At 46.7% G+C, this 115,343-nt stretch carries 91 protein-coding genes and 1 other annotated feature (1 of these 92 running past the window's edge); of the genes, 11 read left to right on the top strand and 80 right to left on the bottom strand.

The features are described from left to right. Nucleotides 1–838 carry the 3' portion of a zinc dependent phospholipase C family protein gene (locus tag ACYVD3_RS26570; protein WP_460645514.1) on the top strand. It extends 143 nt beyond the left edge of the window, so only the last 838 of its 981 coding nucleotides appear in the window; its start codon lies beyond the left edge, outside the window; the stop codon is at nt 836–838. A gap of 99 nt (nt 839–937) precedes the next feature. On the opposite strand, the gene ACYVD3_RS26565 is transcribed toward ACYVD3_RS26570, so the two are convergent. Then, nucleotides 938–1,525: a hypothetical protein gene (locus ACYVD3_RS26565; RefSeq protein WP_460645513.1), complete on the bottom strand. Its 588-nt coding sequence runs from the start codon at nt 1,523–1,525 to the stop codon at nt 938–940. A gap of 317 nt (nt 1,526–1,842) precedes the next feature. Here ACYVD3_RS26565 and ACYVD3_RS26560 point away from each other — a divergent pair, with 317 nt between their 5' ends. Further along, nucleotides 1,843–3,366, top strand: coding sequence for a BCCT family transporter (locus ACYVD3_RS26560; protein WP_460645512.1), 1,524 nt, complete (start codon nt 1,843–1,845; stop codon nt 3,364–3,366). Nucleotides 3,367–3,488: 122 nt separating this feature from the next. Here the strand turns inward: ACYVD3_RS26560 and ACYVD3_RS26555 are convergent, their stop codons facing one another. From ACYVD3_RS26555 to ACYVD3_RS26535, 5 genes are all read right to left on the bottom strand, one after another. Beyond that, nucleotides 3,489–4,328, bottom strand: coding sequence for a LicD family protein (locus tag ACYVD3_RS26555; RefSeq protein WP_460645511.1), 840 nt, complete (start codon nt 4,326–4,328; stop codon nt 3,489–3,491). Nucleotides 4,329–4,498: 170 nt separating this feature from the next. Then, on the bottom strand, nt 4,499–5,839 hold the full coding sequence (gene rfbH / locus ACYVD3_RS26550) for a lipopolysaccharide biosynthesis protein RfbH (RefSeq protein ID WP_460645510.1): 1,341 nt from the start codon (nt 5,837–5,839) through the stop codon (nt 4,499–4,501). 125 nt (nt 5,840–5,964) lie between these two features. Further along, complete coding sequence (rfbG, locus tag ACYVD3_RS26545; RefSeq protein ID WP_460645509.1) at nt 5,965–7,041, bottom strand: CDP-glucose 4,6-dehydratase; 1,077 nt, start codon at nt 7,039–7,041, stop codon at nt 5,965–5,967. Nucleotide 7,042: 1 nt separating this feature from the next. Then, nucleotides 7,043–7,819, bottom strand: coding sequence for a glucose-1-phosphate cytidylyltransferase (gene rfbF, locus ACYVD3_RS26540; protein WP_460645508.1), 777 nt, complete (start codon nt 7,817–7,819; stop codon nt 7,043–7,045). A gap of 24 nt (nt 7,820–7,843) precedes the next feature. Continuing rightward, nucleotides 7,844–8,626, bottom strand: coding sequence for a glycosyltransferase family 2 protein (locus ACYVD3_RS26535; RefSeq protein ID WP_460645507.1), 783 nt, complete (start codon nt 8,624–8,626; stop codon nt 7,844–7,846). A gap of 530 nt (nt 8,627–9,156) precedes the next feature. Between ACYVD3_RS26535 and ACYVD3_RS26530 the strand changes: the two genes are divergently transcribed. Together ACYVD3_RS26530 and ACYVD3_RS26525 are read left to right on the top strand one after the other, a co-directional pair. Next, complete coding sequence (locus ACYVD3_RS26530) at nt 9,157–10,497, top strand: APC family permease (protein WP_460645506.1); 1,341 nt, start codon at nt 9,157–9,159, stop codon at nt 10,495–10,497. Between the two features lie 63 nt (nt 10,498–10,560). Next, nucleotides 10,561–11,772, top strand: coding sequence for a MalY/PatB family protein (locus tag ACYVD3_RS26525; RefSeq protein WP_460645505.1), 1,212 nt, complete (start codon nt 10,561–10,563; stop codon nt 11,770–11,772). Between the two features lie 25 nt (nt 11,773–11,797). Here ACYVD3_RS26525 and ACYVD3_RS26520 read toward each other — a convergent pair whose 3' ends face one another. From ACYVD3_RS26520 to ACYVD3_RS26470, 11 genes are all read right to left on the bottom strand, one after another. Continuing rightward, nucleotides 11,798–12,346 carry a MarR family winged helix-turn-helix transcriptional regulator gene (locus tag ACYVD3_RS26520; protein ID WP_460645504.1) on the bottom strand — a complete coding sequence of 183 codons (549 nt, stop codon included), beginning with the start codon at nt 12,344–12,346 and terminating at the stop codon, nt 11,798–11,800. Nucleotides 12,347–12,538: 192 nt separating this feature from the next. Then, nucleotides 12,539–13,483, bottom strand: a complete 945-nt coding sequence (locus tag ACYVD3_RS26515; RefSeq protein WP_460645503.1) for a nucleoside hydrolase — start codon at nt 13,481–13,483, stop codon at nt 12,539–12,541. Nucleotides 13,484–13,549: 66 nt separating this feature from the next. Continuing rightward, nucleotides 13,550–14,917 (bottom strand): 8-oxoguanine deaminase, encoded by a 1,368-nt coding sequence (locus ACYVD3_RS26510; RefSeq protein ID WP_460645502.1) that lies wholly within the window; start codon nt 14,915–14,917, stop codon nt 13,550–13,552. Nucleotides 14,918–14,953: 36 nt separating this feature from the next. Beyond that, nucleotides 14,954–15,733, bottom strand: coding sequence for a nucleoside phosphorylase (locus tag ACYVD3_RS26505; RefSeq protein WP_460645501.1), 780 nt, complete (start codon nt 15,731–15,733; stop codon nt 14,954–14,956). 27 nt (nt 15,734–15,760) lie between these two features. Then, complete coding sequence (locus ACYVD3_RS26500; protein WP_460645500.1) at nt 15,761–16,546, bottom strand: nucleoside phosphorylase; 786 nt, start codon at nt 16,544–16,546, stop codon at nt 15,761–15,763. Next, nucleotides 16,533–17,471: an ABC transporter permease gene (locus tag ACYVD3_RS26495; RefSeq protein WP_460645499.1), complete on the bottom strand. Its 939-nt coding sequence runs from the start codon at nt 17,469–17,471 to the stop codon at nt 16,533–16,535. Before ACYVD3_RS26495 ends, ACYVD3_RS26500 begins: the two co-directional genes overlap by 14 nt. After that, nucleotides 17,468–18,604, bottom strand: a complete 1,137-nt coding sequence (locus ACYVD3_RS26490; RefSeq protein WP_460645498.1) for an ABC transporter permease — start codon at nt 18,602–18,604, stop codon at nt 17,468–17,470. Before ACYVD3_RS26490 ends, ACYVD3_RS26495 begins: the two co-directional genes overlap by 4 nt. After that, nucleotides 18,594–20,156, bottom strand: a complete 1,563-nt coding sequence (locus ACYVD3_RS26485; protein ID WP_460645497.1) for an ABC transporter ATP-binding protein — start codon at nt 20,154–20,156, stop codon at nt 18,594–18,596. Before ACYVD3_RS26485 ends, ACYVD3_RS26490 begins: the two co-directional genes overlap by 11 nt. Nucleotides 20,157–20,249: 93 nt before the next feature. Beyond that, entirely contained in the window at nt 20,250–21,413 is a 1,164-nt protein-coding gene (locus ACYVD3_RS26480; protein WP_460645496.1) for a BMP family ABC transporter substrate-binding protein, read from the bottom strand. A gap of 107 nt (nt 21,414–21,520) precedes the next feature. Beyond that, a complete protein-coding gene (locus ACYVD3_RS26475) occupies nt 21,521–22,288 on the bottom strand; it encodes a GntR family transcriptional regulator (protein ID WP_460645495.1) in 768 nt (255 codons plus the stop codon). Next, nucleotides 22,285–23,058, bottom strand: a complete 774-nt coding sequence (locus ACYVD3_RS26470; protein WP_460645494.1) for a nucleoside phosphorylase — start codon at nt 23,056–23,058, stop codon at nt 22,285–22,287. The genes ACYVD3_RS26475 and ACYVD3_RS26470 overlap by 4 nt, the downstream gene beginning before the upstream one ends. Before the next feature lie 598 nt (nt 23,059–23,656). Between ACYVD3_RS26470 and ACYVD3_RS26465 the strand changes: the two genes are divergently transcribed. Continuing rightward, the gene (locus tag ACYVD3_RS26465; RefSeq protein ID WP_460645493.1) at nt 23,657–24,529 is read left to right on the top strand and encodes a Cof-type HAD-IIB family hydrolase; all 873 of its coding nucleotides are present in this window, start codon (nt 23,657–23,659) and stop codon (nt 24,527–24,529) included. 69 nt (nt 24,530–24,598) lie between these two features. Here ACYVD3_RS26465 and ACYVD3_RS26460 read toward each other — a convergent pair whose 3' ends face one another. From ACYVD3_RS26460 to ACYVD3_RS26410, 11 genes are all read right to left on the bottom strand, one after another. After that, nucleotides 24,599–25,693, bottom strand: a complete 1,095-nt coding sequence (locus ACYVD3_RS26460) for a DUF871 domain-containing protein (protein WP_460645589.1) — start codon at nt 25,691–25,693, stop codon at nt 24,599–24,601. Between the two features lie 75 nt (nt 25,694–25,768). Then, entirely contained in the window at nt 25,769–26,443 is a 675-nt protein-coding gene (locus tag ACYVD3_RS26455) for a GntR family transcriptional regulator (RefSeq protein WP_460645492.1), read from the bottom strand. Nucleotides 26,444–26,463: 20 nt separating this feature from the next. Further along, entirely contained in the window at nt 26,464–26,967 is a 504-nt protein-coding gene (locus ACYVD3_RS26450; protein ID WP_460645491.1) for a DUF3284 domain-containing protein, read from the bottom strand. 19 nt (nt 26,968–26,986) lie between these two features. Then, nucleotides 26,987–28,366 (bottom strand): glycoside hydrolase family 1 protein, encoded by a 1,380-nt coding sequence (locus ACYVD3_RS26445; protein ID WP_460645490.1) that lies wholly within the window; start codon nt 28,364–28,366, stop codon nt 26,987–26,989. 14 nt (nt 28,367–28,380) lie between these two features. Next, nucleotides 28,381–28,527 carry an LPXTG cell wall anchor domain-containing protein gene (locus ACYVD3_RS26440; protein ID WP_460645489.1) on the bottom strand — a complete coding sequence of 49 codons (147 nt, stop codon included), beginning with the start codon at nt 28,525–28,527 and terminating at the stop codon, nt 28,381–28,383. Nucleotides 28,528–28,631: 104 nt separating this feature from the next. After that, entirely contained in the window at nt 28,632–30,023 is a 1,392-nt protein-coding gene (locus ACYVD3_RS26435; protein WP_460645488.1) for a PTS sugar transporter subunit IIC, read from the bottom strand. Nucleotides 30,024–30,084: 61 nt separating this feature from the next. After that, nucleotides 30,085–30,390 carry a PTS sugar transporter subunit IIB gene (locus ACYVD3_RS26430; protein ID WP_460645487.1) on the bottom strand — a complete coding sequence of 102 codons (306 nt, stop codon included), beginning with the start codon at nt 30,388–30,390 and terminating at the stop codon, nt 30,085–30,087. A 206-nt stretch (nt 30,391–30,596) separates the two neighbouring features. Then, the gene (locus tag ACYVD3_RS26425) at nt 30,597–31,931 is read right to left on the bottom strand and encodes a 6-phospho-beta-glucosidase (RefSeq protein WP_460645486.1); all 1,335 of its coding nucleotides are present in this window, start codon (nt 31,929–31,931) and stop codon (nt 30,597–30,599) included. An 89-nt stretch (nt 31,932–32,020) separates the two neighbouring features. Further along, nucleotides 32,021–32,353 carry a PTS lactose/cellobiose transporter subunit IIA gene (locus ACYVD3_RS26420; protein ID WP_460645485.1) on the bottom strand — a complete coding sequence of 111 codons (333 nt, stop codon included), beginning with the start codon at nt 32,351–32,353 and terminating at the stop codon, nt 32,021–32,023. Nucleotides 32,354–32,443: 90 nt separating this feature from the next. Further along, the gene (locus tag ACYVD3_RS26415) at nt 32,444–33,487 is read right to left on the bottom strand and encodes a M42 family metallopeptidase (protein WP_460645484.1); all 1,044 of its coding nucleotides are present in this window, start codon (nt 33,485–33,487) and stop codon (nt 32,444–32,446) included. 125 nt (nt 33,488–33,612) lie between these two features. After that, nucleotides 33,613–34,503 (bottom strand): AraC family transcriptional regulator, encoded by an 891-nt coding sequence (locus tag ACYVD3_RS26410; RefSeq protein WP_460645483.1) that lies wholly within the window; start codon nt 34,501–34,503, stop codon nt 33,613–33,615. 221 nt (nt 34,504–34,724) lie between these two features. On the opposite strand from ACYVD3_RS26410, the gene ACYVD3_RS26405 reads away from it, so the two are divergent. Continuing rightward, complete coding sequence (locus tag ACYVD3_RS26405; protein ID WP_460645482.1) at nt 34,725–35,510, top strand: histidinol-phosphatase HisJ family protein; 786 nt, start codon at nt 34,725–34,727, stop codon at nt 35,508–35,510. Nucleotides 35,511–35,561: 51 nt separating this feature from the next. Here the strand turns inward: ACYVD3_RS26405 and ACYVD3_RS26400 are convergent, their stop codons facing one another. Both ACYVD3_RS26400 and fba read right to left on the bottom strand, forming a co-directional pair. Then, a complete protein-coding gene (locus ACYVD3_RS26400; RefSeq protein WP_460645481.1) occupies nt 35,562–37,679 on the bottom strand; it encodes a glutamine synthetase III family protein in 2,118 nt (705 codons plus the stop codon). Nucleotides 37,680–37,856: 177 nt separating this feature from the next. Continuing rightward, entirely contained in the window at nt 37,857–38,720 is an 864-nt protein-coding gene (gene fba, locus ACYVD3_RS26395) for a class II fructose-1,6-bisphosphate aldolase (RefSeq protein WP_460645480.1), read from the bottom strand. A 178-nt stretch (nt 38,721–38,898) separates the two neighbouring features. Here fba and ACYVD3_RS26390 point away from each other — a divergent pair, with 178 nt between their 5' ends. Beyond that, nucleotides 38,899–40,308 carry an MATE family efflux transporter gene (locus tag ACYVD3_RS26390; RefSeq protein ID WP_460645479.1) on the top strand — a complete coding sequence of 470 codons (1,410 nt, stop codon included), beginning with the start codon at nt 38,899–38,901 and terminating at the stop codon, nt 40,306–40,308. Here ACYVD3_RS26390 and thrC read toward each other — a convergent pair. Beyond that, on the bottom strand, nt 40,305–41,789 hold the full coding sequence (gene thrC, locus ACYVD3_RS26385) for a threonine synthase (protein ID WP_460645478.1): 1,485 nt from the start codon (nt 41,787–41,789) through the stop codon (nt 40,305–40,307). The two genes, ACYVD3_RS26390 and thrC, sit on opposite strands and share 4 nt — an antisense overlap. A 372-nt stretch (nt 41,790–42,161) precedes the next feature. Between thrC and sfsA the strand changes: the two genes are divergently transcribed. Then, nucleotides 42,162–42,962, top strand: a complete 801-nt coding sequence (sfsA, locus tag ACYVD3_RS26380; RefSeq protein ID WP_460645477.1) for a DNA/RNA nuclease SfsA — start codon at nt 42,162–42,164, stop codon at nt 42,960–42,962. A 106-nt stretch (nt 42,963–43,068) separates the two neighbouring features. Here sfsA and ACYVD3_RS26375 read toward each other — a convergent pair whose 3' ends face one another. The 17 genes from ACYVD3_RS26375 to ACYVD3_RS26295 form a co-directional block, all read right to left on the bottom strand. Next, nucleotides 43,069–43,980 carry a TPM domain-containing protein gene (locus ACYVD3_RS26375; protein ID WP_460645476.1) on the bottom strand — a complete coding sequence of 304 codons (912 nt, stop codon included), beginning with the start codon at nt 43,978–43,980 and terminating at the stop codon, nt 43,069–43,071. Continuing rightward, on the bottom strand, nt 43,977–45,047 hold the full coding sequence (locus ACYVD3_RS26370; RefSeq protein ID WP_460645588.1) for a TFIIB-type zinc ribbon-containing protein: 1,071 nt from the start codon (nt 45,045–45,047) through the stop codon (nt 43,977–43,979). The genes ACYVD3_RS26375 and ACYVD3_RS26370 overlap by 4 nt, the downstream gene beginning before the upstream one ends. Beyond that, nucleotides 45,044–46,258 carry an SPFH domain-containing protein gene (locus tag ACYVD3_RS26365; RefSeq protein ID WP_460645475.1) on the bottom strand — a complete coding sequence of 405 codons (1,215 nt, stop codon included), beginning with the start codon at nt 46,256–46,258 and terminating at the stop codon, nt 45,044–45,046. The genes ACYVD3_RS26370 and ACYVD3_RS26365 overlap by 4 nt, the downstream gene beginning before the upstream one ends. A 127-nt stretch (nt 46,259–46,385) precedes the next feature. Further along, nucleotides 46,386–47,213 (bottom strand): deoxyribonuclease IV, encoded by an 828-nt coding sequence (locus ACYVD3_RS26360; protein ID WP_460645474.1) that lies wholly within the window; start codon nt 47,211–47,213, stop codon nt 46,386–46,388. A gap of 12 nt (nt 47,214–47,225) precedes the next feature. Beyond that, entirely contained in the window at nt 47,226–48,140 is a 915-nt protein-coding gene (locus ACYVD3_RS26355) for an ABC transporter permease (protein WP_460645473.1), read from the bottom strand. Further along, nucleotides 48,118–49,080, bottom strand: a complete 963-nt coding sequence (locus tag ACYVD3_RS26350; protein ID WP_460645587.1) for an ABC transporter ATP-binding protein — start codon at nt 49,078–49,080, stop codon at nt 48,118–48,120. Before ACYVD3_RS26350 ends, ACYVD3_RS26355 begins: the two co-directional genes overlap by 23 nt. Beyond that, nucleotides 49,080–51,569: a hypothetical protein gene (locus ACYVD3_RS26345; RefSeq protein WP_460645472.1), complete on the bottom strand. Its 2,490-nt coding sequence runs from the start codon at nt 51,567–51,569 to the stop codon at nt 49,080–49,082. The genes ACYVD3_RS26350 and ACYVD3_RS26345 overlap by 1 nt, the downstream gene beginning before the upstream one ends. Before the next feature lie 6 nt (nt 51,570–51,575). Continuing rightward, nucleotides 51,576–52,712, bottom strand: coding sequence for a sensor histidine kinase (locus tag ACYVD3_RS26340; protein ID WP_460645471.1), 1,137 nt, complete (start codon nt 52,710–52,712; stop codon nt 51,576–51,578). Further along, entirely contained in the window at nt 52,702–53,409 is a 708-nt protein-coding gene (locus ACYVD3_RS26335; RefSeq protein ID WP_460645470.1) for a response regulator transcription factor, read from the bottom strand. The genes ACYVD3_RS26340 and ACYVD3_RS26335 overlap by 11 nt, the downstream gene beginning before the upstream one ends. A 260-nt stretch (nt 53,410–53,669) precedes the next feature. Beyond that, nucleotides 53,670–55,814, bottom strand: coding sequence for an RNA degradosome polyphosphate kinase (locus ACYVD3_RS26330; protein WP_460645469.1), 2,145 nt, complete (start codon nt 55,812–55,814; stop codon nt 53,670–53,672). Continuing rightward, nucleotides 55,814–57,382 (bottom strand): Ppx/GppA phosphatase family protein, encoded by a 1,569-nt coding sequence (locus ACYVD3_RS26325; protein ID WP_460645468.1) that lies wholly within the window; start codon nt 57,380–57,382, stop codon nt 55,814–55,816. The genes ACYVD3_RS26330 and ACYVD3_RS26325 overlap by 1 nt, the downstream gene beginning before the upstream one ends. A 53-nt stretch (nt 57,383–57,435) precedes the next feature. Next, nucleotides 57,436–58,800, bottom strand: coding sequence for an ATP-binding protein (locus ACYVD3_RS26320; RefSeq protein WP_460645467.1), 1,365 nt, complete (start codon nt 58,798–58,800; stop codon nt 57,436–57,438). Nucleotides 58,801–58,945: 145 nt separating this feature from the next. Then, entirely contained in the window at nt 58,946–60,082 is a 1,137-nt protein-coding gene (pheA, locus tag ACYVD3_RS26315; RefSeq protein ID WP_460645466.1) for a prephenate dehydratase, read from the bottom strand. A 37-nt stretch (nt 60,083–60,119) separates the two neighbouring features. Next, complete coding sequence (locus ACYVD3_RS26310; protein WP_460645465.1) at nt 60,120–60,881, bottom strand: lysophospholipid acyltransferase family protein; 762 nt, start codon at nt 60,879–60,881, stop codon at nt 60,120–60,122. Between the two features lie 54 nt (nt 60,882–60,935). Beyond that, complete coding sequence (locus ACYVD3_RS26305; RefSeq protein ID WP_460645464.1) at nt 60,936–61,406, bottom strand: putative ABC transporter permease; 471 nt, start codon at nt 61,404–61,406, stop codon at nt 60,936–60,938. Nucleotides 61,407–61,496: 90 nt separating this feature from the next. Continuing rightward, nucleotides 61,497–63,008 carry a cardiolipin synthase gene (gene cls / locus ACYVD3_RS26300; RefSeq protein WP_460645463.1) on the bottom strand — a complete coding sequence of 504 codons (1,512 nt, stop codon included), beginning with the start codon at nt 63,006–63,008 and terminating at the stop codon, nt 61,497–61,499. A 97-nt stretch (nt 63,009–63,105) separates the two neighbouring features. Further along, a complete protein-coding gene (locus ACYVD3_RS26295) occupies nt 63,106–63,285 on the bottom strand; it encodes a DUF4250 domain-containing protein (RefSeq protein WP_460645462.1) in 180 nt (59 codons plus the stop codon). Between the two features lie 204 nt (nt 63,286–63,489). Between ACYVD3_RS26295 and ACYVD3_RS26290 the strand changes: the two genes are divergently transcribed. After that, nucleotides 63,490–64,494, top strand: coding sequence for an asparaginase (locus ACYVD3_RS26290; protein WP_460645461.1), 1,005 nt, complete (start codon nt 63,490–63,492; stop codon nt 64,492–64,494). Between the two features lie 123 nt (nt 64,495–64,617). On the opposite strand, the gene clpB is transcribed toward ACYVD3_RS26290, so the two are convergent. Continuing rightward, nucleotides 64,618–67,206: an ATP-dependent chaperone ClpB gene (gene clpB / locus ACYVD3_RS26285; protein WP_460645460.1), complete on the bottom strand. Its 2,589-nt coding sequence runs from the start codon at nt 67,204–67,206 to the stop codon at nt 64,618–64,620. 220 nt (nt 67,207–67,426) lie between these two features. Here clpB and ACYVD3_RS26280 point away from each other — a divergent pair, with 220 nt between their 5' ends. Beyond that, entirely contained in the window at nt 67,427–67,963 is a 537-nt protein-coding gene (locus ACYVD3_RS26280; RefSeq protein WP_460645586.1) for a glucan-binding protein, read from the top strand. 21 nt (nt 67,964–67,984) lie between these two features. On the opposite strand, the gene ACYVD3_RS26275 is transcribed toward ACYVD3_RS26280, so the two are convergent. The 3 genes from ACYVD3_RS26275 to ACYVD3_RS26265 form a co-directional block, all read right to left on the bottom strand. Next, complete coding sequence (locus tag ACYVD3_RS26275) at nt 67,985–69,307, bottom strand: MATE family efflux transporter (protein WP_460645459.1); 1,323 nt, start codon at nt 69,305–69,307, stop codon at nt 67,985–67,987. 15 nt (nt 69,308–69,322) lie between these two features. Beyond that, nucleotides 69,323–70,303: a Gfo/Idh/MocA family protein gene (locus ACYVD3_RS26270; protein ID WP_460645458.1), complete on the bottom strand. Its 981-nt coding sequence runs from the start codon at nt 70,301–70,303 to the stop codon at nt 69,323–69,325. Between the two features lie 85 nt (nt 70,304–70,388). After that, the gene (locus ACYVD3_RS26265) at nt 70,389–71,294 is read right to left on the bottom strand and encodes a LysR family transcriptional regulator (RefSeq protein ID WP_460645457.1); all 906 of its coding nucleotides are present in this window, start codon (nt 71,292–71,294) and stop codon (nt 70,389–70,391) included. Between the two features lie 176 nt (nt 71,295–71,470). On the opposite strand from ACYVD3_RS26265, the gene ACYVD3_RS26260 reads away from it, so the two are divergent. Then, nucleotides 71,471–72,745: an L-cysteine desulfidase family protein gene (locus tag ACYVD3_RS26260; RefSeq protein ID WP_460645456.1), complete on the top strand. Its 1,275-nt coding sequence runs from the start codon at nt 71,471–71,473 to the stop codon at nt 72,743–72,745. A gap of 150 nt (nt 72,746–72,895) precedes the next feature. Here the strand turns inward: ACYVD3_RS26260 and prfA are convergent, their stop codons facing one another. The 28 genes from prfA to rpmG form a co-directional block, all read right to left on the bottom strand. Continuing rightward, the gene (gene prfA, locus ACYVD3_RS26255) at nt 72,896–73,972 is read right to left on the bottom strand and encodes a peptide chain release factor 1 (RefSeq protein ID WP_460645455.1); all 1,077 of its coding nucleotides are present in this window, start codon (nt 73,970–73,972) and stop codon (nt 72,896–72,898) included. A 130-nt stretch (nt 73,973–74,102) separates the two neighbouring features. Continuing rightward, nucleotides 74,103–74,969 (bottom strand): peptide chain release factor N(5)-glutamine methyltransferase, encoded by an 867-nt coding sequence (gene prmC / locus ACYVD3_RS26250; RefSeq protein WP_460645454.1) that lies wholly within the window; start codon nt 74,967–74,969, stop codon nt 74,103–74,105. Beyond that, nucleotides 74,966–75,910 (bottom strand): DUF1385 domain-containing protein, encoded by a 945-nt coding sequence (locus ACYVD3_RS26245; RefSeq protein WP_460645453.1) that lies wholly within the window; start codon nt 75,908–75,910, stop codon nt 74,966–74,968. The genes prmC and ACYVD3_RS26245 overlap by 4 nt, the downstream gene beginning before the upstream one ends. Nucleotides 75,911–75,954: 44 nt before the next feature. Continuing rightward, the gene (locus ACYVD3_RS26240; RefSeq protein WP_460645452.1) at nt 75,955–76,080 is read right to left on the bottom strand and encodes a hypothetical protein; all 126 of its coding nucleotides are present in this window, start codon (nt 76,078–76,080) and stop codon (nt 75,955–75,957) included. 30 nt (nt 76,081–76,110) lie between these two features. Further along, the gene (rpmE, locus tag ACYVD3_RS26235) at nt 76,111–76,320 is read right to left on the bottom strand and encodes a 50S ribosomal protein L31 (protein WP_460645451.1); all 210 of its coding nucleotides are present in this window, start codon (nt 76,318–76,320) and stop codon (nt 76,111–76,113) included. Nucleotides 76,321–76,454: 134 nt separating this feature from the next. Next, entirely contained in the window at nt 76,455–78,074 is a 1,620-nt protein-coding gene (gene rho, locus ACYVD3_RS26230) for a transcription termination factor Rho (RefSeq protein WP_460645450.1), read from the bottom strand. Nucleotides 78,075–78,237: 163 nt separating this feature from the next. Next, entirely contained in the window at nt 78,238–79,557 is a 1,320-nt protein-coding gene (locus ACYVD3_RS26225) for a replication-associated recombination protein A (RefSeq protein WP_460645449.1), read from the bottom strand. Nucleotides 79,558–79,705: 148 nt separating this feature from the next. Further along, on the bottom strand, nt 79,706–80,680 hold the full coding sequence (locus ACYVD3_RS26220; protein ID WP_460645448.1) for a Gfo/Idh/MocA family protein: 975 nt from the start codon (nt 80,678–80,680) through the stop codon (nt 79,706–79,708). Between the two features lie 240 nt (nt 80,681–80,920). Next, nucleotides 80,921–81,394, bottom strand: coding sequence for a NanQ anomerase/TabA/YiaL family protein (locus tag ACYVD3_RS26215; protein WP_460645447.1), 474 nt, complete (start codon nt 81,392–81,394; stop codon nt 80,921–80,923). 336 nt (nt 81,395–81,730) lie between these two features. Then, nucleotides 81,731–82,741, bottom strand: coding sequence for a LacI family DNA-binding transcriptional regulator (locus ACYVD3_RS26210; protein ID WP_460645446.1), 1,011 nt, complete (start codon nt 82,739–82,741; stop codon nt 81,731–81,733). 161 nt (nt 82,742–82,902) lie between these two features. Then, the gene (locus ACYVD3_RS26205; protein WP_460645445.1) at nt 82,903–83,925 is read right to left on the bottom strand and encodes a hypothetical protein; all 1,023 of its coding nucleotides are present in this window, start codon (nt 83,923–83,925) and stop codon (nt 82,903–82,905) included. Nucleotides 83,926–83,980: 55 nt separating this feature from the next. Then, nucleotides 83,981–97,999, bottom strand: coding sequence for a SpaA isopeptide-forming pilin-related protein (locus tag ACYVD3_RS26200; protein ID WP_460645444.1), 14,019 nt, complete (start codon nt 97,997–97,999; stop codon nt 83,981–83,983). A 310-nt stretch (nt 98,000–98,309) separates the two neighbouring features. Next, a complete protein-coding gene (locus ACYVD3_RS26195; protein WP_460645443.1) occupies nt 98,310–99,155 on the bottom strand; it encodes a hypothetical protein in 846 nt (281 codons plus the stop codon). Nucleotides 99,156–99,752: 597 nt separating this feature from the next. Next, nucleotides 99,753–100,082, bottom strand: a complete 330-nt coding sequence (locus ACYVD3_RS26190) for a Fic family protein (RefSeq protein WP_460645442.1) — start codon at nt 100,080–100,082, stop codon at nt 99,753–99,755. Beyond that, complete coding sequence (locus ACYVD3_RS26185; RefSeq protein WP_460645441.1) at nt 100,075–100,338, bottom strand: type II toxin-antitoxin system RelB/DinJ family antitoxin; 264 nt, start codon at nt 100,336–100,338, stop codon at nt 100,075–100,077. The genes ACYVD3_RS26190 and ACYVD3_RS26185 overlap by 8 nt, the downstream gene beginning before the upstream one ends. 201 nt (nt 100,339–100,539) lie before the next feature. Then, nucleotides 100,540–100,971, bottom strand: a complete 432-nt coding sequence (locus tag ACYVD3_RS26180; protein ID WP_460645440.1) for a single-stranded DNA-binding protein — start codon at nt 100,969–100,971, stop codon at nt 100,540–100,542. Nucleotides 100,972–101,028: 57 nt separating this feature from the next. Then, a complete protein-coding gene (locus ACYVD3_RS26175) occupies nt 101,029–105,213 on the bottom strand; it encodes an Ig-like domain-containing protein (protein WP_460645439.1) in 4,185 nt (1,394 codons plus the stop codon). Nucleotides 105,214–105,326: 113 nt separating this feature from the next. After that, nucleotides 105,327–105,686, bottom strand: a complete 360-nt coding sequence (locus ACYVD3_RS26170) for a hypothetical protein (RefSeq protein ID WP_460645438.1) — start codon at nt 105,684–105,686, stop codon at nt 105,327–105,329. 9 nt (nt 105,687–105,695) lie between these two features. Then, entirely contained in the window at nt 105,696–108,071 is a 2,376-nt protein-coding gene (locus tag ACYVD3_RS26165) for a DUF6273 domain-containing protein (RefSeq protein WP_460645437.1), read from the bottom strand. Nucleotides 108,072–109,830: 1,759 nt separating this feature from the next. Continuing rightward, a complete protein-coding gene (locus ACYVD3_RS26160; protein WP_460645436.1) occupies nt 109,831–110,550 on the bottom strand; it encodes a polysaccharide deacetylase family protein in 720 nt (239 codons plus the stop codon). A gap of 511 nt (nt 110,551–111,061) precedes the next feature. Then, nucleotides 111,062–111,265: a cold-shock protein gene (locus tag ACYVD3_RS26155; protein ID WP_158377501.1), complete on the bottom strand. Its 204-nt coding sequence runs from the start codon at nt 111,263–111,265 to the stop codon at nt 111,062–111,064. A 255-nt stretch (nt 111,266–111,520) separates the two neighbouring features. Further along, a complete protein-coding gene (gene rplL, locus ACYVD3_RS26150; RefSeq protein WP_460645435.1) occupies nt 111,521–111,889 on the bottom strand; it encodes a 50S ribosomal protein L7/L12 in 369 nt (122 codons plus the stop codon). Nucleotides 111,890–112,007: 118 nt separating this feature from the next. After that, nucleotides 112,008–112,511 (bottom strand): 50S ribosomal protein L10, encoded by a 504-nt coding sequence (rplJ, locus tag ACYVD3_RS26145; RefSeq protein ID WP_460645434.1) that lies wholly within the window; start codon nt 112,509–112,511, stop codon nt 112,008–112,010. A 59-nt stretch (nt 112,512–112,570) separates the two neighbouring features. Continuing rightward, nucleotides 112,571–112,714: a sequence feature (ribosomal protein L10 leader region), on the bottom strand. 40 nt (nt 112,715–112,754) lie between these two features. Continuing rightward, entirely contained in the window at nt 112,755–113,450 is a 696-nt protein-coding gene (gene rplA / locus ACYVD3_RS26140; protein WP_460645433.1) for a 50S ribosomal protein L1, read from the bottom strand. Between the two features lie 158 nt (nt 113,451–113,608). Continuing rightward, nucleotides 113,609–114,037, bottom strand: coding sequence for a 50S ribosomal protein L11 (gene rplK, locus ACYVD3_RS26135; RefSeq protein ID WP_013271145.1), 429 nt, complete (start codon nt 114,035–114,037; stop codon nt 113,609–113,611). Nucleotides 114,038–114,122: 85 nt separating this feature from the next. Then, entirely contained in the window at nt 114,123–114,638 is a 516-nt protein-coding gene (gene nusG / locus ACYVD3_RS26130; RefSeq protein ID WP_460645432.1) for a transcription termination/antitermination protein NusG, read from the bottom strand. 23 nt (nt 114,639–114,661) lie between these two features. Beyond that, the gene (gene secE, locus ACYVD3_RS26125) at nt 114,662–114,865 is read right to left on the bottom strand and encodes a preprotein translocase subunit SecE (protein ID WP_460645431.1); all 204 of its coding nucleotides are present in this window, start codon (nt 114,863–114,865) and stop codon (nt 114,662–114,664) included. A 105-nt stretch (nt 114,866–114,970) separates the two neighbouring features. Next, entirely contained in the window at nt 114,971–115,120 is a 150-nt protein-coding gene (gene rpmG / locus ACYVD3_RS26120; protein WP_013271142.1) for a 50S ribosomal protein L33, read from the bottom strand. Between the last annotated feature and the right edge of the window lie 223 nt (nt 115,121–115,343).

Below are 115,343 nucleotides of genomic sequence, written 5' to 3'. Positions count from 1 at the left end.
ACCCATTCTCCGCCACCGGGATTACCGCAACGTAGGCTCCTACATGCACGAGAATCATGTACATGATTTTTTTGTTTCCTGCTTAAACCACTTGTCCCAGATCGAATCCAGACAGCAGAGGGAGCAGGCCATTTCTTATATGAGCGGATACTTCTGCCATTACATCGGGGACTCCATCTGCCATCCTTACGTATACGGCAGGATCGAATATGACGTAAAAAATTCCGGCAACTACCACCACGGACTTCATGCCATGCTGGAAAATGATATTGATGCACTGCTTTTGATGAAATACAAAAAGAAAAAGCCATCTCAGTTCAACCAGGCTGCCACCATTTGCTTAAACGGCCAGGAGATGCAGTTCATCTCCGGGTTTTTGTCTGTATGCATCAATGAAGCCTATTACCCATTGAATTACCGGAACAATTTCTGGGTCACCTCCCAGATGGTATCCCGCTCCATTCTGGCTATGCGCTTAGGCTGCCGGACTCTTGCCGATCCTTCCAGCCGCAAGAAAAACAGCATTGAATTTGTAGAATCTCTGTTTTTACGGACGCCTCTTGCCTCCCGGAAGCTGGTAACGGACATTCCTCCGGATCCTGTGGTCACCATGAATTTAAACCATGAAACATGGTGCAATCCCTGGAACCGGCGCCTTGCATCCCAGGCCTCCTTTCCGGAGCTCTTCCATCAGTCCATGGCAAAATGCAGTGACGTATTCTATCTGCTGAACGAGGAGCTGTCCTCAGCGATTCCCTTAAACAGCCTGGACCACAATAAGCTTTTAAAGGAGCTTGGCAATTATTCCTACCACAGCGGACTGTCGGTAGACCCATAACCGGATAGAAGAAACACCCTGACAAAAAACATGGCTGAGAAGTGGTTTACCAACCAGTTCCTCAGCCATGTTTCTTTTTCCTGAACCTGCAATAAAAAGCTATTGGTCTGACTCTGAGCTTTCAGCATCCGCTTCCTGATCCTCAGCCTCAGTCTCAGCGGTGGTTTCCATAACAACTGCGCCTTCCTTTGGAACGATTTTTTCATCAGATCCCTTAGGGATGTCCATATCCACCAGCCAGTACTCTTCTTCCTTCATTGTATAATCCGGCATTACAATAAGATGCAGATCATAATTCTTGAAAAATCCGCCGTAAGAGGTATTGCTTGACTTTTCATAAGAAAAATCCTGCATAGACGCCTCATCATTTAAGAACCGAACCGCCGCATCGGCAAATGTGACTGCCTCCTGGGGGGTGGTTCCTTCTTTTACAATTAACGTCAAATCAATGCTTTTATTCTCATTATCCACACTGTAATTGACACTTAACGCCATAGGATATTCCTCGTTGTCCACAAACTCATCGTCCATATCATTTCCAATCTGAGTCCAATCCAGAACAATCCCCTGCTGAGTCTCAAAAACAGGCTCCGCTGGACCTCCGGAAGCAAGAATATGGCTTTCCGTACATCCGGTCAGCAACATTGCCGACATGGCACATATTATTAGAGCTTTGTTCTTCATCATAATTTCCTCCTTATTGAACATCTAACATTATATCGGATGTAATCCTTTTTTTGTAGTGGTTTATGCAAAATGTCAGAAAATCTTCACAAATACGTCAGTGTTTTTACTGGAATCAATGCCTTGTTTTACCTTTTCCCTGTCTGGGTTCCTTGCGCAGAAGGATATTCTCCTTAAACGGCCCCCCCTGGTCTATTGGCCCCGTCTGTTTTACTCAGAAATTATTCCTATTTAATTCTTGCATTTTCTGGTTATCCATGGTATTATGTTCAATATCTAAATTAATTTTAATTTTTTGAACACTTTAGGAGGCTACGTACATGGACCACAATGAGAAAAAAGCTTTGTTTAAAAAGCTGGATTGGATAACAACCCTGATCCCTTTTATATGCATCATCCTTTTATGCCTTGTTTTTACCTTAAATCCTACGGGGTCTGCGAATACTCTGGCTGCTATCCGGTCATTTTTAGGGGATGAACTGGGAAGCTACTATCTTATCATCGGGCTGTTTACCTTCCTGTGCTCCCTGTACATAGCTTTTTCCAAATACGGCACCATCAAGCTTGGAAACCTGGAAAAGCCACAATATTCTAATTTTAAATGGGGTACCATGATGTTTACCGCCGGTCTGGCTGCGGATATCCTCTTCTATTCCCTTTGTGAATGGATTCTCTATGCAGGGGAGCCTCATATCACGGATCTGGGCGCCATGCAGGACTGGGCCTCTACCTACCCATTGTTCCACTGGGGTCCTATCCCATGGAGCTTTTATATGATATTGGCCGCCGCATTCGGCTTCATGCTTCATGTTAAAAAACGGACGAAACAGAAATACTCAGAGGCCTGCCGTCCTCTTCTTGGAAAGCATGTAGACGGCTTTTGGGGAAAGCTCATTGACTTAATTGCCGTATTTGCCTTACTGGCCGGCACAGCAACCACGTTTTCTCTGGCAACTCCCCTTCTTTCCATGGCTGTCAGCAGAGTGACCGGTCTTCCGGATTCCAGGATACTGACCATTGGGATCCTGGTCATTATATGCATCATTTATACTGTTACGGTTTATTTCGGCATGAAGGGCATTTCAAAGCTGGCTGCTTCCTGTACTTACCTGTTCTTTGGCCTGCTTCTCTATGTGCTCATCGGCGGAAAAGAAGCCAGATATACCATTGAAACCGGAATTACAGCCGTGGGGAACTTAACCCAGAACTTTATCAGCCTGTCCACCTGGACCGATGCCCTGCGGACCTCCTCCTTCCCCCAGAACTGGACCATCTTTTACTGGGCATACTGGATGGTCTGGTGTGTGGCCACTCCCTTCTTTATCGGATCCATCAGCAAAGGGCGGACCATTAAGCAGACCATTCTTGGGGGATATATCTTTGGAATTTCAGGGACCTTTACTTCTTTTATCATATTGGGAAATTACAGCCTTGCCCTTCAGACGAAAGGAGTGCTGGATGTCATGGGTATTTATGCGTCAACAGGTGATTTGTACCAGACGATCATGGCAATCCTTGAAACCTTGCCCTTTGCAAAGCTGGGAATGATCCTTTTAGCAGTTACCATGATAGCCTTTTATGCCACCAGCTTTGATGCCCTGGCCTTGGTCGCTTCCACTTACTCCTATAAGGAGCTTCCTGAGGACGCGGAACCTGATAAACATGTAAAACTGTTCTGGTCCGTGCTTTTAATGCTGTTTCCCATTGCACTTATTTTTTCCGAGAATTCCATGACCAATCTGCAGACTGTTTCCATCATTGCAGCATTTCCCATAGGAATTATCATACTCCTGATTGTTTTCAGCTTCTTTAAAGACGCGAAGGAATATTTAAACCAGAAATAAACCCACGGAGAAAGCTTCTGAAACGGAAAGCAACGCTCCAAAGACATGAAAATCCGCATTGATTGGCTTTTTGTAAGCCTGATCAATGCGGATTTTTTGTTAATTCTATTTATCGCTGTATGTTAATGAAATATTTTAACTTCCATGCTGGAGTGGGAAGGCACCCGCTTTTCCTCCGGCGGAAGCTTCTTATAATCGCCGTAGATCCAGGTAAGGACCTCATGCCAGCCCTTTGGAGCCATCAGCCTGGTATCTTCAAATTCTAAGTCCACGGTTTCATCACACCATTCTTTTTTAAGCGTCACATAAAGATAATCCGGCTGATAATTGCTGTAATACCGAAGATTGCTCTTCCCCTTCTGGTCCTTGACTGCAGCCATATGCTGAAGCTTTCTTAAGAGCTTCATTGGGATCAATTTCCCCAAAGAAGCCAGAACAGCGATAACGATTTTATTGACCAGGCTGTGCTTCTTAAAATCCAGACGGTAGCGATGGCCCATGGCCATACCGTAGATCACCGTATGAAGCAGGCGGGTAAAGGTAGAAGCCACCTTGCCTTCGGGAAGCTCATCAATGGCGAATAAGTCCACCCACAAGTGGTTTAACTTTCCTTCATAAAACCTCATCTCTTCCGAGTCTTCATGAGTCTGGCTGTTCTTATAGATGATCCTGGCTGCAAAATCATAAAAAGCTGTTCCGCCTTTCAAATCCTTTGGTTCAAGAACCTCCATTTCTTCCGGAAGCTCCCGGCGCGCTACCTTTAAAAAGGCATCGTAATTGGAACGGGTAAATGCCACATCAGCATCATCATCCCAGGGAATGAAGCCTTTGTGCCTTACTGCGCCTAAAAGCGTTCCTGCATCCAGAAGATATTTAATCCTGTATTTCCGGCAGATACGGTCAATTTCCTTTAAAACAGCCAGGTTTGCCTGATGTACCTCCGTCAAATCGTATTCCTTCATGTTTCCTCATTCCTGCCCATGTACTTTGGGCATAAAGGTATACCCGTAGGATGTTTCCTCATTCCTGCCCATGTACTTTGGGCATAAAGGTATACCCGTAGGGTGTTTCCTCATTCCTGCTCATAAGGTATTTCCGTCTGCCGTTTTCAGGCCTCCGGATATAAGATTTCCTACAGGCTAAGCGCCTCTTTAATGGTCTTTGCCATAAAAGCCATCATCTCATCGGTCATTCCCGGATATACTCCTACCCAGAAGGTGTCCTCCATGATCCGGTCGGTATTGGTCAGCTCTCCAATGATCCGGTATCCTTCCCCCGACGCTCTCATCTGGTCAAAACAAGGGTGCTTTGTCAAATTTCCGGCAAACAGCATCCTGGTCTGGATTCCTTTGGATTCCACATACTGCACCACCTGGTTCCTGCTTACCCCTTCCCTGCAGGTTATCAAAAAGCCGAACCAGCTTGGCTTGGAGCCTGGACATGGCTCAGGAAGGATCAGCTTATCTGAAGCCTCCTCAAGACCCTTATAAAGGCGGTCAAAATTATGACGACGACGTTCCACAAAAGATGGGAACTTGTCAAGCTGGGCGCAGCCTATGGAAGCCTGCATGTCCGTTACCTTTAAATTGTAGCCGAAATGGGAGTAAACATATTTATGGTCATAGCCCACGGGAAGCTCTCCGTACTGCCGGTCAAACCGGTGCCCGCATAAGTTATCCCGTCCGGAAGGGCAGACACAGTCCCTTCCCCAGTCCCGGAAGGAGCGGATGATTTTGTTTAACAGAGGGTTGCCCGTATAAACCGCACCTCCCTCTCCCATTGTCATATGGTGAGGCGGATAAAAACTGGAGGTGCCTATATCACCGATGGTACCGGAGAAACGCTCTTCCCCATTTATGGTATATATTGTTCCAAGGGCATCGCAGTTATCCTCTACAAGCCATAAATCATGCTTGTCGCAAAATGCCTTAACCGCAGTAAGGTCAAAGGGATTTCCCAGGGTATGGGCGATCATGACCGCCTTGGTCTTTTCTGAGCGGGCAGCCTCAAGCATTTCCACATTAATGTTATACTGGGGAATGGTAACATCCACAAATACGGGAACCGCTCCATACTGGATCATAGGGGTCACCGTAGTAGGAAATCCTGCTGCCACCGTAATCACCTCATCGCCGCGCCTGATCTGACGCTCTTTTAAAAGCGGCGAGGTAAGGGCCATAAATGCCACCAGATTCGCTGAGGAACCGGAATTAACAAGAGAGCAGAACCTGACATTTAAATATTTTGCCAGCTTTTTCTCAAATTCATCGGTATACCGTCCGGACGTAAGCCAGAACTCCAGAGAGCTGTCCACCAGGTTCACCATCTCCTGATGATCGTACACACGGGATGCGTAAGAGATGCGGTCTCCTTCCTTAAACGGATTTTTCTGATTGTGGTAGGTGCTGCAGTATTCCTTTACCAGAGAAAGGATCTCCTCCCGCGCCTCTTTTTCTGTTTTATTCTCAAACATTCTATTTTTTCCTCTTTCCTGCCAATGTTTTTTGGGCAGAGCCCACCTCGCTTTACAGCGTGCCCCGCACCACCGGGCATCGGGTGTAAAGTTATACCCGGAGGCTGCTTCCTCTCATGTTCATATCACTTGAAAAATTCTTCTATCTGCAGGTCCATGAATGCAGGCATATCTGCCCCTTCCAAATAGGCCCTGGTCCATTCCACGGTCTTTTCCACCGCTTCCTTCACCCCATACCTGGGATACCAGCCAAAGACCTTTTTGATCTTAGAACAGTCCAGCTTTAAGAAACTGGCTTCATGAGGACCTCCTTCAAACTTGTCGATCCATCTTATTCCCTGGCCCCAGGCCTTACAGAATATATCCGCCAGCACTCCGGTGGTCACACAGTCTCTGTCATCAGGGCCTACGTTATAATATCCCTGGAACTTCAAATCCTCATACTGCTTCATGGCAATGGTCATGTAAATTGCCAAAGGTTCCAGCACATGCTGATACGGCCTTGTTGAATGGGGATTTCTTACGATGATATCCTGTCCTGCCGATGCCGCCCGGATGCAGTCCGGTATGATCCTGTCATTGGCAAAATCTCCTCCTCCGATCACATTTCCTGCACGGGATGTGGAAACAGCCACACGTCCGTCGGAGAAAAAGGATTTTGCATAGCTGTGAGTCACCAGCTCGGAACAGGATTTGCTGTTGGAATAGGGATCATAGCCATCCAATGGGTCTGTTTCCCGGTATCCGTACTCCCATTCCCTGTTTTCATACACCTTATCCGTTGTAACATTTAAAAAGGATTTAACAGAGGGAGTCAGGCGTACGCATTCCAGTACATTGACCGTTCCCATAACATTGGTCTCATAGGTGTAGACCGGGTCCTTATAGGAGTCCCTTACAATGGGCTGGGCGGCCAGATGAAACACGATCTCCGGCTCTTCCTGGGAAAACACCTTTTTCAAATGCTCCAAATCCCGGACATCCCCGATTATGGAATTCACATTGCGGGAAAGCCCAGCCGCTTCAAACAGGTTTGGGTCTGTGGAAGGGGTGAGGGAATATCCCGTTACCGATGCTCCGGCCTTGACAAGAAGATGGCTGAGCCATGTCCCTTTAAAGCCTGTATGCCCTGTGACCAGGACATTTTTTCCTTTATAAAAATCACAAAATTCCATCCATTTAATACTCGCCCAACTTGTCATGTCATTTCTCCCAAATCTTCCATGGTGCCTGTCCAGACTGCCACAAATCTTCCAGCTTCTTCATTTCCCGCTGAGTATCCATGCACTGCCAGAAGCCGTTGTGATGGAAGCTCATAAGCTGCCCTTCTGCCGCCAGGCTCTGCAATGGTTCCTTTTCAAATATAGTGTTATCATCCTTTAAATAGGAAAAGATTTCCGGATTCAGGACCATGAAGCCACCGTTGATCAGACTGGTATCCGCCTCATCCTTTTCTCTGAAGGAACGGACCACATCACCTTCGTCAATATCCAGAACTCCCTTTAGCTGGGCAATATTAACGGTAGTCATGGTAGCAGTCTTGCCATGGCCTTGATGGAATTTTAACAAAGTCTTTAAATCCACGTCGCAAACCCCGTCTCCATAGGTCAGCATAAAGGGCTCATCCCCGATGTAAGGCTGGATGCGCTTAATACGCCCGCCGGTCATTGTATTTAACCCCGTATCCACCAGGGTCACCTTCCATGGTTCCGAATAATTGTTATGTACCTCCATCTCATTATTGGCAAGATCAAAGGTCACATCGGATGTATGAAGAAAATAATCCGCAAAAAATTCCTTTACCACATATTGCTTGTATCCAAGGCAAATGACAAAATCGTGAAAACCATACTGGGAATAATACTTCATAATATGCCACAGAATAGGCTTTTCCCCGATTTCAATCATTGGCTTTGGCTTTAAATGGCTCTGCTCACTGATTCTGGTGCCAAAGCCTCCTGCTAATAATACTACCTTCATTGGTTCTTCCTCCAAATCTCCATTTTATTCGTACTCCTTATAAGCCTTCCGGTAAAAATGCATCAGTACCTTTACCACCGGTCCGGGCCACATCTTTGAAAACATGTCTGCTTCCTCCCTGACACGGCTGTTATCCGCAATACAGGCCTTTGTGGTGGCCTCTCCGTGGACCCTGTAATACAAAATCGGTTTTTCCACACAAATAAAACGCCCCGGCAGCCCGGATAACTGATAAAGGGTGTCCCAATCCAGAGCAAACCGATAAGGAGAGGTAAAAAGAGACTCTCCTAATTGTTCCTTATTATATGCACATGCAGGACAGCATATGGAATTTCCAAACAGCAAAACGCTTTTTTTGACCCAGGACAAATGACTGATGGAACGGAAACGAAGTGGGATCCTTAAAAAACGCTTAATAAACTCCACCATTTCAAAGACAGCCGGACAGTTCCCCCTGATCACGGTATATCCTCCCGTAAACAACGTCATATCCGGGTATTTCCTATAGCATTCCAGAAGCTTTTTCACATAGTCTTTCTGGTATAGATCATCCTGATGGGCAATGGTAACAAAACGGGCGGAAGCCATATCATAGGCAAAATTCCAGTCTTCCCGTATATTGCTTTTCCCATGCCGGATAAACAATGGGATTTGATACTTGTCCGCCATTCTTTCAATGAAAGGGCTGGGTGTTGATGTGCATATTATAATCTCCGACCTGACGCTTTGTTTCAGGAGAGAACGGATGCAGGCTTCAAGATAAGGCGAGTCCTTGTATGCGCAGAGCGCAAATGCATGTGGTTTCATATTTTGTCTCCTAATGAATCAAGCGGATGGGCTTGTTATTGTCTGGCTATGATTATACCATAAGTACTGCAAAACATTCCACCATATTCATTATTTTGAAAGAATTCCAAAAAGGAAATTTAAGATTCCGCGCCTCATACGCGCCTTTCCTTTCGGATTGCTTGCCATACCCGAAAATAATAATTTCATGAAATCCGGATAAGCCCGGATTCCAGACAGCCGGCAGCGGCTTCCGGATTTGGAGTTTTCATGAAAAAACAAAGAAAAATTATACATTGTATATAAAAAATAAAATTTAAATATCTTTTCTATCCACAAATAATGCATATATATTTATCATATAAATAGTTAAGCAACTTCACAAATTAACATCTAAGCATTAGCACTGCGCCGGGGCGAGGGGAATCTGACAATGGAAGGATAAATGTTTCCGGTGCAAAAGGGGAAGGTATTTTGTATCATGAATAAAGGCGGGCCCGCTTTTACGATACACGCACATTTTAAAACTTCATACTCAAGGGGGTATAGTTATGTCAGATTCACAATGCAGCAGCTCTACAAAGCAGTTAAAACAGGTACTTGGTTTTTGGGATCTAATGGGGGCTTCCGTAGGCCAGATCATCGGTGCAGGCATTATGACCCTGCTGGGCGCGGCCATAGCCATGACCGGGCGCTCAGTTCCTTTGGCCTTTCTGGTGGCGGCAGTGATTACGGTGTGCCAGTATTTGCCCGTGATCCTGATTTCGGGAACCGTTCGCCTGCGGGGAGGGCAGTATACCATGGTCGCCATGCTGACCGGTGAAAAATTCGCAGGCGCTTATACCATTATGTTCATTTTTTCCAATTTGTCAATTTCCATGTACGGACTTTCCTTTGCCAGCTATTTCATCTCTTTGTTCGGACTTGGCAATGAAAAGGTGATTGCAATGGCCGTATTGACTCTCTTCTATGTGCTGAACTGCTTTGGCATTGATAAATTCGCAAAGATCCAGAACTTGATCGTCATCGGACTGGTGCTGGCCTTAGGCGTGTTTGCGGCCTTTGGCGTAGGGGACATTGAGCCGGGATACTTTGCAGAATCCACCTTTATGACAGGAGGCATGCTTGGCCTTTTACAGGCAGGCGGACTGCTCACCTTTGCGGTGGGAGGCGCTTCCTGCATTGTCAACCTCTCTGCAGAATCCAAAAAGCCTACCAGAGACATTCCGCTGGTCATGATCATTTCCACCCTGGTGGTGGCCGTCCTTTATGGCATCATCGCATTCGTGGCGGCAGGAGTGCTTCCCCTGGAGCAGGTAGCAGGACAGAACTTGACCCTGGTGGCGGGCAAGATTTTAAGCCGTCCCCTTTACATATTCTTCATCGTATGCGGGGCCGGGTTTGCCCTGGTCTCCACCTTGAACGCTCAATATGCCTGGGCTCCCAAACCCGTAATGCAGGCTTGTGATGACGGCTGGCTTCCCCCAAGGCTTGCCAGACTCTCCAAATACAACACTCCGGTCATCATCCTCACCATTCTCTACTTAGTCGCAGTGGTCTGCATCCTGACCGGCTTAAGCGTCGCTGTCTTAGGCAACATGTGCTTAATTGCCAATGGGGTCATCACGCTGATGATCAACATCTGCGTCTATAAGATACCTAAGGTCTGCCCGGAGGCATGGGAGAAATCCAGGTTTAAGGTTGGAAAAGGCGCCATGACATTGATTACGGTTCTTGGAGCTGCCTCTGCAATTTTTGCGATTATTCTGAATGCTTCAACATTATCCACAACTCTATTATTATTAAATGTGGCGGTCATCGCCGGTTCCTTTGGTTTTTCTTTCCTCCGCAGCAGGCAAGCTCATGTGGAGGTCAGCTATGAGGAGGCATAATAAGGCCTCTTCTATCAAATATAGTTTAAAAAGATGTAGTTCAGAAAGGAAGGAAAAATTGCTATGAAATACGATTTTACCAGCATTATGGACCGACACGGAAAGGACGCCATCGCTGTTGATGGACTGGGGGCGAACCCAGGTTTTGCCCCGGAGCTGCCGGGAGAGGGTTTTGACACCATTCCCATGTGGGTGGCGGACATGAATTTTCCCACGGTCCCCACCATACCGGAGGCAATGATCGAAAGGGCGAAGCATCCGGCCTACGGCTATTTCACCCCGCCTGACGAGTATTATGATTCCATCATCCGCTGGCACGAGAGGCGCAACGGGGTCACCGGCCTGACAAAGGAGGCCATCCAATATGAAAACGGCGTTCTGGGCGGCCTTGTCAGCGCCTTAAACGTATTCTGCTCCAAAGGGGACAATGTGCTGCTTCATTCTCCCACCTACATCGGCTTTACCATGTGCGTGGAAAACAACGGCTACAACATCGTCCACAGTCCCTTAAGGCTGGATGAGGGCGGCATCTGGCGCATGGATTTTAAGGATATGGAGAAAAAGCTGGCGGAAAAGAAAATTCATGCCGCCATCTTCTGTTCTCCCCACAACCCCTGCGGCCGTGTGTGGGAAAGGTGGGAAATCGAGAAGGCCATGGAGCTTTACAAAAAGTATGATGTCTTTGTGATTTCCGATGAAATCTGGTCCGACATCATATTGGCAGGCCATGAGCATATTCCTACCCAAAGTGTCAGCCAGGACGCAAGGCAGCGGACAGTGGCATTGTACGCCCCCTCTAAGACCTTTAACCTGGCAGGTCTTGTGGGAAGCTATCATATCATCTACAATAAATGGATTCGGGAACGGGTGGCAAAGGAGTCCTCCTTATCCCATTACAACGACATGAACGTGCTGTCCATGCATGCCCTTTTGGGAGCCTACCGGCCGGAAGGTTATGAATGGGTGGATGAACTGTGTCAGGTCATCACCGGTAATGTAGACTATGCCTGTGATTATATCAGAGAACATTTTCACGGGGTGACTCTTTCAAAACCGGAAGGGACCTATATGATGTTCCTGGATTGCAGCCGGTGGTGTGAGGAGAATGGAAAGACCATTGAGGAGTTAGAGCGGGCTGGCTGGGCCGTAGGCGTGGCCTGGCAGGACGGACGGATGTTTCACGGACCGTGCCACATCCGCCTGAATTTAGCCCTTCCCTTAAGCTGTGTGAAAGAGGCTTTCCAACGGCTGGAGCGTTACGTGTTTCACAGATAAAGGGACGGCGCACAGCTAAATGGTATCAACTGTGCGCCGTTTTCTTCTTCTCAACTGCAGGGCTTGTCTTTTTCGTCCGCTGGGAGAAATCATTGTTAAATTCCCGGCTGTCCTTCACATCCAGCATAAAGCCCTGGTTTAACCTCTGCTGGATGCGCCGGTAGATTCCAAGCTCTTCCTGGGAAAAGGAGTCCAGCAGATGATAGGTTCGCTCATAGCAATAGCTTTCAAATTCCTGATGCTTTAAGAACAGTTCCCTCCCGGATTCGGTGAGGTAGAGGTTATAGACCCGGTTATTGCTTTCGTTCCTTTTCTGTAAAATCCATTCCTTGGCCCGCAGCTTTTTGATGAGCTGAGAGCAGGCGCTTAAGGTTTTATTTAATGTACGGGAGCACTCGGCAGCGGAGATGCCAGGCTGCTGGCCCACCATCTTTAAGATCTGGGCCTCTGCCTGGTAGAGGGGAGTTCCCTTATAATCGTGGAGCAGTGAATCGTATTCCATAATAAGTCCGCACCCCGTATCCAGATCCCGAATCAACTCACAGTACAGCTCATAGCGTTGTTTTTCACTCATAATATCCTCCCAAATGTACAGCAGCTTCTTAACAGCGAATTCCCTGCCGTCTTATTGGATAATGTTACCACTTATTCTCAAATCGTGCAAGCGGTAGCTTTTTTCCTATTGGAAGATGTTATCTCTCAGGCTGTTAACCTGAAATTTTCCGGGATCCTGCAGAATGGAAAAGAATCATTCCTTTTTATGACCTTAAAAAACTGAAAGCAGCCTCCTGACCGCCAGATGAGAATCCACCCGGATGCAATACCGGATCTCATCATGATCATAGACCGGGATAAAACCTTCATCCATTTTGATCATGCCCCGGAACTCTTGATTTTCATACTCCACTGCAGCCCTTACCATCCGGTATTCTCCAATGGAAGGATCCTCAGCGATTATCATTGCCAGCGGATCGTGGACAACGGAGCAGTCCAGACATCCCATGGATTCATAGCTGAACCGGAAATAGTACTCCATGGCAGACTGTATATACCCAACCGCCTCCCGGTTCTCCTCCCTGCAGTACTTGCCCAGCAGAGCCATATCCTGGGCGGATATGAATGTTTCCATGGTGACATCAAGGCCTACCACTGTCATGGGAAAGCCTGCCCGGAACACAATATCAGAGGCTTTTGCATCTCCGTAGATATTCGCTTCCGCATAGGCGCTGATATTGCCCGGCTTATGAAAAGCCCCTCCCATGACTACCATATGCTTTATTTTATATGGAAGCCTTGGATCCTTTTCTAAAGCCGCCGCTATATTGGTCAGCCGTCCCAGGGTAACAATGGTTAAATCCCCCTGAAATTCCTCTGCCTTCCTTATTATAAAGTCCGCAGCAGCCTCATTCAAAGGCTTTTGCTCTGATTCCGGCAATTCAACATTGCCGATGCCGTTGTCTCCATGGATATGGACCGGGTAAGGCTCAGCCCCTCCGGTCATGCTCTCATTTGCACCTACGATCACCGGTATGTCATAACCGCATTTGGCCAGTTTGATCAGCCGCAGAGTGTTTTCTGCCGCCTGCATCGATGAGGTATTGCCGTATACGGTGGTAAAGCCATCCACATGAAGCTTTTTACTTTTTAAAGCATATAGTATGGCGATTGAATCATCAATGCCTGTATCGCAATCCACTATAATATGTTTCATTCATTTCTTTCCTTTCCAGTGGCTTAAAATCTATTCCCTCATCCAGGGCAGGGATGGGCTGGCCTGCTACAGGGATTTTTTTATAAATTTCTGAAAGCTGTCCTGAGCCGCCTTCTGAGTCTTTTCTTCGTCGATGGTGACCAGCCGTCCCTTTTCCACTGTGATCCTTCCATTGATCACCGTATAGTCAACCGGCCCCTTAAGCCCCACCGTTGCCAGAACTGCCTTTGGATCCTCCATGGCTCCCACCAGTTCAAAGCGTCTGGTATCCACAAGGAAAAAATCCGCTGCCTTTCCCGGCTCCAGGGTGCCGATGTCATCCCTTCCCAGTATCCTGGCTCCTCCGGCAGTTGCAAGCTTTAACAGCTCATATCCTCCGGGGGCTTTGTGACCGTATTGCAGCCGGTGCAGCAGATACCCCACTCTCATTTCCTCCAGCATATTGGAACCGTCATTGCTTGCACTGCCGTCTACCGCAAGACCTACAGGGATCCCAAGGTCCAGCATCTCCGGGATCCTGGCCACTCCTGAGGAAAGCTTCATGTTGGAAATGGGACAGTGGGCCACTCCTGTCCCTGTCCTGGCAAGGGTTTTTAACTCTTCATCATTAAAATGGATCCCATGGGCAAACCATACATCCTTTCCCAGCCAGCCCAGGCTTTCCATGTATTCTAAGGGCCTCATTCCATAGGCTTCCACCGTAAACCGCTCTTCATCCTTTGTCTCCGCCAAATGAGTGTGCAGACGCACGCCAAGGCTTCTGGCCAGCTTTGCCGACTCCTTCATTAAATCAGAGGTCACGCTGAAGGGGGAGCAGGGTGCAAGGGCTACCTGTCTCATGGAAAAAGGAGCCGGATCGTGAAACTCCTCCACCAGCCTCATGGAATCCTTTAATATGGCATCTATATTCTGGACCACAGAATCCGGGGGCAGGCCTCCATCCTTTTTGCTTAAGGACATACTTCCTCTGGATACATGCATCCGTACTCCTAACTGGCCAGCCGCTTCCAACTGGGATTCAATGATCCCGTTCCTGCCTTCCGGGAATACGTAATGATGATCAAAACAAGTGGTACAGCCATTTTTCATCAGCTCCCCCATTCCCAGAAGGGAGGTAAAACGGACCACCTCTTCATCCAGGTTCTTCCACAGTTCATAAAGGGTTATCAGCCAGGGGAAAAGCTCCATGGACTGGACCTGGGGCAGGTTGCGGGTAAAGATCTGGTATAAATGATGGTGGGTATTGACTAACCCCGGATACATGGACATGTTGGTTCCGTCAAGTATGGTATCCGCCTGCCATTCCTTGTGGCCCATATCAATGATCCTGCCGTCTTCTATGTATACATTGGTATGTTCAAGCACCCGATCCTGTGAATCACATGTTACGATATAACGGACATTTTTTAATAGTATTGAATTTTTATTTTTCATTATTCCCTCTTTTCTAACCGGTTCCGGTACGGCCGTTTACGCGCCGTATGAACGGTCTTTCCTGTCCTTCTTAATGATCTGTGTCATTGCCTCGATTCCTACCTGGATGGCCCGGTCCTCCCACTCTCTTGGATAGTCCTTATGATCATTGGTGTAGCTCTTGTAGTTGGTGGCGCTGATCATGACGGAGGACATTCTGATGCCCAGGGAGGCGGCTGCCAGGAACAAGGTAGCACATTCCATGCTGGAATTGGTTGCTCCCCCCTTTTCGTAAGCCTCCCATTTGCTCTTCAGCTCATAATACACCGGCTTTGTCTCAGGGGAAACCTCTGTATAAAAGGAATCCTTTGAAATAGTCACTCCTATATTATAAGGAATATTGAGTTTCCCTGCCGCTGCCTCCAGTTCCTTCACCATCTCATAATCCGGTATTGCCGGGAACTCTTCCGGCAGATAATGAAGCCCTGTTCCTTCCATCCTCACCGCCCCGTTAGGGATGATCACATCCCCAACCTTGACCTTTGGAGAGGTGGATGCACAGGAGCCTATTCTCATCATGGTATGAGCGCCGCATTCATATAATTCCTCTACGGCAATGGCCGAGGAAGGTCCGCCGATCCCTGTGCTGGTAACGGAAACGGTCACGCCTGCCAGGGTTCCTGTGTAAGTAAGATATTCCCTGTTATGGGCTATTTTCACCGGGTTATCAAAATAAGCCGCTATTTTAGCCGCCCGCTCCACGCTTCCCGGCAAGAATACATACTGTCCTATCTGATCTTTGGTGACGCTCAGATGCATCATCCTTTTTTCCTGCATATCCTGTCTTCCCCTGTTCTTTCCTATTTATAATGGAATATTCAATGACTTCTCCTTATCAAAGCGGCAGATTGCCTCAAGCACCACCCGGATCTCATCATCCCAGCCGGCTGCCAGTCCCGTATTCTCTGTTTCATAGATTACGTCCCCTGTGACAATATTGCCGGATACGGCACTGATCATGGCCCCTCTTACCTTCCGGCGGTGGCAGACCGTATACAGGGCGGAGCTTTCCATCTCAACATTTAAGCAGCCAAGCTTTGATAATTTCTCGATCCATTCCTCGGTTTCTCCGTAGAACGCATCATCGGTGGCATTGATGCCATAATAGAGGCTGCCGGAAATCTCATCCTTCATGGCCTTTGCCGTGTCGATCAGCACTCTTGTCAAATCAAAATCCGGTACCGCCGGGAAACAGTCCGGCATGTAAAACCTGGAGGTTCCTTCATTTTTCATGGAAGCGGTGGAAATCATCAGATCGCCGATTTTAATCCCCTCCTGAAGCGCTGCGCTGCTTCCGATCCGGATAAGACATTTTGCGCCGATATTGATCAGTTCTTCCGCTGCAATGGCTGCCGACGGGCAGCCCATTCCCGTTGAGGTGACGGAAATCTTTACCCCTTTATAATATCCTGTAAAGGTGCGGTGTTCCCGGTTATTGGCCACCAGCCTGGCATCCTCCAGATATTTTGCCACCCTGTCAGAACGGGCCGGATCGCCTGGAAGCAAAACATATTCGCCGATGTCTCCCGGACTTAAATGGATGTGGTACTGTCTTTTTCCAATGGTTTTTTCATCTTTATTTAATGACATTTTGCTGTATCTCCTTATTTTTCTTATTTTTTTTTCGCTGCTTTTGGATGGAGTAAACGGTCAGACCTAAAATGGTGGCCCCATAAGGCAGCATCTGCACAAACTCCGACGGAATCTGTAAAAGCTGCAGGATATTGGAAAGGCCGTCAAAGAAGGAAAATACCATGGATGAGATCAAGGCTCCCACAGGATTTGCCTGCCCCATGGCACAGGCCGCAAGTGCGATAAAGCCACGGCCGGCCACCATATCCCTGGTAAACATGGATAAATAACCCATGGATAAATACATTCCTCCCATTCCCGCCATAACACCACATAATAAAATAGCCAGAAACCGGATCTTAACCACATTCTGCCCTACGCTGGAAGCTGCGCTGGGATTTTCCCCTACGGCCCTCATCCGAAGCCCCATGGGAGTACGGTATAAAAAGACCGATATGACGATTACCATGAGAAAGGCAAAGTAGGTGATCACATTGTGGCCGGATAAAACATCTCCCACCACAGGAATATCCTTAATGACGGGAATGTTCACCGCGGGAAAGCTGAAGCTTTTTAAGGATGAACTGGAGCCTTTTTCCCCTGTTGCAAGCTGGAGCACAAAGACCGTAAGCCCTCCGGCAATGGTGTTGATTGCCGTACCGCATAAAACGGCATTGGCCTTTAACATCAGATGGAAGTATGCAAAAAACCCGCTTACGATCAGGGCCGCACCTACACCTGCCACAAGTCCCCAAAACAAATTTCCTCCCCATGCGCTTCCCAGGACCCCGAACAGGGCGGAAATGAGCATGATCCCATCTAATCCAAGATTGACCACTCCCGTTCTTTCGCAGATCACTGCCCCCAGGGAAGTGAGTAAAATAGGAGTTGCCACACGGATCCACATAAAAAGGAAATCCATGATAAATGAATAATCAATCATTTACTACTTCTCCTTTCATTATTACCGTCCACGCTTTTTGGACATAGTGGTATACCCGCAGGGTGTTTCATTCCTGTTTCTGCCTTTGCAGCTTCTACGATCATTCTCTGCTTCCATTTTTTAAGCAAAGCCTCGGCTGCGATCATCAGTATCATGACTCCCTGGATGATCTTTACCACCTCGCTGCTGACATCGCTGTTTCTTGCCATGATGTTTGCCCCCACATTGAGATATCCCATAAAGAGAGCTGCCAGAGGCACCAGGAGGGGATTATTTCTGGCAAGCAGGGCCACGGCAATTCCGGTCCAGCCATATCCCGGGCTTGCAGTCCATTTAAACCGGGTATACATGCCTAAAATCTCTGCCCCGCCGCCCACTCCCGCCAGGGCTCCTGCGATCACCTGGGAAGCTAACATGATGCCGGTGACCTTTATTCCCGAATAGTTTGCAAACTTCGGATTGTTTCCCACGATTCTCAGTTTCATTCCAAAGGTGGTGTGGAAAAGCAGGAAATAAGTGAGCAGGCAGAGGACCACCGCAAGAATGATTCCGGCGTGGATCCTGGTACCTTCTATGATCACCGGCAGCATAGAGGTGTCCAGAAATGCAATGGAAGCAAGGCTTGAGCTGCTGATCTCACGAAAATAGTAGCTTACCATGTAGATGGCAAAAAACTGGACGATATAATTTAGCATCAGAGAGGTCACAACTTCTGAAACCTGCCATTTCATTTTTAACAGAGCAGGGATCAAGGCTGCGGTTGCGCCCATGGCTGCAGCCACCAGCAATGCCACTGCCGAATGGATTCCCCCAGGCAGGGAGATGGAGGTTGCAACCATCATTGCGCCAAGGGTTCCGATGAAAAAAGCGCCCTCTGCGATCATGGAAAACTGCCCGGCTCCAAAGATCAGGATAACGGCCAGGGCCGTGAACATTAAGGGGGCTGCTGCCTCCACAATATTGCCGATACGGCGAAAGGAAGTAAAGGGACCGATAAAAAAGCTGAAAAAAGCATTCATCGGTTCAGAACTGGTTCCTAATACAATGACCGTGACCAGACCGCAGGACACCAGAATTGTGATCATCAGCTTTGCAATATCCACGATCAGGTGTATTCGTTTGTTACTGTCCATGACAAACCTCCTTTATCTCTGCATCAGACTGCTTTTCAATGCCAAGCATATATTTTCCCAGCTCCAGCTCGCTGATCATCCCTGCATCAGGAAAATACGCCACGATCTGGCCTTCATGCATGACCATGATGCTGTCAGATAATCCCAGTACTTCATTTAAGTCCGAGCTGATCAGCAATACGGATTTCTTGTTATCTCTCATTTTAATCAGCTTTTTCCGGATGAATTCGGTGGCTCCCACATCCACGCCTCTGGTAGGCTGGTTGGCAATGATGACCTTAGGATCACTGGACAATTCCCGGGCCAGTACTGCCTTTTGGATATTGCCGCCGGAAAGACTGTCGATCCTCACATCCGGATTTTTGCACAACACCTGATATTCCCTTGCCACATCAAGCCCGTATTGCTTTACCCTGCGCTTGTCAATGATCCCTCCCTTTGAAAACTGCCTGGAAGAAATTTTATCGGAAAGGGCATTTTCTGTAATGGACAGCGCAGGGGCCACGCCTGCGGTCATCCGGTCCTCCGGAATATGAGAAACAGAAAGCCCCCGGATCTCCTTGATGCTGCTGCCGGAAATTTCCTTGCCGCACAGCTCAATGGAGCCGGAATTATACTTTCGAAGCCCTGTCAGGGCTTCCGCCAGCTCTGATTGGCCGTTGCCCTCCACACCTGCGATCCCAAGAATCTCCCCTTCTCTCAAAAGAAAGGACAATTTGTTTACATAAGCCTTCCCGCTTTCACCGGCAATGCTTAAATCCTTTACCTTGATGGTTGGATTCCCCATCTTGGGCGGCTTTTTCTCAATGTTCAGTATAACGTCTCTTCCTACCATAAGGTTGGAGATGTCCTGTTCCGTCACATCCTTCATATCATACAGGCCCATGGACCTTCCCTGGCGGATGATGGAAATCCTGTCGCACAGCTCTTTTACTTCGTTCAGCTTATGGGAAATAAATATTATGGTATAGCCGCTGTTTTTAAGCCGTTTCAGTTCCTCAAATAATTCGGTGGTTTCCTGTGGGGTCAACACTGCGGTAGGCTCATCCAGGATGAGTATCTTCGCTCCCCGGAACAGGGCTTTTAAGATCTCCACCTTTTGCTTTTGGCCCACGGTCAGCTCCTGAATCTTTGCCCTTGGATTGATCTGCATATTGAACTTATCCGCCATCTCCTCTACCTGCTTGTGGGCATTCTTTCTGTCGATCAGCAGGCCCTTTCTGGGTTCTGCCCCCAGGATGACATTCTCCGCAACCGTAAGGGAAGGGACCAGCATAAAATGCTGATGTACCATTCCGATCCCCAGGCTGATGGCTAATTGGGGGGAAGTAATGATGGTTTTTACACCATTGACGTAGATATCCCCTGAGGTCGGCTGTTCTTCGCCAAAAATGATTTTCATTAAAGTGGATTTTCCTGCCCCGTTTTCCCCGGACAACGCATGGATTTCTCCGGCATGTACAGAGAAGTTGATCCCCTTATTCGCCATTACGCCATTGGAGTATACTTTAACGATATTTTCCACCCGCAATACTTCTTTTTTCTCTTCCATCCTTTTACTCCTTAAAAATCCTTTTGGAAAAAGCAGCAGCAAAGTCAAGGCGATTATATCTTTTGCTGCTGCCCTATGGTTTCAATGACAGGCTTATTTCATGCTGTCACGCAATGCGGAGACTTCTTCCGTAGTCATTTTCATGGCACTTCCCACGGTAATTTCACTCTTGATGATCTTGTCCTTTACTGAATCAAGATTCTTCTTAACATCCTCAGGAACGATGCTGTTAAAGTTATCATTCTCAGCCAGGCCCACAGCGCCGCTGTCAAGACCCAGGGCATATGTCTGGTCACAGGTCATGGAACTGTCCACAAGGCCCTTTGCTGCTGTAACAAGGGAATCTCCCACATTTTTTAAGGTAGAGGTGAGAATGTTCTTTGCGATCTCAGGGTTGGTATCCTTTAGCTGGGTATATAAGTCCTGGTCACAGGCGATTAAGTATTTGTCAACGTTGCTGGCTGCAGTTGCCGCGCCCAGAATACTCTGGGAAGCCGGTGCATATACGATCTGAGCTCCCTGATTGTATAACTGGGTGGTCATTTCCAGACACTTTGGTACATCCTCAAAGGAACCTACATAGGAGGGAATCACCCTGATGGTTGGATCTACGTATTTCACGCCTTCCAGATATCCCACCAGGAAGTCATTGATGTTTGCCACATCCATGGAACCGATAAAACCTAAAGTCCTCTTGGAAGCATCGATCTTTTTATCGCCGGAGTCAAGCATCTGGGCAGCCAGGACTCCTGCCAGGAAGGAGCCCTGGTTGGAATTGTATGTAATGCCCATCATATTTCCCTCGGTTACCACACTCCGGTCCACATCGCTGTCAAAGAAGATATACTTTTTGTCAGGATACTGGGCGGCTGTATTCTGGGCCACCTCCTTCACCGACCAGGTGCCTGCAATAACAACATCCCAATCCTGCTCGGATACATCTGTGAAATGCCCTTCATAGCTGGTCTCGTCACGGCCCATTTCAACCACCTTTATGTCGGCTCCAAGCTCATCTCTCATACGGTAAAGGCCGCTGGCAGCGGAGTCGTAAAAGCCTTTGTCCCCTAAGTTTCCGTTTACCAGATACACCGCCTTTAACGGCTTTGCGGGAGTCTTCTCTCCGCCTGCTGTATCTGTTTCCTTTGTTTGCTCCTGTGCTCCGGCAGTGGTCTGAGCGCTGTTATTTGTTTTGCCGCATGCGGTGAGCATGGTACAGGCAAGTGCTCCTGCCATAATCAGACTTAACGTTTTTTTCATTCCCTTTCTCCTTTCAGTTGCTGAATCATTTCCGTTGGTTTTGCAGCATATTTAAAAAGAGCTTCTCCTCCCGCCTGTAACCCATTGGCTGGCCTTCCCCTTTTTAATTACAAATGAGACTTACGCTCCATGGAAAAACGGTATTTGCTTCCCAGAAGCTGGTGCTTGGCATAGCTAAGCTGCCTGTCCCCCTCATCCACCAGGATCTCTTCCACAATAATGACCGGTTCATTTTTATTGATTCCTGCAATGTAGGAATCTGCATCCGCATTCATAACGTTGAATACGGTCTTCGCCCGCTTAGCCAGCCGGTACAGCCCATAGGTGTTGAATTCCTTCATTTTTTCTATATCATTCACATCAAGCTGGAACTTCTCAATATGCTCCGCATCAAAGATGGTGACCGTGTTTGCCATCTGCCTTCCATTGGAAAAATAATCCGTACTGGTAGAAACCATTAGATCTCCCGGCTTTTTATAGCCCAGCTCATGGGCAACGTAAACGCCGCAGGGCTGGTACTGGGCAGAAACCCTGATTTCATCAATGGCATCCACACAGTTTTCAATGCAAGGGTTAAACAGCCACTGAAAGCCGTCCTTGTATTGCAGCGCATGTGTGGCAACCACAGCCTGTTTCCCCTGGGTCTTATTTATGTATCCATCCTCTTCCAGCTTTCTCATAGCCATTCTGACTGTGCCGCGGCTGACCTTCCAGTAATCAGCCAGCTTATTTTCACTTGGAACAACATCTCCTGCCTTGATCACGCCTTCTACGATTAAATTGAAAATAATATCATAAATTTTTACGTAGTTGGGCATGACCAGATTTTCTGAAATGTCCTCCTCTAAAAGCGGCAGCTTGTTGCAGTCCATCATACCAATTCCCCCACTAGATCATTTTTTATTATAGCTCTCATCGCCTCAATGCCAACCAGGATCACCCTGTTTTCCAGTTCAATAAGCGGTACCCTGTCCTCCTGTGAAGTCTCTTTATAATCGGTGGCGCTTACTAAAACAGAGGCCGCCCGGACCCCCAAGCTGGCCGCAACCAGAAACAGGGTGGAACATTCCATGCTGGTGGAGGTGGCTCCGCCTGCCTCGTATGCGCTCCATTTATGAAGAAGTTCATCCTTTACCGGCTTTTTCTCCGGCTGGGTCTGACTGTAAAAGGATGCTTTTGTGATGGTGACTCCCACATTGTAAGGCATGTTCAGCCTTTTGGAGGCTGCCTCCAGCTCTTTGATCATGAAAAAATCCGGAACTGCAGGAAACTCCACCGGAAGGTAATGATTGCCCACGCCTTCCATCCTTATGGCTCCGTTGGGAATCACAATATCCCCTGTTTTCACCTTTGATGAGGTGGAAGCCCCGGAACCGATGCGAAGCATGGTATCCCCGCCGCATTGGTAAAGCTCCTCCATGGCAATGGCGGCGGACGGTCCTCCGATGCCCGTACTGGTAACAGCCACCCTTGTTCCGTCCAGTTCCCCTACAAAGGTCCTGAACTCACGGTTGTATGCAATCTCTCTTGGGTTGTCAAAATGAGCGGCTATCTTTTCCGCCCGCTCCGGGCTTCCCGGCAGAAAAATATACCGGCCCACATCGCCTTTGGAGATCCCGATATGCATCATCTTTAATTTTTCCATCTTCTCCTCCTTTTGCTGTATTTTCATCGCTTCTAACTTGGCAGCCAAGTTGTTGGCATTAGAATATCACTTGGCTGCCAAGTTGTCAATAGGTTTTCTTTCAAAATTCGTTTTTTTAAGTGCAAAGTATATAAAAAAATGTAAATATTTTCGTTTTTAATAGATATTATTCAGATATATGGAAATATTTTTCATTAAATAATTGTGTAAATTATCACATTAATTATAACAATATTTCAAAAAACCAGGCACAGTACCATGTCCTCCTTCCTGCCAAGAGAAGGATTCCACGGATAAAAGCCTGGGAAACAGAACTGGAAACCTGGTCCAGAGGACCAGGAAGTATGGGAAAAAGCGGATACAGTCAGCCGAAAACATGCATCACTCGTCTGTGGTGCCACAAAAGGAAGGAAAAGCCATGGCTGATTTAAAAGCGATATGTGGGGATTGTAAAAAAGAAAAGGAAAATGTATGGCCGGGATATGAAATCTGATGAAATTAGGACTCTCCGGCCCCTCTGCATTGACGAACCGGTTAATTTAGGATAAGCTTAGTATAAGCATACCAATATATCAACAGATAAAGGAGATTACCTGCCATGAGCATCCGACTGATCGCCTCCGATATGGACGGCACACTTTTAAACCCTCAGACCAAAATTACAAAAGCCAATGCAGATGCGATCCGCAGGCTTGAAAGCGCCGGCATTGAATTCTTAATCTGCAGCGGACGGGATTATGAAGACGCCAGAGCCGCTATGGAGGCCTGTGATATTACGTGCAGCTACATCTGCTTAAGCGGAGCTACCGTATACAGTCAGGATGGCGAAACTCTGAATGAGGTTCCTCTCACCCCTCAGAACCTGGTGGATATTGAACGGATCCTTCAGTCGCAGCAGGCGGATATGGATATTATGGCCTCGGATGGGCGGTATACCACTGCCCCCAAAGACCGGAGACAGAAGGAACTGTATTCCTTTTTAAGCGGCAGGGCCGGGTCCTCTGCTTCCATTTCCCCGGAGATTGAAGATGCAGTAAAGAAGCGGCTGGAATCCATGACCTTTGTTTCTTCCCTTAAGGAGCTTCCTGATGATATTACAATATTTAAAATATGCAGCAACGGGCTTCCTGTCCATAAGGTTGCGGCATTAAAGGAAATCTTCGCAGACTATCCGGATCTGGCAGCGGCCTCTTCCTTCCCCAATAACATTGAGCTGACCAACCAGGCCGCCCAGAAAGGGCCTGCCCTAAAAGCTTATGCGGAAAGCAAGGGAATCTCCCTTGAGGATGTGATGGTCCTTGGAGACAGTGACAATGACTTATCCATGTTCACACCGGAATTCGGTTGGACTGTTGCCATGGAAAACGCCATGACCTGCATCCGGGACGCGGCAAAATACCATACAAAATCCAATTCGGAAGACGGAGTTGCATGGGCCATACAAAGGCTGGTGTTCCAGGAAAATATATAGGCTTAACAGGAAAAAGCCGGAAGAGACAGTTGAATTTCCCACTGTCTCCTCCGGCTTTTAAAAAACAAATCACACTTCTGTAAAGCCAAAGACTTTCCATGGTGCAATATAATCTAACAGCACCAGTTCATAATCCGGTATATGGCCGATCACATTCTTTCGCCCGTCATTTGGCATATCCTTTAAAACAACGTGGAGTTCCCCTTTGTAGCGGGAATATCCGTCATTTAATATCACAACATCCCCCCGCTTTAAATCCCGGGTATTGGCCGGAAGAATGGTTTTATCTGCAAATGATATTCTGGGCCAGGTGGACCGCACCATGTATTCGCTGATATCGCCTCTGATCACATGCTGCAGGTCAAAGTAGAGAATCTCCCGTTCCGTCTCCGTCAGTTCCTTTTCCAGGCAAAGGCCAAACATCAGCTTTCCTGGCATCACTGAAGCACAGGCCTTTAATTCCTCCTCAGAAGCATAGGCGTTGGCGATGATCACGTCATCCACCATACGGGTTGCAAGCAAATGCCGCACCTGGGCATCCACAGGCAGTCCTCTGTGCATCTCCAGAGTACACAGGCCCTCATTCACCGGCCAGGGTCCAAAAGTGCCCTCATTGTTGCTGGATACGAAAGCCGCCACCTTAAGGCCGTGCTTCTTCATTTCCCGGTTGCAGAAATCAAAATGTTCCAGGCTGATCCCCGTATATTTCTGAGGATAAAAGTTGTGGCAGGTAATGATCCGTTCCGGTACAGGATGATGGTTCATGATGTTCGTCACATAGCTTGGATCTGTGCTGGCGTTAAGCTCAATCTTCAGCCCTTCCTTGTTATAGCTCATGGCGGTTTCCTTCATGCCGTCAAAACCTTCATCCAGCCGGATCCCATCGGCATGCATTTCCTTAAAGGGAGCCAGATTATCATAGGTTGCCCCCAGCACTTTAAAAACAGGAGGCGCCACATCCAGGATCACCTCCATCCCGGACTCATGGGCCGTATCAATCATATCCCGAAACTCATTGATGATCTCATCTTTGTCTTTATTTCCCACGCTTAACAGGCAGGTAAAAATCCGCTGAAACCCGTATTTTCCTGCCAGCCTGATATATTCTTTATCCCGTTCCGGAGTGGAATGCTCCGGATACAGGGAAATCCCAAGTCTTCCCATCATTAATCTCCTTTCAGTCCTCTTGCCCATGCTTCCTGGGCATAAAGGTATACCCGAAGGGTATTTCCATTCCTGTTAAGTGGTTATCTCAATGATCTTTTCAAAGGGGTTGTTAAACTCCCTGATATACACCACCGGGGTGCCGCTTTTGCTTACAATGATGCTTTCAACCATGATAATGGGAGTATTCAGCTTTACATGAAGCAGGTTGATATATTTTACAGGCACCGTAATGGGAAGGAACTTCTGTGTGACCGATCCTTCGTCAATGTATCCTTTTAAATCCAAAAGCTTATTTAAGTTATTGTAATCACTGTCATTGATCAGGCTTTGGATCAAATAGATTTCCTCCACGCTTAAAGGCTTTCCGTTCTTCTTGTTTAAGCGGACGATCCGGATCATCCGGTCCTCAGGCCCGATCTCAAGATAAGATGCCACCGTTTCGTCGGAAAAGCAGGAACTGAAATAGATCACATTGTAATCATAGGTATCATCTATGGGCTTATTCAGCGTCTCAGCCGATGTGTTTTTCTTCATCAGCCTTTGGTCTGCAACAAAAGTTCCTTTGTTTTTGTCTCTGTATAAAACTCCCTCTTCCACCAGTTCATTCAAAGCATTGCGCACGGTCATCCGGCTGGCTTTATAACGGCCGGCCAACTCCCGTTCTGAGGCAATAGGGGTATTGACAGACGCATCCTTAATTTCTTCCATAAGGTCCTGTTTTATTTTCTGATATTTCGGAGCCCCCATTGTATCACCTCTTATCGCTATTAATTCTCTTTTGCCTCCCGGGGGCAGCCGCCAAATGGATATGCAGGCATATCACCTTGGCTCTCTGCCTTCGTGTGAATAAAGGTTTCCATGGAGGAAAGCATCCTGGAAATCCTCTTTTTTGAACTTCTTTGATAAAGCCAGGAAACAACTTTATAGTTTAAGGAGTTGGAAGTCTTCTCCCCCTCAAATCTCTCTTTGTAGTGTACCACAATGTTTCCGTCTTTACTATCTTGGATCTCATAAAATATGACATTCGTCCCCTGGGAAGAACGGAAATTTGCCTCATAACAACTGGGGGAAACAAACTGTTTGATCACCACATCCACATGGCTCTCCTGTCCCATCCTGTTTTTCATCTTCTTTGTATAGCGGAAACCGGAATAAATCTGGTCTGGACTTACCTTTTTTCCTGTGGCCTGAGTGATATCATAAGCCACCGAAGACGCCAGGCACAAGAAAAATTCCTTTGCCTCTACATTCAGTTTCTGACTTACTTCCATAGTTATCTCCTATTTGCCTCTATTCAAAGCCGTTATTTTCCAGCAGCTTCTCATACCAGCGGCCTGATTTCTTTATGGTCCGCTTCTGAGTCTCTAAATCCAGCTCCACCAGCCCGTAACGGTTCTTGTAGGCGTTGAGCCATGACCAGCAGTCCACAAAGGTCCATACATGATAACCGATACAATTGCTTCCTTCTTCCATCCCCTTATGAAGCCAGGTCAGATGTTCCTTATAGAATTCAATGCGGTAGTCATCCTGTATCATGCCATCTACCCTGAAACGCCCCTCATTCTCCACGCCCATGCCGTTTTCCGTGACCATCCATTCAATGTTCCCATAATTGTCACGGATGTTCCGGGCAATGTCATATAAGCCTTTGGGATAGATTTCCCACCCCCGGTAGGGATTCATCCGTTTGCCGGGCATATCATAAATATCAAAATAATATTCCGGAGTAAAGGGAGCCGCCGGATTGGGAAGGCTGGCCTTTGCACAGACCCGGAAGGGATGGTAATAGTTCACTCCCAGAAAATCCACCGTGTTTTGGCGGATGACCTCCAAATCCTCTGAGGCAGCCTCTGGCAGAAGCTCATGCTTTTTAAGGAGAGCCACCAGCTCCGGATCATAAGTCCCCTTCACAGCCGGATCCATGAAACTCTTATTCTGGAACAGCTCTGCAATCCCGGCCGCCTTCTCATCCTCTGGATGGGAACTTCTGGGATATGCCGGGGTCAGATTCAGGATGATCCCGATCTTTCCTCCCTGCTTCATGGCGTGGTATTCCCTTACTGCAAAAGCGCTGGCAAGAGCCGTATGATAGGCCACGGCAGCCGCCCCTTTGGGATCCACCCTGCAGGGATAATGGTAACACTGGAGGTATCCGCACTCCACATGGACAATGGGCTCATTAAAGGTGAACCAGTGCTTGACCAAATCCCCAAACAGGTTAAAGCAGGTCCAGGCATATTCCTTATAATAATCCACGACTTCTCTGTTTTCCCAGCCCCCTATCTCCTGAAGTTTCACCGGCATATCAAAATGGTACAGATTCACAAACGGCTCGATCCCCTGCTCCTTTAATTCCAGAAACAGGCTGCGGTAAAATCCTGCGGCCTTTTCATTTACTTCCCCAAATCCCTGGGGAAACAGACGGGACCAGCTAATGGAGGTCCGGAAAGAATTATGGCCTGTCTGCTTCATCAGCCGGATATCTTCCTTATAATTCCGGTAAAAGGCAGAGGTGGTTCCGGGGCCGATGGCTCCATGGAATTTAAAGCTCTCCTCCTCGTACCACAGGTCCCAGATATTCTTTCCTTTTCCGTCATTTTCTGTGCTTCCCTCGCACTGGGTAGCGCTGGTAGCGCTGCCAAAATAAAACCCTTCCGGAAACTTGATCATCCTATCATACCCCCTTATTTCTTCCTCTTTATCAGCATGACTGCACCCAGCAGTACGAATACCAGACCAACGGTCATATACATGGCAGAGGATGGAAGCTGGGGTGATGCAGTAATGAGCAGACAGCCAATGGCAATTAAAAATACAGTCCAGCTTTTCATGGAAAACTCCACCCTTCTTTCTCGTTTTACAGGGAAAAGCCGCCAAATCAGTTCTGTCAGGACAACCCCTGCGAACTGGTCTGGCAGCTCCTTCTTATACTATGCTACGATTCTTCTTTCATCTTGTTTGCCATCATAACAAATGGTGTCCAGATGATAAAAGATATAAACAGGTTGAACAGAGATACCAGCGCCGCCATAAAGTTTCCGCCGGTTGCAAGGAACGCGTAGATGCCTGCAGGCATTACCCATGGTACTGCAACGAATACCGGAGGGATCAGGCCGATGGCAGTTGCGCCGTATGCAATGGTCGCACATATGGGAGGAACGATCAGCCACGGAATTAAGTATACCGGGTTCAACACGATTGGCATACCAAAGGTGATGGGCTCATTGATATTGAATACGCCCATTGGCCAGGACAACTTGGCAATGGCCCTCTGGTCATCTCGCTTTGAGAACAGGAAGATGGCGATGATCAGGCCTAAGGTAATTCCGGAGCCGCCCATCTGGCAGTAAGCATCAAAGGAACCGCGGGTCCATAAGTAAGGAAGGCCGGCAGTGCTCTGGTTGGCAGTAAATGCCTCAATGTTCTGGTTCAGTGCCGTTAAGTAAATTCCATCCATGATAGGAGCCAGTACGTTGTGTCCATGTAAGCCAAAGAACCATAACAACTGAATCAGGAATACCATGAGGATTACGCTGAAGAAGCCCTGTGATAAGCTGAGGAGCGGCCTCTGGATATATTTAAGAACCATTTCATTAATGGTGGAGCCTGTTGCGGTTATGCAGATCTGGGTTAAGATTCCTGCCACATAAATGGCGATCACGCCTGGAACGATTGCTGCAAATGCCTTGCTTACTGCCGGCGGTACAGAATCCGGAAGGTTGATGGTCACCTTCTTCTGCATCAGCTTTATGTAAATCATGGTACAGATAAAACCCATAATCAGTGCGGTAAAGAGGCCGCCGGAACCGGTGTATGCGGAACCTAAATATCCCCAGCCGCTGACTCCGTTTAAAGCCACACCGCCGCCTGTTGTGGCAGCTACATCAAGGCCAAGGCCTTTTAACTGGTCGGCTGCCGCCGCTGCAACTCCCGGAAGCTCATAACTGAAGGAAGCGCTTTGTCCCATACAGGTGACTAAGCTTGCAAATGCAATAACTCCGCCTGCAATGGCATTAACTTCATAGGTTTTTGAAAGGTTGTAACCCAGGGCAAACACAAATGCCAGAGCCAGGATTACGATAGAACCAAAATATACGTTACCATTGACACTGATAATCGGGCCCATTGCTTTGACAAAACCTGTCATTCCTGCCTGATTTGGAAGATCTCTTAAAAATACATTGAGCAAAACTGCAATGGAACCCACCATGGTGATTGGCATGATGGCGATAAATGCATCACGAATGGCGACCAAATGTTTCTGGGATCCGATTCTCGCTGCAATCGGCATAAATCTTGCTTCCATGAATGAATTAAATGCACCCATAACTTTTCTCCCTCTTTTATTATCCCCTGAACTTTTGTAAAGGGGAGTTTCTTTTTCATACCTACCCGTTTAATTTCCCCAGTGCCTGATCCAGGACCTTAGCGCCGTTCATCGTGCCGTAAGCCATCATATCGATGACAAGCACTGGCTTTTCATTTTTGACTCTCTCGTTCATTTTTTTCTCCAGGTAACGAACCTGAGGCCCTAACAAAATGATATCTGCCTTTTTCACTTCCTCAACGGATTCAGCATCTCCCACCGCCCAAATGGTGGCCTCCACGCCTTTTTCTGATGCTGCATCCTGCATTTTTTTCACAAGCATGCTTGTAGACATTCCTGCAGAGCAAACTAATAAAATGTGATTCATCTCGCACCCCTTTCTGTGGTCTAGACCACTTCTTCATACCCATATGATACTATATCATATGCAAAAATACAAGCAAATTCTAAAATTAAAATAAACTTTTTATTTAATTCTCAAAAACTCTACCGTCAACCAGGCAATTATCCCGTTATAATGCCAAAAAAATTGCTGTGAAAAATACTTTTTCAGTCATTTTCACAGCAACTGTCCTATTCCTGTTTTTCCTTCTTAAAGAACTGGGGCAGGTATTTTTTATGGGCTTCCAGCAATTCCCGGACCACTGCATTGGCATCGTGATCGCTCGGGCACAGGGGATTCATATTGAGAGCCGTCACAGCCAGATCCCGGTTTCCGGTAACAGCCGCTTCGCAGACCAGGCGCTCAAAGGTCTTGATGGTTTGTATGGTTCCGTTGATCTGAGGCTTCAGCTCTCCCACTGCAATGGGCTTTGGACCGCCGTTTGTGATGATACAGGCGGCTTCCACCGCACTGTCTGCCGGGAGGTTTGTGACCGCCCCGTTGTTCCGGACGTCCACGTACTGGATATCCCCGGTATTGTTATACAGGGAGCAGATTAAGTTGCAGGCGGCATCGCTGTACCTGGCTCCGCCTCTCATCTCTAACTGCTTTGGCTTTACAGCCAGATTCTCATCCTTGTACAGCCCAAACAATTCCTCCTCCACCTTTTTTACCACTTCCCCTCTGACCCGGCCTTCCTGGTACTCCTTCAGCTCTTCTTCCAACTGCTCCCTGGTAAAGAAATAGTAGTTGTGATAGGGACAGGGGATGCAGTGAAGCCCCCGGATAAATTCCGGCGAAAAGGGCAGGGTGGAAAAATTCTTCATGGAAATGGCATCCTCGGCACTGATGTGCTGGTAGATCTCCAGGATCTCTTCCAGCCTTGACTGTCCATCCACAAATACATCCGTGGCAAAAATATGGTGGTTCAAGCCGGACAGCTCCATGGTCACCCGCTCCGGCTCCACGTTTAACAGCCTGGCAAAGCCATTGACCATATTCACCGGCACATTGCAAAGACCGATTACCCTTTCAAAATCCGTATATCTTAACACTGCCTCTGTAATCATTCCCGCAGGATTGGTAAAGTTGATCATCCAGGCCTCCGGGCAAAGCTCCTTCATATCCTTTACAATATCCAGAATCACCGGAATGGTCCGGAAAGCCTTGAACATACCTGCCGCCCCGTTGGTTTCCTGGCCTATCATGCCGTGGCTTAAAGGAATCCGCTCATCCTTGATCCTGGCATCCAAAAGCCCCACCCTCATTTGCGTTGTCACATAATCCGCATCCTTTAAAGCCTCCCGCCTGTCATAGGACAGGATCACCTTCATGGGAAGCCCCGCCTTTTTTGCCATGCGCTGGGCAAGGGCGCCTACAATCTCCAGCTTTTCCCTTCCCTCTTCAATATCCACCAGCCAAAGTTCCCTTACAGGCAGTTTGTCATAACGTTTGATAAACCCCTCCACCAGCTCCGGCGTATAAGAGGAGCCGCCGCCTATGGTAACGATTTTGATCCCACTCATAATGATTCTCCTTCTCCTGGATTATGACAAACCTCCTTACTCCTGCATTGGATCAGTGTGTAAGAAGGCTGTTTTTGTCAAACGATTCTTTATTTTTCGATCTTATCCTTTAAATCCTTGATCATCCGGTAAAGGTTTAAAATCTCTGCCGCCTGGTCCTTTGCCATCATGGCCATGGTTAAATGGTCCTGGGCATGTACCAGAATAATGTTCACTTCAACAGGATTTCCCTGGGCCTCCTGCTGGATTAAGTCAATCTGGGACTGATGGGCGGATCTCATCTCCCCTTCCGCCTCTTTTAAGTATTTTTCCGCTTCCTCAAAGTTAAATTCCCTGGCTGACTCCATGGCCATCATGGAAAGCGATTTTGAATTTCCAGCGTTCATAATGAGCTGAAACGCAACTGCATAATTCTCATCCATAACAAACTCCCCCTATGCTTAAATTTTGCCTATATACTAGCACAAGAGACTTTTTTTTGCAAGAAAAAGGTGAAAGTGGGAAATAAAGCCTTAAGATCTGCCGTCAAATGGAAGGCCAATAAACCCTTCGATCAGCTTTAACGTCTGCTCCAGTCCTTTCTCATGGGTCCGCTCTGTTCCATGGGAGGCATGGACTCCCGGTCCGATCAATGCCCCGCGGATGTTATGGCCGCCCCTGAGGGCACTTCCTACATCAGAGCCGTAGTGAGGGAACACATCCACCGCATAATCCAGGCCCCTCTCCTTAGCAACAGCGATGAGGCGGTTTGTCATTTCATAGTCATAAGGCCCGGTGGAATCCTGGGCGCAGATGGACACCTTTCTTTCATTTCCGGTCAGGTCATCCCCCAAGGCTCCCATGTCCACTGCAAGGAACTCCTCTATGTCTTCCGGGATCCAGCTTGCGCCAAATCCTACCTCTTCGTAATTGCTGATCACCATCTTAAGGGTCTTTTCCGGCTTGTGTCCGGATTCAGATATATCTTTCAACACTCCCAGGAGGACTGCCACGGAAGCCTTGTCATCCAGATGGCGGGATTTGATAAACCCGCTTGTTGTATGGACGAACATGGGGTCAAAGCTGATGTAATCCCCAGGAGATATTTCAAGGTGCTTTACATCATTGTCACTGTCGGCCAACTCATCCAGGCGTATCTCCATATTTTTCGCCTTTCTCTCCAGAGTCTTGGCATTGTCATAGGTGTGGACAGATGGCTCCTTGGTGAGGATTGTCCCTGTGTAGGTCTTCCCGGTCCTGGTGTGTATTTTACAGTACATCCCTTCGATGGTCTCCATCATGAAACCTCCTACCGGCACAAGGGTGAGCATCCCTTCCGGAGTGATGGAACGGACCATGGCTCCCAAAGTATCCCCATGGGCGGATAAGCCAAGAACCTCCTGCCTCTGTCCGGGAACCTCAATGATCAGGCCTCCTTTCCTGTTGTAAACGGAACAAAAGCCGAATTTTGCGGCTTCCTCCTCAATCGCCTTCATGATCTCCCTGGTGTAGCCGCTGGGGCTTGGGATATTTACGATCTTCTCTAATATTGACACTACATATGACATGGTTTCCATGGTGATCTACCTTCCTCTTCCTTTCATTTTTGTATACTGATGAATCAAGGGGATATGCCTGCATATCCTGTTGGTTCACAAACTCAAGGTTAAAAGATGTTTTTCTTTCAACCTTCATGCTCTTTCTACAAAGAATGCAAACTCCTGTATTCCCTGGGCGTACAGCCATAGCTTCTTAAAAACAGCTTGGAATAATAGCTGAGATGGTTAAAGCCACAGGCAAGGGCCACCTGGGTAATACTGGCAGACGGATCCTTTAAAAGGCCACGGCTGACCTCCAGCCTGTATGTATTTAAAAAATCAATGGGCGACTGCTGAAGATATCGTTTGAAAATAATGCAGCATTTGCTCCGGCATATGCTGCCGGCCGCCGCAATATCCGATAAGGACAGCTTCTCCGTATAATGCTGGTAAATATAAGATACCATATCCTTTTGAGCCGAAAGATCCGAGCCTGTCTGTTCAGCCGTTTCCGGGGACAGGACCTCATAGCGTTCACAAAGCCGCTTCCATAAGGTGAGCATGATCCCTATGACTTCTATTTCGTACGCAACGGATGCCTGCTCCTTTGACAAATAGATCCGGTCAAGCAGGGCCGCCGTTTCCTGCCCATCGCGGCTTAAACCGTCAAAATAAATGTATTCCATGCGCTGATTTTCCATAATCGGAGATATGTATTTCTGGAAAAGCAGTTTATTTCCGGTGAATAGCTGGGGATGAAACAGGATGCAGATGAAATCGCAGTCCTGGCGGTTGAAGGAATAGCCGTAATGCATGTGTCTGGCATTGACCATGATGCAGTCACCCTTTTTCAGCAAGACTCTTTTTCCGTTTATGTGGTAGTTCATCTGCCCCTCTAAAATCCGGACAAATTCCATGTCCTCATGCCAGTGGCAAAGAGCCCTCCAATCCGGATAATCCGACAGCTTTCCCCGCCGGATATAGAGAGGGATCCCCATCTGGTCATAGTGGACGATTTCAGAGGCATCCTGCATGACAATGATGTCCGTCATCATACGTTCCTCACATTCTCTAAATACGATTGTTATAATAACTGAAAAAAATAGTGTTAGATAAGTCAGTCTCAGAGCATTATCATTATATCATACAAATAAGAAATGGGCAAAGAGGGCGGAAAGAAAACTTCTTTCCACCTTGAGTTTCTGGAATCAAGGGGATATACAGGCATACCCCCTTGATTTATTAGTATACAAAAATGAGAATGGAGGAAGGTCACATGCTGTCAGACTATCATGTGCACACTTATTACAGTGATGATTCAGAGTGTCCTATGGAAGAGATCATTCAAAGGGCAATTCTTCTGGGATTAGATGAAATTGCATTTACGGAACATGTGGATTATGGGGTAAAAACAGACTTAAATTGCAATTACAGCAATTATTTTAAAGAAGTTGAAGAAATGAAGGAAAAATACAGAGGGAAAATATCCATAAAAGCGGGGATCGAATTCGGTGTCCAGACCCATACCATCCCCTTTTTCCAAAAGGATTTTGAAACATATCCCTTTGAATTTATCATTTTAAGCAACCATCAGGTGAATGACAAGGGGTTCTGGAATTACCAGTTTCAGGAGGGAAAGAGCCAGGAGGAATTTCAAACAGCTTATTATGAGGCAATTTATGAAGTGGTGCAAAAGTATAAGAATTATTCCGTCCTGGGCCATTTGGATATGATCAAGCGGTATGACACCTATGGAGAATATCCGGACAGCATCATCATGGACATGGTGGACAAAATACTTTGCCAGGTGATTGCCGATGGAAAAGGGATCGAGGTCAACACCTCCTGTTTCAGATACGGCTTAAAGGACTTAACGCCATCCAGGCCGATCCTGAAACGTTACCTGCAATTAGGAGGCCGCATCCTTACCATTGGTTCTGACACTCATAAAATGGAGCATTTGGGCGCTTACATTCCGGAAGTAAAAGGAATGTTAAAAGACCTTGGATTCAAGCAGTTTTGTACCTTTGAGAACATGCAACCCATTTACTGGGATCTATAAAAAGGTGCTGCCCTGTAAACTGGCAGCACCTTTCTGTTTCATATCCAGTCATTACACTTCAAAGATCAGATCTCCATAGCTTGGCATTGGCCAAAATTCTTTGTCTACCATCATTTCCAACTGATCTGCAGGGGCCCGGAGAGCTGCCATGGCAGGCACTACCTCATCATGATAAGCGGTTGCCTGGTCCTTGTTATCTCCGATTGCCCCACACTTTTCGGCAGCGTCGGTCAAACTGGCCAGGGCGACCTTCATGTCGGAAAGGTGGGCACTCACCTCGATGAGAAGCTCCTTCTGAACGCTGGTATCCGCTTCCGGACAAGCTGCGTTTACCTTTCCAAGGGAATCGGCCAGCAGGGAAGCATATTTCACGGCAGCCGGGATGATCTGTTTTCCGGCCATGTCGATCATGGTCTTTGCCTCAATGTTGATGGCCTTGCTGTAAGCCTCATATTCGATCTCAACCCTGGATTCCAGTTCGGCTCTTGTGAATACCTTGAATTCCTCGAACATCTTCACCGACCCATCCGTTGTAAGGGCTGGAATGGCTTCCACCATTGACTTAAGGTTTGGAAGACCTCTTCTTTCCGCCTCTTCCACCCAGGCCTCGGCATAGCCGTTGCCGTTGAAAATGATCCTTCTATGGGAGGAAAGCTGCTCTTTGATCATGTCATGGACGGCAGTATCAAAGTTATCCGCCTTTTCAAGGACATCCGCCGCTTCCTTAAACGCTTCCGCCGTAATGGTGTTTAAAACCACGTTGGGGGAAGAGATGGAATCAGAGGAACCTACCATGCGGAACTCAAACTTATTGCCGGTAAATGCGAAGGGAGAGGTTCTGTTTCTATCCGTTGCATCCTTGAATAAATCAGGCAGTGTCCTTACTCCTGTCTTTAAGGTACCGCCTGCCTTGGAGTGGGTGGCCTCTCCTGTGCTGCAAAGCTGATCCACTACATCCTCTAACTGTTCCCCGATGAATACGGAGATGATGGCCGGCGGCGCTTCGTTTGCACCAAGCCTGTGGTCGTTTCCTACATCAGCCGCAGATTCCCGGAGCAGATCCGCATGATTGTCAACCGCCTTTAAGATACAGGACAGCACCAACAGGAACTGAATGTTCTCATGAGGGGTCTCTCCTGGATTTAAGAGGTTGATCCCGTCGTCAGTGGTTAAGGACCAGTTGTTATGCTTACCGGAACCATTGACTCCTGCAAAGGGCTTTTCATGAAGCAGGCAGTTTAATCCATGACGGCCTGCCACCTTCTTTAAGGTTTCCATTACCAATTGGTTATGATCAACTGCCACGTTTGCCTGTTCGAAAATGGGAGCCAGCTCATGCTGGGCGGGAGCGACTTCATTGTGCTGTGTCTTTGCCGGTACTCCCAGCTTCCAAAGCTCTTCATTTACTTCCTTCATATAAGCCGCGATCCTCTCACGGATAGAACCGAAGTAGTGGTCCTCCAGCTCCTGTCCCTTGGGAGGCATTGCTCCAAACAAGGTGCGTCCGGCATAGATTAAATCTTTTCTCTGCAAATACTTGTCATGGTCAACCAGGAAATATTCCTGCTCGGCTCCTACAGAAGGGGTAATCCTCTTGGAGGTGGTATTTCCGAATAATCTTAAGATTCTTAATGCCTGCTCATCAACAGCCTCCATGGATCTTAAGAGAGGTGTTTTTTTGTCAAGGGCTTCTCCCGTATAAGAGCAGAAAGCGGTAGGGATACAGAGGGTGACGCCGATGGCATCTTCCCTTAAGAATGCCGGAGAAGTGCAGTCCCAGGCGGTATATCCCCTTGCCTCAAAGGTTGCCCTTAAGCCGCCGGACGGGAAAGAAGAAGCATCCGGCTCACCCTTTACCAGCTCTTTACCGGAAAACTCCATGATCACCTTTCCTTCCGGTGTAGGCGCGGAAATAAAGGAATCATGCTTTTCAGCAGTAATGCCGGTAAGGGGCTGAAACCAGTGAGTATAGTGGGTCGCCCCTCTCTCAATGGCCCAATCCTTCATGGCATGTGATACCACGTCGGCAACCGATGGATCCAGCTCTGCGCCATCCTCAATGGTTTTCTTTAACTTTTTGAAAACAGATTTTGGTAAACGCTCTCTCATAACGGTTTCATTAAATACATTCCTACCGAACAGCTCGGCTACATTCATAACTTCGCTCATAAATTTTCCATCCTCCCATATTTCCATATGTCAACTGCCTGATTAGTCTCCTCACGATCTGAATATGCGCATAAATCAGAAAAGGCGCCCTCCCGGTATTAGGAGAACGCCATCGTTCTTAACTTAAATTAAACCATTTTCCTTAAAAAATCAAGTACTTTTTTGAAAAATATTTCCTTAAGCTTTTCCAACAGATCCAAATAACTCCATTTTCTCTTTTACAGTGGCTTTAATGGCGTCTGTTCCGGGAGCCAGAAGTTTACGGGGATCAAAGCCCTTTCCTTCTAAATCCTTGCCTGCCTCAATATACTTACGGGTAGCCTCTGCAAAGGTAAGCTGGCACTCTGTATTCACATTGATCTTTGCAACGCCAAGGCTGATGGCTTTCTTGATCTGGTCTTCCGGAATACCTGTTCCGCCGTGAAGTACCAGAGGCATGTCCCCTACTTTACCCTTTATGGCAGCCAGGGTATCAAAGCTTAAACCAGCCCAGTTTTCCGGATATTTTCCATGGATGTTGCCGATTCCTGCTGCCAGCATGGTCACGCCTAAGTCCGCAACCTGCTTGCACTCATCGGGATCTGCGCATTCGCCCATGCCCACAACTCCGTCTTCCTCGCCGCCGATGGAACCCACCTCTGCTTCAATGGAGAGTCCTTTTTCTGCACAGACTTTTACAAGTTCTGTGGTCTTTTCCACGTTCTCAGTAATGGGATAATGGGAGCCATCGAACATAACGGATGAAAATCCAGCTTCAATGCACTTATAGCAGCCGTCATAGGAACCATGGTCCAGATGGAGCGCTACTGGAACTGTAATATTTAATTCTTCGATCATGGCCTTCACCATAGCAACCACGGTCTTATAGCCTGTCATGTATTTGCCAGCGCCTTCTGAAACACCCAAAATGACCGGGGATTTCAGCTCTTCGGCTGTCTGTAAAACAGCTTTCGTCCACTCAAGGTTGTTGATGTTGAACTGTCCAACTGCATACTTTCCGTCTCTTGCCTTTTCAAGCATATCTTTTGCTGAAACTAACATATCACAAACCTCCATTATGATTTTTTCTCTTACATCTTTTTATTATATACCATCTTACCCTATTTGGAAAGAATAATTTTTCCATATTGTGATTTTTATAACGAAGTTACATTTTGCTTTCATCCCTGCTTTGCTTTATAATGGATACAGGTTACAAATACATGATAGGAGATTTGTTATGAAACGAACGATGAGAGAGGGCATGTTCCGCCGCCTGGGCTCTGAAACCACAGAAATGCAGGAACACCAGGAAAAGCCGGACCTGTTTTCCGGCAAGCAACTGCGCCAGTTGATTTTTCCTCTGGTGGTCGAACAGATACTGGCGGTTTTTATGGGGATGGCCGATACCATCATGGTGGCCTCCTGCGGAGAAGAAGCCGTATCAGGCATATCCATCGTGGACACCATAAGCGTCCTTTTGATCGGATTGTTCGGGGCAATGGCTGCCGGAGGGTCTGTGGTAACAGCACAGTACATGGGCAGAAAGGATGAAAAAAGCGTTGCCAGGGCTTCGGGCCAGTTATTCCTGGCCATAGGGGGGATTTCCATTTTCCTTATGGCAGTGACCCTTATCTTTAACCAGCAACTCTTAAGGCTCATATACGGAAATATCGGCCAGGAGGTTATGAGCAATGGGCGGACCTATTTTTACATATCCTCCCTCTCCTACCCGTTTCTGGCCTTTTATAACAGCAGTGCAGCCCTTTTCAGGACCTCAGGAAACTCCAAGGTCTCCATGCAGGTCTCCCTGGCCGCCAACCTCTGTAATATTGCAGGGAATGCCCTGCTGATCTACGGATTTAATATGGGAGTGGCAGGCGCCGGACTTTCCACCCTGTTTTCCAGGATCTTATCCGCAGTGGTCATGCTGATCCTTCTGAGGAAACAGAAAGATTTCCCCGTAGAGTTCCGTCTGCGGGTTGATAAGACCATTCTGCGCCAGATCTTATACATCGGCGTGCCAAACGGACTGGAAAACAGCATTTTCCAGCTTGGAAAGCTTTTGCTGTCCAGTCTGACTGCCAGCTTCGGCACCATGGCCATTGCGGCAAATGCGGTGGCAAGCACCATATGCGGCCTGGAAACCATACCGGCCAATGCCATAGGGATCGCCCTGGTGACGGTGGTGGGGCAGTGCATCGGAGCCGGAGAGCTGAAACAGGCCAGGAAATATATGGGAAAGCTTTTAAAAACGGCATATATCTGGCTGCTGGTATTAAACCTTACCATCATACCATTTTTAAAACCCATATCCAACCTGTTCCATTTATCCGGGGAAACCAGCGCCCTGGCGGTAAAGCTGATGCTTTACCACAGTATCTGCTGCATGATGATCCATCCCCTGTCCTTTTGCCTGACCAACGGCCTTCGTGCCGCCAATGACGTCCGTTTCACCATGACAGTTTCCATCTGCTCCATGTGGATCTGCCGGATCGTCCTGGCCTACATACTGAGCCTGTATTTCGGACTGGGCCTTATGGGGATCTGGATCGCCATGACCATTGACTGGCTGGTGCGCGCCATTTTCTTCACCACCCGCGTCTTAAGCGGTAAATGGTGCCAGTACGCCAACAGAAACATCCGTTAGCTTAAAAAGCTTTCCACTGCTTCCTTCAACTTATCCCCATCGCATTCTGTATTATGGCGTACAAGTGCGGTGCGGATTTCTTCTACTGCCTGGGGAACGGGAACCTTGGATACTTCTGCCAGATGATCGATGATCCGGAATTCATCCGGCTCTTCCTGCTTCCCTTCAATGGATACCAGAACGCTTCTTGAGAATTTATAAGGGCTTGCCGTGGATGCAATGATATTCTTTGTCTGATCCTTTGTCTCCTCCTTGTACCGGTCATACACACAGGCAGCTACACCGGTATGGGGATCGATCAGATATCCCGTATCCTCAAACACCTTCTTAATGGCTGCACCGGTTTCCTCCTCTCCTGCAAATCCTCCCTTAAAATCTTTCATAAAGCCCTTCATCAGGTCTGTTACCTTATAGGCGCCGTTTTCGCCCAGCTCCTTCATGAAAGCTGCATTCGCCTTAGCATCGCATCCGGCGCTTAAATAAATCAGGCGCTCTAAGTTGCTGGAAATCAAAATATCCATGGATGGAGAGCTGGTGAGAATAAAATCCCGGTTCCGGTCATAGGTCCCGGTCTGGAAGAAATCATAAAGGACCTTATTTTCATTGGAAGCGCAGATAAGGGTCTTAATGGGAACGCCCATCTGCTTTGCTAAGTAGGCTGCCAGAATGTTCCCAAAGTTTCCCGTAGGCACGGTCACATTGATTTCTTCTCCCTCTGTAATCTCCCCGCAGGCAAGGAGCTTTCCATAGGCATAGACATAGTATACCACCTGAGGAACCAGCCTTCCGATGTTGATGGAGTTGGCAGAGGAAAGCTGAAAGCCCTTTTCAGCCAGCTTGCGGGCAAATTCCTTATCTCCGAAAATCTTCTTGACCCCTGTCTGGGCATCGTCAAAGTTTCCATGGATGGCGGCCACATGGGTGTTTTCCCCCTTCTGTGTCACCATCTGAAGCTCCTGGACGCGGCTTACCCCATCCTTTGGGTAAAATACGATGATTTCCGTGCCTTCCACGTCGGCAAATCCGGCCATAGCTGCCTTTCCCGTGTCTCCGGAGGTGGCGGTGAGGATCACGATTTTATTTTTTACCTGATTCTTTTTTGCGGCAACGGTCATGAGATGAGGGAGAATGGAAAGCGCCATATCCTTAAACGCGATGGTGCTTCCATGGTATAATTCCAGATAATAAGAGCCGTCGGCCTTTGCTAAGGGAGCAATCTCTTCTGTATCGAATTTGCTGTCATAGGCCCGTTCAATGCAGGTCTTTAACTCCTCCTCTGAGTAATCCGTAAGGTACAGCTTCATGACCTCATAGGCTGTTTCCTGATATGTCATTGCTGACAGTTCCTTCATGGATTTGTCAAGCTTTGGGATAAAACACGGCATAAACAGGCCGCCGTCTTCCGCCAGCCCCTTTAAGATTGCCTGGGAAGCCGTCACACCGGTTTCGCCGCCCCTGGTACTTTGATAGGATATTTCCATGGTATGTTATTCCTTTCCTGCGCTTATATTATTGAAAGTCAAGAGCACTTTACAGCCCTTTTATCCTCATCTGCCTTGCAAATTCAGATAAGTTATATTATGTTACAGTTTAATGGATCAAAAACCTTGCCAGAATTGTAGCACACTTTCTTCCATGGCGCAAGAAAAAAGGCCAAAAAGTTTCCAACTAACGGACAAATGTATTCACTATAAAGACATGAGAATTTCATTTTCCCTCCTGATGAAACAAGCGGATATACTTGCATATCCAATTGCTTCACAAACTCAAGGTTGAAAGATGTTTTTTCTTTCAACCTTATTCTTTCTGTGGTAAGATAACACTCATGGATACAGAAAGGAGAGAAAGCTTCATTGAAATACAAACACATAGTGACAGGAACCTTTTTAAGCCGCCCCAACCGTTTTATTGCCCACGTCCTGATTCCAGGGGAGGGCCATGGGGAAGAGGAGGTTGTCTGTCACGTTAAAAATACAGGACGCTGCCGGGAGCTTCTCATCCCCGGCGTCAGGGTGCTGGTGCAGTTCCATCCGGAAGCTGGGGCTCTGGGACGAAAAACGGAATATTCCCTGATCGGCGTATGGAAAGAACGGGAAAAGAGTGACCCCCTCCTCATCAACATGGATTCCCAGGCCCCTAACCAGGTGGCTTATGAATGGCTGCAAACCATAAGTGAAAATTCTCCTCTGCCATTTCATCTTGCAGGGCAAAAATCTTCCTCTTTCAAGCCTGCCATAGAAAACCTCCGGCGGGAGGTAACCTATGACCAGTCACGGTTTGACCTGGCTTTTGAGGCGGTGTTTCCGGGAAACGGAGGGGAAGATCAGAAGGTGATCCCTGCATTCATGGAAGTGAAGGGGGTGACTCTGGAAGAAAACGGACTTGCCATGTTTCCCGATGCGCCTACTGTGCGGGGAGTAAAGCACATCCATGAGCTTATTAATGCCCGCAGGGAGGGATACGAGACTTACATCCTGTTTGTCATCCAGATGAAAGGGATGGACACATTTACGCCAAATAGAAAAACCCATCCGGAATTTGCGGAAGCGTTAAAAAAGGCAGAGGAAGCCGGAGTCCATATTTTGGCTTACGACTGTGAGGTTACGGAGGATTCCCTCTCCATAGACATGCCCATTCCGGTATATCTGCCATGACAGAGGAACGGGTGGGACAATCCACAGAATAAAAAACCTGCTGACAAAGGCCTTGGCTTTTGTCAGCAGGTTTTTATGCTTCTTTTCCTACGGGACAATTATTTTATTAAAACTTCCGTCCCCCGCCTCCCATGGTACGTCCTGAGGAGGTGTGGGTGGTGCTCCTGCCGCCGGAGGACATACCTCCGCCGCCATGGCCCCCGTTCCCCTGATTCCGGGGTATGATGGCAAAGGTCACGGTTTTGTTCACAAGATGGTCAGACTGATCCGAATACCGGAACTGGCAGTCTGCGCGATAGGCCATCAGGGAATTCCTGGCCCGGCCTCTTTCCTTTTTCATGGAATACCGGCTGGTCACTCCCCCGCAGGCGATCCCTGCTGCCATAAGCCCCACCAGAGCTGCCAGAGCTGCTTCGTACCAGCGTATGCTGCGGTAAACGCTTATTTTCCCAGTCTCTTTATCGTAATTGTACTGTCCGCCGGGAATCCCTGCCCTGTAGTATTTTATCACACCGTCCAGAAAGCTTTGGGCACAGGCTCCGTATTTCTGGCTGCTTATCTGGTCATAGGCGTCATCCAGAATGGAATTCCACCGCTTATCCGTTAAAAAGCGGTTCATGGTTCCCACGGGAAGGATATACAGCTCCCGGTTATCCATATCCATCAGGAACAGGACTCCGTTGTAATCCTTACCAACACCAAAGGATCCGCTGATGTAGAAATCCTCTGCATATTCTTCGGCAGTCTTACCGCCTGCCTGGTCTGTGGTGATGATCACCACATCCATGTTCATCTCTTTTCTCATAGTCTGGATCTGAGTCTCAAACGCTTCTGTTTCCCCTTGGGAAAAAAGTCCGGCTTCATCGTATACCCAATTCTTCTGGGAAACGTCTCCCACACCCTTACTTTCGGCAAAGGCTTTCATTCCCCCGGGAAGGAAGGTCAGAAGCAGAAGAAATGCGGCCAGGAAAACAGCCCCCAGGCATATCTGATGGAACAGTCTCTTCATTTTCATCATATCAGATACCCCACAATCAGCATGGCAAGAAATACAGGCAGAAATATTTCCACAAACAAAAGCATCAGTTTATTCCGGTCCACAGGAAGCTTGCCGCATACCTTCCCGGTCTGCCCGTTCACTGTAAAATAATACATCTGGTCCTTTGCCCCGTCATGGTATGTAAGAGCCCAGACCGGCAAAAGGGCATATTCCCACGCTTCTTCCTCCAGGCGGATGGATTGATTCTGTACCCTTACCGAATCATAGGAGGTGATGCTGTTTTTTAGAGACTCCTGGGCAAACTGGCGCACCTCAGACTTTACATCCCCGGCAAACTCCTGTTCTCCCATATCCCGCCGCTCTGCCACAAAGCCGGAAAGATACCCCATGGAAAAAGGCTTCATCTTCTCTGTCTCATAGGGCAGCACGCCTTCCACCAGCTCCCGGTTGGATTTCTTCAGCGCATTTCGGGGTACAAATTTTACAGGCATGGAGCCTTCCCTTCGCACCTCATAGGTCTGGGTTTCCGTATAGCGGCGGTCGCCGCTCACCCAGATCCGCAGGCGGTCCGCTCTTGCATCTAAGCTTCCTTCTGCCCGGCAGCTATAGAGCATATACGGAAAGTATACGCCGGAGATCTTCTGGATCTGTTCCTCGCTGTAGAAGGCCTTTGGGACAAACCGCTTTTTTTTCATCCATAGTTCAAAGATCTCCACTGCCCGTTTCTTTTCCATGGCAAAGGGGATCACATAATCAGGGTGAAATTCTCCGGAAAGCCTGCCAGATAAAATCACCGGGTTATGGCAATAGTAGCAGAAGGTTGCGGCAGTGGTCTCATCGGTTACGATCTCGGCCCCGCAACTGGGGCAGGTATAAAGCACAGGCTCTCCGCCCTTTTTTTCTGCCTTTGCCCCTTCCGGTTCCCTGTTTTTCTTTCCTGCTTCAGGTTTTTCCGGCTCCCCGCTTTCCATTTCTTTTTGGGCGAATTCTGATAAACAGTATTCACAGGCATACTTCTGCTTTTTTGGATCAAAAATAAGCGGCCCGCCGCAATTTGGACATTTATAACTTATGATCTCACTCATGGTCTTGGTTTTCCACACTCCGAACAAAATCTCCCATTGTTTACTGTTTTACATTCACAGGTCCATGTTTCTGCCGGTTTCGGGCTTCCGCATTCCGGACAGAATTTTCCCGTATTTACGCTTCCGCAGCCGCAGGCCCATGGGCTTTCGGAAGGGCTTTCGGCCTTACTCTCTCCGCCTGCTGCCATCCGCTCCCCGGGGTTGCCCTGCTGGGCACGGTTCATCTGCATCTGCTGCATGTTGGCGCTTGAAGCTGCTCCCATAAAACCCCCGGCCCCGTTCATTCCCATACCCATGCCCATAAATCCTGCCATGGAGCCGTTAGGGTTGCTTCCTGCCGCTTCTAAGCCTCTGGCTACTGATCCCTGCACATAGCCTTCCCGGACGCCTGGATCGCTTAACATGGCCCCCTGGTTGCGCAGATGGATCAGCTCCTTTGATTCCTCATCATAGGAAATGCTGGCAATGCCAACGGACTGGATCTCAATTCCTCTCTGATCCTTCCACTGGTCGTCAAGGACATTCGCCATATACTGCCCCAGCTCTCTTCCCTTGGAAGCCACATAGGAGATCCTGATCCCGTCTGCGGACATCTGGTTGATGGAGGACTGGAGTGCCTCTAAAAATTCAGATAAATACTGGGCGTTGATGTCATCCACTTCAACTCTGGAAGCATTTTTCGGTATGACCTCTCCATAGAACAGCAGAGGATCCGTCACCTTAATGGAATACGTTCCGTGAGCCCGTAAAAATAATTCTGCATTATAAAACTGGTCAAAATAGTTGATGGGATTGGGCGTTCCGAACTTGATCCCCTTGATCTCCTGGAGATTAATGAAATATACCCTCTGGGACGTAGGTGTCTGACCCCCAAAACGCACGCGGTCAAAGGATTCCTTTAAGGCCTCATCAAACTGGCCGTTAAAGAGGGAGGGAAGGGAAGAGTTTTTCACGGTAAAATAGCCTGGTTCTCCTGTGTAATCGATCACCTTTCCCCCGTCTACCAAAATCATGAACTGGTTGGGGTAAACATGAACGACGGACCCGTCGGATATGGTATAATCCGTGCTCTTTGTATTAGATCCCTTTCGGATCTTCACTCCGCTGGAAAATACGGTCTGGTCTCCCATATTGCCTGCTTCTATCACTTCAAGCCACTGGTCTGCCAGTGAACCTCCTACTGCTGTAGTAAGCGCTTTTACAATTCCCATGTTATTTCCTCCTTAACAATTTTATTTTCCATTATATCACGAACCTGCGGTTCCTGATCGGCATTCGCCGCTGGCGCCCATGAGCAAGCTCATCTTCGCTCATTATACTACACCATTCAAGGGTTGGCTATACTGTTCCTCTCATCATGGCAATTTCTTTGGCGTATCCGGAAAGGTCATTGGGCGTTTCCAGATAAAAGGGAAGGTCCTTTAAAGCCGGGTGAACTGTTACCCGCCTTAAAGCCTCAAATCCGATAAAGCCTTCCCCGATCTTTGCATGGCGGTCCTTGTGGGCGCCCAGGGGGTTTAAGCTGTCATTTAAATGGATGGCCTTCAGCTTATGAAGTCCGATGATCCGGTCAAACCGGTTTAAAACCCCGTCCAGATCGCCGGCGATATCATAGCCCGCATCCCATACGTGGCACGTATCCAGGCAGACTCCCATATGGTCCTTTTCCTTTACCCGGTCCAGGATCTCCTTAAGCTCCTCAAATTCCCGTCCCACCTCGCTGCCCTTTCCTGACATGGTTTCTAACAGCACGGTGGTACGATGCTCAGGAGTCAGGATCTGGTTGAGCATATCCGCAATAAAACGGATCCCTGTTTCGGTTCCCTGTCCCACATGGCTTCCCGGGTGAAAATTATAACAGTTTCCGGGAGTGTATTCCATCCGTTCCAAGTCATCCTTCATGGTATCTGCGGCAAGGGCGCGCAGGCCTTCATTGGGAGAGCAGGCATTTAAGGTGTAGGGAGCATGGGCCAGAATCCGCTCTATTCCATGTTCCCTGGCAAAATCCAGGTAACGGTTTACATCCTCAGGATTCATGGCCTTGGCCCTGGTTCCCCTGGGATTTCTGGTAAAAAACTGAAAGGTGCTGGCATTAATCTTTACAGCTTCCTTCCCCATGGCAAAATAGCCTTTTGAGGAAGACAGATGACATCCGATCGTAAGCATAAAAACCTCCTGTCATTTTAATTTTCTTATCTTATTCCCTTTGGATGGGCTGATGGCCTTTACGGCGATGAACATGAATATAACTGCCAGGGCCAGTTGGATGAAAATACTTAAGACCACCCAGTTTTCCATGATAAAGTTATCGGGATGGGGGCCGAACCAGCTATTTAGGCTTCTCACCACCTGATTATCCCCTGTCTGGCCGTTGATCATCGCATAGAAGGTGGCCGCCGGGTTTAAAAGGAGCAGATAGAGAAACGCGCCGGAATTGGTCTGGTCAGCCATACCGCCTACGGACATGGCATAGGCACTGCTCATGTTCATCCTGGCAATGGACAGGGCAAAGGCATTGATCGCATAGGTTCCCGCGGCAATGACGACCAGCACTCCATAGCTCACAACGGTGGCAATGGTAGACCGTTTGAACAGGGAAGAAAAGCAGACCCCCATGCTTCCGCAGAGAAGGGCCACCGCTAAGTAACACAAAAGTAAAAGAAGTACGTCATAAATCATCACGCCCCCGTACACAAAGGACACCGCCAAAAGAGGGAAGCTGGACATGATCATGATAAACATGGTGCTAAAGGAAGAGGTAAGCTTTCCCCATACGATCTCCCACGGCTTTAAGGTGGTGGTGAGAAGGAGGTCAAGGGTCTGGCGTTCCCTTTCTCCGCTGATGCTGCCTGCGGTCAGGGCAGGCATGATGAACATCAGCATCACAAATTCCACTGCAGCTACAAATACGTACAGATTGGTAAAGGAGGAGTACTGGATCTCCGCCGTCAGCTTAACCCTCTCCACTACGGAATACATGTTAAGCAGGACCACCAGAGCCAGGATGGTATTAAAAAGCGCCAGAATCAATGCCAGACGGAAGCTTCTGGAACTGACCATTGTCTCCCTTTTATAAACCGGATTCAATTTCATGTACAAGCACCGCCTTTTCTTTATCGTGATCCGTGATCTGCATAAACAGGGATTCTAAGCTTCCCTGTTCCCTGTAGAAGCCATGCACCAGCACGTCGGCATCCACTAACTGCTGCAAAAGGAGCGCCTCATCCTGCTGGTCTCCGAAAAAATTCACCCTGATGTCCTCTTCCTTTACCGCTATGGTTTGAACGCAGGGCTGGCTTTTTAAGATGGTCAGCGCCTTTTCCTTATTTCCCAGTACAGAAATGATCAGGGGATTGGAAGCATTGACCCTGCGCAGTATCTCCTCCATGCTTCCGCTTAAGATCATTTTACCCTGGTCAATGATCCCTATGTCCGTACACATCTCGGAAAGCTCGGAAAGCACATGGGAGCTTATTAATATGGTCTTTCCCTGCTCCTTTAATTCCTTTAAGATCTCTTTAAATTCAAACCTGGTTCTTGGATCCAGCCCTGAGGCCGGTTCATCCAGGACCAGCAAAAGTGGGTCGTGGATCAAAGCCCTTGCCAGGCAGAGCCGCTGCTTCATCCCTCTTGACAAGCTGTCCACGTAAAAATTCACCTTATCCTCCAGGCCCACCTGCTCCAAAAGGGTCATATACCGGGTCCTGGCCTTTAAGCCGTCACTCCCATAGCAGGAGGCAAAGAATTCCATGTATTCATTGACCCTTAAATTGTCATAAACACCGAAGAAATCAGGCACATAGCCGATCTTCAGCTTTAATTCATCTAAGCCCCTGGACACATCCACGCCGTCGATCAACACCTGGCCGCTGTCAGCGAAAAGAAGTCCTGTCATGATCTTTATGGTGGTGGTCTTTCCCGCTCCGTTAGGTCCTACGAATCCATAAAGAGATCCTTTTGGAATGTGAAGGTCCAGGCCGTTTAACGCATGGAATTTTCCAAACTTTTTCCGCAAATCCTTAATCTCTAACATCATTTATCCCTTCCTGTCACAGTCAGCATGGGCAGAGTCACATACCAGTTATTCTCGGCCGTATTGTCACATACATATTTTACGGTCAGCGTGTTACCCGGAGACAGATAAGGGGTGAGCTCCCAGACTTTATAAACCGTTTTGCCAGGGTCCATGGCATCGTAATTCCCCGTATCGTGATTATAGAAATAGAGGTTTCCCTTAAAAATGGTGGTGTAGTAAAAGCTTTCGCTGTTTAAAAACTCATCCGAGGGGTTTTCAAAGGCCAGAGTCTCCACCTCTAAGTCATTTCCAAGGAAATACTCCAGAGCTACCGGATCTACGCCGTAAATGGCATTGGAATCCGCATAATACTGCCCGCTTACTACCGTAGGCGTTTTCATGAGGGCAGAACGGGAGGTCCCGTTGCCCTTTTTTGTTTTTACATCGATGGTAGACGTAAACATGGACATACCGTAAGTCTCATAACTTCCCCTGGCAAGGAACTGGCTGTCCGACTGGTCTTTGCTGAAAGCCACGATCCTGGCCTCCGGATTATAGAATGAAGAATATTTATCAAGGTAAAAGCTTAAAATATTGGTCCTTGACAGGGCCAGCATGTAAGCCGGATCCTCAATATCCGCCTTTTGATACTGGTAGCTTCCCGTCACCCGGGCAGACACCAGAAAGGAGTTGTTAATGGGATAATTGATTACCGGAAGCCCCTCAAGGTTCATGGTTTCTCCCGGCTCCAGCTTTTCAATGGCCACCAATTTCCCGTACATCAGAATTCCCACCTTTTCTACCTGGAAGGGATATTCATTGGTCACGGTGCCGTATACCTTTCCCTCAAACAAGGTGATGTCTCCTGTAAGGCCCTTATGGTCCGTATTTGGAGTCCTTTTTTTCAGGGAATAATATTTGGGGGTAAAGGCGGCCGCATTCTGGACAGAAACCCTGGTTTCCTCTTCCCCATAGGATATCTTTACCTTGTAGTCTTCATTTCCCACGAATCTGGGAACCGGCTTCATCTCATAGGAACTGCTTCTGGTGATGGGAAGCAGGTCATAGGTTGAGTCCAGGGCAATGGTATATGCCTTGTTGTAGGGTGTCCTCATGTTGAGATAGGTGTATTCATCCACATAGTCTTCTGTGGTATCCAGAATGGTGGCATAGGTAAAGAAGGTGTCCTTAAACCTGGTCCCCATCCCCATTAAATAGACCACCGCGGCAAACAGCAGGGAAATTGCTGCCACCCCTGTCCGGTACAGCCTTCTCTGCTCCCGTTTTTTTAAGAACAGGTAAAGCACCGGACCCACTAACAGAATATATCCCAGGATCACTGCCCCATAAAGGACTAAGTCAGGCAGCTTATCCACGTCTCCGGTATTCAGCATATTCTGCACAGACCAGTACTGGGCGGAATTGCCGCTGTAAAGGTAGGAGGATAAGTTATTTAGCTTGGCTTCCCCCAAAAGCGCTGTAAAAAGCTTATCCACGTAGGAGCGCTGGACCTGGCAGAAGGAGGCGATGTCCACAAAGTCATAAGCTGCCACTCCCACCTTGCCTTTTCCCTTTGACACAGAGGTAAGGACCGGGAATTCATCATTGGACAGCACTCCGGTTCCTCCTTTTAAGGAAACGTCCGCACAAATCAGATTCATGAAGGAATCTCCCGGGCCATTGACGGAATATTCCACTCCCATATCCACGGATTTTTCCGAAGGCGGGGCATAGTCCTCCTCCAGAATATCGGACCGGAAGGCATAAAGGGTATCATCCGCCCGGGCGCCGGTTCCAAGAAGAAGTGTCCCTCCCTCTTTCACCCATTCCCAGATGGCAGATACCTGGTCTGTTGACAGCCTCTTTGTATCGAAATCCGTAATGACCAGCACATCCAAAAGATCCAGCCCAATCACATTATCAGGCATCTTTGCCCCATCCATCTCAAAGGTCTTGATCCTGACAGAGCTGTAATTTACTCCTACTCCCTCCATATAGGACAGAGTTTCCGGCTCATCGGACAGCACTCCCACAAACAGCTCCGCAATGTCTGCCGTAACATTCATTTTTAAGCGTTTGCGGATCAGCTCTCTTCCCTGGGAGTCCAGAAGCTTCACAAAAAGAACATCTGCCCTTCCCACGGGAATATCCAGGGATTCCTCCGTCGATTCAAACGCATCTAAGGAAACCAGATATTCATATTGGTAAACATCATAATCAGATTCCATGGCTATGGCCTGGACCGTCCCCTGAAAGGCTGAATCCAGTTGGCTGTTTAATGTAATATTCACCGGCACATAACGCCCGCTTTTTGCATTACCCTCATAGCCGTAGGAAACATCCATGGAAACGCCGGAATTGGAAGCCGCATAATTTCCGTCTATGGAGGAATACGGCGCCTCCATTCCAACCGTTGTTTCATAGGCCATACCAAAAGCAGGCAGCACAATGCTGCCTGCTATGGTGACCGCCATGGCACAAATCAGGGATATCTGTCTGAATTTCATTCTCTGTCACCCTATCTTTCCAAAGTTCTCTTTATTAATATCAAAATCCACTAAAAGCTTTACCGTAAATATGGTACCGGACAGGTCACTGGTCACTTGAATGTTGCCGCCGTGCATATCCACAATATTCTTTGCGATGGCAAGCCCCAGCCCCGTTCCTCCCGTATTGGTGGAACGGGACTGCTCCACCCGGTAAAACTTGTTGAAAATGAGGGGAAGCTCCTCCTCGGGAATCACGTAGCCGTAATTGATCACCTGGACCGTGACCAATTCCTCGTTTCCATGAACCTTCACCAGGATGCGCTTTCCATCCGCTCCATATTTGATGGCATTGTTGATCAGATTGTCAAACAGACGGGCTAAAAGATTGCCATCCGCCGAGATTGTCTGGGCGGGGACATTGCTTTGAAGCTCATAAGAAAGGTTCTTATCCACAAAACTGGGATAAAATTCTTCCAGAAGCTGACTTAAAAGCTTCACCACGTCCACTTTGGCCACGTGCATGGAGATTTTTCCGTAATTCAGCTTTGTAAATCCAAACAGATCCTCGATCAGCTTTTCCAGCCGCTTTGTCTTCACGTATGCAATCCCTATGTAGTTTTTCTGGACTTCCGGATCAAGCTTTGTTTCTCCGGACAAAAGCTCCAGATACCCGATGATGGAGGTCAGAGGAGTCCTTAAGTCGTGGGCGATATTGGTAATCAGCTCGTTCTTGGTCCGCTCCGCCTCCCGTTCCTTATCCATGAGGCCTCTTAAATCTCCCACCATCTTATTTAAACTGGCAGCCATGACGGAGAACTCATCATCTCCCTCAATGTCTACCGTAATATTTAAATCCCCCTGGGAAATGCTCTGCATGGCATCGGAGATCCGGCTGATGTAACGCATGGACTTTTCCTGGAGGAGAAGGAAGGTGACCGTGAATATCCCGATTCCGAAAACCACATAAATCAGAATCACAACCACGTCAAAGGACGTAAGCATTTCCACAAATGCATTGTCCCTCTGGGTGTTTCTCATGTAGGAAGCTACCAAAGATACGTTGGTCACCAGAAATATCTCGATCAGGACCGTGACCACTGCGCTGTAAAAGATATTGGCAATGACCCGGGTATGGAAACGGCGATTGATATCATTTTTCAATTTTGTATCCTACCCCCCAAACAGTGGTGATGATCTTGTTCTGTCTGGTATCTTCCTTCATCTTGCCCCGCAGGCGTCTGATATGTACCATTACGGTGTTATTTGCCTCATAAACCTTTTCATTCCACACCTTCTCAAAAATCTCATCGGTGCTGAACACTCTTCCGGGATTAGAGGCCAGTAAATAAAGGATATCAAACTCAATGGGGGTGAGCTTGATCTCTTCCCCATAAACAGTCACCTTATGGTTATCCTTGTTAATGGTCAGCCCTTTGATTGCGATTTCATTCTTAACTGCTTCGTTTACCGCGCTGTTGGGGTTTAGCTGGGTATAACGGCGCAGTTGGGATTTTACCCGGGCCGTCAGCTCCAGAGGGTTAAAAGGCTTTGTCACATAATCATCAGCCCCGGTTCCAAGTCCCAATATTTTGTCCAGATCCGTGGACTTGGCGCTTAACATGATGATGGGAATGTTATTTGTCTCCCGTATTTTCTTGCACATTTGCAGGCCGTCCATTCCAGGCATCATGATGTCTAAAAGCACCAGATGGATCTGATTCTTTTCCAGAAAGCCCAGTCCCTCTTCCGCATTATTCGCTTTATATACTTTATATCCATCACTGACCAAATAGATTTCTACCAGCTCTGCAATCTCTTTCTCATCATCCACAACCAGAATGCTTATTGTTTCGGACATGAAAAATACCTCCCTTGTCGTATGTATAAGGTTCAGCGGTGCATGAATCATTTGGCTGGCGCCAAATGATTCATGACGGGCGTTCCGCCCTATAGAAACACTTGCACAATTTGTGCTTAGTGAGCAAGCTCCCACGCACAAACCGTGCAAATGTTTCTGCACCGCTTAGACTCTTATCCATTTTACCACAAGAAAGGTATCTTTGCCTTACTATTTTCTTACAAAAAAACTATAAAAAGGTAATTATACGGGTCCATTCCTTACACCTGGCTCTCCGTAGGAATAAATACCCGGCTGCCTATGGGGTTTAATTTACCAAGTTCTTCCTTCACGCTCCTGACCGCCTCTTCGCAGAACTGCTCCTGGCTGTTGACCAGGACCCTGCCCCTTTTATCAGGCTTTTCATAGGTTCCGGAAGGCTGCAGGATATGGGCCTTTACGTTATCCTGAAACTCCACCTTAAGGACATGAAGGATCCGCTCCATCAGGGTCTCATCCTCCACCGGGAACATGATCTCCACCCTTCGGTCCAGGTTTCTTGGCATCCAGTCAGCACTTCCCATATAAAGCTCCGGGCTGTTGTCATTTTCAAAATAAAAGATCCGGGCGTGTTCCAGGAAGTTTCCCACAATGGAATGAACCGTGATGTTTTCGCTTAGCCCCGGAACCCCTGCCTTTAAGCTGCATATTCCCCGGACGATCAGATCGATCTTCACCCCTGCGCAGGAGGCTTCGTAAAGAGCCGCTATGATCTCCTTGTCGCAAAGGGAGTTCATCTTGGCCATAATATGAGCCGTTTTCCCGTTTTCCCCATTTTTCGCTTCCCTGCGGATCATCCTTAAGAACCTGGCCCGCAGCCAGATAGGGGCCAGAATCAGCTTATTCCAGTGAAGTGGTTCGGAATAGCCTGACAGCATGTTGAACACGGCGGTGGCATCCTCTCCGATCTGGGGATTGCAGGTCATGAGGCCGAAATCCGTGTAAAGCTTTGCCGTGGAATCGTTGTAGTTTCCCGTGCCTAAATGGACGTAGCGGCGGATCCCGTCTTCCTCCCTGCGCACCACCAGGGTGATCTTGCTGTGGGTCTTTAGGCCTACCAGCCCGTAGATTACATGGCAGCCGGCCTTTTCCAGCTTTTTTGCCCAGTTAATATTGTTTTCCTCGTCGAACCGGGCCTTTAATTCCACCAGCACCGATACCTGTTTCCCGTTATCGGCTGCCTCAGCCAGGGCGGCAATAATGGGAGAATTCCCGCTGACCCTGTAAAGGGTCTGCTTAATGGCCAGGACTTCCGGATCCTTTGCCGCGGTTTTCACGAAATCCACTACAGGATCAAAGGTTTCGTATGGATGATGAAGAAGGATGTCACCTCTCCTGATGTTGGAAAAAATATCTTCCTCATTCATGAGCTTTGGAACCTGCTGGGGAATATAGGGAACTGCCTTTAAGTGGGCAAAGCCTTTCAGTCCGTACATCTTCATGAGAAAGGTCAGATCCAGAGGGCCTGCAATCTCAAAAATATCAGCGGAACTGATGCTCATCTCCCGTTTAAGTATTTTTAACAGGCGTTTATCCATCTTTTCTTCCACTTCCAGGCGGATGGCCTCTCCCCATTGCCGTTTCTTAAGCTGCTTCTGGATCTCCTCCAAAAGGTCCTCCGCCTCTTCTTCGTCAATGGTAAGGTCCGCATTTCTCATGATGCGGAAGGGATGGGCGGTGATCACATTGTAATTTAAAAACAGGCTGCCAATGTTCCGTTCCATGATCTGTTCCAGCATAATGACTGCCCGCTCTCCCTTTTTCCCGGAAGGCAGCTCCACGATCCTTGGAAGCACGCTGGGTACCTGGACCATGGCAAATTCCAGTTCCTCTTCCCCGCTCTTTTTCTGAAGGAGAGCTGCGATGTTTAAGGATTTGTTGCGGATCAGGGGGAATGGCCTGGAGGAATCCACGGCCATGGGAGTCAGCACCGGATACACGTTTCTCTCAAAATAGCTGTCTGCATATCTTCCCTCTTCCACGGTTAAATCCTCATGGTTCTGGACCACCCGAAGCCCATTCTGCTTTAAGGCCGGAACAAGGGAACGGTTATAGGTAGAATACTGCAGGACCACCAGCTCATGAGTCCGTTCACTGATCTTTTCAAGCTGCGACTTTGGATCCAAACCCGCAATATCCGGCTTTGTATATTTGGCATGGACCATATCCTTTAAGGAAGCCACCCGGACCATATAAAACTCATCTAAGTTGGAAGCGGTAATGCTTAAAAATTTCAGCCGTTCAAAAAGAGGAAGGCTTTTATCTCTTGCTTCGCTGAGGACACGGTAATTAAATTCAATCCAGCTCAGCTCACGATTTACATAATTTTCAGGACTGCTGTATATTACTTCATTGACACCCGTCATCAGGATAACCTCCTCTTCTGTTTTAATATGGGCCTTATTCCGAATATCTCTTCAAAGAAGTCCGCTTTCTGGCGAAATGACACCGCTTCCAGAGTGATGTCGCCTTCATAGGAGACAGTCACAACCAATTGCCCGTTCTTAACGCTCATATGGCTTTCCGAAAGCTTTTGCTTGTGGCTGCGGTCCATGGAATTTGCCAGTCTTAAAATGGCCGTCAGCTTTCCTACAAGTATGAGGCTGTCCTCTTGAGGAAATTCCCCCTTTGTGTTCCGGAATACATCTTCGCTTAAATGGATCCGGTTATAATCAAATTCCACTCCGTTGTAACGGACCGCATTGGCAATGATCTCCCTCTCCATATGGGACAATCCGATGATCTCCGTTGACATGATGATATGGTAGGCGGATTCGCTGGGGTTTCTCATGCTGATAAACTTGCCGCAGGCATGAAGGATGGCCGCGATCTGCAAAAGCAGTCTTTCCCTCTTTCCCATCCCGTGATATTTTTTCATGCTGTCAAAGATATCAAGCACGTATTTTTCCATATTTACCGTATGAGGCCCATGGCATTTGTAACGCTTTGCCATGTTGCGGGAGGCCGCAAGTATGTCCTCGGAGAAATCATGATTAAATTTCACCGCCTTTGTCTCCTCCGCATATTCGGCGGCAATGCTGTCGCATAAACGAATTCCGGGAATCCAGAACAGCTCCGCCTTTGTCAGCTCCAGAACACGTTTAAAGATGATGGCCGCCGGCACCAGGAGAGATGCGTATTCTGCATTGACTCCAAACCGGTCCTGGATCTGATCCAGGGACATTCCAACGATCTTTTCATAAAAGAATGCAAATTCTTCCGCAGTGACCCGTTCCACAGGCTTTCCTCCCCGGCTGCCCCGGGACAGATAAAGGATGCTCTCCCCGATCCCGATGAGGTTTTTGATCTCCCTGTCCTTTAAATAGACTTTTCGGAAGGTGTACAGTTCGTTGTCCACCAGTTCTTCGATCAGGGTATTCTGCACCTGGTTGTCGACCTGAACGCTTCCCATCATTTCACGGATCCTTAAGACTCCCAGCATCAGGTTATGGGTGGAAACCAGGGCATCCCTGTCAAACAGGGAAACCTGCATGCTTCCAAAACCGACATCAACAATGGCCGTCCCCTTTTGTATGATCTTATGAAATTCCGCATCCTTGGAAGCAATGGCCTTATAACTGATAAAGCGCTGCTCAGAGTTGCTGATGGCCCGTACTTCGATCCCGGTCCTCACACGGATCTGATCCAGCACGATCCGGCTGTTTTTTGCCTCCCGCAGGGCACTGGTGCCATAGGCCCGGTAGCCGGTCACCTTATAGGACTGCATAATACCGGCAAAGTCCTTGATGACCTGGCACATTTCATCCACCAGTTCATAGCTGATCTTTCCATCTTTATAGGTATCCCTTCCAAGGGCGATGACATGGCGGACATGGTCCACCCTCCGGATCCCGGCCTTCTGGGAAATCTCATAGATGCCAAGCTCCAGTTCAAACGATCCAACATCAATGGCAGCAAATAATCTCATTGCCATACTGATCCTCCTTACCGCCCATCAACCAGGCAGCTTTCATATATTCCACTCTGTCATTTCATCTTTCCTATCCTGTTTTCCGGGCAGTGCCCATCCCGTTTTACCGGGTGTAAAGGTATGCCCCCAGGGTGTTCACCGGCTGTTCCCAAAAGGTGGGTAATAAACTGGCTTGCCGTTCTGCCTGATAAGCCTCCGTGGCTTAATTCCCATATATTGGCTTTTGCATACAATTCTTCTAAAGACATGTTTATATCGCTGCGGGCGGCCAGTTCCCTTACGATCTCCTGAAACTCCTTTTTATCCGGCGAGCCAAAGTAAATGGTCACACCAAAGCGGGCCACCAGGGAAAGCTTTTCCTGGACGGTGTCATTATTATGTAAGTCATCATCCAGCTCCCTTTTATCACTGAACTTTTCCCGTATGAGATGCCTCCGGTTGGAAGTGGCGTAGATCAGTACATTGCCCGGCTTCTTCCCAAGACCCCCTTCAATGATCGCCTTTAAATACTTATACTCCAGTTCAGAATCCTCAAAGGATAAGTCATCCATGTAAATGATGAATTTGTAATTCCGGTCCTTTACCTGCTCCTGAACCTTTGAAAGAGACTTAAACTGATGCTTGTAAACCTCGATGATCCGAAGCCCTCTGTCATAATATTCATTGAGAACCGCCTTGATGCTGGAGGATTTTCCGGTTCCGCTGTCGCCAAACAACAGGACGTTGTTGGCAGCCCGTCCGTTTAAGAATGCCTCCGTGTTCTCGATCAGCTTCTGTTTTTGAAGCTGGTAGCCGATGATGTCGTCTAAATGGACATGCTCGATGCTGGTGATGGGCAGGATCTGCGGTTCGCCGGCCCCATCCTCGATGCGGAAGGCTTTATTTAAGCCGAATTTCCCCACTCCGAACCTGCGGTAAAACTCCGTTACCTGGGAAGCAAAAACCGTTTCATCCTCAGCCTGTTCCAAGGCAACGGCCAGGGCCACGATCTGGTCCCTGATCCTCTTATTATAAATCTTGCTGCTGCCGTCTGCCCTGCGGTAATCGGCCAGGGCGGCCCATATCCCCTTCCCAGGGATAAAACGGTCCAGCTTTCGGATGTCATGGTCAAACAATTCCTTTATGACCCGGAAATCATGGGCTGCCAGTTCATTTAATGTTCCTTCCACAGGGCCAATGATCTCACAGGAGGTGCTGTAGACATTTTCGTCGTTTGCCAGGCAGAATGATAAAAAACAATGCCAGAGATTCCCCTCAAAGCCATAGGAAGCCGCCAACTCTATGAGCTGACCGGCACAGGAATAGGAATCCGGCATTGTTTCTGTTCTCTCCCACTGCTCCAGGCTCAAAAGCCCGGCGATCTTGTCAAAAAGTTCACGATGTTTCAAATTGCGGTATAAAATCAATTCCTGGGATTTCATAATATGCCTCCTAAATGAATCAAGGGGATATGCCTGCATATCCGGCTGATTCATAAATTCAAGGTTGAAAGAAGTCGTTCTTCCCACCTTCCTTCTTGTGTAAATCCAGGTCCGGACTCTTTACCAGGCCGGACCCTGCAAGCCTTTAATAATTTCCTAAAACCCTCATGTTGCTCCCCTCTTCAGATATTCCCTTTAAGGCATTCTGAATGGAGGCATCACTTAAATTCCCCTCAATATCTATGAAAAACCGGTATTCCCAGTTTCTTCCCAATATGGGCCTTGACTCGATCATCATCATGCTGACCCCATTGTAGATAAAATTGCTCAGCATATTATAAAGAGAACCGCTCTTATGAGGCAGTTCAAAGCTGATGCTTATCTTGGCCGCATCTTCCCGGTATACCGGGTCCCTTGACAGGATGATGAACCGGGTCGTGTTACTTTTATTATGGTTAATGGAAGGCTTTAAAACCTTCAGCCCATAAATCTCCCCTGCGATCTCGCTGGCCACTGCCGCCTGGGACGGATCTCCAGCCTCAAGGATCCTTTTGGCTGCCACAGCAGTATTCTCCACGCTGACCTGCTTCCATTCCCTGTTGGAATTGAGGAATTCAGAACACTGCATAAGCGCCTGGGGATGGGAAAATACCGTCTGGATGTCCTCCTCTTTTGCCTCCGAAAGCCCAAGAAGGGCATGGTCCACGGAAAGGAAGATTTCCGCCACAATGTAGTTGCGGTATTTAATAAGCAGATCATAATTATGGGTGACTGCTCCTGCCGAGGAGTTTTCAATGGGCAGCACCGCATAATCCGCTGTTCCTGCCTCCACCTCTTTCATGGCATCCTCCCAGGAATCCACATGGCGGATATCTCCATCTTCCCCAAAATATTTCAGGGCAGCCTCGTGGCTGTAGGCCCCTTCCACTCCCTGATACACCACCCGTGCCTGCTTTACAGGAAGGCTCTTTACCGGACGAAAATCATGTTCCGCCTGAAACCCGTGTTCCGCCATAAGCTTGTACTGGAAATGGCGGCTAATGGTCATCATCTGGGTAAACAGCTCTCTTACCGCCTGTTTGTGGAATCCATCTTCCACCATGCCTGTCACGGCCTGAATCTTCTGCTGCTCTCTTTCCTTGTCATAAACCTGCTTGCCTGTCTCAATCTTATATTCCGCTACCTGACCGCTAAGCTTCATCCGCTTTTCAAATAAGGATACGATCTCATGGTCGATCCCGTCAAGCTGTTTTCTGATCTCCTGCAAATCCAATGTTTTCATAGGCCTTATCATTCCTTTGTCTTATCTGTCTGTGTGCTTATGCCCTGCCGGAAAGCTTTCCCTGGCTTTTTAATTCCGCTTCCAGCATGGCCTTTATCTGATTTTCCACATAGGCGCCGGGGAATTTCCGGAATTCCGGCTCCAGCTCCTTTGTGTAAATGGGTGTTCCAAATTCAATGGTCACCTGGGAAGGGCGGATGAATGGAAAATGCCGCTCAAACACCTCCGCAGTTCCTGTCATAGCCACAGGCACCACCGGACATCCGCTTTTTTCCGCAATTTTAATGCTTCCTTCCTTAAAAGTCAGCAGATCCAGGGGATTTTCCTCCCGGTTCCTGGTACCCTCCGGGAAAATCCAGACGGAAACCCCTCGTTTCACCTGATCGATTCCTGTGAGAATGGTTTTTAAGCCTTCCTTTAAGTTCTTTCTGTCAAGAAACAGGCAGTTTACATATTTCATCCAGGTGGAAAGGAGGGGAATCTTCTCCATTTCCTTTTTTGCCACAAATCCCATGAGGCCGGGAACTGTCACATAGCCTACAAGAATATCAAAATAGCTTCTGTGATTTCCCACATACAAAACGCCCCGGTCGGCAGGGATGTTCTCCCTTCCCTTGACCGTAATGGTCACACCGGCCATTCCAAGGAGGATCCGGAAAATCCACTGGACCACTGCAAGACTCTGCACATCCCGCAGGTGGCGGTCTTTTCTTCCGGTCACCCACTCAAAAGCCAGGACCGGAATACTTAAAATCAAAAAGATAATGATTGTTGCTGCTACAAGAATAAAACGTATCATTGGTCTCGTCCTCCATTTCATCTATTATATAAAATGGTGACTTTAATTACAATACTACCTGCCTTTCTTTTTTGTAATTTGTTCAAACAACAGTCCTGTGGCAAACCACAGCGGTGCAAAATCCAGACGGATCAGACCGTCAATATTGGTGCTTCGTCCCGTATAATCCCAGGGGCACACCCCCCCGCCTCTCAGAAGAGAGCCGGCAAAATATTCCGCCACAAAAATAAGGACCATGTAAAGAAATCCATGGCGGATGGCCAACTCCGTTTTCCTTGCCACAAATCCGGAACCAGGAGTTACCCAGCGGTCAATGAGAGTTCCAATGGGGCCTAAAAGAGCTCCGCAACCATAGATGGGGAACATTAAAAGAGAAGTCTGCCCCATGAGCCGCCAGTCTTGGCGCAAAATAGATTCCGTGGAGGTAAAGATAACTTCCAGGCACCAGCCCGTTACCCCACACTTGAAGAAATTAAATGGTAACTGTTCTAAGTTTAATTGTGATAGTGTCTTCATACCCTTCATTATGCGTAGGTTTGCGGGATATTATGAAAACAAAAAGATATTTTCCAGCGGTTTTTCATAAGCAATACTATGTCATTCTGTAAAAGCATTCTATAAAAGAGGGGATAAGAGCCTGCTTCCCTGTTCCTTGATCCGGATGAAAAGGCTTCTCTCCTCGTATACCTCTCTGGTGATCTCTTTACACCTTTCTAAATCCTGAAGAAACAGCACTTCCAGTCTGCGGGTGGTTTCCTCATCATAGATTACCGCATTTACTTCAAAGTTAAGTTCAAAGCTTCGGATATCCATATTGGCGGTTCCATAAGAGCTGACCTTTCCGTCGGTCATGACTCCTTTGGAATGGAGAAATCCGTTTTCATAGGTATAGCATCTGGCTCCTGCGGATATAAGATCTCCCACGTAAGAATAGGAAGCCCAGTAAACAAAGGGGTGATCCGGCTTACAGGGGATCATAAGCCTTACATCCACGCCGGAACGGGCGGCTACCTGCAAAGTGGTCAGTACGGCGTCATCGGGGACAAAATAGGGCGTCTGGATGTAGATGTGGTCCCTGGCCTTTGAAAACAGGCGGATATAATTGTCCCGGATCTGACGGCTCCTGGCATCAGGGCCGCTTGCAATGATCTGGATCCCAAGATGCTCTTTCTCATCATTCATGTCAACCACTCCCATAGAATCCAGGCATCTTCCATCCTCATCCTCACAGAAATATTTCATGTTCCGAAACAGGTTTTCTCCTGCCGCATAATTCCAGTCCAGGGCAAAACGGATCTGAAGGCTCAGTACGGAGCCCCCCTGAAGCTTTAGATGGGTATCTCTCCAATAACCGAATTTGGTGTCTTTGGAAATGTATTCCCGGCCAATGTTAAAGCCTCCCACATATCCCACCCGGTTGTCAATGACCACGATCTTTCTGTGGTTTCTGTAGTTCACCCGAAGCTGGAGTCTGCCCAGGAACGGCGGGAAAAAGATCCCTACCTTTACCCCGTTTTCCTTAAGCCTGTTCCATTTGTCCTTTGGCATGAAACGCCCTCCCATGCCGTCACAGAGAATGCGCACTTCCACCCCTGCCCTGGCCCGCTCTATGAGGATAGGGATTATGGAATCAAACAGTTCATCATCCTTAATAATGTAATACTGCAAATGAATGAAGTGGGCAGCCACTGAAAGCTCCGCTCTTAAGTCTTTGAATTTTTCCTCACCGTCAGTAAAAATCTCCACCGTGTTGTCAACAGTCAGCACGGCCCCGGATGTCTCTAAATTGTATACCACCAGATCCGAATAGTCACGGGATAAAGAGGAAACCAGACTGATGTCATGGCTCTTTAAAAATTCTTCCTGGTTTTTTGCGGAATAGCGCACCCGGTCTTCCACTTCCTTGACCCGGAACATCTTGCCCTTTCGCATATCCTGGCCCAAAAGCAGGTAAAAAAGAATGCCGAATACGGGTATAAAATACAGCGCCAGAAGCCAGGTCCAGACCGCTTTGGGGTCACGCCTCTGGAAAAACACGATGATAATTGATAAGACCAGGTTAATATAGATCAGATGATCCATCAACCAGTTCCATATTCCAACTGTCTGTATCCAAGCTGCTTCCATAATATATCCCTCCTGTCTAAACGGACCACTTATCCGCTTTATTCGTTCCGCTTATTGCTCGTGCAAAAAGAGTCACCGCTGCTGCGATGACCCCTTTTTATACAAACTGATTTCTTTCCCTGTTGTAATGATAATCAATGGCAGCCAAAGAAAGGGTCAGATCTTCTTCCTGGATCCCAAGACTATGGCAGCATTCCTCCAGAGAAGGATAATAGTCTCTTAACTGAGTATTGATATAGCTTAACAGCATTGCAGGATCTTTAGGTATGTTAAACATTTTTTCCTCCTCCTATTCTGATCTCATGTTTATTTTATCACAATTTTCCACTGTTGTGAATCTCCCAAAGTAAGAATCGCGGATTTCCCCCTTAAGATCGGTGTCAGAATCACCATGAATAAGGCTTGTGGAAAAGTCTCCCTGTACGAATGAGGAAATCAGTGTTACAATCAGATATTGAAATCCCTCAGGAGGTAATTCCATATGAAAAAAATACTAATGCTTGGAACAGGGGGCACCATTGCCTGTAAGCGAAGCGACAGCGGCTTAAAGCCTCTCCTCACCTCAGACGAGATCCTTTCCTATGTTCCGGAAACCTCACAATTCTGTCAGGCAGACAGCCTGCAGATACTTAATATAGACAGCACCAACATGCAGCCCCATCATTGGCTTTCCATGGCAAAGGCCATTGAGATCCATTATGAGGACTACGACGGCTTTGTCATCTGCCACGGCACGGACACCATGGCTTACACGGCCTCAGCCCTTTCCTATCTGGTCCAGAATTCGGAAAAGCCCATTGTCATCACCGGGGCACAAAGGCCCATTGATATGGAGAATACCGATGCCCGCACCAATTTATCTGACAGCCTCCGGTTTGCCAGCGAGCCTAAGGCCCATGGCGTCACCATTGTTTTTGACGGAAAGGCCATTGCAGGCACCAGAGGGAAAAAAGAGCGTACCAAGAGCTACAATGCCTTTTCCAGCATCAATTTCCCTTATATTGCCGCCATCCAGGATGGGTATGTGCTGTTTTACGTGGACGACAAGGCTTCCTGCCCCAGACAGGTACAGTTTTTCCGGAAATTAAATTCCCATGTGGCATTGATGAAGCTCATCCCTTCCATGGAACCGGATGTCCTGGATTATATGGCAGCGCATTATGATGCGGTGATCATAGAATCCTTCGGCGTCGGCGGCCTTCCCTCCTATGACACAGGAGACTTTTATAAGGCGGTGAAAAAATGGATCTCCCTTGGAAAAACCGTGGTCATGGCCACCCAGGTGACCAATGAGGGCAGCAATATGTCCATATACGAGGTGGGGCACTCCATCAAAAAGGAGCTGGGACTTTTGGAAGCCTATGACATGACCCTGGAAGCCACGGTGACAAAGCTCATGTGGATCCTGGGACAGACCAGGGATGAAAAAGAGATCCGGGAATTGTTTTACCGGACCATTAACCGGGACATTCTGTGGCAGGTATAAAAATTAAGAAAAACTCTCAAAACGTGTTTTTCTTAGCTGACGGGGCATGAGCCGGAGGAATATGCTTGCATATTCCTCCGGCTCATTGTTGGCGCAAAATATAGGCGTATCTTTTCTTTCCTCTTATTCCAGATAGGCGATCAGCTTCTGGCCGTCTTCTGACACATCCATAACGATCACATTTCCTGCCTGGACTTCATCCCCAAGAATGATTCTGGCCGCCAGAGTTTCCACATGCTTTTGCAGGTACCGTTTCAGCGGACGGGCTCCGTAAACCGGATCATATCCCTGTTCCACCACAAATTCCTTTGCCTGGTCGGTCAGTTCGATGGTTAATTCCTGATTTTCAATCCGTTTATTCAGATCAGCAAGAAGCAGGTCAATAATTCCCGCAATATTTTCCTTGTCAAGAGGCTTAAAGAGGATCATTTCATCAAGACGGTTTAAGAATTCGGGACGGAAATGGTTTCTTAAGTCATTCATTACCATTGCTTCCGCATCTCCCCTGATATTTCCGTCTTCATCAATGCCCGTCAGCAGATACTGGGAGCCGATGTTGGAGGTCATAATGATGATGGTATTTTTAAAGTCAACGGTTTTTCCGGTGGAATCTGTGATCCGCCCATCGTCAAGAACCTGAAGCAGTACGTTAAATACATCGGGATGGGCCTTTTCCACCTCGTCAAAGAGCACTACGGAATATGGCTTTCTCCTGACTGCCTCTGTCAACTGGCCGCCTTCGTTATAGCCCACATATCCTGGAGGCGCTCCGATCAGCCTGGATACGGAATGCTTTTCCATATATTCACTCATATCAATCCTGACAATGTTATTTTCATCGTCAAACAGGCTTTCCGCCAGGGCCTTGGCAAGCTCCGTCTTTCCCACACCCGTAGGCCCTAAAAACAGGAAGGAGCCAATGGGCTTTGTGGGATCCTTGATCCCCGCCTTGGAACGGATGATGGCCTCCGTAACCTTTGATACCGCCTCATCCTGGCCGATGACCCTCTTATGAAGCTCCTGATCTAAGTGGAGGGTTTTATTCCTTTCCCCTTCCGTCAGCCTGGATACCGGAATCCCCGTCCATTTGGACACGATCCTGGAGATCTCCTCCTCTGTGACGCTTTCATGGACAAGGCTCAGATCCTGATTCCTTACCCGCTCCTCCTCTGCCGCCAGCTCCTTTTGAAGCTGGGGAAGCTTTCCATACTGGAGCTCTGCCGCACGGTTTAAATCATACTTTTGCTGTGCCGTCTGGATCTCCCGGTTTATCGTTTCGATTTCTTCCCTTAAAGAAGAAAGCCGGTCAACAGATGCCTTTTCATTTTCCCACTGGGCCTTCTGGGAGGTGAATTCATCGTGAAGCTCCGCCAGCTCCTTCTGAAGTTCCGCCAGGCGGTCCTGGCTCAAACGGTCGGTTTCTTTCTTTAAGGCAGCCTCTTCGATCTCCATCTGCATGATGCGCCTTGACAGCTCATCCAATTCTGCCGGCATGGAGTCCAGTTCCGTCTTGATCATGGCACAGGCTTCATCCACCAGGTCAATGGCCTTATCCGGCAGAAAACGCTCGCTGATGTAGCGGTCTGACAAAGTCGCCGCCGATACCAGAGCAGAGTCCGTGATCTTTACCCCATGATAGACCTCATACCTCTCTTTTAACCCTCTTAATATGGATATAGTATCTTCCACACTGGGTTCAGTCACCATGACCGGCTGGAACCGCCGCTCCAGGGCCTGGTCCTTTTCAATATACTGGCGGTATTCATCAAGGGTAGTTGCGCCGATACAGTGAAGCTCGCCTCTTGCAAGCATTGGCTTTAACATATTGCCTGCGTCCATGGATCCTTCTGTTTTCCCTGCGCCTACAATGGTGTGAAGCTCATCGATGAACAGGATGATCTGGCCGTCGCTTTTTTTCACCTCGTCAAGAACTGCCTTTAAACGTTCCTCAAATTCTCCCCGGTACTTGGCACCTGCCAGCAATGCCCCCATATCAAGGGCAAACAGCTTTTTCTCTTTTAATCCCTCCGGCACATCCCCCCGGACGATCCGCTGGGCCAGGCCTTCTACCACAGCGGTCTTACCTACCCCAGGCTCCCCGATGAGAACCGGGTTGTTCTTGGTCTTTCTGGAAAGGATCCGGACCACATTGCGGATCTCACTGTCCCGGCCGATCACCGGATCCAGCTTCTGGTCCCTGGCCCGTTCCACCATATCATAGCCGTATTTGGTAAGGGTATCATAGGTGGCCTCCGGGTTATCATTTACGACCCGCTGGTTTCCTCTTACGGTGGAAAGGGCCTGTAAAAAGTTTTCCCTGGTTATGCCATAGCTCCGGAACAGCTCCTTTACGGACTTGGAAGGCTGCTTTAACATGGCCAGGAACAGATGCTCTACGGAAACGTATTCGTCCCCCATGACCTTTGCCTCATCCTCGGCGCTTATTAAGACCTTATTTAAATCATTGCTGATGTATAGCTGCCCTCCTCTTACCTTGGGAAGTTTTTCCATTGCCTGAGCCGTTTCATTTAAAAACTGCTCTTTCTGTATGTTCATCTTTGTTATAAGTTTTAAAATCAGGCTGTCTTCAATGGTAAGAAGGCTCTGCAGCATATGTTCCTGCTCGATCTGCTGATTTCCGTATTCATAGGCAAGCTTTTCGCACTTCTGGACGGCTTCCATAGACTTTTGGGTGAATTTATTGATATTCATAATTGCTTCCTCCTTTTTTCGGATCTGTAAAAACATTGCCTCACTTGTTCTATATGTAATATAACAAATAGTGTTTCCTGTGTCAAGATGATTTTCCCCAGATTCGGACGGAATTCAAACAAAAATCTTACATTTTTCTTCTCCGCATTGTTTTTTCCATGGCCTTCGCCTATAATCAAAGCAGTTATCTTATCCCTTGCACTCAGGAGGTGACGGTTTGATGAATATTTTTTCCCGCCGGAATTTCATACGCAGCGCAGTAGCTGCCGCCGCAGTTTCCCTGTTTCTTTTGGCAGGCATTCCCCCGGTGGACAGCTTTGCCCACACAAAGGATGAGTCCATTTACCTGGCAGGTACCTGGATAAAGGATGAAGTGGGCTGGCGTTTTTTTAACCAGTGGAATTCCACTTTTCCTGCCGGGAAATGGGCGGAATACCAGGGAAATTCCTATTATTTTATGGACAATGGGTACATGGCAACGGGATGGCATCTTCTAAACGGTAAATGGTATTATTTTAATCCCTATGAGGGAAAAGAGGAAGGCTCCATGGTCACCGGCTGGGTTCATGCCCCGGATTATGGCGGCTGGTTTTATACAAACCAGATCGGGATCATGGTCACCGGCTGGCATAAGATCGATGGCTTCTGGTACTATTTTAACCCCAATTCCGACGGCCTACTGGGACTTATGGCCGTAAACCGCGTTGTTGACGGCTGCTATGTAGATGCCAGCGGGCGGATGAATGAAGTCCGGTAAATTTAGAAAGAGCAGTGCTGTTTAAGAAACAGACACTGCTCTTTTTTCAATTCCCCGGAATCTCCAGCTAAATAAAACAGCGCGGAAAATCCAGTCAATAAACATTCCATACCACACGCCCATTACGCCTGTATTCATCATGCGGACAAAAAGATAAACAAAGGCGATCCGGAACATCCACATGGAAAATATGGATACCACCATGGTAAATTTGGCATCCATGGAAGCCCTTAAGGCATAGGGAATGGTAAAGGCCAGAGGCCATACGATCATTGCATAGCTGTGGGCTACCACCATTTGGGAGGATATTTCCGCCGCCTCTCCTGAAAGATTGTAAACGGAAACTAGCTGGTCTGAAAATATCACCATGATCCCGCAAAGCAAAAGAAGGATCCCGTAATTGGCCCCAACCAGAAGCCTGGTGTACCGTTTTGCCTCTTTTTTCTCCCCTGCCCCCACGCACTGGCCCACAATGGTGATCAGGCCCAGGCCTATGGCATTTCCCGGCAGGTACAGCAGGGTCACTAAGTTGGAGGCCACTGCGTAGCTGGCAATGGCTGCCGTTCCAAGAGAGGATACCAGGCTTTGCAGGGCAAGCTTTCCAAACTGGAACATGCCGCTTTCCAGGCCGTTTGGAATGCCGATGGACAGGATCCTTTTGATCATGGGAATGTTTGGCTTAAGCTCTGACAGACGGTTGATCCTGACAGTATTGTTAGGATTCTGGATCAGGAAGAGCATCAGCACTGCGGCTGCCACACGGCTGAACAGGGTGGGCCAGGCCAGGCCGGACACTCCCATATGAAAGCCGTATACGCAGACTGCATTTCCTATGACATTGAGAGTATTGATCACCAGGGAAACTGCCATGGAGGCCTTGGAATTTCCCATGGACCGGAATAAGGCCGCACAGGAATTATAAACTGCCACAAAGGGATAGGACAGGGCTGTGATCCAGAAATAAACCACGGCAGCGCTCATGACTTCCCCATCCACGTTGCCGAAAATAGCCTTTAACAGACTTCCCCTGCCTGCCAGGGCAATGAGGGTGACAAGCACCGACAGTACGGTGGTGACTCCAATGAGCTGGCCTGCTGCCTTGCAGGCATTTTCCGACTGCTTTTTCCCAAGATACTGGGAAGATATGACCGCCCCTCCTGTGGCCAGTGCCGCCAGCATCTGTATGATCAGGATGTTGATGGATTCCACCAGGGAAACACCGGACACAGAAGCCTCTCCAACGACGGCGGCCATCACCACATTTACCATGCCCACCAGGACGATCAATATCTGTTCCACAATTAAAGGAGCCAGGAGCTTCAGTAAATCTTTTCTAGTAAACATTTGGTTTCCTCTTTATCATGACTCAAACGGATATCGGATTCCCCACTGGCTTCTTAACTCATCCATAACCTTCATAATGGCCAGAATTGTCTTATGGGGCATCTGGGGACACTGGGTCCAGCCATTTCTGATGGCTTCCCCACTGGCCTCAATCTGGTATTCATATCCGGATATCTGCTCCGGCTGAATATGAGTTTCCACCAACTGCCGTTTGGCGTCATAGACCCGTATGGCCTCAAAATTATTAACATTTTCAACCACAAGGTAACCCTTGGTTCCATATATGATCCCCAAACGGTCGGACAACACCCGCAGGGAACTGTTTAAAATCGCCATCTTTCCTCCCGGATAGCACAGGGTCATGCTGTTCTGGGCATCCACTCCGGTGTCTGTTTTGATTACGCTGGATCGGATGTCTGATATCTCATCGCCAAAAACAAGGGAAGCGAAATTAAGAGTATATACCCCCACATCAAGAAGGGCTCCCCCGGCAAGCTCCGGCTTTATCAGGCGGGGCCTGTCAGAAATCAGATAACAGAGATTTGCTGTAAGGGTCATAGGCTCTCCGATGATGCCGGAATTTAAAACCTCTTTCAGGGTCTTTGCCATGGGCATGTAGCGCACCCACATGGCTTCCGTTATCATGAGGTTTTTTTCCTCTGCCAGATCGGTCATCTCCTTTGCCTGGGTATAGTTGGCTGCAAAGGCCTTTTCGCAGAGAACATGCTTTCCATGCTCCAGGCACAGCTTTGCATTGCTGCAATGCTCGGAATGGGGCGTGGCAATGTAGATCAATTGGATATCCGGATCTTTTACAAGCTCTTCATAGGAGCCATAAGCCCTTTCTATGGAAAAACGTGCCGCAAATTCTTCCGCTTTTTCCAGACTTCTGGACCCGGCTGCCATAAGAACCACCTGCGGCATCTGAAGCATTGTATCTGCCAGTATGGAGGCGATCCCGCCTGTTCCCATGATTCCGATTTTTAACGCTTCCATATCTTAAACCTCCGTGGAATTTTTCTTTTTACCTGTCAAGTATAACACATGAAAACTGCCTGTACAATCACTCTTTTGGCTCCTCCTACAGGCGGTTTCTTTCACACTCCTGCTCCATCCTTTGTACCAGTTCAATGAATGCCTTCATCTCTCTGCTGATCCATTTATCCTTGTGATAGACCATCTGCCTCCAGGTCTGTAATTGAAAGTCCTTCATTTTAAGGGAGGTTAAAGTCCCCTCTTCCATATCCCTGGAAATAGCGAATTCCGGCAGAAAGGAGATCCCTGCATTGCTGCGAAGGAGCTTGATGATGAATTCCGTGTTGCCGATCTCTAGAAAGGGATGGACCTTTTTCCCGCAGGAGGCCAGGTGCTGCTCCAGCATAAACCGGTAGCTGGCATCCTTTTCCGTGAGAAGCATTGGCTGTGAAATGACCTGATCCATGGTAAGGTCTGTTTCCATTGCAAAGGGATGGTGCTTGGACGCGGCAAAAATAATGCTTTCCGGCTTTTCCATTACCTTCACCCATTTTGCATCATACAGAAGCTCATCAAGAAAATATACCAGGTCAATGGTATTGTGATTCATCATATCAAGAAGAACACCGGGAGAATCCACCACAATGCTGACGTTGACCTGGGGATAAAGCCGGTGGAACTCCTGGATCAGAGGCGGAAACAGGGTGGAACAAATGGACTCTATGGTTCCGATGACCAGCCTTCCCGTAAGCTCCGAGGATTGGGATAAAATATTTTTTACATGGTTTAAATTCTTTACCACCTCAGCCGCATATTCATAAAAGGTTTCCCCCTCATGAGTCAGGGTCGTCTGCTTCCCCAGCCTGTCAAACAGATGGACATTCAATTCCTTTTCCAACTGCTTGATCTGTACGGTAACGGCGGCCTGGGAATAGCCCAGCTTTTCAGCCGCCCTGCAAAAGCTTTTCCTGTTTGCCACCTCTAAAAATGTCTTTATTTCCCGCAGCTCCATGCCACAACTCCTTTCTTATATCAATTTAAAAATATTAAACGTTATCTTAAAAACATTAAATTTTACTTCCATGCTTTTCTATGGTACATTATAACTAACGAGAAATCAATGTTTATTCACAAGCAATCTTTGAAAAATCAAATCAATGATACTTTCAGAAAGGAATTGACGTTCATATGGAGAAAGCAGACTGTAAATACCGCGCCTATGTGCAGATTTTAAAGGAAGAGCTGGTTCCCGCCATGGGCTGTACCGAGCCTATTGCCCTGGCTTATGCCGCCGCAGTGGCCAGAAAAACACTGGGGGAAATACCGGACAGGGTGGTGGCCGCCGCCAGCGGAAGCATTATTAAAAACGTGAAATCTGTGATTGTTCCCAACACAGGCCATTTAAAAGGCATCCCTGCGGCAGTGGCGGCAGGAATCGTGGCAGGAGATCCGGAAAAAGGGCTGGAGGTTCTTTCTGAGGTTTCGCCGGAGCAGATTATGGAACTGAAAAAATTTATGGAGGAAAGAGAGATCACGGTAGAGCACTTAGACAGCGAAATCAGCTTTGACATCCTTGTTACCCTGTATAAAGGCACTTCCTACAGCAGGGTGCGCATTACCGGTTATCACACAAACATCGTTCTCATTGAAAAGGATGGGGCCATAGTAAAGCAGGTAGAAGCGTCCTTAGAGGAAGAGCCGCTGACTGACCGGAATCTGCTCAATATGGAGGATATCTGGGACTTCATCAACTCCGTGGAGATCGACCATATCCGGGAGATCCTGGACCGCCAGATCCAGTATAACTGGGCGATTGCCGAAGAAGGCCTTAAAGAAAACTATGGCGCCAATATCGGCAAGGTGCTCCTTAAAAATTCCGGGAATGATCTATCCATTAAGGCGAGGGCCATGGCAGCGGCGGCTTCCGACGCCCGCATGAACGGCTGCGGCCTGCCGGTGGTTATTAATTCCGGAAGCGGAAATCAAGGGATCACCGTTTCTGTGCCTGTGATCGTATATGCAAAGGCTTTAAAGGTCAGTGAAGAAAAAATGTACCGGGCTTTGGCCCTGTCCAATCTGGCTTCCATTCACCAGAAAACACCCATCGGCAGGTTATCTGCCTACTGCGGAGCGGTCAATGCAGGAGCCGGAGCCGGGGCTGGGATCGCCTATCTCTGCGGAGGCGGCTATAAGGAGGTCATCCACACCATAGTCAATGCCCTTGCCATTGTTTCCGGCATTGTCTGCGACGGGGCAAAATCCTCCTGTGCGGCAAAGATCGCCTCCTCCATAGAGGCCGGAATCCTGGGCTGCAACATGTACATGCAGGGACAGCAGTTTTTAGACGGCGACGGGATCGTCACCAAAGGAGTGGAAGCCACCCTTAGAAACGTGGGAAGACTGGGGAAAGAGGGGATGAAGGAAACGAATAATGAGATCATCCGGATCATGATAGGGGAATAGGATGGAGACTGGCAAAATTACTTATAAAATCTCATTTCAATTTTAATATAGAAAAGACAGCAGCTCCAGGTACATCTAAGAGCTGCTGTCTTTTCTTTAAACATATATTTCTTATTAAAGGCTATATCTTCTAAAAAATATCCGGGATTTTTACGGCTCTTCATTTAACTTGCTTAAACGCACAGCCTGATCCGCCGCAATGAGAGAATCCAGAAGCTCCTGAATGTCCCCATTCATAACGGAATCAATCTTATAAAGAGTCAGCTTGATCCTGTGATCTGTTATACGGCCCTGAGGGAAGTTATAGGTCCGGATCTTTTCGGAACGGTCTCCCGTACCGATCTGGCTTCTTCTTTCCTCAGCCTCTGAATTCTGCCTTTTCGCCAGCTCCATATCATAAAGTTTGGAACGCAGTAAGCGGAAAGCCTTTTCCTTGTTCTGAAGCTGTGATTTTTCCGTCTGGCTGTAAATCACAATTCCGGTGGACATATGAGTCAGACGAACGGCCGAGTCGGTGGTGTTTACACACTGTCCGCCGTTTCCGGAGGCACGCATAACGTCAATCCTCACATCCTTATCCTCGATCACTACGTCAAACTCTTCTGCCTCAGGCATAACGGCTACCGTAGCTGTGGAGGTGTGGATCCTTCCTCCGCTTTCTGTCTCCGGCACACGCTGTACCCGGTGAACACCGCTTTCATATTTCATCTTGGAATAAGCGCCCTTGCCGGTAATCATGGCAACCACTTCCTTAAAGCCGCCGATTCCATTTTCATTGACGCTGATCAGCTCCACCTTCCAGCGATGTCCTTCCGCATAGTTTACATACATGCGGTAAAGCTCGGAGGCAAACAGGGCCGCTTCGTCGCCGCCTGCTCCTGCACGGATCTCCAGAAGGATATTCTTATCGTCATTGGGATCCTTGGGTAAAAGTAAAACCTTAAGCTCCTGCTCCAGCGCCTCGATCTGCTTTTTGGCATCGGATAATTCCTCCTTTGCCATTTCCCGCATCTCCTCGTCGCTCTCTTCCTCCAGAAGAGCCAGGCTGTCTTCCACGGTCTGCTTTGCCTTTTTATACTGGGTATAAGCCTCAACCAGATCCGCCAGATCCGCCTGCTCCTTCATCAGCTTCCGAAACCGGTTCTGATCCTCTATTACGGAAGGATTGTTAAGCTCCTGCATCAATTCTTCATAGTGAATTAATATATCATCTAATTTATCAAACATTAGTAACCTCCTGAATTTCCCACAAAGGACTGTCGTTCACATTATACCGTGAAAGCATTGAGCCAAGCATAGCAAGGCGGCGTTTGGCGGATGCAACACGATAATAGGCGCCTGTCCTGTTTCCCACTGCTCATTGCTTTCGTGAACAAACCACACGGTCCAGCCCTGCCCCATCTTTGACCACACGGATTTCTCCAAAGCCGGCATCTTTTAATAAACCGCTGACCGACTCTCCCTGGTCATAGCCGATTTCAAAATAAACCGCTCCTCCTAAAGACATATGTGAGCGGCTTTCCAAAGCAAGCTTTCTGTAAAAATACAGTCCGTCTTCCTTTCCGTCAAGGGCCAGCATGGGTTCATGATCCCTGACTTCCGGCTGCAGCCCCTCTATTATTTTCGTTGGAATATATGGAGGATTGGACACGATCACATCAAATGTTTTCTGGTCCTTAAAAGCTTCAAATAAATCGCTTTCCACCAGAGTGATCCTTCCCTCTCCCAAATGCTTTCCTGCATTCCGTTCCGCCACCTTAAGGGCTTCCCGGGAAATGTCCGCGGCGGTCACACGGTCAAACCCACCAAGTTTTGCCAGGCTGACTGCAATACAGCCGCTTCCGGTGCACATATCCAGGATCTCCGGCTTCTTTCCCTTATAATCCTTTAAGACCAGTTCCACCAGAGTTTCCGTATCTTGCCTTGGGATCAAAACATGCTCATTGACTAAAAACTCAAGCCCCATGAACTCCCGGCTGCCTGTGATCTGCTGAAGGGGGATCCTGTGGGATCGTTTCTCGATCATGGAGCGGTATTCCGAAAGGGCCTTCAAAGAGGAGTCCCCTTCCGGGAGCATTCTGTTTCTGTCCATGAGAAAATGCGTCATATCCGTGTGGAATGCCTCAAAAAGCAGGTATCTGGAATCAAGGGAGGCCTCTTCCACTCCTGCCTTTGACAGCTTTTGTGTTCCCTCTTCCAATAAAAGCTGTAATGTCAGATTCATGCCTTCTTCTCCGGGAAATTTCTGTTAAGAAACGCCTTCCAGTCAAATACGGCCTCCACAGAAGCGATTCCCACCTGGATCATGTGGTCGTCCGGCTCCTTGGTGGTCATTCCCTGCATCCACATGCCCGGGCGGCTCAATAAATCCACCAGCTTTGAATCGCTGCGCCCTGCCAGACGCAAAAATTCATAGGATACCCCGGCAATGACCGGAATCAGTATGATCCTGCTGAGAACCCGAAGGGGCAATGTATCCACTCTCACCACCATAAAAAACAGGATGCTGATGATCATGACGATCAGAAGAAAACTTGTTCCGCATCGCTTATGTTCTTTGGAGCTGTTTCTGACATTTTCCACAGTAAGGGGGAGACCGTGTTCCAGGCAGTTGATGCACTTGTGCTCCGCTCCGTGATACATGAAGGTCCTGCGTATGTCCTCCATGCGGGAAACCAGACCAATGTAAGCGATAAAGATCCCGATACGGATCACACCTTCTAAAATAGCCATAATTGTCTGGGACTTAATAAAGTGCTGAAAAATATTGGCAAGGAACATGGGGAGTACCATAAAAATCAGGATGGACATTACCACGGAAAATGCCATCACCATGCTCATCAGCGCCTTTTCCATCTTTTCCCCAAACAGCCGCTCCAACAGCTTTTCAAATCCGGAAGGCTCTGAGTCTTCCTCATCGTCTTCAAAAAAACTGGCTGAAAAGGTCAGGGCCCTCATGCCCAAAACCATGGAGTCCACAAAGCTGAATATCCCTCTGATAAAAGGCAGGGAAAAAAGCTTTACCCGTTCTCCCATGCTGACATAAGTATCCTTTTTCACTTCAATGGTTCCGTCCGGCTTGCGGACCGCCGTGGCATACTCATCCCCGTTTTTCATCATAACGCCTTCAATCACGGCTTGCCCGCCGATTCCTGAATACTTCATACGCCAAACCACCTCTCTGTTTAAAATGGAAGCTTTTCACTTGTTCAAATCTCAAAAAAAGGCTGAGCTAAAGTGTTTCCACCAAACTCAACCTTCTCTTTGCCCCTGATATAATAAGGAAGTTCGATACGCCCTAAGGGCGCATGGAACGGCTGGTTTTCTGAATTCATGCTGTGCTTCGCCTGCATTCATCAAAAAAATTATGCCTCAGCCTTAACGCCATATTTACGATTGAATTTATCAATACGTCCACGAGCGGAAGCAGCCTTCTGCTGACCGGTGTAGAATGAATGGCATTTAGAACAAACTTCTACGTGGATATCTTCCCTTGTAGAACCAGTTACAAATTCATTACCACAGTTGCAAGCAACCTTGGCCTGATAGTAATTTGGATGGATTCCCTCTTTCATGATTTTCACCTCGCATACTCTGATTTCTATTAAATCGCAGTCCGTAAACCGACTTTGTCTAATAAACAGCTTACACAGTATAACATAGAAAATTTTCTAATGCAAGCCTTTATTTCTACAAAACCCTCCATTCCCTAGAAAAAGCGTATTTTTTTGGAGGTTTCCACAAATTCCCTGTTGTTTCGTGTCCTTGAGAATAAATCCAGGACTTTCTCCACCGCATCCTCCGGTTTCAGGGTATTGGTAGCCTTTCGGATGACATCAACCACCTCAGCTTCTTCCCTGGTAAGCAGCAGATCATCCCTTCTGGTACCTGATTTAAGGATGTCAATGGCAGGGAAAATCCTCTTTTCAGACAGCTTCCGGTCAAGAACCAGTTCCATATTGCCGGTTCCCTTAAATTCCTCATAAATGACATCATCCATACGGCTGCCCGTCTCCACAAGAGCGGTGGCAAGAACCGTGAGGCTGCCTCCCTCCCTCATATTTCTGGCTGCTCCGAAGAATCGCTTTGGCATGTGAAGGGCTGCCGGGTCCAGACCGCCGGATAAGGTACGGCCGCTTGGTGCCACCGTTAAGTTGTAGGCTCTTGCCAGACGGGTGATGCTGTCCAGCAGGACCACCACATCCCGGCCGTGCTCAACAAGGCGCTTGGCCCGCTCGACCACCATTTCCGACACCCTCTTATGACGATCCGGAAGCTCATCAAAGGTAGAATAAAGCACCTCCACGTTATTTCCGAAAATGGATTCTTTAATATCCGTAACCTCCTCAGGGCGCTCATCGATCAGCAGGATCATGAGATGGATCTCCGGGTGATTCATGGTTATGGCCTTTGCCACTTCCTTAAGCAAGGTCGTTTTTCCTGCCTTTGGAGGGGATACGATCATACCTCTCTGGCCCTTTCCAATGGGGGCCAAAAGATCCAGGACCCGCATGGCGGTGGTGTTTTTCCCTCCCTGTGTCTCCATATGAAGCCTTTCTTCCGGAAATATGGGGGTCATGTTTTCAAAGTTAGGACGGCGTTCTGCCACGCCGGTAGGATAGCCATTGATGTTCTTTACATATAGCAGAGCGGCAAATTTTTCCGTAGCCGTCTTCACCCTGCGGCTTCCGTGAATGATGTCCCCGGTTTTCATATTGAACCGGCGGATCTGGGAAGGGGCCACATAAACGTCATTTTCACCTGGAAGATAATTTTCACACCGGATAAAACCAAAGCCATCGGGCATGACCTCCAGAATTCCATGGGCTTCAATGCCGCTGTCCAGCTCCTGCAGTTCAGGGCTTGGCTGGAAATCTCCTCTTGGTTCTTCGGAAACAGTTTCCTGCCTTGCCTCATACCTGGGAGAAGGCTCTGCATTGTTTCCCTGGGCAGGACGGTAGCCTGCGGTTCTTTGCTGCTGCCCTTCCGGACGGTAGGAACGGACAACGGTCTTCCTTTGGTTGTTGGACGGAGACAGCGTCTGTTGATCCATGTTCCCCTGGCCCTGCTGGCTTGTCACCTCTGGCTGAGGCTGAGCCTGAGGGGCGGGCTGGGGTGCTGCTGCCTTAGGATCCTGTTTTTTTGCTTCCTCCGCCTTTTCTACCGAAACACTCCCTGGCGAAACAGGAATAACAGGAGCTCCCTCTTCCTTTCGGCAAAGTAAATCTATAATTTCAGCTTTTCGCATGGAACTGCAGCCCTTAATTCCCTGGGCTTTAGCAAGCTCCTTTAGTTCCGCTAACGGCAATGTCTGTAATTTTTCACGCATATTATTCTCCTTCATGATTCCTTATAACAGTTGTTTCATAATCTTGGGAATGCTTCACGATAGAATATCGCAACAGATGGCCGGAAGTGTTATTCCGGCCCAAATCATATTAAATCGGTCGTACGATACGCCTATTATATACCTTTACATAAAAAAAGAAAAGTTATTTTTTCAGTTCTCTTAAATGCTCTTTGATTTTACGCTCATAACCATTTTCCGTGGGATGATAAAACTCTGTCCCTTCCAGCCCATCGGGCAGGTACTGCTGCTTCACGTAATTGCCTGGATAATCGTGGGCATAGAGATACCCCTGCCCGTGGCCCAGCTTCGAAGCCCCTTTATAATGGGAGTCCTGTAAATGAACCGGCACCGGCATGGTTTTCTGGTTACGCACCGATTCCAGAGCCTCAAATACCGCCATGCAGGCTGCGTTGCTTTTAGGTGCCGAAGCCACATAGGTAACCGCTTCCGACAGGATGATCTGGGCTTCCGGAAGCCCGATCCTCTCTGCGGCCTGGGCTGCCGCCACTGCCACAACAAGAGCCTGGGGATCCGCATTTCCCACATCCTCCGCGGCGCAGATCATGATCCTTCTGGTAATGAATTTTATATCCTCTCCCGCATAAAGCATTCTTGCCAGATAGTAAACAGCCGCATCCGGATCTGATCCCCGCATGCTCTTTATAAAGGCTGATATGGTATCGTAATGATTATCCCCTGTCTTGTCATAGCGCACCACCCGCTTTTGGATGCACTCTTCGGCCACCTGGAGATTGATATGGATCTTACCGTCTGACGGATCCCGGTCCGTGGTCATCACCCCAAGCTCCACCGCATTTAAGGCGGCTCTTGCATCTCCGTTGGAAACATCTGCCAGAAATTCTTCCGCATCCTCATCAATCACAGCGTTATAGGAACCCATTCCCTTATCCCTGTCATAAACTGCCCGGCGGATCAATTCCCTGATGTCATCCTTTTCCAGCGGCTTTAGTTCAAATACCCTGGACCTGGAAAGAAGTGCGCCGTTTACCTCAAAATAAGGATTCTCCGTGGTCGCTCCAATAAGGATCAGCGTCCCATCCTCCACAAACGGAAGAAGATAGTCCTGCTGCCCTTTGTTGAAACGGTGGATCTCATCTACAAACAGAATGGTCTTTTTTCCATACATTCCCAGAGAGTCCTTGGCTTCCTTTGCGATCTCTTCCATATCCTTTTTCCCGGCCACCGTGGCGTTGATCTGCCTGAAATCCGCACTGGTGGTATTGGCGATCACCCTTGCCAGGGTGGTTTTCCCTGTTCCGGGAGGGCCGTAAAAAATCACGGAACCCAGCTTGTCCGCCTTAATGGCCCGGTAGAGCAGTTTATCCCTGCCAATGATATGCTGCTGACCCACCACCTCATCAAGGGCCGCCGGACGAAGCCTTGATGCAAGAGGGGACTCATTTTTCATGGTATTTTCCCTCATATAATCAAACAAATCCATTGTTATTCTCCCGTATCCTAAAATCCGTTGGGGCAGGATTTCTGCCGGTTTACCCGCCGGAAGTCTTCCGGCTGTAACAAGAGTATATCCCTGCTTTGATAAAGTGTCAACAGCATTCCGCTTTCCTGTGATCTCTTAGGAAGACGTTCTAGGATTCTTCCGGATACTTCATATTCCAGTCATTCCGTATCCTTGTCATCATGTTCATGACATCTGCCGTATATTCCAGGTGCATTTCGTCAGATTCTTTGGAAACCGCTTTCTCCATATCCAATATTTCATACAGCAGTGCATCATCCGTGTTTCCTGCTTCAATCACTTCCTGGCGGTTATCTTCTGTATAAGTGATCACCGCCTTGTCTGCCCTGGGGTATTCATAAATTTCAATATAGCCTTTATCAAAAGCCACTGTGCCGCGCTTTGGCTGCTTTGCGTGAAGGGACAGAGAAATGGAGGCCATTTCCTCCTGGCTGTTCATTAACAGAATCCCTGCCTGTTCATCTACGCCGCTGGGGGCAAATTTTACCTGTGACAGGATCTGGTCCGGCGCCTCTGTCATAAACCATCTTGCAAAGGAAAGGGCGTACACCCCGATGTCCAGCAGCGCCCCGCCGGCAAGATTTCGGCTGAAAAACCTGTTTTCCATATTATAGTCCTTGTAGCTTCCAAAGTTCATCTGAACAAACCGCAAAGGCCCAAGTTGGCCGCTTGTTACAATTTCCTGCAATTTCTTGTAAATGGGCATGTGATAAATGGTCATTGCCTCTGCAAGCACCAGATTGTTTTTATCTGCAAGACCTGCTGCCTCTGAAAGCTCATGGGAATTCAGCGTAATGGACTTTTCACACAGCACATGCTTTCCGCTTTTTAATGCGTCTTTTAAATAGGCGATGTGGGTATTATGGGGTGTTGAAATGTAAATAATATCCACCTTATCATCGTGAAACATATCTTGGATATTATCATAGACTTTTTCTACTCCGTATGTTTCCGCAAATTTAACTGCATTTTCATGGGTTCTGTTCCCCACCCCATATAAGGTTTTTCCCCGCTTTTTCATGTTTTCCGCCAACTGCCTGGCAATTTCTCCACAGCCTAATGTTGCCCAACAATACTCTTTCATCCCTCAGCCCTCCTAATAATTTTGTTTTCATCACACAGCCGTTTGCCAATGCTGCAGCCGCACAACTGCCTCTATATATGTTTATTATGGTCAGAACCCGTCCCTTTGTCAAGCACCGCTGCCAATAATACAGCCGGTTATATAAGAGTTGTATTATGAATACAAAAGCCCCCATTTGCTTCGGCAAAAAACCCGCCTGGCGTATAGAGGCTAAATCTTGTATTTCTGTTACATCTATTTTTATAATGAATCTACTTTTATTTTTAATACAATCTTCTTTACCGCCTCAGGAGCCCCCATTTGGCAGCATGGTCTGTGGACATCCTCCGGAAAAAATATGGCATAGCAGCCGTCTGTCATTGGAAGCATCAGCTCGTTCACATCTTCTCTTTCTTTATAAAAAAGCACGTCATTTTCTTCAAGCAAATCCTCCAGCACTTCCCCGTCCTTGCGGTCCGGATAAAAGCCTATTAATTCATGTCCATGCACCATATACTGAACATCAATATATTTTCTGTGCACTTCCGGCCTCTTTTCCTCTTTTGGTCCGGTAGTGACTTCATTAATTTGCAGAATTAAATTGTCCCCGTCCAAGGGATATTTTCCATGATGCATCTCTGTTACATCAGTCTCCCTTAAAATCTCCATTGCTTTACGGATTTTTTCCGTATATGCCTTTCCAGTCTCTGCTGAACCAATGTGTCCGTAAATCATAAATGTTCCCCTTTTCTTTGTTTGCAATCGATTGCGTAACTCTCATTTAGGATATCAGTTTTCTTCTGGGGAATCAATCCTATTAATTGCTAAATTCTTTTCTATGCTTTTGTGGTTTTTTAACTAAAATATTATAAAAATTCAGGAAATGAGGTCTGTCTTTGGAATCGATTGCGTAAAGGTGGGACTCCGGGCTGCAGGTAAGGCTTTCTTTTCGCCCTATCCCTGTCAGCGGGCAGGGGGGGGGGGGACTTTCACCCCCACTCATACGAACAAGCCCTCATACTCCCCACTTAGTTCTCCACGAACTTAAAATGAGGCATTGCTTGTTTGCGTTCAACTGCTTTCCCTTTGAATGATATCCGTATATATTTTCATATCATGAGGTGTATCCTTCCCTTCAAGAGCCTCTAAAAGAATCCGGGAAGCATTTTGGCAGACTTCTGCCAGTTTATTATCTAAAGTCGTCAGCTTTGGGGTGCAGATTTTCCCGTACAGGGTATTATCAATCCCAATCACTGCGATCTGGTCCGGGACAGCCTTCCCCTTTTCATGACATATCTCCAGCCCGCCCACAGCCAATAAATCAATGGAATAAATAATTCCGTTTACTTCCGGATATTTCATAAGGATCTCTTCCGTTGCTTGTCTTCCTCTTTCAATCGTATGTTCCGGGGCCGTGTCACCGTCTGCTGCATGAAAAATAAACTGTTCTCCATCTCCAAGTCCGTGATTTTTAAGGCCGTTTTTAAACCCCCGCATTTTGCTGTTGTTGGAAGGAGTTATGGAGTCCACTGCAAAGGCCAGATTGCGGCGGCCCCTTTTTACCAGCAAATCCACACACCTCTCCACTCCCTGCTCCTCATCCACCAGGATCCCCCGCACGTTAGGCAGATCCAAGGAACCGTTTACAAGCACAATGGGAATATCTTGTAAATGCTCCTTGATGCTTTTTTCTACCTCTTGTGTTCCAAACATGGATCCCACCAGGATAGCTCCTTCTATTCTTCTTTGTTCCAGGATTTTAATGTATTCCGCTTTTTTCTCAGAGGTCATTCCTGTGCTGAGGGTGATGCAGGTATAACCTCTTTTTGTCATCTCCTGTTCAATAATATAGGCAGACTCCGTGTGATGGGAAATACGGATATCCTCAATCAGGATTCCTACAATCTTTGAAGATTGGGTCACAAGGCCCCGGGCCGCCTCATTAGGAGAATAATTATATTCTTCCAGAAGCTCTCTTATCCGCTCCTTCGTCATTTCACCGACTCCCGGTTTGTTATTGATCACGCGGGAAACCGTACTGGCAGAAACTCCCGCTATTCTGGCGATATCATAAATTGTCATTGGTTCACCTCTTTTTAATGAAATAGAATTACATTTATACTAGCATCACATTTTATAATATTCAATAACAGATTCTCATGAAGCGAAGTGTTGTATCTGCATTGCCCGGCGCCGGTTGTTCCATAGTGGGGGAATCTGGCGGCCAAAATATTCCGGCCTTTTTATGGCTCTTGCTTCTCCGGCTTCTTTTTCTCCCCTTTTTCCCGATTTTCCTTTTTTTTCCGGCCTTTTCGAGCAACGGCCAGGATTAAAAAAATGGTTAGTAACAAGATTGTAAAAATTGACAAGGTAAGGGAGTTTGTCAGCAGCCATTTTAGGAAATTCCAGAATCCGATTCTTCCTTTCTGTTCATAAGTTGCCGTTGCCTGCTTCCGGAAAATAGGCCGGCCTGTTTGGTTTTCTGCATCTGCTTCCATATAAACTCCATGATAAACATTGGCTTCTATGGAAGGGTAGGTCACATCCCCTCCATAGATTCCCCTGATGTCTTTCACCAGCTTCCGGCCATAAGCGGTGGCTTTCCGAATCATTTCTCCCTCCTTTTGCACAGGTTTCCCCTCCCACTGGATCCTGGTGATTTTGTAGTATTGAGGGGAAAGATTCAGATAATCCAGAAATTGATCCCCATGGTCTATTAAGGGAGAATTATTTGAAATCTCCATCTGGCCCAACATGTATGAATCCCCATCATATCCGGTTACTGTGATGGGAAATGTAAAATTATAATCCCAATAAGTGCCTTCTTCCCTATAATCAACCGCTGGGAGCCTTACCTTTAATTCCTGTTTTAAATCCTCATTTATAACTTTGACCTCCCCATCTTCCGGGAGAGGGTCTATGTATTCTACCCCTTTGTATAATATAGAAGTTTCTGAATATCTCGTTGTTTCTTCTGTAATTACTTTTGCAAGTTCACTGGTTTTCAGAATGTATTTTTTTCCATTCTTCTCTATTTCCTTTTCAGGGGCATATTCCTGGGGTTTCCCAACAAAGGGGGCAGAGTCATATGTGATGGTATCACCTGGTGGGACTTCTTCCACGTTATCTATTTCAACAGATTTCAACCGGTAGAGGATTCCATCCTTTTCATAGATCTCCTTAAACTGGGACCTTCCGCCTTCCTCCTTTATAGTTGTTTTGTATTCCTTTTTTATTATTAGAAGCTCTTCTTCTGCGTGTGCCATGCTGCAGCATCCCAAAGCCAGAGATGTGACAAGAAACATAGCAACGAGACTTTTCTTAAGTATGTTTTTCATGATTTTTATCTTTTTTTCTCCTTGCAATAGCAATGCCGGACGCAATGACAACCAGACCTATTCCTGAAAGCACTCCTCCGCTTAAACCTATGTCTCCTGTTTTCGGAAGCCTACTCAGCCAGCCCCAGAATCCTATTCCCTTGTGATTGATAATCCCCAGACCACTTAGGCCTGATTGATATGCCGCTGTGATGATGCCCTTTTTCTTTCCACGTGACCGGCGGTTGTACATCACTAATTCTCCTGTTACAGCTCCGGCATCCGTTACATGAATGGTCAGGTAAGTATCAGTCTTTATATATCCCTCCGGAGCTTTTATTTCATGTACAGTATATTTTCCGGTGTGTAAAGGCTGAAATAATAGTTGACCGCTCTCATCTGTTATCCCGGTAAATACCGGCATTCCTGCTTCATTTCTGACCTCCAGCTTTGCCCCGGCTAATCCTTCCCAGGTTTCAACATCTGCTTTTTGAATCAAAACTTCCGAAGAAGGATAATTTATAACCGATATTATACTGTTTTCTGACACCTCACCGTTTTTAATAGTAAAGAAATAGGTATGATCTGTTGCAAGATAGCCGGGAGCCGCCTTTGTTTCCTTGTAAGTATAGGTTCCGTCTGCCGGAATATGGAATTTTGCAATTCCATACTTTTCTGTGTTTACAGTAAGGTATAAACTCCCGTCAGGCCGGTAAATGGAAAATTCCACCCCCTCAATGCCCCGGCCTGTTGCAGCATCCACTTTATAGAGATACATTTTATCTGATCCAGGACTTTGCTTCTTTGGATCTATCATCGTAACTTCCAATAACTCCGTTCCCTTGGGTACTATAAATGCTATATCAGCAGAAAGGAAATATCCTGGCGGCGCCTTCACTTCATGAAGGTAATAAGTTTTTCCTGCAGCTAATTTTCCAGTAATATCAATGGCCACACCTGTTGTTTCAAAGTCTGGAATGACTACATTTTTTTGCTGATCCAATACCTGTAAAACAGCTCCTTTTAAAGGTTGGCCGGATGTATCCACTTTCTTTAGGCGGATCTCAGTAACCTCATTTTTCATTTCAACCATGTCAACCGTTCCGTCATGGTTAACAGTAAATGGAACATCTTTTGCATAAGAATATCCATCTGCAGGGAGGATTTCGCAAAACCAATAGCACTCTCCTGCTTTTAATTTTGCAATGAGTTCATGTGGCTGTTCCCCAGATATCCAATCTTCCACCATGTTTCCTGTCTTATCTTTTATGCCCATATAATTTCCTGGAAGTTCCTCATTGCCGGTTATAGCCTTTTTTGAAAGGATCACATGGGTTGGTTCGTCTATCATGACTACTGTATCCCTGTCTCCGTTTAAGCTGACGGTAAAGGGGATATCTTCTGTATAGGCGTATCCGTCCGCCGGGCTGACTTCGTGGAGCCAGTAATTTTTCCCGGCTTCCAACTGGCCTTTAAATTTCTCAAACTGGATTCCTGTGGTAAAGATCAATTCTTCTCCAGCCTTTAAACCATTTCCATCACGGATGGCCCTTGCAGGGGTTTTATCTTCGTTTAATATTTGAAGCGTACATCCTGGTAACTGGCGGGCAGCATCCGATGGGGTTCCAATTAAAAGAGAACCGTTGAGTTTTTTTATCAAAACCTCTGTTTTCCTGTCTTTCATAATTACCGTGATTACTCCTGGTTCTTTCGGAACAGTAAATGTTACATTCTCGCTATAGGCATATCCGGACGGCGGCTCTTCCTCTACCAGCTCATAGGTGGTTCCTGCTGTCAGGAGTCCTTTTATAAGGAATGGTTTTCCTTCTGGCGTAAAGGACGTAATGACAGTACCGGTTTCCTTTTCCCGGATAGAGAAACACCCTCCTGTTAGAAGCTCCCCTGTCTCTGCATCTGCTTTTAAAATCTTTATCTCTGTTTTTCTATCCTGCATAATGATGGTTTCCCCTATACCGCTTTCCTCCGCTGTAAAGCGGATCTCTTTCTCAAAGGAATATCCGACTGGGGGCTGCTCTTCCAAGACGATATATTCTTTCCCTGGAACAATCAGCTCTGCCGGTATCAATACCACCTTCCCTTCTTTCTTCGTAAATTCATAGATGACAGTTCCTGTCTCTCCATCAATCAGGTTATAGCGGCCTCCCGCAAGCTCCTCTCCGGTTTCTGCATCCACCTTGGAAAAATATAAATGTATTGGACGGTCCTCCATGTCCACGTTATCAACCATCCCGGAAGAATTTAGCTGTAAACGGTAAATTCCGCTTGTAAGACTGCTTCCGTCACTGTAGGTTGTGGTTTCTGTAAGCCGGTAGCTTCCTCCTGCCGTCAGGATCTCCCGGATCGTTTCATCGTTCCGGTTGTTTTTAAATACTGCGCTCTGAGTGGCCTTTGATACCTCACCAGTTATCATTCCTTCTTCCGTCTGCCCGGTAGAGTATAGAACGGTATCATAGCCGTCTGTTTTCTCCTGTGCGATCTCATATCTGGTTCCGTAGGGCAGCCCAGCAAAGATAATAAAGCCATCACCGGTTATTGTGATATTTCCTTCTCCCTTGATCCGGCCCTCCGATGAACCGCTGTATGCCTGGTATCCGGTTAAGATTTTACCAGATGGGTCCATAAGCCTTACATGAAAAGCAAATTCGTCTGCCTGATCCTCAGCGTGCCCCGTACTACCGGGTATTCCGGTTCCGGTCAATTTATTTATGATGGCAGCAGATCCGTCCGGGACAATGGGATTTGTCAGGACTGTACGTTTGGTAACTGCATCCACCTTTGTTTCAAAGTACGCATTTATCTGAGTTCCCGTTTCACCTCTGACCACGGCCACCAAGTCTACCGTACTGCTCTCATGGGCGGCGATATCTGTAAGGTTCCAGGTGACAGTTCCGTTTTGCTCTACTCCGTAATCTGTGGATCTTAAATATTCAAGCCCATCTGTAAGAACCGCTTTGACCCGGATCTCTGTGGGATGGTTGTAAGGATTGGTATAGGAAACCGTGTATTTTATGACGCTTCCGTTTTTTACTGCACTGTGATCCGTTCCCATGCTGCTTGTTATCTGCACGATAGAATCTTCCCTGGTTACTGGATTTTTGATTGTATAATCATGATTGTCCTCATTGACGGTCCAACTTGCAAGGATGTTTCCCTCTGCATTAGTCAGCTCCTGCCTGGTTTCCAAATAGGTCCTGGAAGGGAGACAGTAAGATCCTTCTTCATCAAAATAGATCCTTTTGATTTCCTTCATTGATTTCTCTGTCCTGCCATCGGAATACCTGGTATACTCGGTGATCTCATACAAGTGGCCGTCTATAATACCGTCCTCTGCTGTCACCATCCGGCTGTTGCCCGATCCGATCAATGGAGGGAGTTCGCTTCCTGTGTCCAAATCCTTTAATATGGTGCAGACCTTTACAGGGACCCGTCCAGTTACGGTAAGGGCTTCGATAAACCCATTGTCACTTGCCAGACTCAAGACACTAAAGTTGTTTGAAACATTCCGTATTCCAGATCCCGCTTTATTTAGAGTAAAGATCACCGGCTTTGAAAGGGCGTACCCGGCTGGAGCTTTTAGCTCTTCCATGATGTATACCCGGTTGGCTGACAGCTTCTTGGTCAGGGTAAAGCCGTCTAGCCCGGAAATCAAAGTCTCAATGGCCTCTCCATCCTTTTGGTACTGTCCATTGACAGCCACCGCATGATATACCGCAATTTCTGCACCTTCCACAGCCATTCCATTATCAAAGTTTGTCTTTTTAAATTGAATTTTTGTTGGTTGGTTCTCAATTTCACAGGTATAAATTATTTCTTTTCCGATCCCTTTTCCGTCAAACTGGAACTTCTTCATTCCTTCGGAGATCTGGTAAAAATCCGGTGGGGAAATTTCTTCTATGGTGTAGTTATAAGGTTTTATGGTTCCGTCTGTTTGCACCAGACCTACCGGAAGTCCGGTTATTTCTGCCTTTCCATCTGTGCCGGTTGTCATGTACCAGACAGCTCCGGTATCCTTGTTTATCACCCTAAACCGGGCGTTTTCCAGCCCCTCCCCGGTATCGGAAGCTTTCTTTATAATTTCCAGCTTTCCTACAGTTGGAGTATTTACGACCCGGTAAAAAAGAATCTTTTCTGCACCTACAAGGATCTTTACCGGCTCTATTTTTTGCATGTAGGCCGGAGGTTTTAACTCTGCGATATAATAGGTTCCATAAGGGATTTTATCAATCCTGTGAGGCTTTAAATCACCTGGGTCAAATCCCTCTGGGATGTCTCCATTAAATCTGTCATTTTCTGTGTATCTTCCATCCGATCCGGAATCCCAAGTTTCAATTAGATAAGCTTCATCTTCCACAAAGTTCCCGGCTTCATCGGCCCGGTATAGGGCAAGTTCTGCTCCCTTTGCGGCATATTCATTGGCTCCGTCTGAAACCACCTTCAAGACGTTGATGTACTTTTCCTCATTTTCCAGGCTGATCCTCTGCACACTTCCGGTTTCTTCAAGAACTATTGCTTTGGGATCGGCTGTTTCAAAGCCATCCGGTGTCTTTTCTTCCACCAGGACGTAATTTCCTACCTTCTTCCCATCTTTCTCTGCGTTAAGAGGCAAGTAGTCGATCCGGTGCATTCCCTCTAAAGTGTCATAGCTCTTTACTCCTCCTGATTCTGTGTAATTAAACTGATATTCAAAATTCAGGGGGAGTTTTCCGTCCGAATCAAGAGAGCCATTTTTCACATTCCGGTAAGTGGTGATTCGGATTGTTTTTCCAGCATCGGTGATCCAGGTCTGGACTGTCCCTTCTCCTTTTCCGGTCTGAAGGATTTCCCTGCGCTCCGCCGTCCGTTCCCCGCCTTTCGTGTACCAGGTGAGGGAGGAAAGGCTTTCCCCTTTCTCCCGGTAAGCTGCTTCAAAGTCCGTGATAAAGCTGGACTGGTTTTCTGACAGGCCAAGAAAATCCTTTATACGGTCCATAAAGCCGGTACTTTTTTCAAACTTCTGGGTGTACTCAGTCAAATCATCAGTCAGCCATTCTATTATCTTCTTATCCTTATCATAGACCGGCTTTCCTTCATCTATTACGATAGTTCCATTGCTATCCGTCTTTGCTTCATAAAGGGCCAGACTAGCTGCATGGCTGTTTGGGAGCTGCATCTTTTTCCCAGTGCTGTCTTCGTAGTACTTATAAACCTCTAGCTTGGTATGATCGTTCTTTAAGTTTATGGCTTGTACTTCTCCGGTTGCTTTCACCGTAAGCTCCATGGAACTGCGGACATAGCCACTGACTGCCTCTATTTCCTCCAGGATATAGTTCCCTGCAGGGATTCCCTCAAAGTATTTCGGGGTTCCATCTGTGATCCAGTCGGCCACGATCTGTACCGGCGCATTGTCAGCGGTATTTTCTACCGTCCACTCTGCTGGCGTACTTTCTGTCTTTACAAAATAGTACCCTTTTGGATAGGTCACACTGTCCGTGGTATAGACCCGCTTCGCCTTGTAGAGTGCCAAATGTGCCCCGGAAACCTGGCCGTAACTGTAAGCTCCTTTCGGCTCCGTAACAGTAAGGCTTTCCTGATAATCACTCATAACATTTATCCGGTATTGATCCGGCGCATCGGTCTTTACAATCTCCACCTTGATCTTTTCATCTTCCATCACGGACTTTTGGACCTTCCTGGTTTCTGTAACGGTAACACCCTCCGGAAAGCTCTTGGTGTAGCCGGATGGAACTTTTACCTCTTCCATGATGTAGGTTCCTGGGATCACCCGCTTTAGCATATCAGCCTGGCCTACGGTCATATCCGACCTAAATGGATCATTGGGGTACTTCTCACCGGTGATCCAGGTGTTTTCCATGATCCAGGCTTCGCCCTGACGGTGGTAGAGCTTCATATCGTCTGCGATGTCCTCCTCTTTACCGATATCTTCCATACCGGTCTTGTCATTGATCTTGTAAGCAGCATTGTTATAGGCCGGAAGAAGGTCATCGTATTTGTAGCGGACGTAATCCCCGTCAATGTCATAGACCGGATCGCCCTTTTTATAGGTTTCAGTCGATCTCTGGTAATACTCCGGAAGGCCATGGCCATTCAGTACCGGATTCATGCTTTTGTTAAAAAAACTTCCATCATAGGTCCCTGTGATGTATTCCTGATCTGTATCGGCATTGATGGAAGCAATTCTCCAGGTTTTGATTTTTTCCCTGGCAATGACTGCTCCGGTTTTCGTTCTGGATACCTTTACCGGCCATACCAGGATCTTTGCCCCTTCTTGGGCAGGATCTTCCCCGTTACACCGGGTATAGGCCATGCCGGTGGTCGGATTTATATATGAATCCCGGTTTCCACTGCTGCCAAGATGATAGAGGATGGTTCCAGAGCTTAAGGTAAAGCATTTGTCCATTGCGGAATATTTCACCGCAGTTAAATCCCCACCGGTCAGTTCAAAAACAGGCTGTCCGGCCTTCAGCACATAGATGGATTCCTGGTTTTTTGCAAGTACCTTATTCCCATTCCGGTCATAGCCATAAAGCTTTCCGTCCGCCCCTGTTTCTGTTACCCTCAGCTCTCCAAGGGAATAAAATAGAATGTCTGTATCTCCTCGCTCTATCGTTTGGTAAGTCCAGGTTCCTTCCCCTGGCTCTCCATTTAAACTTCCTTCCTCATCCTCCTCTCGGATAAATTCAATGCTTGTCCCGGCGTATCCCTTAAATACTTTGATCGACTGGACGTTGTTGTTCCGGTCCCTCGTGACTTCCACGCCGTCATAGCCTATATCCCCGCTGTCTCCGTTTCCTTTGACCTCTATAGCGTCATAAAGGGTCAGCTCTGCCCCGGCCACGTAGCGGTTGTTATCGTCTGCGGTGTCTAATGGCCTGGATATCAGGCCATAACCAGCAAATACACCATCTACATAAACTGGCTCTGAATCTTCTCCAGCAGCCTTTCTGGATTCTAAATATTCCAGGGTGCCTTTGTACCAGGCATAGCCTAAATAAGTTCCGTTCTTGTAGGAAAATTCCAGGTTTTCTGTTCCATACTTCTGTTTTAATTCCAACTCTGTTCCTTCCAACCTGGTGTTGGTTTTGTAAGTGACAGTTTGAGCGGAATCCTTAATTTTAGAAACCTCCAAGCGTACCGGGGTATTTCCTACATAGATTCTGGCCATATCCGCTGCTGACACATCCCCTGTCTGATCCTGCCCCATGGAACGGGGCACGCTGTCATATATAGCTGCCGCCACCCGGTTATCCCGGTTTCCATCCAGGTAATAGGTGATCCTGTCGGAATAAATTTCAATTGCAACTGGCTCTGTCCTTACATATCCGGCTGGGGGCTTAATTTCACAAAGGACATAGGTCCCGGCTCCAAGAGGCTGTGGAGTAATTAAATATCCGGTATTCTGATCCTGATAGGAACTTTCTGTTAAATCCTCTTCCTTAGCCTCAGCGTGCCCCGCTTCATCGGGCATAAGGCCGTCCCTGGTGGTTGTAAAGGCTTCATACTGTCCTGTCCTTCTTCCTTCCTGATCCGTAAGTATCACCTGTTCCGATTCCTTGCATATGGGTGCTCCTGCCGGAACAGTTCCTTTCCAGGCATCTTCTTCCAAGGCAATATTTTTGGCTCCCATAGCTTCTAAAAATTCCTTTGATCCTTCGATCCGGGTATCTGTTTCATAAAACTTCACCAGGCCGTCCGTATTCTCCCCGTCTTCCCTGGAGGCTGCATAAAGGGCAAACAAAGCTCCGTCATGGAGAAGGTTCTCCCCGGTCTCTGAATCCAGCTTTTCGATCCTCAGCTTTGCTTTAAAAAAGCTATTGCAAAACTTCGTATACCCAAAGCCTTTGTATGAACTCTCTCCATTTGGGGAAAGGGTGCTGTCTGCAGCCTCTGTAACAGCGTTGTCAGGCGCCACGATCGTCCACGGCACAAGCATAGGAGCATATTTTCCATCATAAGCAATCTGTACGCCCTGCATGGTTGTTACATTATCTTTATACTGGATTCCAGCACCACTGCTCTCCGTAACGGTTTCTGGGAATGGAACATCATTTGCGGTACCTTTGTTTTCTGCCACGGAGCTGTATCGGTAGTATTTTGATACCGCTTCCCTTCCGCTTAAGCCCTCTGACAGGTAATATGGAACATTTCCATTGTTCCTGTTGTCCTGCTCATTGTAGTAATTCTTATACGGTTTGAATCCGTTCTGGCTCAGTGCAAAATAATCACCTGATCCGGTTCCCGTCATGCCATTTCTGATGTTGTCAATGTCCATGCCGTACTTATAAACTTCAAAGTCACCATCCGCATTTCTGCCCCTGATTACATTTATACTCTCCTCATTGAAACGGATCTTGTACTTGCTTTCCATCTCAGGCTGGGTCATGCCGACAGAATAATTGTAATAATCATTAGTCACTTCCGGCGCAGCCTGGGAGCCATCATAATCCTCATATACAGATGGGAGAGAGACTTCTCTTGGCTTATCAATCTGGTAATGCTTGTTCTTTAAATCCCCCAGATTACTGAATTTCGGCTGCTGTTCTGCCACCACATAGGTTCCGTATGGCAGATATTTCGATGTGGCGAAATAATAACCGTCGCTGCTTCCGGAAACGCCTCCGTACAGGGTATCCGCTGAAAGTGTTGTGAGATCTTTATCTGCACCACCGTCCTGTGAACTGTCCCATTCAATGGAATAAATCCGGTCAAGGTCATACGCAAAGAAAGGTTTTAAATAGTTTTCTGCCTTTCGGATAGCTTCTGAAAGGGCTTTGTCATAAATTTCATCGGAATAAGCATTGCCACCTGTGGCGCTTTCCGTTTCTCCATCCTGATTTTTTTTCACCAGCTTTGCCACTTCGTCATCCAGATACCAGGTAATGGCAAACTGGCGGACGTTATCGGAACGCAGGGCATTATCCGCAGCTATATCCGATGTATTAATATGGTTCTTGATATCCGGATTATTGCGGACCGCTGGATACTCCGTTTCCGCCCCGCTTCTTCCAAACAGGAGCTTCTTTATTAAGGCAAAGGGCTTAAAGGAGGTGCTGCCATTATGCCCGATGGGGTAGGGCACGCTGTCTGTACGATCCCACTTATTATCATTGGCCACATTTATGGCATCGAAGAACTTGTCATAATTGTAAATAGAAACGATTCTTGCCCCAGCACTGCCATCCGTCTTTGCCGATATGGTTTCCAGTATGGAAGTATAGCCGTTATTCTGGTTTCCGTTAATAAATCCATTCGTATTGCTGTACAAGGTATTATTGCTTACGATTGCGTCCTCTGAGTTCTTATATAAAGGAGAGGTGACGTGTTGCACTTTTGTGAAAACTTTATTTACCAGGGCCGGAAATTTCTCGTTTTGGTCAAGTACATTAATTTCATTTCCCAGCCTGTCCTGCCAGATTATAGTTCCATCGTTGTCACGGTAAAGTCGTTCCAGGTTTGATTTCAAGTACACCTTAAAGCGGAAGTTGTCCATTTTTTTAGCCACCGTATCCCTTTCAAGATGCCCTCCAAAGGTTCTTGTAAACCAGTCATCATGGGCTGCGGCATAGGAGTTGGTGTTGTCGTATGATTTTTCATCAATGGTCTTCGTTACCTTAATCTGCTGTCTGATGATACGTTCCAACACAGGGGTTGGTGTTTCTCTTGTATTTCCGTCCTCAAGCAGATCGTGATATCCATTGCAAATCAAATGTTGATTCTTAATGAAAGTCTTGTTCGAATCAAATTCCGGGGAAGCAGATACCCCGGCTCCTGCTCCGGAAACACGGATTACGTATTCTGCATTAGATATGCTGCCTCCTGCCGCATAACCCCAAACATTATTTGATCCGATCCTGCTTATATCATCACTCTTCACAACGGTTTTTCCATTATTAAGTGCGATAGTAAAGTTACCTGATCTTACTCCGGTAAGGTCCATGTCTTTTGAGCCAACATGAATGATGTACTGCTTTGCCACCTTGTCATAGTAATAATAGGTACTGCCAACCCGGTTCGCCACTTCTTCCAAGGAGTCAACTTTCGTGACTTTAGAAGTGCTTACATTCTCCTCATTTACAATGACATCTTTATAATTTGGCTCCCATACTTTTCTGGTTACGGGCGCATGGCCTACGTAAGTACCACCACTTTGGTACCAGTAATCATAAAGGGTTTCTCCTGTTGTATAATGAAGATATCTCTCGCTATCCGTTGGGTACATGGTTTTATCTGTTGGAATTCCATCATCGCCCACTTCATAGTCCGGCATTACATTGATTATGTATTTACCTGTACTTCCCATTTTAGCGGCATTTAATTCGCTGTCAGTATACTTTCTTATGACATATCTTCCATAGGTTGTATTGAGTTTTGTTAAGTAGGCAGCAACGATATCACCACTGGAATTCGTCTGATACAGTAAGGTCCTTCCTGGGTTCATGGCGACAACGATTGTCACGATGGCTTTCCCTGCGGTGTATTCTATTTTTTGAAGACCGCCATAGGTAAATACTTTTTCGTTGATGTAATAATTTAAAATCGCCTCTATAACAGACTTATTTGTTGTGACATTTTCAATTTCAAGAACCATTTCCGGTTTGCCATAGACGATTTTTCCATTCGCTGTCCGTTTCTCATCATAGACCGGGACATTGATCGTGGAATAATAATCACCTTTCGGGGTTTCCATATGGAGAGAATTACGCATCATCTGCTCCAACTCAGCTTTCACATATTTCATGTTGCTATCTGAATCCGTAAAGGCACTGGTAAACCTAGCCGGGTCACTGGCTGTGGCCATTCCTTCCGTGGGAAGTTTATCTGCCTCAGTTCCGGCAGCTTCGTATGGAACCTTGATGGTTGCAGAAACGCCTGGCTTCTCAATCATGTTTCCATTGATATCACGCTTATAAACAGAGTCTGATTCTGCGGTCAGATAAAAAGGTGCTTCCTTTGCATCACCCCACTTTCCTCCATCTACTTGCTGGATCACTACCGGATTTAATGTGACGTTATTTAAGTAGATATCTGCACCTTCCGGAATCCCATCAAGGACTACATTATACCCATTGGTAGCATCCTTTGATTTTGTTTCAAAAAGAAGTAAATTTTCCTTATTTCCATAAGCAGCATTCCCCTCCGGGAAGGTAACGGCATTATATAGCTGTTTCGTGATCCAGGCAGCCCCTACCGGAGCCGTCCTTGAATCAGCAGTGTCACCATAGGACTCACGGGTACTTTTCTCTGCATTTGTAACCGCCATATCCTTTCCGGTAATGGAAAGTTCATATCCCTCGGAACGGGAAAGCTCTTTGATATAATAATTGCCAAGAAGCAAAGGTCTTCCGATCCAGCTATCTCCATTCATGCTCTTATTATCTTTATAGATGCGGCCCCTTTCTTCTTGTGGCTGCGCCTTTTCATAACTGTCTTTAACATACAGGTTTTCTGGATAGCTCTTTCCGGTATACTCAATTTTCCCGGCCTTGTAATTGTAGACACTATGAGGTCTTTCCGTTATCGTTAAGAAGGAACCTTCCCCATTTTTATCTGTGGCTGCCACTGCAACAAGATCATTAGCATCAAATACTACTCCAATACCGAAAGATACATTTCCATTCTCATCCCGCTGCGTGTCCTGACCGTAAATATCATCTGCCGCAAACAGACCGTATACAGCGCCTTCTAAGGTGGCATCTCCCTGAGTATCTCCATAGGAATCATAGTTTCCTGACTCTCCTGCCTTTAATTCCATGTCCCTCTTATTGAAATGGACCTGTCCTGGTACACGATGATCATATACTTTAAAGGTATGAGCTGTATTGTTGCCGGGTCCCTTGTCTACTTCCGGCTGACTATCCTCTTCTCCTCCTTCGAACGCCTTGCTGGAAGCTCTGCTAAGAACGCTGAAACTAAGCATTGTTGTCATAACTGGCTCTTCGTCAGTATCTTCCGCCAAAAGGTTGATTTGCATTCTTCCTCTTTCTTCTAGAGGAAGAGATGTCTCGGAATCCGTGGCCAGGTGATATTTTAATGAAGGGTTCATAACGTTCTTTTTGGCCTGTGATGGAGTGGCTGTTTCATCATCACCGAAATACTCGTCTGGGAATTCCTCCTCATTCTCTTCTACATCAAACTTCTCATCATATAATTCTTCATCATCCTTGGCGGTAAGCTTCACGGTAATTTCCTTCTCTTCTACAAAAGCAGTAGGAAGGCCGATAAACTTAAGCAATTTGTTGATGATTCGTTCTCCAAGTGGAAGATCATAGGTCTCTTTAAGGATTAGATCCCCGCTCTCCTCAGAAGCATCTGAATATGTAGAAGGACTTGCTACCTTATCGCTGCTATCAGATAATAAAAGTTTATTTTCATCTATCAGGCTGGTTTCCTCTGGTCCAAAGGCTTCCCTGTTAGTCAAACTCCCCATGGCTGATCCAGCAAATCCCTCAATGTCTGCGTTCTCGGAACTACCCTTTGCCATGTTTCGGACGTACCCGGTGACTCTTATATCTGCATTACTGGCACTTTTCCACTTTTTAGGTCTTTCTGCTTCGGAAGCTGCCGTTGTGATGATCTCAATCGGAACATCATCCGGATGTCCCGGATCATGGATGATATAACCATCCCTTGGCTTTGTTTCTCTGAACGTGTAATCATACTCAAGATTGATAAAGGTTTCATATGCATCATCTCTGGCAGCCTTACAGCCTGACGCTTCAAATGCCTCTTCTTCAGATGGTTCTTCCTCACTGTTACATAACCAGTGATGGAAGGTTCCCCCACTGGCCGCAGCACGGGCTTCACATTCGTCTATTGCCCCTTGCCATTCCTCCATTAATCGTTCATACTCTTCTGCCGCTTCATCAGCTTCTTCGCTTCCTTCTCCTTCTTCGCCACCATTCGATTCATCAATTTCCGGTTCCGTGGGAAGTGGATGGCCATTACAGTAGGCGTGGCTAAAATCATAAAAGCGGGTATCTCTATGAGAGATTCGCCCACTGGCATTTGTTACCAGGTCATCATCAAATACCAGCCAATCCTGCCAGGTTGTTGGGTCTTCTCTCATGTTATCTTCGATGATTCCGCCATCTGATTCATCACCACTTAACTGGCTATCATCGAATTGCTCCAATACCTGCCAGGTAGAACCCTGTAAGGGATTTCCAGTCTCATAATCCCTTTTTTCCAGATCAACTTTATAATTGGATTTAAAGGTTTCATTGTGTTGGTAAACCTTTAAGGACACTTCTCCATCCCCTGGTGTGGGAGTAGGTGTATTTGTACTGTATTTTGTAGTAAGGTAAAATTCGCAGTTTTTCTCTTTAACATCTCCTTTTGCACGGTATAGTTGCTGAGATCCTGGGACATTACATTGAAAAAATTCCAAGCTACCTGTAACTTCCAATACCCTAAAGACACTTGGATCGTAACTAATTTTCATAACCGCTTCGGTTGGTTTTTGTCCAGCTAGAGCGTTAGGGAAGCTCCAGGTAAGATTCTGTCCATCCGTGTTAATTACCAGTCCGGGAGTTACAGCGTCAATTTTGCAATATTTCACAAAAGTTTCCCAATCTGTAAGTCCAGTTAATTCATAAAGCTTTTTTGTATCTATCTGTCCGGGGCCACTTCTCAAATCATTAATATACATAGCCTTGCTCTCGGAATTATATTTACTGACCAACTCAAGGATATCCTTAGGGCTTTTGCAACCTTCTGGAATGTTTTCCAATGACATAAAACCGTCATTTGCCATGTTTTCTACCTGGCCTGATCCGCCATTGCTTTTTCCTTTTGTCCATGCGATATCTCTTGCTTCATCTTTAGTAATCCAACCAAAATATTGATTGAGCTTTGACTCTCGAACAGTATTACTATCATAACTCCCAAATGCTAAAATATAGGCCCAGAACATTCTTTTTTGTTCAATAGTTCCATTATTATAATCAATATCCGCATTAACTTTGGAATAGTCGTAATTACTATGGGCTGAGGCTCCTGTGTTCATACATAAGAACCATTTATCTCTATCATCACCAGGAGCCCTTCCCATAAGATACGGATGTCCAGCCTGTCCGGAACTAAGAAACTTTAAACTAAAACCCCAGGAATTAAAAACATCTGGAGGTAAATACGTAAATATGGGTGTTAAAAACAGAATGGCAGTAAGTAATCCTGCAATTTTCCGATTTAGTTTCTTAATATTTATCCAATTTCTGATCATCTATTCTCCTTATTTTTTCTCCCACTGTTTTGAGCAAAGAAAAAAAGCTACCGATTATGATTAACCGATAGCTTCTCTCTATAATATTCAATACTTATTTAAATTTGATAAACGCAGCTCGTTCTCCGTAAATATAACCATAAGTAATATCGGGAAACTTTCCTTCCACGCTTGTTGGAATCTCATAGCTAGTTCCTTCACAGTATTTTCCTAGAAGTTGATAATTTCCAAGTGTATTTTTTTCATACACATCAGCTACAGTAAAGTAAGTATCTTTACTGGTTGGTTCATAAGCTAACCATACGCCATCCACTAAAAAAACCGGATAAGTATGGTTTACAGAACCCAGACTGCTTATAGGCAATCCAACACAGGCCGCTAACATACTTGCCGCGGAATCGTATCCACTGCAACTTGCTTTTCCTTCTACCAGACAACCATACGCATACTGGGTCCCATCCTGCATCCCGTACTGATCACTACTAACATAATAATCCGCCTGCGTAATTCTTTTTGCAATACGCACTGCCTTTTCATAATCGGTTGCATTTCTCCAGTCAAAGCTATTTAAAAAGTTTCGGACTTCTGTTGTCATGCGTTCTGATTTTTCCTGATCTACACCCTCCAAGCCTGTAGCTGGATAATCTGTAAGCTTTGCCATGACTGCTAAATCAATGCCACCTATGCTGTTAAGAGAAAGAGGATCTCTGTTTCTGATGGCAAGATCTAAAGCATATTGCATATGGCTATTGGCTTCGTAGAAAAAATTCTCTGGGTCACTCTTCCAAGCAGTTTCACCAGTAACCGGACTGGTCACAAACCATGATTCCATATAGCCTTTTAAGGGGTATTGCGGATCATACGTATCTGCAAAGGAAGTTATTGCTGTTCCAATCACTAACATTGCTGACATTGCTGCCACTAATAATTTCTTTTTCATACTCATATCCTCCTTTAAAAATCTATTTTACAAATCTCTGATTTGACAACTTTAAAAATTCGTGTTATTCTAAAGGTACAAAAGGTAGCCAACTCCACAGAGTGGCTTCCAAATTATTGATTAATCATTTAAAAATAATCACCAATGCTTTGGTCGGCTGGGTGATTATTTTTTTGTACCTTTGTCATTGTGTTTCACGTATGTAAGTATTGCAATGATTAACGCTGCAACATTTATGATTACCATAAATTCCTCATATGTGTTCACAATCACCACCCCCTTTCGGAGATGGAAACCACCCGGCAGATTGACTACCACAATAATGATACCATATTATGGTAGCTTTTACAATTTTTACTTATAATTCCATTCCCCTATTTCTACCTGGAACAAAACGTTTTTTAGAACAAGATCACGATTTCTTAAACGGGATTCCCCACCCGAAAGCAAATTTTTATAGAAACTTTCAAGATACTGGTTTGTTTCCGTGATTCCATTCTTGTAGTCAGCAAAGTTTGCTCTCACAAGTACATTTTGGAAATATTGACTGTAATCCTTAAACATGGTGTTGTCTACCTGGAAGGCCATATTATTTAGTTAGCATTCCATAAATACTGCTGTCGTTCTGGTATTTCCATCCATAAACGTATGTGACTTCCAGATGGAGGAAGCAAATGAGGCAATTCTTTTTATCATCTTACCCTCAGTAAGTCCGGCATGATTGTAGATATCTTTAAAAAGTTTTCTATGAATTGCCTTAAGTGAAGCTATTTTTAATGGATAACCTGGACTGTCGAGAATATGTGCTATTCTGGCAGTAACAAGGTCAGCCTCTTTGTTACCATTCTGGCTGTCCTCTGCGGTTTCACTTTCATACCGTTTATACCGCAAATCTTCCCATCCTTCATCCAACCATGCCTTAATCATCCAGCGTGATCTCATGAACCGTACCGCCAGTGGATTCCATCTGGTCTATATATTTCCGTAAACGTGCCATGTCTTCAGCTGAATAGAATGGATCACTTCCAGTTCTGGTTGTAACTGCAAATGGAATTCCACCTTCTCCCACCGCTTGACTGATGAATATATTGACTGCTGAAGAAAAATTCATCTCCAAGGCATTAAACAGCTTTTCCACATCTTCCTTTAGGTTATCGTTAACTCTAATATTGATCTGCGCCATATTCAACACTCCTTTAATATATATATCTAATATTATTAGATGTCATTTATATAACAACTGTCAATCACTATATATTAAAAAGTAGCATTTTGTATTTCTTTCAGCCATAAAACTTTCCTTTCATTGCTTTAAGACTTTTATTCTATCGGTTAATCATATTCGATTTTCAATGTACTGTTTACTACGAAGTATGTAACTACCTTAATTAAATGGTAAGTCTGGATCATCCACTCCCTCTGACATGTTCATAAATCCGTCCCCTGCACCACCAGATGGGGCCGGCCTGGAATTATCAGAAGAAGTATTTTTTCTATCAGCAAATTCCTGTTCTTCCACAATAATATCTGTTGTATATACTTTAACTCCTTCCTTATTCGTATAACTTCCAGTCTGAATTCTTCCGGAAATCAGTATTCTCATACCCTGATGAAAATACTTTTCTGCAAACTCTCCTGTCCTGTCAAATGCGACACAGTTTATAAAATCTGCTGTCTGCTCATTACCCTCCTGATTCCTGCGGCCTCTGCGGTCAACTGCAAGAGTATACCTTGTAACTGCCATAGTACGCTCTCCCTGAGAATACTTGACATCGGGATCACGGGTTAATCTCCCCATTAAAATTACACGATTCATATCTTCCTCCTCTCCTCCTCTGCCTTTTTAGCAGAGGAGATGTGTTTTCAAAGTGTTTTACTGTATCCATTGGCCTTTCTCATTTACTGCATAACCATCTGGTGTAATGGTATTGGTCAGAAGTCTACCTCTTATTCCGTCAGAAACCGGATTAAAGTAATACCAGGCTCCTTCTACAGCGTGCCCCGCTTCATCGGGTATGTGCTGCCATCCGGTAAGCATCTGCCCCTGTGTTCCATCAGAAGCTGCTTTTAAGTAATAAATATTTCCGTCTGTATCCGTATACCACCCCAATACCATAAATCCGTCCTTGTCAAACCGGAACCATGAAGCTTTTTCCTGATCCCCTGTTGCATATGGGTTGCTGATATAGGCCCATTCATTTGTGTACGTCCGCTCTGAGGCAAAAATCCATTTTCCATTTGCCGTCTGCGTCCAGATTCCCGTCACAGCCCCGGCTGGAGCTGCCGGTCCCTGGGTGTTTCCTGCGGTCGTTACTCCTACGGATCGGCCTCCTCCGCCTGAAGAACCTTTACCGCCTCCGCCTCCGGAAGAACTGCTGGAAGTCGTGTTATCCACTACTTTGAAATTAAGGGTTACAATTACCGGATCGGATTGCTTTCCATCACTGGTAGCTGCATGGATCACAGCCGTTATGGTTCCGGTATACGGAGGCTTTGCCATGGCATCCTTGATCCAACTGGCGATGACCTCCTGCTTCTCATTGAGAACTATAGGAGCCACATTTCCTTCCTGATCCACTGTAAGGATTCCTTCATCAGAGGAACGCCATAAAATATTCTTTTTCTCCTGGCTTCCAGAATAAATGTAAGCATTGAATTTCTTACCTTCAATCCCACTCCAAGTGAGGACGGGATTATTTCTTTTTCCTGTTTTTGTAAGCACCAGGTCAAAGTGTTCTATCTCCCGGTCTGCCTCGATGCATTCTGCCTGGAAGGTTAAGGATACCTTACAGGCAGCCGCCTTCTGGCCGTCTTTTGTTACGGCTGTGATCTCCACTCTTTTTTCCGCCCGGTATGGTGCCTTTAATAATGCTTCTTTGATCCAGGCTGCTCCATCAACCGGGGTCACATTTCCTTCCTGATCCACCCTTACCGCTTCCGGATCGGAAGAGATCCAGGTAACTCTGCGGTCATAAGGTTTATGCTCTGGGGTATCCTCCACCTCCGGAAGAACGGCTGCTGACAGTTTTCTTGTCTCAAAGCCGGTCTTTTGGGCTGTTTCGGAGTGGGTATCTCCAGTCTTCTGATAACCAAGGCTGTAAGAAAGTATCGTCTTATCCAGGACAATTCCTTCCGGAATGATACGTGTCTGGTCGTTGGTAACAAACTTTACTGACACCTGGCATGTAGCTGAAGCCTGATTTCCCAGCTTATCCTTTCCATTTACCGTAACAGCCACCTCCCGGCTTCCGGTCCCGGATATCTTTGCATACTTATCACTCTCCCGGATTCCATTATCCGTTGCCATGATATTCCTGATCCAGGCAGAATCCTTTAAAGCTGAAACTGATGCTTCCCGGTAAGCTTGGCTGTCCTGAGATACGAAAATTACTGCCGGGTCCGAACTTGTCCAGGTTACTTCATCCCTGGAAAAAAAGTCCGGTGTAAAGGTTGCCGTTAATGACTGGGGAGCTGTTACCGTCACCGTTTCCTGGGGATTGGTCCTGGCCCCGGTTAAGTTCCTTGTTACGGTAAGGTCAAGGGCCTGTTTATCAAGTGCCGCCCCTTCCGTTGCTACCAGGGTATTGTCAAGAATCTGGAATGTAACATTGATCCGGCTATTTGCCGTACAAGGCTTACCCTCAAAGGAAGCGGAGGGCCTGGTCTGGGCAGTAAGTACCGCAACACCGCCGTTCTGGTGACCAGTTCCATAAATCGTGTTGGGGATTTTATACTGGTAGTTTCCATCCGCCTGGGTTCTTTCTGCCGCCTCAATGATGCTTGTAAAAAAGGAGGAAGAAAGATTTAAGGAAAGACTGGCAGATTTGGCTGTATAGCCATCCGTTCTTTCATCATCGTTTTTCGCCAAGCTTATAAGCTGAGGATCGTCAACGCTCCACTTCACCCGGTTGTCCTCCACATCATTGTTGACATCAATAATGGCTTTGATATTCACTGGTTGAACTTCGGTTCCTTGCTCCAACACCCCGTTGATATAACGGGCAATGAGCTTTCCTTCCTTGTTCCGGATCTCCGTGGTCTTTACCGGATTCTTGCGGTTACCGGTTCTGGTCTGTGTTACCGCAAAGGTATAGTTTTCCGGCTCAACCTTGATAGATACAGCCACCTTTTTATAAACCGCTGATACGGATATATCCTCCTGGGGCATGGAAAAAATGTAGGCATGGCTGCTGTCTGAATAGGTGGTACTCGTCTTTATTCCTTTTCCGTTGGTGTAGGTTGGGGCCCCCTCTATCTGAAACTTTTCCGTATCCGTATTTTTAGGAGCTGTTGTCACACTGACCGTTGTCCCGGCTGCAATGGCTCCCCGGTGTTCCTTATTAAGCGACTTGGAGTACTGAGAGCTTCCCCTTACCTCCAAGGTGGCAATATCATAAAAGTTCTGACCATTCGCTACCGTATCGATCTGGTTCACATTCAACAGATATCCTCTCACTGGACGGCCCAGAGAATTGGGGGCAAAATGATCCAGGGTAAAGTCTCCGCTTTCCTCGTCCATAACGGTCAGGATGCCATCCTCTAATTCCTCATAGAAATACCGGTCTGAGATAGTCTTTTTCGCTCCGCCCTGCACCAGGGTGCAATATAGATCCCCGGTATGCCAGTATCCTACATGAGCAGCATAGGTAAAGTCATTATCGTCGTTGATCTCTGATCCGCACACATTGGCGCTGATCTTGCTCTCGGAATCCGCAAACAGATAAGCCACATCCTCTATGTAATTAAAGTTTGTTGCAGCTCCCTTTCTGGTTCCGATAAAAGTCCCCTCCCTCGCCATGGACCCAAGCTGAGAGTTTCCGATAATTCCCTCGAACCGTGCCATCTTTAATTTCCCGGCTGCATATCTTCCGGTGATGCCGCCGATGGCCGTTGAATGATAGCCACCAATAGTTCCGCTCACATGGGTATTGTAAATATAGGCTGCATTCTGATATCCAACGATCCCGCCAATATAGCCGGTCCCCTGGATTCTGGCCGTGGTTCCGTCTCCAGTGGAAACATCACAATCCACAATATAGGAATCTGATGCAATTCCCGCGATCCCACCGGCATAAATCACATCTGCCCCGCCTGTTGCATCGATCATCACTTTTTCACAGGTGGCATTTTCAATGACGGTACCGCTAATCTCTCCGGCAATTCCGCCGGCAACGCCAGTGGAACGAATATAAGCGTTTTTCACGGTAATGTTCCGGATCTTAGAATCCTCTGCATATCCAGCCACAACCCCGGTTCGGTCCTTTCCTTTAATCTCGCTGCCGTCTGGAACGATGGTCACGTCATGGATTGATGTATCAATGACTGTCCCGAAAAGCCCGACATTGTTATAACCAGCAAAGGACGTAAGCTTTAAATTCTTAATGGTATATCCCTTCCCGTCAAACTCACCACTAAAGGGATAGGGCACTATTCCAGTGCTTTCCGAAGAATCCCGGTAAAAGCCAATGGGAATCCAGTCCACTCCCTGTAAGTCAATGTTTCCTCCAAGGGCAAAATAGCATCCGGAATAGTCACCGGCATACTTTGTTCCTTCGGCTTCCAGGACCATCATTCCCATGGCAGTCAGCTCAGAAAGGCCCATGAGCTGTTCCCTGTTCTTGATAAGGAACGGCTTTTCTTTTGTTCCCTCTCCCTGACTTCCGCTCAAAAATTCAAAGCTGGTCTTTCCCACCCAGGCATCCCAGATATCTCCCAGGGAGCTGTAAGCGACAGCCGTTACCGCCATTTTAGCGGGGAGGACTGTTAATGGAGTCTCTTTTTGTATCGCTTCTGCTTCGGAAGAGGTGGCTTCTTTTAAATCCTTTTCCTCCTTTTCATCTGTTTCTAAGGCAGATTCCAACTCCTCGCCGGTTTTTCTCTCTTCCACAACATCCTCATTGGCCCCTGTATCCCGGTCCGCCTCAGAAGGGGTAGCTGTCTGAATGATTCCTTCTACGGTTTTCCCGTCCTCTCCATATACCGCCCACGGCGGTACTGCTGTTATTGCCAGGGCGGCACACATAATATACGCCAGCCTTCTTGTCCATCTTTTTCTCATTCTTCCTCCTTGACTAATTGATCCAAACACCATTTTCATCTACTAGTTATCCATCTAGAGTTCTTTCATTTTATACATGGAAACATAGGCCTACCATTCTTAGGATCATATTTTCACTTTGTACTGTTACTGCCAAAATAGATCTGTTTTTCATTTTCCGGTATAAGGCAGTACCATTTCCCATCAATGTTCTGCCAGCCAATAAGCATCTCTGTGACGCTTGGGTCAAAGAAATAACCTTTATCATCCATTGACTCATAATTCCAGCTAATTAATGCAGCCCCAAACTTGACTCCTGGTTCTTTGTTGAGCTTATGCCAGGTCTTTTCCCCTTCCAGATACCAGTCATAGCTTAATATTCCATCGAAATCCACGTGATATTTCTGTTCCGGATTCACCGCAAGAACATGACCGAAGAAGAAACCGGATAATGCCAATACAGCAATTCCAAATAAAATAATAATGATTCCCATAAATTCCTCCTATCCCTGGGGGACCGCCATTGCTGGCCGGATTCCAAAGCCCGTCTCTTTTACACTTACCGGCTGAATACTCCCATCTACCAGGCTGACCGCATAGATCCCGTCTCCATAAAGGAAATCATTCAATCCTCCATCCTGTGGGGTACGAAGATAGTATCCCTTTGAATAAGCGGAAACCTGCGATTCCGGATTGTTTGTTTCACTCCCGTTAAACCTCCAGAGAGCATCCCTGTATTTAAGCGCCTCATCCACTGACAAAATGAATGCTCTGTCCTGCAAAAGCTGGAACATTTCTTTCCTGGCCATCAGACTATTATCATTTAGCTGCTCATAGCTTCCCTTCCACGTGGCTCCTATGTATGACCTGGTAATCCCAATATAAGTTTCCTGGACAAAATCATCTGCCACATGATCCAGAAGCCATTCCCGAATATTGGAGTATTTATAATTGTTATTAATCCCAAAACTCAGTATCTTTGCCACTCCGTCAATATCCGACCGGATCACACTGTCACAGAGAAACAGCGCCGTTCGCTGACTGTTACCCATGGCATCTTCATAATCTTCATCAATGCAGCGGAATAAATAAACCTTGTTTCCAATGGTCCGGGCCTGTACATCGCCGATTCGGTAATGCACGGCTTCCGGTGTTTCGCCAGTCGGTTTATAACAGACATCACAGGTTCCGTCGTGGTCTGCATCCATATGTCCAGCCGCCGGCAGTATCACCGTTTCTTCCTTTCCGCACTTCTTGCAGCGGACCGTTTCATGGCCGTTTGACCTACATGTGGTATTGACTTTATCCGTAACCTGATAATTGTGGCTGCAAGTGCTTTCTTCATAGGTTTTTTCAAACCCCACTCTCATTACCGTGTATCTTTCGTAAGCTATGGTAAACTCATCCATAACCAGCTCAGACAGGTTCTTAATGTTCTGAAATGTCTGTCCTACGATCACGCCACTTGGTACATGCCTTTTTGCAATGAGATAGACTTCCTGCCGTTCCGTACCATCAGCCATTGACACCAGGTTAAGAAGCCTTTCGTTGCTTTCCTCTATACTCTCAGTAACGATCTGTCGGTCTGACGGCTCCCTGCAGCCAAGCTTCATATCCGCTTTCTTTGCAATTCCCAGCCATTTTTCCAGTCTGGCTTTGGCCTCCTGATCCGGGTCAGATTCCTCTGAGTGACGTTCCCCTTTCTCAAATTCAATGAAATATTTCTGAATTCCATTGCCGTTCACAGTGACGCTCCAGGGACTTGAAACAAGGGAATGATAATAGTACCGGTCTGTTCCCAAGATAGTTTCCGGAAAGTCAATGACAAGCGGCCTCCCATCTTCTGTCCGCCCCTGCTGGGTTTTCAATATCTCATTGCTGTGATCCCCTCTTTCAACAAAATAGATATTCCAATCAACCTTCCGGGCTTCCGAAGGGGAAGCTGGACTTTCCTTCTCGTAATAGACGTTTAGAATCATGGAATCGCTGATCAGCTTAAAGCCTTCCTTCTGTCCATTGCATAGCTTATACCCATCAATAACCGGCTGTATGACTGCAATCATTCTCCCCTCCGTTCCCACTCCTGCCATCGTATGCAGTATTGTGTTATTTTCAATATCCATATACCGCACGGTGTATCTGTATTGTTTTTCTTCCACATCCGGTTCCTTAACTTCCTCTGTGGATTCCTCCGGCGCCGGAATTCCCGGCTTAGCTTCCGGTTTCTGCTCACCAGCCTCCGGATTTCCTGGCTTAGCTTCCGGTTCCTGCTCACCAGTCTCTGGATTTCCCGGCTTAACTTCCGGTTCCGGTTCACCAGTCTCCGGATTTCCCGGTTCATTCTCCGGCCCGGAACTGCCTCCCCGTCTTCCGGATCCACCTCCACCCCCGGACAATTTACCTGCCAATGCTGTCTTTTCAGCACTTGCTGTACGTATACCTTTTCCCGCCACATACTGTACCCTTCCGTTTTCATTGATCCAGGCTCCCGAAGCATCTACGAAATACCCATCCGGCGTCCTTTCGTTTATGTACATGGCTCCTTCGGGATAATTTTTTCCAGGCTGATCGGTCAGATAATAACAGTGTCCGTCAATCCATTGCCAACCGGTAAGCATGTTTCCTTTTGATCCATTTGATACTGTGTTTAAAAAATACCATTTGCCCGCAATCATCTGCCATCCGGTAGCCATATAACCGGCATCACCAAAATAATACCAGGCCCCATCAATCAGCTTCCAGGCATTCCTTTCAAAAATCCGGTTTTCCTCATACAGCCAGTGATTTTCCTTTTGTATCCAGCCGCCATGGCTTGACATGGGAAAACTTATCACCCCTAATACTGCACTCAATAAAGCAAAACATCTTTTTTTACTCATTACGAACTTTCATCACTCCTTCTATAATTGTTCTTTCTCCTGTCAAACCAACTTTTTTCTACGATGAAACCTACAGATACCCAATTACCGCTTTCGACCGCGGGAATCTCCCGGGTTAAATGATGCAGAACAGCGTGCAGCAAGACTTACAGACTGTCAGTGCAGGAAAGATATATGGCCTCTGCTGAAAAACAAAAGCTGTCTTCTGGAGAAAAGTTTTATGACCATTTTATTTCAAATTTACGGATAAAAATTATGGGAAACAAACGATGAATTGAATGAAAAATCCCACTTCACAGCCTGGCAAACCAGTGCAGTATAAGGCACTGAATACGTCCATAAGGGAATGAAGGGAAAAGAAGGGGAAGATATGAATAGTAAATCGGGAATAAGAACCAGAAGATAACACATGTTTAAAGGATATGATATTTGCCGCAATCAATAAGTTCCATGAAACTTATTGGCAGCTTTCAGGAAATCCAAAATGCACTGCCGCTTTCAGACAGTCGCTTTATATGTAATAAATTGCTTGAAAAATTATTTCACAAACACCTCTCAGTCATAAAACTACCACTTATCATTGATGCCTGAACTCGTAAATGCAATCAATAATAAAAAACTGCAGATGCATGAGACAGAATTAAAAATACCGAAAAAATTTCCAAAAACCAATACGCCATAATTGGAAGAACAGTAAAAGGCACAAGACAGCCCCTTATCACCAATGAAATGATAAACCGGGGTAAACAGGCCTGCCAAATGCAACTATCAAAAGTGCAATTCTGCAAAGCAAGTTCAGACATGAAAAAATATTTCCCCCACCTCATCAGATACAATTATTTAATACAGGAAACAGATTAAAACAGCATGGGATTTAAAAGAATTTTATTCAAAGAAAACCTATGGCAATGGGAACATTCCATAAGTTCCCGCCAGAATAAAGCAAAGATAGATATAAGAAGGAAAAAATAATTAAACAATAATAAATTATGGAACACACGCCCCATATAAAGCATACAGCCACTTACAAACTAAACAATGTTTTTTTAAGGAATATTGGTCGATGCTGACCTGAAAAATCAATTAATGACGAGAAACTCTCTTAACGAATGCAACTGCATACTTAAACATATGGAAGATAAAATAAGAACTAACCAGGCCTTCTTCCCTTCAGCAGAAAGAGATTCCCAGGCACCAGCTTAAAGAACAAATACCTCCTGATTCTCCAATCAGGCCAATCCTGGTTCTGGTTTTAAAATCTCCCTGTCCATTGGGCACCTTATTGAAAGAAAAAACTCCCTGCAATGCAAGGAGCCATCTAACCGTACATTTATTGCATCAAACGGTAAGAGGATTCACCCAAACTGCTTATCTACTGCACCTGCGACCAAATACTTCACAGGAAGCTTTCAGCCTACAATCACAGTATACAACAAACCGCGCAGAAAATCAACATGCTCATGAAGAATATGTACAAGCTGCATTATATCAACAATAAACACTTCCCCCGCAAAATAGCACAATTTTCCCAAATGATCTATGATCATAGAAAACCCCCAAAAATCCTCTGTCCATAACTGCTTTCATAGTTCCATAAGCTATTCACTTTCTGAACGTTATGAAAAGTGTATAAAATCCGCCTAACAGCGTTATGTCTACCCAAAACTCTCAGACTTCAAAGCCTCCATCACCCAGCTTCAAAATAAACCACTCATTCATCAAAATTCCGCAAACTCACTATCATCATATCCTATTCCAATCAATCCACCAGAAGCTCATCAACGGTAACAAAGGTATATCCCTGCTTCGACAAAACGTCGATCACCTCAAGAGCCGCTTCCACTGAGGTCGGATACACATCGTGAAGAAGAATGATATCTCCGGGTTCCACATGCTTTACAATATAACGCACCACTTTTTTGGTATTCTTTGATTTCCAGTCAAGTGGGTCTAAGTTCCATAACACCACCGTCATATTGGTCGTACACTCCAGTTCCTCATTCCAGGAACCATAGGGCGGGCGCAGATACTGAGGTCTTACTCCGGTGATTTCTTCGATCTGCCGGTTATTCTGTTCGATCTGCTGACAGGCAGTTCCTACCAACTCCTTGCTCATCTGAACATGGGTGTATCCATGGTTCCCGACTAAATGTCCATCCTCCTCCATCTGTTTCACAATGGCCTCTTTCCCCTCCACGTTTTCCCCAAGTAGAAAAAATGTGGCCTGGACCCCTCTTTCACGGAGCCCGTCAAGAAGCCTTGGCGTATAAACGGAATGAGGACCATCATCAAAGGTCAGGGCAATCTGCTTATCTCCAGAAAACTGACGCCTGACATCATCGATCTCCTCTTCATCCGCCCCTGCGGGAATAAACAGAGTATTCTTTACTTCCGTATATGATTGATGCATTGCTTTCGCAAAAATGATATCCAGTGCAAAAACAACCAGTAAACAGGCCGTTTTCCATCTTATTTTCATAATCCCATAAGCTCAGCTTTCTGTCATTATTAATAAATCTATGGAGTATTAGGGAAAAATAAAACCAAAACATTTCTGTCTTTTTCTATCTTTTCCCTTAAATGCCCCTACAACCAGGAAATATCCGCTGCGAAAAAGAGAATTTTATACACACCCTTATTGCTCCGTATCAACAGACCATAGTCCTTATCAATGACAGGAACATTCAGTCCGGCTTCAGCTCCTATTACAGATCAAATGATTGCGATATGCCCCCAGCTCCCATACACATTCCCATACTGGCCCCTGTGCCTCCTTTTACCGCCTCTCCTCCATTCCCCAAAATTTGGTGGGAGCAAACTCTTTTAAAAACACCTTCCCCGTTCCCGAAAGCAAAAAACATCCGCACCTGGACAAATGATCTGCAATGATAAAAAAACAAAACAGATTATTTTTTCCGACAAAAAAGAAAAGGCTGCTCTCATTTTAAATGAGAACAGCCCTTAAGCTTACATATAAGCTAAAGCTTTTCTTAAGCCATGCAAACGTTAACTGCCTGCAGACCACGATTTCCTTCTGTTGTTTCATAAGTTACTTTCTGGCCTTCTTCTAAAGTCTTGTAACCATCAGAAACAATGCCGGAAAAATGTACGAAAACTTCTTCGCCTGTTGCGTCATTTACGATGAAACCATATCCCTTAGCACCATTAAACCATTTTACTGTACCGTTGTTCATAACGTGTACCTCCTATAAAATAAAAAATATTTGATATATCGCCTGAAACAAAAAATCACATATTTTTGTAAATCATCATCCGAAAATAATGACTTACAAAAATATGTGAAATCATAACTCCATTCGATAATACAGATATATTCTACCCTGAATTTACAAAATTGTCAAGACTATTGTGCTATTTTAAACAAGAAAGGACAGGGTTCTGTCCCATTTAAATGAGACAAACCCTGTCCAAAACAACCGTAAAATAAATTATTTTAAGGTTACTTTTGCGCCTTCAGCTTCTAAGGAAGCCTTGATCTGCTCAGCCTCTTCCTTGGAAGCGCCAGCCTTTAATACCTTTGGTGCGCCGTCAACTACGTCTTTAGCTTCCTTTAAGCCTAAGCCGGTAGCTTCACGAACAACCTTGATAACTTTAACCTTGTTTGGACCAACTTCGGTTAATTCAACGTCGAATTCTGTCTTCTCTTCTTCTACTGCTGCAGGACCTGCTGCAACTACTACGCCTGCTGCTGCAGATACACCGAATTCTTCCTCACATGCCTTTACTAATTCGTTTAATTCTAATACAGATAATTCTTTAATAGCTTCCATAAATTCAGCTGTTGTTAACTTTGCCATGATAATATACCTCCGTATTTGATATGTTTATTTTTTAGGAAATTCGATTCGCCTTTGGCTCATCGAACGGCTGATTTTCTGACCTCAAGCGGGCCTTTGCCTGCTTTTATTAAGAAAATTATGCCTCTGCCGCTTCTCCGCCCTGAGCTTCTGCAATCTGCTTGAGAACGCGGGCAAAGTTTGTAATAGGAGACTGCATACTTCCAAGCAACTTTCCAAGAAGGATCTCTCTGGAAGGAATGCTGGAGATTTTCTCCATACCCTTTGCATCGTAATAAGCGCCTTCTACAACGCCGCCCTTGATCTCCAGGGCCGGAGCTGTCTTAGCGAACTCAGCCAGGATTCTTGCCGGAGCCGTTGCATCTGTCTTGGATACAGCGATTGCTGTAGGTCCTTCCAGAGATGGATCCAGTGCTTCAAATGCAGTACCCTTAGCTGCGAAACGGATCATAGTATTCTTATATACTTTGTAGGAAACACCGGCCTCTCTTAATTTCTTACGAAGTGCTGTGTCCTGAGCAACTGTGATACCGCGATAATCTACAACTACCGCTGTCTCAGCGCCGTCAAGTAATTCCTTGATCTCGCTTACAACTGGCTGTTTTAATTCAACTTTTGCCATTATGGTTTACCTCCTGTTTAGTCTGAACCTCACGGTTGCCCGCAAAGTCCGCTCGTATAAACCGCAAAGAAAAACCTCTCCGCCGGATGGACAGAGAGGTCTACAATTCATTTAAATAAAATGATTCTTGTATATTCCTCGGCAGGCGTTTACACCTTATGCCTTACGGCACCTGCTGTCTTCGGCAGTTAATACTGAAATAGTATAACATTATATATAATTAATGTCAACCACAAAACAAAACTAGTTCATTAACTTTGCTACGTTCAGCTTTACGCCAGGTCCCATAGTGGAAGCCAGTGTAACACTCTTTAAGTAAGAGCCCTTAACTGTACTTGGTCTTGCTTTGACGATTGCATCAATAAGCGTCTGGAAGTTGTCCGCTAACTGTTCTTCTGCGAAAGAAGCTTTTCCAACTGGCACGTGGATAATATTTGTCTTATCAAGTCTGTACTCAACCTTACCAGCTTTGATATCGTTGATTGCTTTTGTTACGTCCATGGTAACAGTACCAGCTTTTGGGTTGGGCATTAAGCCCTTTGGTCCCAGGACACGTCCCAGACGTCCAACAACACCCATCATATCTGGTGTAGCAACAACTACATCAAAATCCAACCAGCCTTCGTTCTGGATCTTCGGAATCAGTTCCTCAGCTCCAATATAATCTGCGCCTGCTGCCTGTGCTTCATCAGCCTTAGGGCCTTTAGCGAAAACTAAAATACGAACGGTCTTACCTGTACCGTGGGGAAGTACAACCGCACCACGGATCTGCTGGTCTGCGTGACGTCCGTCACAACCGGTTCTGATATGAGCTTCAATTGTTTCATCAAATTTAGCACTTGCATTCTGCTTAACTAAAGAGATTGCTGCTGTTGCATCGTAGAGAACAGAACGATCTACTGTTTTAGCTGCCTCTGCGTATCTTTTTCCTCTTTTCATTCTAAATAACCTCCTAGTGGTATTGTCGGGGATTTTCCCTCCCACGTTTTTAAAACTTCATCACTGCTATAATAAGGAAGTTCGATTCACCTAACGGCTCCTCGAACGGCTATTTTTCTAAATTCAAGCTGCGCTTACGCGCGCTTTCATTAAGGAAATTATGCCTCTACTACCGTGATACCCATACTTCTTGCGGTACCGGCGATCATGCTCATAGCTGTCTCAACGGATGCAGCATTTAAATCTGGCATCTTCAGTTCAGCGATCTTCTGTAATTCAGCCTTGGTAATTGTAGCTACCTTTGTCTTATTAGGAACTGCAGATCCTGATTTGATCTTGCAAGCCTTCTTAAGTAATACAGCAGCCGGCGGAGTCTTGGTTATGAAGCTAAAGCTTCTGTCAGCATAAACAGTGATAACAACCGGAATGATTAAATCTCCCTGATCAGCCGTTCTTGCGTTAAATTCCTTTGTAAACTGTACGATGTTTACACCATGCTGTCCAAGTGCCGGACCTACAGGAGGAGCTGGTGTAGCCTTTCCCGCTGGAATCTGCAATTTGATATATCCCGTTACTTTCTTTGCCATAATTAGGCACCTCCTAAATAAATGTGGTATTGTCGGGGATTTCCCTCCCACGAGCCTATACACCCGTATAAGCCGCTTTTACTTGTTACATCTTCTTTATCTCGCTGAAATTTAATTCTACCGGAGTCTCACGGCCGAACATCTCAACGCTCATGGTGATGGTTTTCTTACCTTCGTTGATGGACTTGATAGCACCAACTGTATCTTTCCATGCACCGGAAGTTACCACAATGGTATCTCCCTCTTCAAAGCCAATGATGATCTCTTCGTTCTTAAACCCAAGTTTCTCCATCTCTTCTTCTGTCAGAGGAACCGGTTTTGATCCAGGGCCTACAAAGCCTGTCACTCCACGGGTATTACGCACCACATACCATGTGTCGTCATTCATGACCATGTGAATCAGTACGTAGCCGGGGAACATCTTTTTATCGGCCTTTTTTTCAACGCCATTCTTCAGTTCAATGACGGATTCTAACGGAACCGATACTTCCAGAATCTGATCCTGCAAGTTTCTGTTTTCGATTGTTTTCTCAATATCGACTTTTACTTTGTTCTCATAACCTGAATAGGTATGGACTACATACCAATGTGTTTCTGACATAAACTCACCTTAACCCTTACGAATTATAAGACAAAACTGAGACCAAACTTGATGATCAGATCAACAATCGCAATAATCAATCCTAAAGCAATCGCTGATGACATAACAGCGATCGTCTGTTTCGTTACGGTTTCTTTGTCAGGCCAAACGATTTTCGCAAACTCAGCTTTCAGACCCTTAAAAAAGCTCTTCTTCTGTGCACTCTCGTTGTTCACTGTATCTCCCATAATTTGCCTCCTAATGAAGTAAGCGGATATGCTTGCATATCCAGTTGCTTCACAAATTTAAGGTTGGAAGACTTTCTTTCAACCTTCACGTCCTTTACAAACTGATTACTTCGTTTCCTTGTGCATCGTATGGCTCTTACAGAATCTACAGTACTTCTTTGTTTCCATTCTGTCCGGATGAGTCTTCTTATCCTTGGTCATGTTGTAATTACGCTGTTTGCATTCAGTACATGCCAGTGTGATTTTTGTGCGCACGACTTCCACCTCCACTTAATTTTTCGTTGTTGTGTTTCAGTCTCTTCCCCTGCTGCAAGTAATTTTGAGCATAAAAAAAAGACCTAAGCTCTTCCATTCGCCCAATTACTATAACATATGAGGCAGAATTCGTCAATCTTTTTTTATGAAAAACTATGGTATTTACGGTATTTCGCCATTATATCATGAATGCAGAGAAATTGCAAGTCTGGCCGGGGAATAA

The organism is Lacrimispora brassicae (genome assembly GCF_054772055.1).
Note: the sequence above shows the minus strand (reverse complement) of the source record. Positions and strands in the feature narration are given on the sequence as shown.

Excerpts from the sequence above, each read along its gene's own strand:
- ACYVD3_RS26305 (WP_460645464.1), bottom strand. The coding sequence starts at position 61,406 with ATGAAGGGTATGAAGACACTATCACAATTAAACTTAGAACAGTTACCA.
- ACYVD3_RS26560 (WP_460645512.1), top strand. The coding sequence starts at position 1,843 with ATGGACCACAATGAGAAAAAAGCTTTGTTTAAAAAGCTGGATTGGATA.
- ACYVD3_RS26455 (WP_460645492.1), bottom strand. The coding sequence starts at position 26,443 with ATGGGGGCTCCGAAATATCAGAAAATAAAACAGGACCTTATGGAAGAA.
- ACYVD3_RS26200 (WP_460645444.1), bottom strand. The coding sequence starts at position 97,999 with ATGAACACAGGAGCCTCAGCCCATAGTAATTACGACTATTCCAAAGTT.
- ACYVD3_RS26565 (WP_460645513.1), bottom strand. The coding sequence starts at position 1,525 with ATGATGAAGAACAAAGCTCTAATAATATGTGCCATGTCGGCAATGTTG.
- ACYVD3_RS26360 (WP_460645474.1), bottom strand. The coding sequence starts at position 47,213 with ATGCTTACGATCGGATGTCATCTGTCTTCCTCAAAAGGCTATTTTGCC.
- ACYVD3_RS26495 (WP_460645499.1), bottom strand. The coding sequence starts at position 17,471 with ATGATTGATTATTCATTTATCATGGATTTCCTTTTTATGTGGATCCGT.
- ACYVD3_RS26215 (WP_460645447.1), bottom strand. The coding sequence starts at position 81,394 with ATGATTTACGGACACATTGGTTCAGCAGAGACTGGAAAGGCATATACG.
- ACYVD3_RS26320 (WP_460645467.1), bottom strand. The coding sequence starts at position 58,800 with ATGAAATCCCAGGAATTGATTTTATACCGCAATTTGAAACATCGTGAA.
- ACYVD3_RS26240 (WP_460645452.1), bottom strand. The coding sequence starts at position 76,080 with ATGAATTCAGAAAACCAGCCGTTCCATGCGCCCTTAGGGCGTATCGAA.
- ACYVD3_RS26430 (WP_460645487.1), bottom strand. The coding sequence starts at position 30,390 with ATGAATCACATTTTATTAGTTTGCTCTGCAGGAATGTCTACAAGCATG.
- ACYVD3_RS26475 (WP_460645495.1), bottom strand. The coding sequence starts at position 22,288 with ATGATGGACTGCAACAAGCTGCCGCTTTTAGAGGAGGACATTTCAGAA.
- ACYVD3_RS26330 (WP_460645469.1), bottom strand. The coding sequence starts at position 55,814 with ATGACGGGTGTCAATGAAGTAATATACAGCAGTCCTGAAAATTATGTA.
- prfA (WP_460645455.1), bottom strand. The coding sequence starts at position 73,972 with ATGTTTGATAAATTAGATGATATATTAATTCACTATGAAGAATTGATG.
- ACYVD3_RS26350 (WP_460645587.1), bottom strand. The coding sequence starts at position 49,080 with ATGTTAGAGATTAAGGATTTGCGGAAAAAGTTTGGAAAATTCCATGCG.
- ACYVD3_RS26195 (WP_460645443.1), bottom strand. The coding sequence starts at position 99,155 with ATGAAAAAGAAATTATTAGTGGCAGCAATGTCAGCAATGTTAGTGATT.
- ACYVD3_RS26450 (WP_460645491.1), bottom strand. The coding sequence starts at position 26,967 with ATGGAAGTAAGTCAGAAACTGAATGTAGAGGCAAAGGAATTTTTCTTG.
- ACYVD3_RS26490 (WP_460645498.1), bottom strand. The coding sequence starts at position 18,604 with ATGGACAGTAACAAACGAATACACCTGATCGTGGATATTGCAAAGCTG.
- ACYVD3_RS26155 (WP_158377501.1), bottom strand. The coding sequence starts at position 111,265 with ATGAACAACGGTACAGTAAAATGGTTTAATGGTGCTAAGGGATATGGT.
- ACYVD3_RS26275 (WP_460645459.1), bottom strand. The coding sequence starts at position 69,307 with ATGTTTACTAGAAAAGATTTACTGAAGCTCCTGGCTCCTTTAATTGTG.
- fba (WP_460645480.1), bottom strand. The coding sequence starts at position 38,720 with ATGTTAGTTTCAGCAAAAGATATGCTTGAAAAGGCAAGAGACGGAAAG.
- cls (WP_460645463.1), bottom strand. The coding sequence starts at position 63,008 with ATGGAAGCAGCTTGGATACAGACAGTTGGAATATGGAACTGGTTGATG.
- rho (WP_460645450.1), bottom strand. The coding sequence starts at position 78,074 with ATGCGTGAAAAATTACAGACATTGCCGTTAGCGGAACTAAAGGAGCTT.
- ACYVD3_RS26400 (WP_460645481.1), bottom strand. The coding sequence starts at position 37,679 with ATGAGCGAAGTTATGAATGTAGCCGAGCTGTTCGGTAGGAATGTATTT.
- rplK (WP_013271145.1), bottom strand. The coding sequence starts at position 114,037 with ATGGCAAAGAAAGTAACGGGATATATCAAATTGCAGATTCCAGCGGGA.
- ACYVD3_RS26260 (WP_460645456.1), top strand. The coding sequence starts at position 71,471 with ATGGAGAAAGCAGACTGTAAATACCGCGCCTATGTGCAGATTTTAAAG.
- nusG (WP_460645432.1), bottom strand. The coding sequence starts at position 114,638 with ATGTCAGAAACACATTGGTATGTAGTCCATACCTATTCAGGTTATGAG.
- ACYVD3_RS26435 (WP_460645488.1), bottom strand. The coding sequence starts at position 30,023 with ATGGGTGCATTTAATTCATTCATGGAAGCAAGATTTATGCCGATTGCA.
- ACYVD3_RS26445 (WP_460645490.1), bottom strand. The coding sequence starts at position 28,366 with ATGATCAAGTTTCCGGAAGGGTTTTATTTTGGCAGCGCTACCAGCGCT.
- ACYVD3_RS26185 (WP_460645441.1), bottom strand. The coding sequence starts at position 100,338 with ATGGCGCAGATCAATATTAGAGTTAACGATAACCTAAAGGAAGATGTG.
- ACYVD3_RS26280 (WP_460645586.1), top strand. The coding sequence starts at position 67,427 with ATGAATATTTTTTCCCGCCGGAATTTCATACGCAGCGCAGTAGCTGCC.
- pheA (WP_460645466.1), bottom strand. The coding sequence starts at position 60,082 with ATGAAAACATTGGATTTGCAGGAGATCAGAAAACAGCTTGACGGGATC.
- ACYVD3_RS26370 (WP_460645588.1), bottom strand. The coding sequence starts at position 45,047 with ATGAGTGAGATCATAAGTTATAAATGTCCAAATTGCGGCGGGCCGCTT.
- ACYVD3_RS26505 (WP_460645501.1), bottom strand. The coding sequence starts at position 15,733 with ATGCAGGAAAAAAGGATGATGCATCTGAGCGTCACCAAAGATCAGATA.
- ACYVD3_RS26520 (WP_460645504.1), bottom strand. The coding sequence starts at position 12,346 with ATGAGTGAAAAACAACGCTATGAGCTGTACTGTGAGTTGATTCGGGAT.
- ACYVD3_RS26465 (WP_460645493.1), top strand. The coding sequence starts at position 23,657 with ATGAGCATCCGACTGATCGCCTCCGATATGGACGGCACACTTTTAAAC.
- thrC (WP_460645478.1), bottom strand. The coding sequence starts at position 41,789 with ATGGAAATATCCTATCAAAGTACCAGGGGCGGCGAAACCGGTGTGACG.
- ACYVD3_RS26390 (WP_460645479.1), top strand. The coding sequence starts at position 38,899 with ATGAAACGAACGATGAGAGAGGGCATGTTCCGCCGCCTGGGCTCTGAA.
- prmC (WP_460645454.1), bottom strand. The coding sequence starts at position 74,969 with ATGAATCTGACATTACAGCTTTTATTGGAAGAGGGAACACAAAAGCTG.
- ACYVD3_RS26535 (WP_460645507.1), bottom strand. The coding sequence starts at position 8,626 with ATGAAACCACATGCATTTGCGCTCTGCGCATACAAGGACTCGCCTTAT.
- rfbF (WP_460645508.1), bottom strand. The coding sequence starts at position 7,819 with ATGAAGGTAGTATTATTAGCAGGAGGCTTTGGCACCAGAATCAGTGAG.
- ACYVD3_RS26270 (WP_460645458.1), bottom strand. The coding sequence starts at position 70,303 with ATGGAAGCGTTAAAAATCGGAATCATGGGAACAGGCGGGATCGCCTCC.
- ACYVD3_RS26205 (WP_460645445.1), bottom strand. The coding sequence starts at position 83,925 with ATGGCACACGCAGAAGAAGAGCTTCTAATAATAAAAAAGGAATACAAA.
- ACYVD3_RS26420 (WP_460645485.1), bottom strand. The coding sequence starts at position 32,353 with ATGGATGAGAATTATGCAGTTGCGTTTCAGCTCATTATGAACGCTGGA.
- rfbG (WP_460645509.1), bottom strand. The coding sequence starts at position 7,041 with ATGACAAGTTGGGCGAGTATTAAATGGATGGAATTTTGTGATTTTTAT.
- ACYVD3_RS26190 (WP_460645442.1), bottom strand. The coding sequence starts at position 100,082 with ATGATTAAGGCATGGTTGGATGAAGGATGGGAAGATTTGCGGTATAAA.
- ACYVD3_RS26355 (WP_460645473.1), bottom strand. The coding sequence starts at position 48,140 with ATGAAATTGAATCCGGTTTATAAAAGGGAGACAATGGTCAGTTCCAGA.
- ACYVD3_RS26485 (WP_460645497.1), bottom strand. The coding sequence starts at position 20,156 with ATGGAAGAGAAAAAAGAAGTATTGCGGGTGGAAAATATCGTTAAAGTA.
- ACYVD3_RS26555 (WP_460645511.1), bottom strand. The coding sequence starts at position 4,328 with ATGAAGGAATACGATTTGACGGAGGTACATCAGGCAAACCTGGCTGTT.
- ACYVD3_RS26480 (WP_460645496.1), bottom strand. The coding sequence starts at position 21,413 with ATGAAAAAAACGTTAAGTCTGATTATGGCAGGAGCACTTGCCTGTACC.
- ACYVD3_RS26425 (WP_460645486.1), bottom strand. The coding sequence starts at position 31,931 with ATGAGTGGGATCAAAATCGTTACCATAGGCGGCGGCTCCTCTTATACG.
- ACYVD3_RS26165 (WP_460645437.1), bottom strand. The coding sequence starts at position 108,071 with ATGAGTAAAAAAAGATGTTTTGCTTTATTGAGTGCAGTATTAGGGGTG.
- ACYVD3_RS26345 (WP_460645472.1), bottom strand. The coding sequence starts at position 51,569 with ATGAAATTCAGACAGATATCCCTGATTTGTGCCATGGCGGTCACCATA.
- ACYVD3_RS26310 (WP_460645465.1), bottom strand. The coding sequence starts at position 60,881 with ATGATACGTTTTATTCTTGTAGCAGCAACAATCATTATCTTTTTGATT.
- ACYVD3_RS26175 (WP_460645439.1), bottom strand. The coding sequence starts at position 105,213 with ATGAGAAAAAGATGGACAAGAAGGCTGGCGTATATTATGTGTGCCGCC.
- rfbH (WP_460645510.1), bottom strand. The coding sequence starts at position 5,839 with ATGTTTGAGAATAAAACAGAAAAAGAGGCGCGGGAGGAGATCCTTTCT.
- ACYVD3_RS26530 (WP_460645506.1), top strand. The coding sequence starts at position 9,157 with ATGTCAGATTCACAATGCAGCAGCTCTACAAAGCAGTTAAAACAGGTA.
- ACYVD3_RS26295 (WP_460645462.1), bottom strand. The coding sequence starts at position 63,285 with ATGTTTAACATACCTAAAGATCCTGCAATGCTGTTAAGCTATATCAAT.
- ACYVD3_RS26525 (WP_460645505.1), top strand. The coding sequence starts at position 10,561 with ATGAAATACGATTTTACCAGCATTATGGACCGACACGGAAAGGACGCC.
- ACYVD3_RS26460 (WP_460645589.1), bottom strand. The coding sequence starts at position 25,693 with ATGGGAAGACTTGGGATTTCCCTGTATCCGGAGCATTCCACTCCGGAA.
- ACYVD3_RS26470 (WP_460645494.1), bottom strand. The coding sequence starts at position 23,058 with ATGGAAAAATTAAAGATGATGCATATCGGGATCTCCAAAGGCGATGTG.
- rplL (WP_460645435.1), bottom strand. The coding sequence starts at position 111,889 with ATGGCAAAGTTAACAACAGCTGAATTTATGGAAGCTATTAAAGAATTA.
- ACYVD3_RS26220 (WP_460645448.1), bottom strand. The coding sequence starts at position 80,680 with ATGAAAGAGTATTGTTGGGCAACATTAGGCTGTGGAGAAATTGCCAGG.
- rpmE (WP_460645451.1), bottom strand. The coding sequence starts at position 76,320 with ATGAAAGAGGGAATCCATCCAAATTACTATCAGGCCAAGGTTGCTTGC.
- ACYVD3_RS26180 (WP_460645440.1), bottom strand. The coding sequence starts at position 100,971 with ATGAATCGTGTAATTTTAATGGGGAGATTAACCCGTGATCCCGATGTC.
- rplA (WP_460645433.1), bottom strand. The coding sequence starts at position 113,450 with ATGAAAAGAGGAAAAAGATACGCAGAGGCAGCTAAAACAGTAGATCGT.
- ACYVD3_RS26410 (WP_460645483.1), bottom strand. The coding sequence starts at position 34,503 with ATGATGACGGACATCATTGTCATGCAGGATGCCTCTGAAATCGTCCAC.
- ACYVD3_RS26375 (WP_460645476.1), bottom strand. The coding sequence starts at position 43,980 with ATGATGAAAATGAAGAGACTGTTCCATCAGATATGCCTGGGGGCTGTT.
- secE (WP_460645431.1), bottom strand. The coding sequence starts at position 114,865 with ATGGGAGATACAGTGAACAACGAGAGTGCACAGAAGAAGAGCTTTTTT.
- ACYVD3_RS26335 (WP_460645470.1), bottom strand. The coding sequence starts at position 53,409 with ATGTCCGAAACAATAAGCATTCTGGTTGTGGATGATGAGAAAGAGATT.
- ACYVD3_RS26170 (WP_460645438.1), bottom strand. The coding sequence starts at position 105,686 with ATGGGAATCATTATTATTTTATTTGGAATTGCTGTATTGGCATTATCC.
- ACYVD3_RS26500 (WP_460645500.1), bottom strand. The coding sequence starts at position 16,546 with ATGTCATTAAATAAAGATGAAAAAACCATTGGAAAAAGACAGTACCAC.
- ACYVD3_RS26325 (WP_460645468.1), bottom strand. The coding sequence starts at position 57,382 with ATGGCAATGAGATTATTTGCTGCCATTGATGTTGGATCGTTTGAACTG.
- rplJ (WP_460645434.1), bottom strand. The coding sequence starts at position 112,511 with ATGGCAAAAGTTGAATTAAAACAGCCAGTTGTAAGCGAGATCAAGGAA.
- ACYVD3_RS26160 (WP_460645436.1), bottom strand. The coding sequence starts at position 110,550 with ATGAAAATAAGATGGAAAACGGCCTGTTTACTGGTTGTTTTTGCACTG.
- ACYVD3_RS26440 (WP_460645489.1), bottom strand. The coding sequence starts at position 28,527 with ATGAAAAGCTGGACTGTATTTTTAATTGCCATTGGCTGTCTGCTCATT.
- ACYVD3_RS26405 (WP_460645482.1), top strand. The coding sequence starts at position 34,725 with ATGCTGTCAGACTATCATGTGCACACTTATTACAGTGATGATTCAGAG.
- ACYVD3_RS26415 (WP_460645484.1), bottom strand. The coding sequence starts at position 33,487 with ATGGAAACCATGTCATATGTAGTGTCAATATTAGAGAAGATCGTAAAT.
- ACYVD3_RS26210 (WP_460645446.1), bottom strand. The coding sequence starts at position 82,741 with ATGACAATTTATGATATCGCCAGAATAGCGGGAGTTTCTGCCAGTACG.
- clpB (WP_460645460.1), bottom strand. The coding sequence starts at position 67,206 with ATGAATATCAATAAATTCACCCAAAAGTCTATGGAAGCCGTCCAGAAG.
- ACYVD3_RS26365 (WP_460645475.1), bottom strand. The coding sequence starts at position 46,258 with ATGGGAATTGTAAAAGCGCTTACTACAGCAGTAGGAGGTTCACTGGCA.
- ACYVD3_RS26225 (WP_460645449.1), bottom strand. The coding sequence starts at position 79,557 with ATGGATTTGTTTGATTATATGAGGGAAAATACCATGAAAAATGAGTCC.
- ACYVD3_RS26515 (WP_460645503.1), bottom strand. The coding sequence starts at position 13,483 with ATGAAACATATTATAGTGGATTGCGATACAGGCATTGATGATTCAATC.
- ACYVD3_RS26245 (WP_460645453.1), bottom strand. The coding sequence starts at position 75,910 with ATGAAGTATTCAGGAATCGGCGGGCAAGCCGTGATTGAAGGCGTTATG.
- ACYVD3_RS26290 (WP_460645461.1), top strand. The coding sequence starts at position 63,490 with ATGAAAAAAATACTAATGCTTGGAACAGGGGGCACCATTGCCTGTAAG.
- ACYVD3_RS26510 (WP_460645502.1), bottom strand. The coding sequence starts at position 14,917 with ATGAAAAATAAAAATTCAATACTATTAAAAAATGTCCGTTATATCGTA.
- ACYVD3_RS26265 (WP_460645457.1), bottom strand. The coding sequence starts at position 71,294 with ATGGAGCTGCGGGAAATAAAGACATTTTTAGAGGTGGCAAACAGGAAA.